This window comes from Pedococcus sp., from assembly GCF_036554925.1.
In the GTDB taxonomy this organism is placed as follows: domain Bacteria; phylum Actinomycetota; class Actinomycetes; order Actinomycetales; family Dermatophilaceae; genus Pedococcus_A.
Genome location: NZ_DATBMI010000066.1, coordinates 1 through 90,557 on the forward strand (window position 1 = coordinate 1; position 90,557 = coordinate 90,557).

Here is a 90,557-nt window from a genome sequence, read left to right on the forward strand (position 1 = left end):
CGAGCTGCTGTGGTTCCTGCGGGGCGACACCAACGTGAAGTGGCTCCAGGAGCGCGGCATCACCATCTGGGACGAGTGGGCCGACGAGAACGGCGACCTCGGGCCCGTCTACGGCTACCAGTGGCGCTCCTGGCCGACGCCGGACGGTCGCCACGTCGACCAGATCGCCAAGGTCATCGAGTCGATCCGGACCAACCCCGACTCGCGCCGCCACATCGTCAGCGCCTGGAACGTCGCCGACGTGGACTCCATGGCGCTGCCGCCGTGCCACACGATGTTCCAGTTCTACGTGACCCCCGCTCGTGACGGGCAGCGGGCCAGGCTCTCCTGCCAGCTCTACCAGCGCTCCGCCGACATCTTCCTCGGCGTGCCGTTCAACATCGCGTCGTACGCCCTGCTCACGATGATGGTGGCCCAGGTCTGCGACCTCGAGCCCGGAGACTTCGTCCACACCCTCGGCGACGCCCACCTCTACTCCAACCACGTCGACCAGGCGCGCGAGCAGCTGACTCGGGAGCCGTTCCCGCTGCCGTCCATGCGGATCGCTCCCGACAAGGGCATCGACGAGTTCGACCTCGAGGACTTCGAGCTCGTGGGGTACCAGGCCCACCCGTCGATCAAGGCGCCCATCGCGGTCTGACAGCGGGCGGCACGCAGGGCGCACGCGGCATACTCGGGCCATGACCCGGATCACGCTCCTTGCCGCGCTCGGCCGCAACCGCGTCATCGGCAGGGACGGCGACATGCCGTGGCACCTGCCCGAGGACCTGAGGCACTTCAAGCACACGACCATGGGGCACGCCCTGGTCATGGGCCGCAAGACGTTCGAGTCCATCGGCCGGGTCCTGCCGGGGCGGCGCACCATCGTGATCACCCGGCAGCCGCAGTGGTCCCACCCCGACGTCGAGACGGCGCACTCGCTCCCCGAGGCCCTGTCGCTGGCAGGGCCCGGCGACGAGGTCTTCATCGTCGGGGGCGGGGAGGTCTACGCCGAGGCCATGCCGTTCGCCCAGCGGATGGTCCTCTCCGAGATCCCCGACTCCCCCGAGGGCGACACGTGGTTCCCGGAGTGGGTCACCGAGGACTGGCGCGAGGTCAGCCGCGACCACCGCGAGGGCTTCGACATCGCCACCTACGAGCGGTCGTGAGCACCACGATGTCGACGAGCCCCGGATCGATCGACCTCGCCCCCTCCGCGGACCGCATCGGGCGGCTCATCGCCCGGGTCACCGACGACCAGCTCGATGGCCCCACGCCGTGCGAGGGCAGGAGCGTGCGGCAGCTGCTGGGCCACGTCGTCGGGCTGAGCGCGGCCTTCCGCGCCGCCGCCGAGAAGGACTTCGGGCCGCTGACCGACACCGATCCGGGGTCCGCGGGGTGGCCGGATGCCGAGGCCGACTGGCGGGAGAGGCTCGCCGAGCGCCTCCCGGCCCTCGTCACCGCGTGGTCTCCGCAGACGGCCTGGGAGGGAATGACCCGCGTGGGTGGCGTCGACCTCCCCGGGAAGGTCGCTGGGGTGGTCGGCCTCGACGAGCTGACCCTCCACGGCTGGGACCTCGCGCGCGCGACCGGCCAGGACTACACGTGCGACGAGCCCACCGCGCGCACCCTGCTCGGGTTCGTCTCCGGGTTCGACCCCGCCGGGACCCCCGGCATGTTCGGCCCGGCCGTGGCGCTCGACGACGAAGCCCCGGTGTTCGACCGGGTTCTCGCTCGGTCGGGCCGCAACCCGCGGTGGATGCCGCAGCGCTAGTCGCCCAGGTCGTGGGCGGCGCGGCGGCTCCTCGCCTCAGGCGTCGTAGTCGAGGGCGACCTCGTCGGTCACGGGGTGGCTCTGGCACGCCAGCACGACGCCGGCCGCCACCTCCTCCGGCTCGAGGGCGTAGTTGCGGTCCATCCGCACCTCCCCCGAGACGAGCCGGGCCCGGCAGGTGCCGCAGACGCCGCCCGTGCACGAGTAGGGCGCGTCGGGGCGCACCCGCAGCGTCGCGTCGAGGATCGTCTCGTCCCTGGTCGGCATCTCGATCCGAGTGCTGCGACCGTCGAGGCTGACCGTCACCACGGCCGCGGGCGGGGCGCCCTCCTCGACGACGACGCGCTCGCGGGGGCTCTCCTGCTCCGCGACGTGGAACACCTCGTGGTGCACGTGGTGGCTGTCGACACCCGCCCGCTCCAGCAGCTCCTGGGCGCCGGTGACCATCCCGTGGGGACCGCAGAGGTACCACTCGTCGACGGTCTGGACCGGCGCGAGGGCGGCCAGGATCCGCTCGACGCGCTCGGCGTCGAGGCGGCCGGTGAACAGCTCGACGTCCTGCGGCTCGCGGGAGAGCACGTGGACGAGCTGGAGACGCTCGGGGTAGCGGTTCTTCAGGTCGGCGAGCTCCTCCAGGAACATCACCGACGACGTGCGCCGGTTGCCGTAGAGCAGCGTGACCCGCGAGCGGGGCTCCTCCTCCAGGACGCTGGTGATGATCGACAGCACCGGGGTGATGCCGCTGCCGGCGGCGATCGCGAGGTGGTGTCGTGCGCCGTCGGGCTGGGCCGGGCACGTGAACGAGCCGAGGGGGGACATGACGTCGAGCACGTCGCCCACGGAGACGTGGTCGTTGAGCCAGTTGGACATCCGGCCCCCGGGGACCCGAGCGGTGGCGACCCGCAGGGTCCGGGTGTGCTCGGCGGCCCGGCGCGACAGGCAGATCGAGTACGACTGCCGCACGTCCTCGCCGCCCACGGTCGCCCGCAGGGTGAGGTGCTGGCCCGGCGTGAAGCGGTACTCCTCACGCAGCTCCTCGGGGACGGCGAACGTGATGGCCACCGCGTCGTCGGTCAGGCGCTCGACGCCGACCACGGTGAGCGGGTGGAACTGTGCCCGGCGGCGCGTCGGGCGCGAGGTGGAGAGCAGCGACATCACACGTCTTCCGTCATCACAGGGCCTTGAACTCGTCGAACGGCTCGCGACAGGCGAGGCAGCGCCGCAGCGCCTTGCACGCGGTGGATCCGAACCGGGCGACCTCCTCGGTGTCGGTGCTGCCGCACTGCGGGCAGGCGACGACCCGGCGCCTCAGGGTGAGCGCCACGGCACCGCCCGCGTGCGCCTCCACCGGGCCGGGAGGCGCGATGCCGAACTCCCGCAGGCGCTCGCGCCCGCGCTGCGACATCCAGTCGGTGGTCCAAGCCGGGCTCAGGCGCGTGCGCACGTCGCAGGTGTAGCCGGCACGGCCGGCCTCGTGGCGGATGGTGCGCTCGATTGCCTCCATGGCGGGGCAGCCCGAGTACGTCGGTGTGATCGTCACCGCGACGTGCCGGCGCGCCTCGTCGACCTCGAGGTGGCGGAGGATGCCGAGGTCCTCGATCGTGACGACCGGCACCTCCGGATCCGGGATGTCCGAGATCGCCTGTGCCACAAGAGAGTTCGTCATCAGACCCACCGTCACCAGGTCGCTCCCGGGTGCGATCGTGCGATGTGCTGCATTTCCGCGAGGAGGTAGCCCATCGGTCGCGAGTGGATGCCGTCACGGCCGCCGCGCGAGCGCCAGCGCGACGGCTCCGGCAGCGCCAGCGTGGCCTCCTCGACGACCGCTGCCACCCGGGCGGACGCGGCCTCCCGCAAGGACGAGGGCAGCACCCCGATGCCGGCCTCCGCCGCCGCCGACGAGGCGGGGTCGTCCTCGAAGAGCTCGACGACGTAGGGCTGGACGGCCACGAGGGCGTCCTGCATCCGCCGGTGCGACTCCTCGGTGCCGTCGCCGAGGCGGACCACCCACTGCGCGGCGTGGTCCTGGTGGTAGGTGACCTCCTTGAGTGCCTTGGCCGCGACGCCCGCCAGGACCTCGTCGGCGGAGGCACGCAGCGCGGCATACAGCTCGCGCTGGTAGGCGGAGAACCAGAGCAGGCGGGCCATCTCGTGGGCGAAGTCGCCGCGCTCCTGCTCCACCAGGTGGACGTTGCGGAACTGCCGCTCGTCGCGGAAGTAGGCGAGGTCGTCCTCGGAGCGACCGGTGCCGTCGAGCTCACCCACACGGGTCAGCAGGGCGCGCGCCTGGCCGAGCAGGTCCAGCCCGACGTTGGCGAGCGCCATGTCCTCCTCGATCTGCGGGCCACGCGAGATCCACTCGCCGAGCCGCTGGGCGTAGACGAGGGCGTCGTCGGCGAGTCCCTGGAGGTACTGCGCCGCAAGAGCACTGGTATCCACCGTCCGGGGTCCCCGCGAGGTATCGGACGACAGCGGAGAACGTCGTGGGGTGTTCACAGGTACTCCACGTCGTCGGGCACGTCGTAGAAGGTCGGGTGCCGGTAGACCTTGTCGGCGGCCGGGTCGAAGAACGCGTCGCGCTCGTCCGGGCTCGAGGCCGCGATGTCGGAGGCCTTGGCCACCCAGATGGAGACGCCCTCCTGCCGCCGTGTGTAGACGTCGCGGGCGTTGCGCAGCGCCATCACGGCGTCGGGCGCGTGCAGGGAGCCGACGTGGACGTGCGACAGCCCGCGCTTGCCACGGACGAAGACCTCCCACAGCGGCCAGGTCTTCGGACTGGTCTGCTCGCTCACGCGGCGCTCTCCTTCACGGCCTGCTTCGCGGCATACGCGGTGGCCGCCTCGCGCACCCAGGCCCCCTCGTCGTGGGCCGCGACCCGGTGCGCGATGCGCTCGGCGTTGCAGGCGCCGTCACCCTTCAGGACGCGCCAGAACTCGTCCCAGTCGATGGGACCGAAGTCGTAGTGGCCCCGCTCGGCGTTCCACCGCAGGTCGGGGTCGGGCAGCACGATGCCGAGCTTGTCGGCCTGCGGGACCATCATGTCGACGAACTTCTGGCGCAGGTCGTCGTTGGCGAAGCGCTTGATGCCCCAGGCCATCGACTGCTCGGTGTGGCCACCGGCCTTGGCCGCCGCACCGGTGTCCGGGGGGCCGAACATCATCAGCGCCGGCCACCACCAGCGGTCGGCGGCGTCCTGCGCCATGGCCTTCTGCTCGTCGGTGCCGCGCATGAGGGTCCAGAGGATCTCGAAGCCCTGCCGCTGGTGGAACGACTCCTCCTTGCAGACCCGGATCATCGCCCGCGCGTACGGCCCGTAGGAGCAGCGGCACAGCGGCACCTGGTTCATGATCGCCGCGCCGTCGACGAGCCAGCCGATGGCGCCGCAGTCGGCCCACGTCAGCGTCGGGTAGTTGAAGATCGAGGAGTACTTCTGCCGGCCCGTGTGCAGGCGCTCGAGCAGGTCCTCACGGTCGACGCCGAGGGTCTCCGCCGCGCTGTAGAGGTACAGGCCGTGGCCCGCCTCGTCCTGGACCTTGGCCATGAGGATCGCCTTGCGGCGCAGGCTCGGGGCGCGCGTGATCCAGTTGCCCTCGGGCTGCATGCCGATGATCTCGGAGTGCGCGTGCTGGGCGATCTGGCGGATGAGCGTCTGCCGGTAGGCGTCCGGCATGTCGTCGCGGGGCTCGATGCGCTGCTCGGCCTCGATGAGGTCGTCGAAGAGGCCGGACTCCGCGGCGTTGAGCGGCTCGTCCGGGCCGGGCAGCGTGTCCGTGGCGCTCTCCGTGGCCTCGGGGCCGAAGTCGTTGCCGTACATGCCCTCAGTATGACCGCGTGTTACAGCATCAGGCAATTCTGCTGCGACCGTGTTACACCTTCGGGCCGGGTGCGAGGATGGGCCCGTGGCCCACGAGCACGAGAACCCGCACGCCCACTCCCACGCCCACCCACACGACGACGGCACGGCCCGGTCCGGCCCCGTGGCCGACGCGAGCGTGCGGGTGGCCCGTGAGACCGACGCCCCGGCGGTGGGGCTGGTCCAGGCCGAGGTGTGGCGCTCGGCGTATGCCGCGGTGCTGCCCGCGGACGTCGTGGCGGCCTTCGAGCCCCAGGCCTTCGCGAAGGCCTGGCGGGCGTCCCTCGCCTCGCCCCCCGAGGGGGTCTACCGGCTCCTCGCCGCGTGCGCCGGCGAGCAGGTGGTGGGGTTTGCCGCCGTGGGTCCCAGCCAGGACCCCGACGCCTCCCCCCTCACGGGGGAGCTGAGCGCGATCGGGGTGCACCCACAGGCGCGCCGCGCGGGGCACGGGTCGAGGCTCCTCAACGCCGCGGTCGACACGCTGCGCGGGGCGGGGGCCGACACCCTGCACGCGTGGCTGCTCGCGAGCGACGAGGGGACGCGCGCCTTCCTCGTGCACGCCGGCCTGGCCCCCGATGGCGCGTGGCGGGACCGCGTCGTCTCCCCCGACGGTACGACGGCGCGGGAGGTGCGCCTCGTGGCGGCCATCGGAGGACCGCTCGACGAGCCGGCCACCACGGACCGGGCGGCGGCCCCGGGAACGGCACAGCCCCCCGGAGCATGACCGCGCTCGCACCGGCGCGGCGCCGGCAGGTCGTGCGGCAGTCGCTGTCGGTGGGCGTCGCCACCGGCGCCTACGGGGTGAGCTTCGGCGCACTGTCCGTGGCCGCGGGGCTGAGCGTCCTGCAGACGCAGGCCCTCTCCCTGCTGCTGTTCTCCGGCGGGTCGCAGTTCGCCTTCGTCGGCCTGGTCGCGGGGGGCGTGAGCGGCGCCCCGGCGGCCATCGCCACGTCCACGCTGCTCGGCCTGCGCAACGGCCTCTACGGCCTGCAGGTGTCCAAGATGCTGCGCGTGAGCGGCCTGAGGCGGGCGCTGGCGGCCCACCTGACGATCGACGAGTCCACCGCGGTCGGCGTCGCGCAGCCCGAGGAGCGCGCCGGCCGGCTCGGGTTCTGGGCCACGGGTCTCGCCGTCTTCGTGCTGTGGAACCTCATGACACTGGTCGGCGCGGTCATCGGCGACGCCATGGGCGACCCGCGGACCTACGGGCTCGACGCCGCCGCAGCAGCCGCCTTCTGCGGTCTCCTGTGGCCCCGGCTCAAGTCGCGTGACGCGTTCGCGATCGCCGGGCTCGCCGCCCTGGTCGCGGTGCTCGTCGCACCCCGGGCGCCGGCAGGTGTCCCCGTGCTCGTGGCGGCCCTGACCGCCCTCCTGGCCGCCTTGTGGCCGGAGGCCCACCGCGACCCACCGCCGCCGCACCACTGGGCGGACGAGCGCGAGGGGTCGGACCGGTGACCCTGTGGACCGCCGTCCTGGTGGCCAGCGCCCTCGCGTTCGGCCTGAAGCTCCTCGGCTACGTGGTGCCCGCCCGGTGGCTCGAGGGGCCTCGCACGAGCCGGGTGACCTCTGCGCTCCCCATCGCGCTCCTCTCCGCCCTGGTCGCGGTGCAGACCCTCACGGACCCCTCCGGGTCGCTGGTGGTCGACGCCCGCCTCGTCGCGGTCGCCGTGGCCTGTGTCGCCCTCGCGCTCCGGGCGCCCTTCCTGCTCGTCGTGGTGCTCGCGGCGGCCACGGCCGCGTTCCTGCGCGCCCTCGGCTGGAGCTGACGGTGCCGCGGCCCGCCTCCACCGCGCGAGGCGGGCGCGCGCGCCTCGTGGGTGTCGACGTGGCCCGGGCGCTGGCCCTGCTGGGCATGATGGCCACCCACATCCTGCCGCCGGTGGTCGACGGCTCGCTCGCCTGGCCGCAGGCGCTGGCCGGCGGGCGGTCGTCGGCGCTGTTCGCGCTCCTGGCCGGTGTCTCGATGGCCCTCGTGACGGGCGGTTCCTCGCCCCACGCCGGCGTGCAGCGTGCCGGGGACGCCGTGGGCCTCACCACCCGGGCGATGCTGATCGGGCTGCTCGGCCTGTTCCTCGGCCAGCTGGACACCCCGGTCGCGGTGATCCTGACGTACTACGCGGTGCTCTTCGTCCTCGGCCTGCCGTTCCTCGGGCTGGGCGCCCGGCCGCTGCTCGCCCTGTCCGCGCTCTGGTGTGTGGTGGTCCCGGTGCTGTCCCACGCCGCCCGCGCCGGGCTCGGCCCCGACGGGCCCACCGTTCCCACTGCCGAGAGCGCCGCCTCCCTGGCCCCCTTCCTCCTGGACCTGACCCTGACCGGCTACTACCCCGCCCTCCCCTGGCTCGCCTACCTCCTCGCAGGGATGGCCCTGGGCCGCATGGACCTCGCACGCCCGGCGACGGCAGCGATGGTCGCCCTCGCAGGCGCCACGGTTGCGGTCGGCGCACTGCTCATCTCGCGAACCCTCACCGCCCAGCCCGGAGTGCAGGACGCCCTCCTGGCCAGCAGCGACGGCGCGACGAGCTGGGACGAGCTGCGCGACACGCTGGCCCGGGGGCTGCACGGGGTGACGCCGACCGGCTCCTGGTGGTGGCTGTCCGTCGTGGCGCCGCACTCGGGCACGCCGCTCGACCTCGCGCACACCGCGGGCTGCGCCGCTGCTGTCCTCGGCGCCTGCCTCCTGCTGGCGCGGTGGCGTCCCCGGGCGTGGGCCGTCGCCTTCGGCGCCGGCGCCATGACCCTCACCCTCTACACCGCCCACGTCGTCCTGCTCATTCCCGGCCTGTGGCCGGGGCAGAGCGTCGCGAACTACCTGCGGCACGCCTCTCTCGCCCTGGCGACGGGCGCGGTGGTCGCGGCGCTGGGCCGGCGCGGTCCCCTGGAGAGCGTCGTGCGAACGGCATCGGCAGCGGCCTCGCGGGTGGCCACGGGCTCCGCCGGGTCGCCGCGCCCGCCCGCCGTGAGGTCACGGCACGACCCCGACCGGGACACCCATCGCTAGGGCGGGTCTCAGTGCTGCGCCGACCGCCAGGCGCGCACCGCCGCGCGGTAGTGCCGCTGCTCCCCCTGCCGGTCCCGCGCCAGCCGACAGCTCTCGGCGAGCTCGAGCTCGGCGCGCCAGCCCTCGTCGACGGGTCGCACCTCGGCGCCGCTGGCCAGCTGCGCCATCATCCGCGAGCCGTCCCGCGCGAGGCGCACCAACGGCAGCAGCGCGACGAGCAGGACCAGCGGCAGCAGCATGACCCCGACGCCGAGCAGCACCGCGGCCGGCCGGCCGTCGCGGACCAGCTCGACGCCGCGCCACCCGATCGTCACCGAGTAGAAGCCCAGGACGACCAGGAGGACGAGGGCGGTGACCTTCTCCCGCACTATGCGCCCAGTCCGAGGTAGTGCTCCAGCCCGACCGTCAGGCCGGGGTGCTCTCGCACCTTCCGGACGCCCTCGATCACGCCGGGCATGAACGACGCCCGGTCGAAGGAGTCGTGCCGGATCGTCAACATCTCGCCGACACCGCCGAACAGGACCTCCTGGTGCGCCACGAGGCCGCGCAGCCGCACCGCGTGCACGGGTATGCCGTCCACGCGGGCGCCGCGCGCACCGCCCGGGTCGTGCGTGGTGGCGTCCGGAACCGCTCCCAGACCCGCGTCCGTGCGGGCGGCACCGATGAGGCGGGCCGTGCGGGCTGCCGTGCCCGAGGGCGCGTCGACCTTGTCGGGGTGGTGGAGCTCGATGACCTCGACGGACTCGTAGAACCGGGCCGCCTGCTCGGCGAAGCGCATCATGAGGATCGCGCCGATGGCGAAGTTGGGGGCGATGAGCACGCCGACGTCCGGGCGGTCCGCGAGCTGCGACCGCAGGGCCTCGAGCCGCGCGTCGTCCCACCCGGTCGTGCCGACCACGACGTGGATGCCCCGCTCGACGCAGTGCGCCACGTTGCCCGGCGAGGAGTCGGGCACGGTCAGCTCCACCGCGACGTCGGCGCCGGCGAGGTCCCCCAGCTCGTCCCCCCTGGCGACGCTCGCGACGAGCTCGAGGCCGTCGGCCGACTCGACCGCCCGGCACGCCTCGGACCCCATCCGCCCGGCTGCGCCGATGACTGCCACCCTGGTCACGTCGTTCACGGTCGCCAGCGTAGCCACCCGGCATACAGTGCCCGGCATGGCTCCCGCAGGCGCCCGCGTGCGCACCATCCCGCCGCTGGTCTTCGCCATCCCGCTCGTCGTCGCCTCGCTGCTCCACCTCGTGGCGCCACTCCCGCTGCCCCTCTCGGGCGCGCGGGTCTGGCTGGGCGTCGTCCTGGTCGCCGCCGCGGTCGCGCTGATGGCCTGGGCCGTCGCTGCGATGCGGCGTGCCCACACGACGGTGATCCCGTGGGAGGAGGTCAGCCGGCTGGTCACCGAGGGGCCGTTCCGGCTCTCCCGCAACCCGATCTACCTCGCGGACGCCCTCGCCTACCTGGGGGTGACCCTGCTGGTCGGCTCCTGGTGGCCGCTCCTCGTCCTCCCGGCCGTGCTCCTGGCGATGCTCCGCCTGGTCATCTCCCGCGAGGAGGAGTACCTCGCCGCCCGCTTCGGAGCCGACTACGCGGCATACCGCTCGCGCGTGCGCCGCTGGGTCTGAGCGCCCCGGCGGGAACACGGCGGCGGGCCCAGCCCCGTGAGGGACCGGACCCGCCGCCGTGCGTGCAGCCAGGGCGGCTACCGCTTCGCGGTCGCGCGCAGGCCCAGCACGACCGGGTCGTGGTCGGACGAGCGGTACGGTCCGGGCTCGTAGAAGTCGGTGCCGTGGTAGCGGTACCGGCTGTACTCGAGGGCCACCGACTCGCCGGAGTTGATGTTCCAGTGGTCGGCACCGGTCGCCAGCGCCAGGGCCGCGTCGTTGACGAGGATGTGGTCCAGGGAGCCCGACAGCCCGGAGAAGGAGTACGAGTACGGGTTCGAGTACGGGTCGTCCGGGTCGTCGTGGTCGTCGCGGTCGAGCCGCGACCCGGCGTCGGTGTAGCCGGCGTCGTAGAGGACGTCCATCGGGTCCTCGCGGGTGTACGAGTTGTAGTCACCGGCCATGACCACGGCCCTGGTGCCGGTCTCGTCGAGGACGGTCGGCACCCAGTCGCGCAGGGCCTGCGCCTGCAGGATGCGAGAGGTCACCGAGGCGCCCTGCCCGTCACCGGTGTCCTCGTCACCGGGGAACGGACCCGCCGAGCCCTTGGACTTGAAGTGGTTGACGACGAAGAGGAACTTCTCGCTCTTGCCGTGCTTCTTCCGGAACACCTGGGCGATCGGCTCGCGTGCGTTGCCGAAGGCCTGGCCGTCCTCGCTCTGCGTCCCGAGCGCCCGGGACTGGCCGACGCGCATCACCGAGGCCGGCTTGAAGATGATGGCGTTGGTGATCACGTCCTGCCCGGAGGCCGGCGGCAGCTCGGTCGAGGAGGGCACGAAGGCCCACGTGCCCGCCCCGGCCTGCTCGTTGAGGGCGGAGACCAGGTGGGCCAGTGCCTCGTCCGGCTGCTCGCCCAGCGCGGCGGAGTTCTCGACCTCCATGAGACCGACGACGTCCGCGTCGAGCCCGTTGACCGCGGTGACGATCTTGGCCTGCTGGCGCTGGAAGTCCGCCGCATCCCAGGCGCCGCGCAGCTCGCAGCCGTCGCGCACCGTGGTGCCGCTGTCGTCGCGGTCGTAGTAGGCCAGGCAGCCCTCGGTCTCCGCGCCCAGCGTCGTGAAGTAGTTCAGCACGTTGAAGGAGGCGACCTTGAGGTCGGCGGCGCCGATGTCCATCGCGTCGGGTGCAGGGGTGCGGGTGTCGGTGAAGACGACCGGCGAGCCGGCGTTGCCCGGACCGACCACGGGGCTGGTCGGCTGGAAGCGCCACAGGTCGAACCGGTAGTCGACGATGACGCTGTCCGCGAAGGCAGCCGGCGCACCGACGCGCACCGGTGCCGTCGTCGAGACGTACGGCGGGGTCTGGTCCGCGTTGAGCAGGCACGGGATCGGCCGGCCCGCACACGTGGTGCGGCTGAAGCTGCTGGCCAGGAAGTTGGACGAGGCACCGTCGTCGAGGGTGACCTTGCGCGCGGCATTGTCCGCGGCGACCGCCTTCGCCTCGTCGGACCCGGGTACGGCGACCTCGGTGGTCTGGATGAGCGGCTCGGTGCCGACCGCGAGGCCGACCTCGCCGTACTGGTTCGTGGCGTAGGTGTTGGTCACGGTGTAGGGCCCGGACGGCCGGAACAGCATGCCCTCGAGCGACTCCCGCTGGGCGTCGGCGCCCGGCCAGGGGTTGGTCACCGGCGACACGGGAGTGAAGTCCTCGCCCGCGTCGCTGATGTCGGACGCCGCGGCGTTGACCCGGGTCAGGCCGAAGGACTCCTGGACCTCTCCGGTGACCTCGACGAAGTTGCCGATGACGGCGTCCGCGTCGAGCGCGCCCGAAGCCTGGTAGACGAACACACCGTCGGACGCCGCGCTCAGGTCGCGGCCGCCGCCGGTCCCCTCGGTCTGGAGGTAGAAGCCCCTGAAGCCGCCCTCGGGGTAGGCCGCCGTGACCACGCCGCGGGTCGTGACCGTCTGGCCCGCGAGCGGGCTCGATGCACCGGGTCCCTGGACCTCCGCGATGGTCCTGGCCTCCGGGCCGGGCGGCGCAGGAACGCAGGCGTCACCGCACGCCTGAGGCGTGGGCGGGTTGGCGAGGGTGAAGTCGGCCGCGTTGCTGGCCGTGTTGGTGTGCGCGCCGTCGCGGCTCACGGAGGTGGCGTTCGTCGTGCCCGGGGCGGCTTCGGTGCCGGCGTAGTCGTTGGCCGACCCCCAGCCGACGAAGTCGACCACGGCGTCGAGGCCCGAGCAGGCCGCAGCGCCGGTCTTGGGGGTGCAGCCCGTGATCGCGGTGCCGGAGCGGACGAGCGCGACCTTGCCCGCGCTGCCGGACATCGCGATGCTGCCGTCGATGTCGACCGGGACGTCGGTGGTGCCGCCGGTCCCGGTGGCCTCGCCGACCACGAGGGACGCTCCGGGCGGGAGCGTCCCGGTGAGCGGGGTGACGGCCCACGACGAGGTGGCCGTACTGCCCGAGCTGGCGTACTGCACCGACCAGCCGGAGAGGTCGACGGCCGAGGTCGAAACGTTCGCGAGCTCCACGAAGTCGCGCCGGTAGGTCGCGCCGGAGTTGCCACCCCCTCCGTAGACCTCGTTGATGACCACGGCCGCGCCGGGCGACGGCGCTGCCTGCGCAGCCTGCCCTGTCGCCGTGACGACCGTCGCACCCACGACCAGCGCTGTCGCGCCGACCATGGCCGTCACATGATTGCGATGTACCCGCACAACGTCCTCCACACCCCGGTGACCAGTCCTTGGGCCTGCCCCAGGTCGTGGGCGCAAACCGTCGTGACCCTAGAACACCCAGGGGGAAGAAAACGGACATCACGCCCGGTCCTTACCAACTGTTTGCCTAAGTCCCCCGGCTGTTCGCCTGCTCCACGTCCGCCAGCGGCACGTCGGGGTCGGCCAGCCGGACGCGGTCGACGACGACACCAGACCTGATGAGCGCCTTGACGTCGTCGACGACGTCCCAGACGTTGACGTTCATGCCGGCCACGACCCTGCCCTCACGCAGCCAGAACGCGATGAACTCACGCTGGGAGAGGTCACCTCGCACCACGACCTCGTCGTCCGGGCTGCCCAGCCCGATGTACTCCATGCCGAGGTCGTACTGGTCGGTGTAGAAGTACGGAAGCTCGTCATAGCGGTCCTCCTGGTCGAGCATCCCCGCGGCGACCGCGACCGGCTGGTTGAGGGCCGTGGCCCAGTGCTCCACCCGGATGCGCCGCCCGAGCACGGGCAGCTCGTGGTTGGCGATGTCGCCTGCGGCGAACACGTCGGGATCGCTCGTCCTGCCCTGGGCGTCGACCAGCACGCCGTTCTCGACCGCGAGGCCGGCCCGCTCGGCCAGCTCGACGTTCGGCGCCGCACCGATCCCGACCACGACCGTGTCGGCCGGGACCAGCGAGCCGTCGGCGAGCCGCACGGCCGTGACGCGGCCGGCGTCGCCCTCCAGCGCGGACACCTGGACCGACGTGCGCAGGTCCACCCCGTGCTCGCGGTGCAGCTCCGCGAAGACCGTGGCGACCCTCGGCCCCAGCACGCGCACCAGCGGGAGGTCGAGCGCCTCGAGCACCGTGACCTCGGCGCCGGCCTCGGAGGCGGCCGAGGCCGCCTCGAGTCCGATCCAGCCGCCCCCGACGAAGACCACCCGCTTCCCGGGCCGGAACGCCGAGCGGAGCCGGTCGCTGTCCTCGATGGTGCGCAGGTACAGCACGCCGTCGAGATCCGCCCCGGGCAGGTTCAGGCGGCGCGGGCTGCTGCCCGTGGCGAGCAGGAGACGGTCGTATGCCGTCCGCTCACCGTCCCCGGTGACGACCTCGTGTGCTGCCGGGTCGATCGCCACGACCGGAGCGCCGAGGCGCAGGTCCACGCGGTTCGCGTCGTACCACTCCCGGTCGTGGACGAACGCCTCGTCGAGCTTCTCGCCCGTCTTGAGGTACTCCTTCGACAGCGGCGGCCGCTCGTAGGGCAGGTGGTCCTCCGCCGCGAACAGCACGAGCCGACCGTCGAACCCCTTCTCCCGCAAGGCCTCCAGCGCCTTGGCGCCTGCGAGCCCGCCACCGACCACCACGAACGTCCTGTTGTCAGCCATGCCTGAAGCATCGGTCCGCGTCGGGGGCAAGGCAAACGGGCGGCATACGGGCACGGGGTTGCCCGCCAGCGGTCGCGGCCACGACGACCGCTGGGCGCGCCCCGCCGCGACGGCGAGGCGGTGGGGAGCGGCGCACCCCGCTGACTAGGCTGCTCACGTGAGCCCCCGTCCCCGCGCCGCCGACGTGGCCCAGCGCGCTGGGGTCTCGGTGACGGCAGTGTCCCTGGTCCTCAACGACAACGACGCGGGCAACGTGTCTGCGGCGACACGGGCGCGCATCCTCGCCGCGGCGGCAGAGCTCGGCTACCAGCCCAACCGGGTCGCGCAGAGCCTGCGCCGACAGCGCACCCACGTCATCGGGCTGGTGACCGATGCCATCGCCTCGTCGCCGTTCGCCGGTCGCCTGCTCGGCGGCGCCGTCGAACGCGCCACCCGCGACGGCTACGTGGTTGTCGTGTTCGACAGCCAGGACCACCCCGAGCGCGAGCAGGCTGCCGCCGACGAGCTGGCGAACCGCCAGGTGGACGGTCTCATCTACGCCACCATGGGCCTGCGCGAGCTCGACACCGTGCCGAGGACGTCCCTACCCCTGGTCCTGGCGAACTGCCAGCAGGCCGGGGACCCCTACCCGTCGGTGGTGCCGGACGACTACCGCGGGGGCTGGGACGCCGCGCGCCACCTGCTCGGGCTCGGGCACCGCCGCATCACGATGCTCAGCGGCGTGGGCATCACCCCGGGTCAGCCGCACCATCTTGGCAACATCGCCGGCCCCTTGCGCGCCAAGGGTTTTCGCGCTGCGCTCCGCTCGCACGTCGCTGCGGCGGACTCACCCGTCCTCACCGTGGGATGGGACATCGACGAGGGTTACCACGGTGCCGTCCGCGTCCTCGCCGGCCCAGCAGGCGGGCCGGCTCCGGTCGGGGACCGGCCCACCGCGATCTTCGCCGCGAACGACCGGGTGGCGACCGGCGTGCTGCTGGCGGCCGCCCGGCTCGGCCTCGACGTGCCGGGCGACCTCTCCGTCGTGGGGTTCGACGACCAGGAGGCCGTCGCCGCCAACGTGGTCCCCGCCCTGACGACCCTGGCCCTCCCCCACACCGCCATGGGGGAACGGGCCGTCGAGCTGCTGCTCGAGACCGTCACGGGGCGGCTGGTCCCGGACGCCTCGCGGCGCGAGCACCTCCGCTGCCCTCTCGTCGTCCGGGAGTCGGCGGGACCACCGCGCTGACGCGCAGCGATCCGCCGTCCGGCACCTCCAGCCCCCAGGGAGGGCCGGACAGTCGAAAGGTCTGCGGAGCTGCGCCGTCGCCCGGGTACACCTCGACGACGTCGGCATCCACCCAGACCGCGGTACCGGGAACCAGTCGCAGGGACTGGGATCCCGACGCGCCGCGCAGGGTCCACCCCTTGCCATCGCCCGGCGCCGACGTCACCGTGAGCCGCGCGGCTCCGGGCAGCTCGTGCACACCAGCGACGCAGCGAGTGCCCCGGCCGTTCCCCCCGGTTCCGCCCGGCGAGCTGTCGGCATCCGAGTCGCTCTCCTGGGCGACCAGCAGCGCCACCGCGGGGTCGGGCAGGACCAGCAGCCGCCCGTCGCGGACCGTGAGGCGCCGGGGAAGGGTCAGGCATCCCGCCGTGTGCGGGCCGTCGCCGAGCCCCGAGGTGTCGAGTGGCTCCTGCCGGGCCCAGCCGAACATCAGCGGCGAGGAGCCGTCCTGCACCAGCTGCGGGGCGTAGAAGCAGTTCCCGGTGTCGAGCCGCTCCACGGACGACGCGGTGAACCGCGGCCGGCCGTCCTGCTCGGCCACGTCGCCCATGACGGCAACGACATCCCCGAGCACGCCGTCGAGCTGGAGCGACAGCACCAGCACCGGAACCCCGTCCGCCCACACGAGCTGCGGGCACTCCCAGATGTCCGCCGGAGCTCCCTCACTCAGCACTGACTGCTCACGCGCGGCCAGCCAGACCTCCTCGAAGCGCCAGTCGAGCATGTCGTCGCAGGAGTAGAGCAGGATGGCCGCGGTACCGTCATCGAGACCCGCGCCGAGCAGGCCCCAGCGGCGGCCTCCGTGCTCGAAGACGAACGGGTCGCGCATCACCCGCACGCCCATGCCCACCGGGGTCGTCCCCACCACCACCGGCTCGCTCCACGTGGTGAGGTCGGCCGAGCCCCAGCGCAGGCAGATGGTGCTGTGCAGCGACTCGTCGACGACGCCCGAGTACACCACCGCCGGCTGGCCCAGGCCCGGCGCGAACACGCCCGACCAGCAGCCGAAGCTGTCCGGCCCCCCGGCGGTCGGCCCGAACGCCACAGGGTGCTCGGTCCAGGTCACGAGGTCCGGGCTGCTCATGTGGCCCCAGTGGATGTGGTGGTGGACGGGGCCCAGCGGGTTGTGCTGGAAGAACACGTGCCACCGGCCGTCGTGATGGACCAGGCCGTTGGGGTCGTTGAGCCAGCCGTGGGTCGGGCGCAGGTGGAACTGCGGCGCTGCCACAGCAGCCGGGGAGGCGGTCACGCAGGTGTCCTTTCTCGGGTGGCCCGGGGCGGGCCAGCGGTATGCCGTGTGGCCCTGAGGCCGGTGCTCGGTCGCGACCACTCGTGTCCGTCAGCGCTCCGTCTGGTCCGTGGGCGGTCCGTCTGGTCCGTCTGCGGTCCGTCTGCGGTCGATCTGGGGGTCCGCCTGCCGTCGGTCAGCGGTGGCTGCCTGCGGTCAGACCCTCGCGCAGGGTCCGCTGGCCGACAACGAAGACGACCAGGGCGGGGATCATCGAGATGACCACGCCGGCCAGCACCGTGGCGACGCTGCCGGTGCCCATGTTGCCCTGCAGGGTGACCAGCCCGAGCGGAAGCGTGAAGTTCTGCTCACTGATGGTCATGATCAGCGGGCGGAAGAACTCGTTCCAGTGGTAGTTGAACGCGAGGATGCCCACGATCGCCATTCCCGGCGTCGCCAGCGGGGCGAACACCGAGAAGAAGGTCCGCCAGGGGCCAGCGCCGTCGATCTCCGCGGCCTCGGCGAGCTCGGCGGGCAGCCCGAGGAAGTACTGCCGCATCAGGAAGGTGCCGAAGGCGGTGGGGATGGCCGGGAGGATGAGGGCGAGCAGCGTGTCGGACAGCCCCATCCCGCGGACCAGCATGAAGACCGGGACGATCGTGACCTGCATCGGCACCATCATCGTGGCGAGGACGACCGCGAAGAGGGCACCACGCCCGCGGAACTCGACCCGGGCGAACACGTAGCCCGCCATGGCTGCCGTCACCATCTGGCCGACGGCACAGGCTGCCGTCACGAGCACGCTGTTGAGGATCAGCAGCGCCATGTCGACCTGCGTGAAGACATCGCGGTAGGCGCCGAGGTCGAGGCTGGTCGGGACCAGGCTGGGGCTCACACCCAGGGACTCGGTCACGGGGCGCAACGAGGTCGCGACGGTCCACAGGACGGGCCCGAGGGTCAGCGCCGTCGCGACCAGCAGGAAGGCGATCCGGCCGAGGGCGCCGACGTCGGGAAGGTGACGCGTGGTGCTGAGCCGCTTCGGCAGGCGGGGCCCGGGGGGCCGGCTCTGGGTCACCCGGGGTGCTCTGGCGGTCATGGTCATGGCTCTCGGCTCCCTAGGAGTAGAAGACGAATCGGCGGGACAGGCGGAACTGCAGTGCGGTCACGAGCATGATGAGGACCGTCAGGACGATGCCGATGGCGGAGGCCCGCCCGAACTGCAGCTGCTGGAAGGCGGACTCGTAGATCACCATCACGGCGGTCCGCGTCGAGTCGCCCGGTCCGCCGCGGGTGAGGACGTAGGGCTGGTCGAAGATCTGCAGCGCGGCGATGATCGCCATCACGGAGGCGACGAGCAGCGTCGGGCTGACGAGCGGGAGCGTGATCTTCCAGAACTGCCGCCACCCGGTCGCGCCGTCGATCGCGGAGGCCTCGTAGACCTCCTTGGGGATCGAGGCGAGACCGCCGAGGAAGAGCAGGAACGAGAAGCCGAAGTTCTGCCAGACGTACACCAGCACGACCATGACCGCGGCGCCGGTCTCGGAGGTGAGCCAGGGCACCGCCGGCACGCCCAGCTTGCCCAGCAGGTGGTTGACCAGCCCGAAGTTCTGGTTGAACAGGTACGACATCATGATCGACACCGACGACGCCGACAGGATCAGCGGGAAGAAGAACACCGAACGGAAGAACGACCGCAGCCAGCCCGGCAGCTTTCCCTGCACCAGGACGGCCAGGCCCAGGGCGATCCCCAGCTGGAGTGCGACGGCGGCGACGACGAAGCCGATGGTGTTGAGGAACGCCACCCGGACAGTCGGGTCGCCGCCGATGTCTGCGAAGTTGTCCAGACCCGCCCACTCGGGGGCGGAGATGACGTCCCAGCGGAAGAACGCGAGAACGAACGACGCGATGATCGGCAGCACCGTGAAGAGGCCGATGCCGATCACGGTCGGAGCGAGGAAGACCGCCGCGAACCGGGTCCGTGAGCGGGCACGCTCTGCGGTCGTGGAAGTGGGGGTCGTCACGCGGGTCGTCGGCCTGCTTGCCGTGGCTGTGGCCATCAGGACCTCCCGAGGGCGAGGTTCAGGTCACGGTCGAGCCGTGAGAGGGCGGAGGTGAGTCCGGACTGCGCTCCGGTGACCGCACCGAGGACGTTCTTGATGAGGGCGGTCTCGATCGCTGCCTGCTGCGGGGGTGCCGGGATCGGCGCGGCCGGGAGCTGGTCGAGCGTGTCGTAGAAGACCTTCCAGTGGGCCGGTCCCTTGCCTGAGTAGAGCGCCTCGGTGACCAGCGAGCGGCGCGTCGGAGTGGTGTTCGGAGCCGGGAACGCGAGCGCCATCCCCTCGCGCGAGGTGCAGAACTTCACCCACTCCCAGGCCTCGTCCTTGCGCTTCGAGGTCCGCATGATGGCGTACCCGGCGGCGCCGAACTGGTGGCGCTGGGACCGCCACCGCGGGAAGTACTGCACGTCGAACTGACGCTCGGTCATCCCCGCCTCCGACAGGCCCTGGACCCAGTAGCCCCCCGCCGGGGTCATGCCGATGCTGCCCCCGGCGAACTGCGCCACGAGCTCGTTGCCGCCGCCCTGGGCAGGGCTTGTGCCCAGTCCTTCGGCGACGATCCGGCGCAGGAAGTCGAATGACTCCTCCACCTTGGGATCGAGGGCGTTGGACTCCTCCCACAGGAAGCCGCCGCTGCGCCCGGCCGCTGCCGCGTCACCCTGGTAGAACCGCTGCCAGAGCCACTCGCCCCCGGGAGACTTCGCCTCCTTGAGGAAGCTGGTGTCGTTGATGTAGAGCCACGGGACCACGCCGCCCCAGAGACGGTTGGTCCAGTAGAACGGCACGAAGGGCGCGCGGTTGGAGCGGCGCAGCGTGCGGGCCGTCCGGAGGAAGTCCTCGTGCGTCCAGGTCGCGGCGGGGCGCTCCAGCCCGGCCTTCGCGAACGCGTCGAGGTTGAGGTACATGTTGGCCGCGTTGAAGTCGATCGGGAGCTGGTAGAGGTTTCCTCGGTACATGAACGCCTCGACCAGGCTCGGGTGCACATCGGAGAAGTAGTCCTCCATGACCGCGGCATCCCGGGTGATGTAGGGGTCCAGCGGCTCGGCGAGACGATCCGCGAAGAGCTGGGCGCCTTCCGTGGCAACGACACACACGTCCGGCGGCGTCCCGGCCGCCACCATCGTGAGGATCTTCGCGAAGAAGTTGGACCAGTCCTGCCCTTGGATGGCCTGGATCCGCACCGGGATGTCGGGGTGCTGCCTGCGGAAGGCGTCGACGAGGCCCTGTCGCGCGGCGGCGTCCTGGTTGGTGCCGAGGATCGCGACGTTGAGCACGTCGCCCCCGCGGCCGGCGATGTCCGTGGCGGTGAGGCGAGGCCAGCTGGCGCCGAACAGCGTGGCGGCCCCCGCCCCCGCAGCACCGAGCAGCACCCGGCGACTGATGTCTGTCATCGTTGACCCTTTCATCACCTAAATCGTTTTAGGTCGTAGATGAGTGTGGACGACGAATCCCACGGGCGTCAACCCCTTGTCCGCGCCGCGACCTCCGCCCTGCCCGGGCTCCTGCTCCTGCTCCTGCCCCTGCCCTGCCCCTGCCTCACCCCTGCCTCACCCCTGCCCCCCCGGCCCTGCCACACCCTGCCCGGCTGCCCCTCAGGGGCACGACGAAGGGCCGGTCCACCCGTGCGGGTGGACCGGCCCTTCGCTCAGGCGCTCAGGCGAACGTCAGTTCGCGGCGTCCTCCGACGAGGCGGGAGCCCCGGCGTCGTGTGCCTCGACGAGCTGGTCGGACTCCTGCGTGCCGGAGCCCTGCTCGGCGCGGTCACCGCGGTCGCCACGGCGGCGGTTGCGGCCGCGGCCGCGCCCACCCTCGCGACGCTCGCCGCGCTCCTCGCGGTCACCACGGTCCTCGCGCGGCGCACGCTCCTCGGAGTCGCCCTCGGCCTCGGCCTCGGCCTGCTCGCCGGTCTCGCCCTCGGCCAGGACAGCGGCAAGGGAGAGCTTGCCGCGCGGGTCGATCTCCTTGAGCTCGACCTGGACCTTCTGGCCGACGGCGAGGACGTCCTCGACCGCGTCGATCCGCTTGCCGCCGACGAGCTTGCGCACCTCGGAGATGTGCAGCAGGCCGTCCTTGCCGGGGAGCAGCGAGATGAACGCGCCGAAGGTCGTCGTCTTGACCACGGTGCCCAGGAAGCGCTCGCCGACCTCGGGCATCTGCGGGTTGGCGATCGCGTTGATCGCCGCGCGCGCAGCCTCGGCGGACGGGCCGTCGGTGGCGCCGATGTAGACCGTGCCGTCGTCCTCGATGGAGATGTCGGCGCCGGTGTCCTCCTGGATCTGGTTGATCATCTTGCCCTTCGGGCCGATGACCTCGCCGATCTTGTCGACCGGGACCTTCACCGAGATGACGCGAGGAGCGAAGGGGCTCATCTCGTCCGGGGTGTCGATGGCCTCGTTCATGACGTCGAGGATGTGCAGGCGGGCGTCACGGGCCTGGGTCAGCGCGCCGGCCAGCACCGAGGCGGGGATGCCGTCGAGCTTGGTGTCGAGCTGGATCGCCGTGACGAACTCGCGGGTGCCGGCGACCTTGAAGTCCATGTCACCGAACGCGTCCTCGGCGCCGAGGATGTCGGTCAGGGCCGCGTACTGCGTCTCACCGTCGACCTCGTCGGAGACCAGGCCCATCGCGATGCCGGCGACCGGCGCGCGCAGCGGCACACCGGCGTTCATCAGCGACAGCGTGGAGGCGCAGACCGAGCCCATCGACGTCGAGCCGTTGGAGCCGAGCGCCTCGGAGACCTGGCGGATCGCGTAGGGGAACTCCTCGCGCGTCGGCAGCACCGGCATGAGCGCACGCTCGGCCAGGGCGCCGTGGCCGATCTCGCGGCGCTTCGGCGAGCCCACGCGACCGGTCTCGCCCGTGGAGAACGGCGGGAAGTTGTAGTTGTGCATGTAGCGCTTGCGCGTCACCGGGGAGAGGGTGTCGAGCTGCTGCTCCATGCGCAGCATGTTCAGCGTGGTGACACCCATGATCTGGGTCTCGCCACGCTCGAAGATCGCCGAGCCGTGCACGCGCGGCAGGACCTCGACCTCGGCGCTCAGGGCGCGGATGTCGGCGAGGCCACGGCCGTCGATGCGGACCTTGTCGCGCAGGATGCGCTGGCGGATCAGCTTCTTCTGCACGGAGCGGTAGGCAGCGGAGAGCTCCTTCTCACGACCCTCGAACTGCTCGGCGAGAGACGCCTTCATGGCGTCCTTGATCTCGTCGATGCGCTCCTCGCGCTCCTGCTTGCCGGCGATGGTGAGCGCCTGCGTGAGGTCGGCGGAGACGGCGCCCTCGACCGCGGCATACGCGTCGTCCTCGTAGTCGAGGAAGATCGGGAACTCCTGGACCGGCTTGGCCGACTTGCTCGCCAGCTCGGCCTGCGCGTCACAGAGCGCCTTGATGAACTTCTTGGAGGCCTCGAGGCCGTCGGCCACGACCTCCTCGGTCGGCGCCTGCTTGCCCTCGTTCTTGACGAGGTTCCAGGTGGCGTCGGTGGACTCGGCCTCGACCATCATGATCGCGACGTCGTCGCCCACGACCCGGCCGGCGACGACCATGTCGAAGGTCGAGCGCTCGGCGTCGGAGAAGTTCGGGAACGCGACCCACTGGCCGTCGATCAGCGCGACGCGGACGCCGCCGATCGGGCCGGAGAACGGCAGGCCGGAGATCTGGGTCGAGGCGCTCGCCGCGTTGATGGCGAGCACGTCGTACTGGTGGTCGGGGTTGAGCGCGAGCACCGTGATGACGACCTGGACCTCGTTGCGCAGCCCCTTGGTGAAGGTGGGACGCAGCGGGCGGTCGATGAGCCGGCAGGTGAGGATCGCGTCGGTGGACGGGCGACCCTCGCGGCGGAAGAACGAGCCCGGGATCTTGCCCGCGGCGTACATCCGCTCCTCGACGTCGACCGTCAGGGGGAAGAAGTCAAAACCCTCGCGCGGGGACTTCCCGGCGGTGGTGGTGGAGAGGAGCATCGTGTCCTCGTCCAGGTAGGCGGCGACGGCGCCGCCGGCCTGCTTGGCCAGTCGCCCGGTCTCGAACCGGACGGTGCGGGTGCCGAAGCTGCCGTTGTCGAGCGTGGCCTCGGCGAACTGAATGTCTGGACCCTCCATTGGGCCCTCCTTTGGTCTCTCTCTGCGAACCGCGTGCATCGTCGTTGTGCACGGGCTTCTTCTCTGGTCGTTCCGATATGCAGTTGTGCTGGGCGGCGCGGGCCTGCCGGCCACCGCGGGGCTGGGACATGCCCGGCCTCAAACGCCCCGCCTTCCAACAGAAGGGAGCGGCCCGCACGTGGTGGCGGGACCGCTCCCTGGTGTTGAAGCTCTTATCGACGCAGACCGAGGCGCTTGATCAGCGAGCGGTAGCGCTCGATGTCGACGCTCTCGAGGTAGCGCAGCAGCCGACGGCGCTGGCCGACCAGCAGCAGCAGGCCGCGCCGGCTGTGGTGGTCGTGCTTGTGCTGACGGGAGTGCTCGGTGAGGTCCTTGATGCGCTGGGTGAGGAGCGCGATCTGCACCTCGGGGGAGCCGGTGTCGCCCTCGGCGGTCGCGTACTCGGCCATGATCTTCTTCTTGACGTCCGTGCTCAACGGCATGGGTCGACACTTCTCCTTCTGGTGGTCGTTGCGCGGTGCGCCAGGGCTGGTTCACCTGGGCTCTCTCGATCCGCGGCCGGTCTACGGCAGGGGTCAGGCTATCAGCGCGACGCCACGGTGCCCTAATCGCCGCCGGCCCCAGCCTCCGCGTCTCGACGCGGCGCCCGGTCGGCCGGCCCGGGCAGGCACCCGGCCTCCACGCCGAGCGCTTGCGCAAGGCCCGCGCTCCGGTACGGCCACCACGGGCTGCGGCCGTACCGGTTGGCCAGCCGACGGTACTCGAGCTCGGCGTCCGTGGGGTGGTCTCCCGCGACCCTGCCCGAGGCCCGAAGGCGGTCCCGCTCGGCGCGTCGGTGGTACCAGGCCTTCGCCGGCTCGCGGTCGTAGCGCGGCGAGGTGATCACCCCCGGTGGGAGCTGGTCGGAAGGCTGCACGTCGAGGGGGCGGGAAACCGACGTGCCCCGTTGTCCCTGACGGCGTCCGCGGCGACCGGGCCAACCTTCATGCCTGCACCACGCCGCTACGTCGCTGATCCGCTCGAGTCGGCAGGGTGCGACCAGTGCCGTGGCCGTGGGAGCGAGCCCGGCCCCCACCCGACACGATGGGCCCAGATGGCGGGCCCAGCCCTGCGGGGGTTGGATGTGCAGATGCCGATGCCGAAGCACAGCGACGAGGACAAGGCGCGCTTCCGCGCGATGGTGCGGGAGGCGCCGGGCGTCGAGGTCAAGCCGATGTTCGGCAGCGTGGGCGCGTTCGTGAACGGCAACATGTTCGCCGGCCTGTTCGGTTCCGACATCGGCGTCAAGCTCGACCCAGCGGGCCTCGAGGAGCTGCGCGCACTGCCGGGCAGCGGGCCCTTCGGGCCCGCCGAGCGCCCGATGGGCGGCTACCTGTCCCTCCCCCAGGACCTGTCCGACGCGGAGCAGACCGCCTGGGTCGACCGGGCCCGCGAGCACGTCGCCACGCTGCCGCCGAAGGTCAAGAAGCCGAGGAAGTAGCCAGGGTCAGTCGGCCCTCACCCTGGGCCACTCGTCGGCGCGGATGGCGTAGACGGTCAGGTCGGTCCACTCCCCCTTGAACCACGACGCCCGCTCGAAGAGTGCCTCGCGCCGCATGCCCAGCCGCTCGCAGATCCGCGTCGATGCGGTGTTGACCGGGTCGATCTGGGCCCAGACCCGGTGCACGCCGAGGTCCTCGACGGCGACTCGCACCAGCTCGCGCGCCGCCTCGGTGGCGTACCCGTGGCCCTGCACGTCGGGCGCGAAGACCCAACCGATCTCGGCCTGCCTGCCGTCGTGCCCGTCGAGGCCGTCGAGGTGGAGGAGCACGTCGCCGACGACCCGGCCGTCGAGCTCGACCGCGAGCATGCAGATCGGCTGCGACGGCTCCACCCGTCCCGCGGTGGCGCGTTCGGCGACCATGTCGGCCACCTGCTCACGCGTCTTGGGCTCGCCGGGGATGTACCGCACGACGTCGGGTACGGATCGGTAGGCGAACACGTCCGCCTCGTCCCCGGGGCGGAAGCTCCGGAGGACGAGGCGGTCGGTCGTGATCGGGAGCCGCACGCGCGGCATACCGGGCCTGTCCCTCAGGTCGGCGGGTGGGAAACGAGCGCCGTCAGAGGTTGATCATGTGGCCGGCGATGCCCTCGACGGCCTCCTTCATGGCCTCGCTGAGGGTCGGGTGGGCGAAGATGTTGCGGGCCACCTCGTCGGCGGAGAGGTCCCACATCTGCGCCAGGGTCAGCGCCGGGAGCAGCTCGGTGACCTCGGGGCCGATCAGGTGGGCCCCGACGATCTCGTTGTGCTTGGCGTCGGCCACGATCTTGACGAAGCCGACACCCTCGGCCATGCCGCGAGCCTTGCCGTTGGCGGAGAACGGGAACGACGCGGTCTTCACGTCGTAGCCCTTCTCCTTGGCCTGCTCCTCGGAGTAGCCGAACGAGGCGATCTGCGGCTGGCAGAACGTCGCCCGCGGGATCATGTCGAAGTCGATCTCCATCGTCTCCGCGTCGGCGATGGTCTCGGCGGCGACGACCCCCATGGCCTCGGCGGTGTGCGCCAGCATGAGCTTGCCGGTGACGTCGCCGATCGCGTAGACGCCGTCGACGTTCGTGCGACCCCGCGCGTCGACCTCGATCGCGCCGCGGTCGGTGGTCCTCACGCCGCTGTTCTCGAGGCCGTAGCCCTCGAGGCGCGGGGCGAAGCCGATGGCCTGGAGGACCTTGTCGGCCTCGAGCACCTGCTGGTCGCCACCACCGGCCGGCGAGACCGTGACCCGGACGTTGGAGCCGGTGTCCTCGATGGCCTCCACCTTGGTCGACAGCATGACCTTCACGCCGAGCTTCTTGTACTGCTTGAGCAGCTCCTTGGACACGTCGGCGTCCTCGGTCGGCACCATCCGGTCCAGGAACTCGACGATCGTCACGTCCACACCGAAGTTCTTCATGACGTAGGCGAACTCGACGCCGATGGCGCCGGACCCGGCGATGATGATCGAGCTCGGCAGCTGGTCGGTGAGGATCTGCTCCTCGTAGGTCACGACCCGCTCGGACAGCGACGTGCCGGGGATGAGCCGGGTCGTCGCGCCGGTCGCGATGATGAGGTTGTCACAGGTGACGGTCTGCGTCTGGCCGTCGCCGCCCCTGACCTCGACGGTCCGGGGGTCCTTGATCGTGCCCCAGCCGTCGAGCTCCACGATCTTGTTCTTCTTCATCAGGTAGTGCACGCCCTTGGCACTGGCCTCGGCGACCTTCCGGCTGCGCGCGTGGGTGACCTTGAAGTCCATGGTGGCGTCGCCGCCGATGCCGAAGGTGTCCTTCTCGTGCGTGATGATGTGCGCGATCTCCGCGTTGCGCAGCAGCGCCTTCGACGGGATGCACCCGACGTTGAGGCAGACACCTCCCCAGTACTTCTCCTCCACCACGGCGGCCTTCAGCCCGAGCTGCGACGCACGGATCGCCGCGACGTACCCACCCGGACCAGCACCCAGCACCACAACGTCGAAGTCAGCCATGGGAGGCAGCCTAGAGACTCGGGGGCGCTCCGCGCAGCGTGGGTCGGCGCAGTGGTCCCGCCGTCACCCGATCCGACGGAGGACGTCGTGGATCCGGCGCGCCGCAGGTGCCGCGGTCTCGCCGCCCGTGCCGCCCTGAGCGACGACGACCGCGACGGCATACCGCGGCTTCGTGGCGGGCGCGTAGGAGACGAACCACGAGGTGTCGCCCCGGCCGAAGACCTCGGCGGTCCCGGTCTTGCCCGCCACCGGCCACTGCCGCAGCGGGAAGCCGGTGAAGGCTCCCTTCGCGGTGCCCTCGGTGACGACGCCGACGAGGGCGTCCTGGAGGAAGCGGAGCATCGCCGGGCTGAGTCCCACCGAGCCGTCGCGGTGTGGCGGCACGGTCTCGAGGGCCCCTCCCCCGGCCTGCCGGAACCCACTGGCGACGTGGGGGGTCCAGAGCGTCCCGCCGTTGGCGATGGCCGCGTACGCCCGGGCCATCTGCAGCGGCGAGACCGCCATGTCACCCTGGCCGATGGAGAAGTTGGCGGCGTCGCCGGCCCGGAACTGGAAGCCGGTCCGACAGTTCTCGCGCGCCAGGGACGTCAGGTAGGCCGCTCGCGTCCCGTCCGTCGCCGCCACCTCCGGGTAGCCCGTGCGGGCGCGTTCGCAGGTGTCCTCGCGGGTCTGTCTCCACTGCTGCTGCTTCCACTCCCGGCTGGGCACGCGCCCGGCCTGCTCCCCCGGGAGGTCGATGCCCGTGCGCTCACCGAGGCCGAAGGCCCGGGCGGCGGCGATGAACGGGTCACCGCCGTCGCCGTGCGCCGCGAGGCCGCCCTGGGACTGCCAGGAGCGGTACGCGAAGTCGTAGAACACGGTGTCGCAGGAGACCACGAGCGCCTCGCGCAGCCCGATCGACCCGTAGGCGCGAGACTCGAAGTTGCGGAACTCCCGGCTGCCGATCCGGTAGCTGGACGTGCACGGGTAGCGGCCGCCGAGCGGGTTCCCTGCCGAGACCGCGGCGGGCAGCGAGACCACCTTGAAGGTGGAGGCGGGCGCGAACGCGGCCGACGTCACCCGCGAGACCAGCGGTGTGCCGGCCGCCGGGTCGGTGAGCGACGCGAGCTCCCGTTCGGTGATCCCGCCCGTCCAGACCGTGGGGTCGTATGCCGGGTGGCTCGCCGCCGCGACCACGCCGCCGTTCGTGACGTCGAGGACGACGGCGGCGCCGGCGTCCGCCTCCTCACCGCGTCGGCGGGCCGTCTGGACCGCCTCGGCGAGGGCGCGCTCCGCCGCTGCCTGGACCCGCACGTCGAGGTGGGTCACGAGGTCACGACCCGGGACCGGTGCCGAGACGGACAGCTGCCCGGTCACCACGCCACGGGGGTCGACGGTCACGGTGGTCCGCCCGGGCGTCCCACGCAGCACCCGGTCGTACTGCTCCTCCAGGCCCGAGCGCCCCACGAGGTCGGAGTCACCCACCGTGCCCCCACCGGCCCTGACGTCCTCGGCGCCGGCGCGGGTGAGGTAGCCGAGGACGTGCGCCGCGCCGGCCCGGGACCGTGACGGGTAGTCGCGGACCGGCCGGGCGGCGACCTCGACGCCCGGGAAGTCCTCGGGCCGCTCGAGCAGGCTGAGGGCGAGCGCCGGGTCCACCCCGGCGGCCACGGGCACGGGCTCGTACGGCGATCCGTTCCAGCACACCGGGGGCGGTGGGGTGTCCCGGGTCCCGCACGGCTGCGTCCGTCCCCAGACCTGGGCGACGGGCAGCCGCAGGGCTGCGGCCACGCGCTCGACGAGGGCCCGGCCCCCGTCGTCCGCGTCGAGCAGGGCGGCGCGCTCGATGGTCACGACGGCCTCGGAGGTGTTGTCGACCAGAGGAGCCCCGGTGCGGTCGAGGATCCTGCCGCGCAGCGCGGGCTGGACGACCACCCGGCTGTTCACCGTCGCCGCGGCGGCCGCGTAGTCGTCGTGGTCGGCGAGCTGCACCTGGCCGAGCCGGCCGAGCAGCGCGCCCATCATTGACAGCACGACGAGCCCGAACACCCAGAACCGGGCCGAGGTGTCGCGAGGCCTGGTCATGCGGGGGCACGCCGGGCGAGGGCGTGCTCGGCCCACACGAGGGCGGGCACCAGGACGACCCCGAGTGCGGTGGTCAGGGCCAGTCGCAGCCCGACCTCGCCCCAGGCCACCGGCGCACCCACCAGGCCGGCCAGGAACGCCCGTCCCGCCCAGAGCGTGGCGGCGGCGCCCGCCACGACGACGGCGACCCAGATGAGTGGCGTCCGGCCCTCCCGGCGGCCGGCTCCGGCCACGAGCCCCGCCGCGGCATACAGCAGGGCACTGGAGCCGAGCACCGCGGCGCCGGGAGGCATGAGGTCGACGACCCAGCCTGCCGCCAGCCCCAGCACGACCCCACGGGACGGGCCGGCGAGCAGGGCTCCTGCAACCACGACCGGCAGCACGAGGTCCGGCAGGGCGAGGCCGACGCGCGAGCCCTGGACGGCGCTCAGCAGCGCCATCGCGACCAGGAGAGCCGCGCGGGCGAGGCCCACCGGCGACAGCCCGACGATCACCGCGGGCCCCCGGTGAGCGTCGGGCGCGGGGTCGACCGCGGGGCACCGAGCAGGACGCCAACGACGTCGAGGGTCGTGACGTCGACAGCAGGAGCGACGGCGGCGGTCGGCGCGAGCTCGCCCCGGCCAGGGTCGACGGCGGTCACCCTGCCCACCGTGATCCCCGGCCGGAAGGGCCTCCCGCCAGGGCTGCCCAAGGTCGTCACCTGGTCCCCGACGGCGACGCTCCCCCGCTGCACCAGGGTCAGCCCAAGCAGGCCCGCACGACGGGGTCTGGGCCCGGCCGCACCCGTCACCGCGCCGAGGGTTCCCCCCTGCCCGACTCGCACGCCCACGGTGGCGTCCGCCGCGCCCAGCAGCAGCACGTCGGCCGTCCACGGTGCGACCGAGACCACCCGGCCGACCAGTCCCTCCGCACTGACGACGGTGAGCCCCTCGCTGACGCCGTCCCGCGACCCGGCGTCGACCGTCACGCGCGAGGGACCTGACGCACCCTCGGCCCGGACCGCCACGACCCTCGCCGGCACCAGGGGCGCGCCGCGCGTCTGCGACGACTCCAGCAGGTCCGCGAGCCGGCGGGCGTCGCCCACGTGCTGGTCGCGCGCGGCGGACTCCACGCTCGTGCGGACGCGGTCATCGGCGGGGCCGCCGGGATCCACCTGCGCTCCGAGGCCCCCACGCGCGAGCGTCTCGAGGGGACCGAACACCGCGGCCCCGGCGGCCCGCACCTGTGACGCCCCGGGGGCGCCCGCGAGGTCGAGGACCAGCAGCACCGCCGTCGCGGCGACGAGGGCGAGCGCCAGCCGGCGGCGGGACGGGCGGGTCGGGCGGGTCATGCTCAGAGGCGGCGGGTGTCGACCAGGACCCGCTCCAGGGTGGCGAACTCGTCGACGCACCGCCCGGAACCGAGCACCACCGAGCGCAGCGGGTCGTCGGCCACGCGCACGGGCACGCCGAGCTCGTGGCGCAGCCGCTCGTCGAGGCCCCGTAGGAGGGCGCCGCCCCCCGTCAGGGTGATCCCGTTGTCGAGGACGTCGCCGGCGAGCTCCGGTGGGCACACGTCGAGGGTGGCCCGGACGAGCTCGACGATCTGGAGCACCGGGCCCTCGATCGCCCGGCGGACCTCGGCGCTGGAGATCGTCACCGTCTTCGGCAGCCCGGTGACGAGGTCACGACCACGGACCCGGGTGCTCGTCTCCTCGCGCAGGGGGAAGGCCGAGCCCGCGCGCACCTTGATGTCCTCGGCGCTGCGCTCACCGAGCAGGAGGGAGTACTCGCTCTTGACATGCGCGATGACCGCTTCGTCGACCTCGTCACCGCCGACGCGGACGGACCGTGAGGTCACGATCCCGCCCAGGCTGATGACGGCGACGTCGGTGGTGCCGCCCCCGATGTCGACGACCATGGACGCGGAGGTCTCGTTGACCGGCAGCCCTGCGCCGATCGCCGCGGCCATCGGCTCCTCGATGACGTAGACGCGGCGGGCGCCACTGCGGACCGCGGCATCCTCGAGCGCCCGCCGCTCGACACCGGTCACCTCGCTCGGGACGCAGACGACCATGCGCGGGCGCACGAGCCGCGAGGGCCGGACCTGGTCGACGAAGTAGCGCAGCATCCGCTCGGTGATGTCCGCGTCCGAGATGACGCCGTCCTGGAGCGGCCGGACGGCCCGGACGTTGCCGGGCGTCCGCCCGAGCATCTCCTTGGCCCGGGTCCCCGCCGCCAGCAGCCGGGACGTCCCGGCCTCGACGGCGACGACCGACGGCTCGTCGAGCACCACACCCCGGCCGCGCTCGTACACCAGGGTGTTGGCGGTGCCGAGGTCGATGGCGAGGTCCCGACCCAGTGCCAGCCAACCCCGCGCACCCCTCACGGTCGCGATGGTACGCGTCGCGGCGGCCGAGGCCGGGAGCCGCGGCGACGTGTCGCGGGACGTTGGACTCTGGGGCGCTGGGGTGGCAGTTGCGACGGTTGAGGTGTCGGCCGAGGGCAGGAGGAGCTGTGAGCAGGAGACTGGACGGACGGGTGGCCATCGTGACCGGCGCGGCCTCGGGAATCGGGCGGGCGATCACCGTGCGGTGCGCCCACGAGGGCGCTGTGGTGATCGCGGCGGACGTCAACGCCCCTCGCCTGGACGAGCTGGTCGGCTCGCTACCCGAGGACGCCAAGGTCGTCCCGGTCGCCGCCGACCTCGCCACCGACGAGGGCGTCGCCGCGGTCGCGCGTGTGGCGACGGAGCAGGGCGGGGCCGACGTGCTCGTCAACAACGCGGGGATCATGGACTGGTTCCTCGCCGCCGGCGACGTCGACGACGCCACCTGGGAGCGGGTGTTCGCGGTCAACGTCACGGCCCCGATGCGCCTGATCCGTGCGGTCCTCCCCGCCATGCTCGAGAGGGGTCGTGGGGCCATCGTCAACATCGCGTCCGTGGCCGGCGTCTCGGGGGGCGCCGCGGGGATCGCCTACACCGCGTCCAAGCACGCCCTCGTCGGGATGACGCGCAACACCGCCTTCTTCTACGGCCCGCAGGGCGTGCGCACGAACGCCGTCTGCCCCGGCGGCGTCGAGACGAACATCGCCGAGGGCGGCGCCCAGCCCCGCACCCCCTGGTCCTTCGATCGGCTGCAGTCCGGCTTCTCGCGGGCGCAGCGGACGGCGCAGCCTGACGAGATCGCGACGCTGGTGGTGTGGCTGGTCGGCGACGAGGCGGCCAACGTCAACGGGGCCATCATCGCCAGCGACGGGGGCTGGACGGCAGCCTGAGCGGGGCCTGCGAGGCCGCCGCCCCCCACGATGGGGGGTGGCGGCCCTTGGGCCGCGAGCGCCGCGTCGAGGGGGGCGGCCTCAGGCCGCGAGCGCCGCATCGAGGGGGGCGGTCGCCTCCGACGGCTCCGCCGAGCCGGTCCGCAGGGTCCGGCGCAGGCGCCACGCCGCCAGGACGGCGAGCAGGCTGATGCCCACGTGCAGGCCCACGAACAGCGCGCCGAGGCCAGCCCCGAGGATGACGCCGGCCACCAGCGGACCCACCGCGGAGACGCCGGTCTGCAGTGCGGTGAACACGCCGAGGGTGGTGCCGACCATGCCCTGCGGGGCCAGGCTGGCCGTCAGGGGGTTGAGGATCGGCGCATACATCGTCTCGCCGACGGCGAACACCGCGAAGGTCGTGACGAACAGCACCGTGGCCAGGCCCGGCGCCGTGGAGGCGAGCGCGAGCAGCAGCCAGGACACCGTCCAGATCGCGCCCACGACCATGAGCAGTGCCGGGGCACCGCGACGGGCCGTCGCGCGCACCACGACCATCTGCAGGGCGATGATGACGACGCAGTTGACGGCCGCGGCCACGCCGATCGCCAGCTCGTCCACGTCCAGGACCGTCAGGGCGTAGGCCGGGAGCCCGCTCTCGAACTGCGCGTAGAAGCCCAGGGCGAGGGTCACGGTCACCAGGGCCGTCCAACGCAGTGCCGGGCTGGCCCAGATCAGCCGCACGGCGAGCCGCGCCGGCACTCGGTCGGCCACCGCTGCCGACCCCTCGTCGGCGAGCGGGTCCACGGGGCGCGGGGCGCCCCGGCCGGCCACCAGGATGAGTACGCCCGACAGCACGAAGCCCGCGGAGGCGGCGGCGAACGCCGGCCACATCCCGTGGGGCTGGTCGAGGTCGACGACGAACCCGGCGACGAACGCCCCGACCGCCATGCCGAGCGCCTGGCCGGTGAACTGCCAGGCGAAGACGCGCCGGCGGTCCTCGCCGCCGCCCACCCAGCGCAGCACGAGCACGGTCTGGGCCGGCGAGGCAGCGGTGATACCGGCACCGAACACGAACATGCCGACCAGGAACGCGCCGGGAGAGCCCGCCACGACCAGGCTCAGCGCACCGACCGCAGCAAGCAGCTTGGCGCCGACGGCGACCGCCACCGGCGAGCGTCGGTCGGCGAGCCGGCCGCCGAGGGGTGCGGCGAGCAGGGCGCCGACGGAGAACAGGCTGGAGGCCGCCGCGGCGGCGAGGCTCCCCCAGCCGCGGGTGTCCGCGGCATACGCGTACTGGTAGGGCAGCACGGTGCCCCAGCCGAGCATGGCGATGGCGGAGGCGAGGATCAGCAGGCGGGCGCGCACGGGTATCGGTCGTTTCTCGTTCGATTTCAAACACTTAGATAAGCAATACTTCGATATCGAAATCTTAGCATGCGAAGATGGTGACATGCCCACGCAGAACCGGACGCCGGAGCCGCGCGCCGCCCAGCGCAAGTACGAGGCGGCCGTGCAGGCCTATGTCGAGGCAGGCGGCGACGAGTCCGTCCAGCGGGTCATCACCGCCGTCTACGGCCTCACTCGCAAGCTCGACAAGTGGTACGGACGTCAGCTAGCCGACCTCGACCTGTCCCACGGGGAGTGGGCCGTGCTCGCCTACCTGGCCAAGGCAGGCGACTCCCCCGTCACGCCCTCGCAGCTCGCCGACGTCGCGAATGTGGCGCCCTCGTCGATGACCCATCGCCTGGACCGGATGGCGCAGCGGGGTCTGGTGCACCGCGCACCGGACCCCGCCAACCGCACGCGAGTGCTCGTCACCCTCGACACCGCCGGGCGGGACCTGTTCACCGCCGCCGTGCGGGAGGCGAACGTCGTGGAGTCCGACGCCCTGGCCGGCCTGACGACCGCGCAGCGCGAGACGCTCGCCTCGCTGCTCGAGGTCGTCATCGGCGGGCTCGACGACCTCGAGACCACCTAGGCCACGCAAGCCAGCCCAGCACCGCGACCCGGCCGCCACCTTGTACGCACAGAAAGCCGCCCACTGCGCCTGTCAGTGGGCGGGTGGGCGGCTCAGCGGTGACGAGGTCAGAGGTGGGGGAACCAGATCTCGATCTCGCGCTTCGCGGACTCCGGGGAGTCGGAGCCGTGGACGATGTTCTGCTGGACCTTGGTGCCCCAGTCACGGCCGAGGTCGCCGCGGATCGTGCCGGGCAGGGCCGCGGTCGGGTCGGTGGCGCCGGCCAGGGCACGGAAGCCCTCGATGCACCGCTCACCCTCGATCACCGCTGCCGCCACGCTGCCGCTGAGCATGAACTCGACCAGCGGCTCGTAGAACGGCTTGCCCTCGTGCTCGGCGTAGTGCTCGGCGAGCATCTCGCGGGTGGGGGTGAGCACCGACAGCGCGACCAGGGAGTAGCCCTTGGCCTCGATGCGGCGCAGCACCTCGCCGGTGAGGCCACGGGAGAAACCGTCGGGCTTGACCAGGACCAGGGAGCGTTCCGTCTGCGTCGTCACGGCGCTCACCCTACCGAGACGGGCCGACCCGACTCCCCGGGCCCCGGCGGGCTACCCGGCGACCCGGCCCTGCGAACCGCCGGCGGCGGCCTGCGCCTCGCGCTGCGCCTGGAGGGCGTCGATGCGAGCCCCCTGCACCATGCACAGCACCCACAGCGCGAGGAACAGCAGCCCGACGAGCAGCATGGCGGGGACGACGAGCGCGCTGAGCAGGGTCAGCCCCTGGACCACCCACCCGAGCGTGACGCCCCAGGGCCGCCGCATCAGGCCGGCCGCGAGGAGGCACAGGACCGCCAGCGCCGACCCCACCGCCAGCCACGTGCCGCTGCGCGCGTCCCCGCCGGCCGAGGCCGTCGCCCGCGCCACGAGGGCGCCGAAGAAGACGATGACAGACTCGCCGGCCAGCACCATCGCCAGCATGCGCCAGCTGAACTTCCCGAGCGGGCCGTGGAAGGTCAGCGCGCTCACGGCTTGCGCCCCCAGCTGCGGACGTCGATGGCCTGCTTGGCCTGGACCAGCGAGGCGTTCGTGGCGTCGCGGTAGATCTTGATCGCGTTGATGGTCCTGCCCTCCGACAGCGCATGGTCGATGGAGTCCTGCACGGGCTGCGGCAGGTCGTCGACCGGCACGGGGGGCATCGGGTCGTCGGGCACGTGCCGGTCGCGGAACCGCGTGACGAGCCAGAACACCAGGACGACCAGCGCCAGGATCAGCAGCAGTTTCGTGAACGGGTGCATGGACCCACCGTATGCCGTGCGCGCGCGGCCTTGCCGCGTCGCCTCGGTCGCTGCCACGCTCGCGTCATGACGCGGGGACGCACCCTGATGGTCGTCGTGGCCCACCCCGACGACGACGCCTACGGTGTGGCCGGGTCCGTCGCCCTGCACGGCGACGACCCGCGCTTCAGGTACGTGCTGGTGCACGCGACCTTCGGCGAGGCTGGCGAGATCCCGGAGGGCTTCCCCGCCACGCGGGCGACCCTGGGGCAGGTCCGCCGGGCCGAGGACGAGCGGGCCTGGCGCGCCCACGGGCGCGAGCCCGACCGCCACGAGTGGCTCGGCCTCCCCGACGGCGGTGTCCCCGACGTGCCGCGCGACGAGCTCGAGGGCACCATCGAGGCGATCATGGAGCAGGAGCGACCCGATGTGGTGGCGACCTTCGGCCCCGACGGCATCACCGGCCACCCCGACCACATCGCCGTCGGAGCCGCCACCGACGCCGTCTTCGGCCGCCTCGCCCGGGACGGCGGGCCCGGCCTGCGACGGCTCGTGCACGGCGCCCTGCCGGAGACGGTCTTCCGCCGGTTCAACGGGCACCGGGAGGCCGAGGGCCTCCCACCCTGGGACCCGACGGCGGTCTACCACCTCCGCGGCGTCCCCGACGAGCTCATCGGGATCACCGTGGACACGTCGGCGGTGACCGACCGCGTGCGGCGGGCCTTCCTCGAGCACCGCAGCCAGCTGCACGTCGCGGCGCCCCCGGCCGACGACGTCCGTGGGTGGCACCGCGCCCTGGCCCGCGAGCACCTCGTCATCGCCTGGCCTCCCCGGGAGCCCGGTGCCCCGCGCCTCGGCGACCTCTTCGAGGGTCTCGACGGGTGACCGGGCTGGTCGAGGGCTGATGCGCGCCGTCGTGTACCACGCGTACGGCGTCCTCCCCGAGGTCGCCGAGGTGGCCGACCCGGCCTGCCCCGAGGACGGGGTCGTCATCGAGGTGCGCGCCACCGGCGTCTGCCGGTCGGACTGGCACGCCTGGAGGGGGCACGACCCGGTCGCGCTGCCCCACACGCCCGGGCACGAGTTCGCGGGAGTCGTCGCGGCGGTGGGGCCGCGGGTGAGCGAGTGGAACGTCGGCGACCGGGTCACCGTGCCCTTCGTGTGCGGCTGCGGCGCCTGTGACTACTGCGCGGGCGGTGACGCGCAGGTCTGCCCGCACCAGACCCAGCCCGGGTTCACCGGCCCCGGGTCCTTCGCCGAGAAGGTGGCCGTCCACGCCGCCGACCTCAACCTCGTCGCCCTTCCCGACTCCGTCGACTTCGTCACCGCCGCCTCCCTCGGCTGCCGGTTCGCCACGGCCTTCCGCGCCCTCACGGCCCACGGCCGGCTCGTCCGCGACCAGTGGCTCGCGGTGCACGGGTGCGGCGGCGTCGGGTTGTCGGCCGTGATGATCGGCGTCGCCCTCGGCGCCAGGGTCGTCGCCGTGGACGTGGTGGCCTCGGCACGGGACCGAGCCCGCGACCTCGGCGCAGAGGCGACGGTGGACGCTGCGCAGGTCGGCGACGTGGCGGCGCGCGTCCGCGAGCTCACCGGCGGCGGCGCCCACGTCTCGGTCGACGCGCTCGGGTCCCCCGACACCGCGGTCGGCTCGGTTCGGTGCCTGCGCCCCCGTGGCCGCCATGTCCAGGTGGGGCTCCTGCTGGGCAAGGCCGCCACGCCTCCGCTGCCGATGGACCTCGTAGTCGCCCATGAGCTCGAGGTCCACGGCTCCCACGGGATGGCCGCGCACGAGTACCCCGCGATGCTCGCTCTCGTCGAGGACGGCACGCTGCGCCCAGACCGCCTCGTCGGTCACGTCATCGACCTCGACCGAGCCGGTGAGGCCCTCGCCGCGATGGACCTGCCCGCGTCCACGGCGGGGATGACCGTGGTGCGGCCGGTCCCGTCCGGGGGCCCGCAGGCGTAGTGTCGGAGGGGAAGCCACTCCGGCTTCCAGACCAGGGAGCAGCCATGGCGGACAAGTCACCCCGATCGCACATGTCGAAGAAGTCGGCGAAGTCCATCAAGGAGAAGCGGGCCGAGAAGCACGCGAGATCCGACGCCAAGGGCCACCTCGACATCGGCGACATCGGCAAGAAGCGCTGACGCCGTCGGGCCCACGCTCCCGTGGGGGACGGACGGACGATGGGCACCTCCGCGTCGGCGCGGCATGCTGGCTGCATGAAGTTCCTCGTCCTGTGGCGGATCGACCTGGGCCTGGTGTCCACCGAGCTGGCAAGGGCCATCGGCCGCATGCCCGAGTACGGCCAGCGGCTCGAGGACGAGGGCAAGGTCCTGGCGCGCTACCACGTGGTCGGCGCCCATGGCGGGGCGTGGATCTACGAGGTGGACTCCCACGAGGAGTTCGAGCGGCTCCTCGGGCGGGCACCGGTGTTCAACTTCGCGGAGTACACCGTGCACGCGCTGGCCGACATGGAACCCCCGACGTAGCCGGAGGCCCCGCCGGGCGTGGCACGGGGCCGCAGGGTGTGGCGTGAGGCCCGCGTGGTGCGGCGTGAGGCCCGCGTGGTGCGGCGTAGGCGGAATGCACGATTGCGAGATTCCGTCACCGGAGTAGCGTCGAGGGGTGGCCTCACCTCTCGGGTCTCGGTGGGCGCTGACCGGGACGGGTGACCTGGAGGCCCGTCGCCACCTGGAGGTCAGCCAGCGACTGCGCGAGCGCCGTCGGCTGCTCGGCCTCACCCAGAAGCAGGTGACCTCGCGGCTCGGCCGGCTCGGCGTCGCCAGCACGAACAAGTCCCTGAGCTCCCTCGAGCACGGTGCGGGGCTCGACGTCGCGAAGCTGCCCGAGCTGGCTGCCGCGCTCGAGTGCACGGTGACCTGGCTGCTGGGCCTGACCGATGACCCCCATCGGTGGGAGCCCGACGAGCCGGCGCCCCCCGGCCCCTCACTGCACCAGGATGCCGCCGAGCAGACGAGCGGGCCGTGGATCCTCGGGCCCCTGTCACCCGAGGCCTGAGATGACCGACGAGCGGGCGACCCCCCACCCGTCGACGGTGACCCGCCGAGCGGCCCTCGCGGGCGCCGGCGCGCTCGGCCTCGCCGCGCTCGGGGCCTGCGGCTCCGGTGGCGGCACGGCCGGGACGCCGACGTCCCCGGCCGCGTCGGGCACCGTCAGTGCCCTCGACCAGCGGGGCAGGCGCGTCACCCTCTCCCGACCGGCCACCCGGATCGTCACCGTGCCCATGCCGGCCGCCTCGCTGGTGGTCGCGATCGACGGCGGCGTCGACCACCTCGTGGGGATGCACCAGGCCTCCTGGACCGCCATGCGGGACGGCGTCCTCGGCGAGTTCTTCCCGCAGGTGCTGGGCGTCGCCCACGACATCGCCACCGCCGACTTCACCCCCAACGTCGAGAGCGTGGTCGCCCTCCGCCCGGACGTGGTCGCGCAGTGGGGTGACCAGGGCACCGGCCTGACCGCGCCGCTGGAGAACGCCGGACTCGCGGTGGTCGGGCTGCGCTACGGGCGTCAGGAGGACCTCGACACCTGGGTCACGCTCTTCGCCACCCTGCTCGGCCAGGAGGAGCGCGGCCGCGAGATCCGCTCCACCATGGCCGCCTCGCTCGCCGCGGTCAGGGCCGACCAGCCGACGACGAGCGGCCCGGCGCCCAAGGTGCTCTACTTCAACCGCTTCGCCGAGGGCCTCAAGGTCGCCGCGAAGGGCACCTACAACGACTTCTGCATCCGGCTCGTCGGGGGGACCAACCCGGCCGCGGACCCGGGTGGGGTGGCAGCCGCGGGCATGGTGGGCGTCGACGTCGAGCAGGTGGTCGCGTGGGACCCCGACATCGTCCTGCTCGGCAACTTCGACGCCGCCGTGCCCGAGGACGTCTACCGCGCACCGGCCTGGCAGAGCCTGTCCGCGGTGCGCTCACGGCGGGTCTACAAGGTGCCCCTCGGTGGCTACCGCTGGGACCCGCCCAGCCACGAGTCGCCGCTGATGTGGCGGTGGCTCGGCCAGGTCGTGCGGGCCGGGGAGGCTCCGGCCGACCTTCGGGCCGAGGTCGACCGCTACTACCGGCTCTACTACGGGCACACCCCCACGGACGCGCAGCTCAAGGCCATCCTGTGGTCGGAGGCCAACGCGCAGTCCGCCCACTACCAGCGGTTCGGCACGTCGTGACCGCAGCCCCCGCGGTGGCCACGCGCGCGGAGGCGCCGGACCTGCCCGTCCTGCGGCGGCCCGCCGTGGCCCTGGCCGTCGCCACGCTCGCCCTCGTCGTCTCCTGCTGCGTGGCCCTGGCCGTCGGCCGGTTCCCGGTCTCGGTCGGGCAGGTCCTCGAGATCCTGCGGGAGGAGGCGAGCGGGACGGCGGCGGCCGGTGAGGCCTCCCGGGACGTCGTCGTGCTCGTCCGCCTGCCGCGGATCCTCCTGGCCGTGCTCGTCGGCGGCGGGCTGGCGGTGTGCGGCGCCGCGCTGCAGGCGGTCTTCCGCAACCCCCTCGTCAGCCCCCAGATCATCGGCGTCTCCTCGGGTGCCTCCTTCGGCGGCGCCCTCGCCATCGTGCTGGGCCTGGGGTCGGCGATGCTCGTCGGGTTCGCCTTCGCCTTCGGTCTCGTCGCGATCCTCGTCGTGTACGCCGTGACCCGCGGCAGCGACGGTGCGCCCATGCTCATGGTGGTGCTGGCCGGCGTCGTCACCGGGTCGTTCTTCTCGGCGCTCGTGTCCCTGATCACCTACGTCGCCGACCCCTACGACCAGCTGCCCGCGATCGTGTTCTGGCTGCTCGGGAGCCTGGCCACCGCCACCTTCGCGAAGGTGGCGGTGGCGGCGCTGCCGGTGCTGGTCGGCTCACTGCTGCTGGTGCTGCTGCGCTGGCGGGTCAACGTGCTGTCGCTCGGCGATGACGACGCCGCCGCGGTGGGGCTCCGGCCGGGCCCCGCTCGCTGGACGGTGCTCGGCGCCGTGGCCCTGGTGGTGGCCGGCGCGGTGGCCGTCGCGGGTGTCGTGAGCTGGGTGGGGCTGGTGGTCCCGCACCTCGTGCGGATGTGGGTGGGCCCGGACCACCGGGTCCTGCTGCCGGCGTCCTTCCTCGTGGGCGGCGTGTTCCTGCTCGTCATCGACACCGTGGCCCGCACCCTCACGGCCGGGGAGATCCCCCTGGGGGTCCTGACCGCGCTCATCGGGGCCCCCGTCTTCTTCGTGCTGCTGCGACGCAACCGCGAGAGGCTCTGGGACAGTGCTTGAGCTCAGCGGCCTCGGTTTCGCCTACCTGCCCGGGCGGTGGGTCTTCCGCGGCGTCAGCCTCACGGTGCCGCCGGGGACGACCACCGCCGTCATCGGCCCCAACGGCCGGGGCAAGACCACCCTCGTCCGCTGTGCCGCAGGGCTGCTCGAGCCCACCGAGGGCACCGTGACGAGGGCCTGCGTGCCCGGCTTCGTGCCACAGGCCCACGGGTCGACCTTCGCCTACCGCGTCCTCGACATGGTCCTGATGGGCCGAGCCCGGCACATCGGGCCGTTCTCCGTCCCCGGGTCCGCGGACGTGGCCGCGGCCCGGGCGGCCATCGAGCGGGTCGGCATCCGCGGGCTGGAGGGACGGCCCTTCCCGGCCCTGAGCGGCGGCGAGCAGCAGCTGGTGCTGATCGCCCGGGCCGTCGCCTCCGGCAGCACGCTGCTGGTGCTGGACGAGCCGGCCGCCGGTCTCGACCTGCGCAACCAGTCACGGGTGCTGGCCCTGCTGCGCGAGCTCGCCGGCGAAGGCCTCGCCGTCCTGCTCACGACCCACCACCCCGACCATGCGCTCCACCTCGCCGACCGGGTGGTGCTCATGCACGGTCCGGAGTCCGTGGAGTGCGGTCCCGCCGCTGCCCTCCTGACGGAGGAGCGTCTCACCGGCCTGTATGCCGTGCCGGTGCACTGTGTCGAGTACGCCGCCGACGGCGTGATGCGGCGCGCGATCGTCACCGGGTACGGCGCCGGGTCCGACGTCGCCGCGCCCACCGAAGCGGCCCGGCTCAGCCCAGGACCGCCGCCGGGCCGGACAGCTCGACCCCTCCGTTGACGATGTCCAGGTGGCGCCTGGTGTAGTGCCGCAGCGCGCGCAGTGATGCCTCGGTCAGCCGGTCGCACACCCACTCCCAGTGCAGGGAGACCCAGTCCCCCGGCACGAGGTCGTCGAGCATCCCCACACCACCGACCGCGCGCACCGCGGTCTCCCGGGCGGGCTCGCCGAGCTCGAGGCGGCGGCCGTTCCACGTCAGCGGCCGGCAGTCGACGACGACCTGGTCCCCCAGGACCGACACGACCCGTCCCCAGCGGATCCGGCAGCGGTCCAGCACCGTGAGGGCCTGCTCGGCCCGCCGGTCGTCGCCCAGCAGCCCGGTCCAGGGGTAGACGCAGAACACGTGGAAGCTGTGGTGCGGCAGGCCGCCCGCGACGACGCCGTCCGCGAGGTGACCGAAGTGCGGCCCGGAGCGGTGGCGGAACCGCTCCTCCATGGAGTTGCCGATGTCGAAGGTCGGCAGCCGGTCCAGCAGGTCGTTCCCGACCCAGTACGCCTCGACCACCCGGCGGTCGAGCGGGTCCGGCACGCCGACGGACCCGGCGATCAGCTCGAGGTACGGCCAGGCGCCGGCGAAGGCCTGGGCCATCAGCCGCAGCCCGGGGTCCACGACCCCCGAGACGCCGTACTCGAAGAAGCCCGCGTTGTCGCTGGGCCCGCAGTAGCCATGGGAGTTGGGCGGGAACGCGTATCGCACGAAGAGCACCGCGCCCGAGACAGGCTCGCGGTGGAGGGCTGCTGCGGGGGCCCGGTCAGGCGGGATCGGCGTCATGGGCGAGCTCCCCTCGGGCCATGCTCCTCAGCATCGACTGCGCGTCCCGGGCCTCGTCCTCCGTCATCCGCTCCAGCGCGAAGCCGCTGTGGATGAGGATCCAGTCACCCGGCTGCCAGGGCCCGTCGAGGAGCCCGACGTGGATCGGCCGGACGGCCCCGGCGACCTCGACGTCGACCAGCTCCGAGCCCGGTGTGACCGCGACGACGCGACCGGGGAGCCCGAGGCACATCGTCACTCCGCCGGCTGCTGGCGCAGGGTCAGGGACACGAGGGTGAGCTCGTCGCCACCGCTGACGTCGACGTCCTCGGACCCGCAGACGGTGCACGCCGCCAGCGGGTCCAGCGACGTCGAGTGGCCACCGCACGTGCGGCAGTGGACGTCGACGGGCACGGTCTCGAGCGAGACGGTGGCGTCGGCCGCCGATGTCCCGGCTGCCACCGTGCTGAAGGCCAGCTGCATGGAGTCGGGCTGGAGCCGCTGGCGCACCCCTGCCCGCACGACGACCGCGGTCACCGGCCGGCCGTCAGCCCGCCGGAGCACGGCGTCCACGACTCCCTCGCACAGGCCGAACTCGTGCACGGCGCATCACATCCGGCGCAGCTCGAGGTAGCGCTTCAGGTCCGGGACCATCTGGACCACCACGAAGGCGGCCGCTGCCAGGACCAGCGCCAGCAGTGACTTCCGGAACATGGTCATCTCCTCACTGTCCCCCGCGTCTGGACCGATGTGAACCCTCTTTCGGCGGAGTCGGAGACGCTCGCCACGTGGTCGAGGACCAGCCGCCCTGCCTCCGGGACCCTGGAGGCCACGAGGTCGGTGAGGCCGATGCCGTCGTCCAGCGACGCCGGCTCGCAGCCGACCACCGTGACCCGCCCGAGCTGGCCTCCGAGTGCCGGCACGAGGGCGAGCACCGCCTCCGGCGCCATGTCGTGGGCGTCCACCACCGCCGCGCCGACCGGCAGGGACGCCAGGTCGGGCTGGACCACGTACAACGTCCCGGGCGGCCCGTCGCGGTGCATCGTGTCGACGAGCACGAGATCGTCGTAGCCGTCGAGCAGCTCGTACGCGAGGTGCACGCTCCGGATCCCGAAGTCCTTGACCACCAACCAGTCCGGCCACTCCTGGGCGCCGTGCTCGGCCAGCCACCCGATGACGGCGCTGCCGAAGCCGTCGTCACACCGGAAGATGTTGCCCACACCCGCCACCAGCATGCTCCCGGTCATGTCACCGCTCCCAGGGGCTCGACCTCGTCCGGCGCGAAGTAGAGGTAGCGCCCGTGGGCGACGGCGAGGTCCAGGCCTTCGTCGTCCTCGAGCACGACGGCGAGGTGGTCCGCTCCGTCGACGTCGTGCATGACCCGGGCGACGAGCGCCGTGCGGCCCGCCAGGAAGATGTCCTGCGCATCGGCACGCCGGCCACCGGGTCGCAGCAGCACCCTGCTCCCCTGCCGCACCGGCACACCAGCGACCTCGATGCTGTCCTCCTGCTCGCCGGGCTCGACCCGCCTGGCGGTCGCCGAGAGGTAGCGCACCGCTCCGTGCAGACGGTCCAGCACGTCCTGGGGCAGCCCCTCGACCTGCCGCAGCAGGTCTGCGGTGTGGGGGTCGGTGCCCCGGACCGCGCGCTTCTCCTCCTCGGTCAGGGTGAGGGTGCGCAGGCTCAGCATCTCGTCCATCTCGGTCGCGTCGAAGAACGCCGTGGCGCTCTCGGGGGCGACCTGCGGGTGGTCGGGCAGGATGATCGGCGAGCACAGGACCATGTCGCGGCTGCCCGGCGCCCCGGCGAGCGCCGGCCACAGCCCCTCGCTCGGCGACTCCGCCACGAGGCGGCTCGCCCACTCGGGCGGGTCGGTCATGGAGAGGAAGGTGCCGCCCTCGAGCCGGAGGACGAGGTGGACTGCGACGAGCGAGGACCGCAGGGCCTCCTCGCGAGGTGCCGGGACGTCGCCCTTGTACTCGGTGCCGTTGCGCACCTCGACGCGCAGGCGCGTCACGCCGTGAGGCCCCTCGACCGGGTCGGCAGCCAGGGCCAGGACCACGCGCAGCGGTCGGGACTCCCGGGTGAGCCGGCCACCGGGCACTGCCTCGACGGACCGGTCGCCCGCCACGTCGAAGGTCCGGCACAGGCCGCCGCCCACGAGCGCCCTCACCGCTGCCGGGAGGTCGAGCTCGCGGGCCAACGCCTCCTCGAACGGCAGGTATGCCGTGTCGCCGGCCTCGAGCACGGCCACGTCCTCGTAGTTCTCGCCGGCGCCCCGCTGCACGGTGCGGCTGCTGACCTGGAGGAAGCGCGCGCGGACCTCCAGCGTCGGGGAGCGACCCTCCACGAGCAGCTGGGCGAGCACGCGCGATCGCTCGGAGGGCTCCACCGCGGCCACGCGTTCCGGGACGAGGACCCCGAACTGCCAGCGCACCCGGTTCTTGGCGTCGTTCGCGCGGTACGGGTAGAGCGCGTAGCCCTCGTACAGCACCGCGTCGGCGACCGGCCGGACCTCCTCGAACGTCGTCACTCCCCCGCCTCCTTCAGCAGGTGACGGACCGCGTCGTCCCACGTGAGCAGCGCGTTGGCACTGCGGTAGCGGTACAGCGCGTCGAACGTGTCACGGCTCAGCCGCAGCCACGCCGACCCCGGGAAGTGCTGGTCCATCGCCTCGCGCCAGACCTCGACCGGCAGGCCGAACGACGCCTCGAGGTCCCACGGGATCGGCAGCACGGTCAACCCCTCCGGTCGGTGGACGAACCAGGTGCCGCTGAACAGCAGGAGGAGCGGGGCCACACCCTCCTCGAGGGCGTAGAGGTACTTGTGCGCGGCGACGTCGAAGTCGTAGCTGCACGGCAGCGCGAGCGTGACCTCGGTGGCGCCCGTGAACGTCGGGACCATGTGGCTCAGGTGCGCGAGCTGCAGCGGCTTGAGCGTGTCCGCCCACCGCACCCGCGCACCGAAGAGGTCCGCGAGGGCCGCGGCTTCCTCGTCGTCGTAGCGGCGTCGGTGCGGCTCGATCCTGACCTGGCAGCGCAGCGCGATGGCGTGCACCGTCGCGCCGGTGACCTCGCGGACCCGCAGCCGCAGCAGCACCGTCGGCGACGCGGCATACGGGTCGGCCCGGGCGTCCAGGCACGTGAGCTCCAGCCCACCCGGCTCAGCCATGGACCGTCTCCCCCTCGCGCGAGACCGAGCGGCTGCGTCCAGCGAGGTCCGCGAAGAACGCCTCGATGGCCCGCCAGACCTCCTTGCCCCCGCCGAGCCCCACCCAGTCGCGCCGGACCAGCCCGACGAGGGCGTAGCAGACGTCGATCGGCACGAGGTAGCACTCGATGCCCGCCGCGCTCCTGCGCAGCAGGACGGCCTCGACGTCCGCCTCGACGGTGCGCAGCACGGGGTTGGCCTCCTGCACGGCATCCCAGCTGGACAGGTCGAGCAGCGACTCGGTGGCGCCGCCCGGGCCCGGGTAGCAGGCCGCGTGGTGATCGGCCGAGGCCTGGCGGAACACGAACACCAGGTCCACGGGGATCTGCAGGTCGTCCCACTGGCCCTCGCTGATGGCGACGCCCTCGACCCGGCGGACCGTTATCGGCAGTGCCCGGAACCTGCCTCCGCCGGCTCCGGCACCCGTGAACAGCAGGTGGCAGGGGCGGCACGCGCAGAGCAGCCGCTGGTGCTCGAGGTCGGCCACGTGGCCGTGCGAGGGGCCGACCTCGACCCCGCACAGCTCGCACACCTCGGCCTGCGCCGGCCGGGCCTCGGGCGATGGTCTCGTGCCGAGCCGGCGCAGTGCGGCGAGCCCGTCGCTCACGCCGCCACTCCCGGCACGAGCGCGATCTTCCAGCCGGTGCCGTCCGGGAGCAGCGGCAGCGGCTCGAGGTGCCCGCCCTCGGGGTCGGTGCCGCGACCGGCGAGCCGCACGTCGTAGACGGCCCCGCACGCGGCGCACGCCAGCTCGTCCCCGGCCAGGGGGCTGCCGCGCAGGCTGGCGGTGCACCGGGGGCACCGGTCGCGATAGGCGTATGCCGTGCCGGCCAGGTTCGCCAGCAGGACCGGCTGGCCCTCCACCTGCAGCACCGCCGTGCCGCCCGGCGGCGCGGTGCTCTCCAGGTGCGCCCACCTCGGCTCCGGACCGGAGGCGGTCGACTCCAGGCCGGGCCGCAGCCCGATCTGCAGCAGCGGTGGGCTGCCCTGTGCCACCACACCCGTCACCTCCACGGCGACGACTTCGGGCGCCGCCTCGAGCACCGCCCGCTCGACCGTCGTCGTCACCGTGACCGCCGACGACGGGCAGCCGTGGCAGCTGCCCTCGAGGGTCAGGTGCGCCACGCCCAGCTCGTCGACCTCGGTGAGCTCGACACCGCCGGCGTGCGAGCCGAGGTAGGGCCGCACGCGGTCCAGGGCCGCCTGGATGCGGGTGGCGACGTCATCGGGGTGCAGGTCGTGCAGCACCAGCAGGCTTCCCGTCACCGGGTCGTCGGCGAGGCTGCGCAGCAGCCCCGCCTCGCCGGCGAGGTCGACGACGCGCGCCAGCCCCACGGCATACAGGCCCATGAGCGCACGGACCAGCTCCTCGGCCCGCTCCATGGCGCGCTCGTCCCCCGTCGCACGGAACTCCTCCAGCAGGGCCTCGACGCGGGCGGAGCGCTCCTGCAGCTCGCGGTTCATGGGTCCTCCGCCGTCAGTAGGGCTGGACGCTCATCCCGGGCGAGTGCATCTGACGGACGACGCCCCCCTGGCCGGTCATCATGTGCACGCCGCAGGGCAGGCACGGGTCGAAGCTGCGGACCGCGCGCATGATGTCGATGCCCTTGAACGTCTCGGGCGGGTTCTCCTCGAAGATGGGCGTGTTCTGCACCGCGTCCTCGTACGGGCCGGGGGTGCCGTGGACGTCCCGCACGCTGCCGTTCCACGGGGTCGGCGGGTAGGGGTGGTAGTTCGCGATCTTCCCGTCACGGATCACCAGGTGGTGCGACAGGACGCCGCGGACGGCCTCGGTGAAGCCGACCGAGATCGCCTCCTCGGGCACCTCGAAGGGAGTCCACGTCTCGGTGCGGCCGGCCCGGACCTCGGCGAGGGCCTTGTCGACGAAGTGCAGCGCCAGGGCGGCCGTGTAGGCCTGGAAGTACGTCCGGGCCCGGTTGCGCTCGATGGCGTTGCTCCACCGCGGGATCCTCCACTCGAACGTCACCTCGGGCTTCAGCGCCGTCCGTGGCAGGGTGATGGTCACGCTGTGCCCGGTGGCCCTGACGTAGTCGGTGCTGACCAGGCCGGAGAGCGCCGTGGACCACAGTCGCGCGATGGGGCCGCCACCGGTGTCCAGCGCGAGGTGGTCGGTGCCGTCGAACCAGCGTGGCGACATCGTCCAGCTGTAGGCGCCGTCGAAGTCGCGCTTGGCGGGCTTGGGGAGCGTGTGCTGGTTCCAGGGGTGGCGGACGTCGATGGGGTTGCCGAGCGGGTCCTTCTCCACGAAGATCTCGTGCCCGCCCTCGCCCCAGTCCTCGTAGAACGAGTGGCCGAGCAGGATCCGCAGCCCGAGGTTGATGTCGACGAGGTTGTTGGTGACCAGCTTCCCGTCGACGACGACCCCTGGGGTGACGAACATGTTGTGGCCCCAGTCGTTCATCCTGCGATAGGTGAAGTCGCAGACCGCCGGGTCGTTCAGCGCCCCCCAGCAGCCGAGCAGCACGCGCCGCTCGCCGACGTGCTCGTAGCCGGGCAGGGCCTCGTAGAAGAAGTCGAAGAGGTCGTCGTGCAGCGGAACGACCTTCTTCATGAACTCCACGTAGCGCATCAGCCGCGTCAGGTAGTCGGTGAAGAGCTGCACGGTCGCGACCGTCCCGACGCCTCCGGGATACAGCGTGGAGGGGTGGACGTGGCGTCCCTCCATCAGGCAGAACATCTCGCGGGTGTAGCGGCTGACGTGCAGGGCCTCCCGGTAGAACTCACCCTCCAGGGGGTTGAGCGAGCGCATGATGTCGCCGATGGTCCGGTACCCGTGCTCCGCTGCGTGCGGCGCCTCCGTGGTGTTCGCCCGCTCGAGCACACCCGGGTTGGTCTCCTTGACCATGCGCTCGCAGTAGTCCACCCCGACCAGGTTCTCCTGGAAGATGTTGTGGTCGAACATGTACTCGGCGGCCTCGCCGAGGTTGATGATCCACTCGCCCAGATGCGGCGGCGCGATGCCGTAGGCCATGTTCTGGGCGTAGACCGAGCAGGTCGCGTGGTTGTCCCCGCAGATGCCGCAGATGCGGCTGGTGATGAAGTGCGCGTCGCGGGGGTCCTTGCCGCGCATGAAGATGCTGTAGCCCCGGAAGATCGACGAGGTGCTGTGGCACTCCCGGACCTCCTTGGCCTTGAAGTCGATGGTGGCGTAGATCCCGAGGCTGCCGACGATGCGGGTGATCGGGTCCCAGGCCATCTCGACGACGTCGGTCTCTGCGTGCTGCGCCCCAGCCCTGCGGCTCTGTGTCGTGGTCATGTCCTGCCTCGCCTACCAGGTCCTCGTGTGGCCGGTCGTGAGCGTGCTGCCCTTGGCACGCCACTGGGGCTCCTTGTCCACGGTCTTGGCCGTGATGCCCCGGAGCCGGCGGATCACGGTGCCGTACACCGTGCTGGCGGCAGCCGAGACCTTGCTGCCCGGCGGCTCGTCCATGAAGGGCATGAACTTGTCCGGGAAGCCGGGCATGGTGCACGCGATGCAGATGCCACCGACGTTCGGGCAGCCGCCCACACCGTTGATCCAGCCGCGTTTGGGGACGTTGCACTTCACCACCGGCCCCCAGCACCCGAGCTTGACCAGGCACTGCGGCGTCCCGTACTCGGTCGCGAACTCGCCCTGCTCGTAGTAGCCCGCACGGTCGCACCCCTCGTGCACCGTCGCCCCGAACAGCCACTGGGGCCGCAGCTGGTCGTCGAGCGGGATCATCGGGGCCTGCCCAGCCACCTGGTAGAGCAGGTAGACCAGGGTCTCCGAGAGGTTGTCGGGGTGGATGGGGCACCCGGGGACGCAGACGATCGGCAGGCCTGCCTTCGACGTCCACGACCAGCCCAGGTAGTCCGGCACCCCCATGGCCCCTGTCGGGTTGCCCGCCATCGCGTGGATGCCGCCATAGGTCGCGCAGGTGCCGACCGCCACGATCGCGGTCGCCTTCGGCGCCAGCCGGTCCAGCCACTCGGAGGTCGTCATCGGCTGCCCGGTCAGCGGGTTGTTGCCGAAGCCGCACCAGTAGCCCTCGGACTTGATCGCCTCGTTGGGGATCGAGCCCTCCACGACGAGCACGAAGGGCTCGAGCTCGCCGCGGTCCGCCTTGTGCCACCACTCGATGAAGGTGTCCGCACCCTGCTCGGGCCCGCACTCGAAGTCGATGAGGGGCCAGTGCACCTGGATGCGTGGCAGGCCGGGCAGGGCGCCCAGCACGATCTCCTCGATGCTGGGCTGGGTGGCCGCGGTGAGCGCGACGGAGTCCCCGTCGCAGCTGAGCCCGCCGTTCATCCAGAGGATGTGGAGCGGAGCGGCCTCCCCGGCCGTCGAGTCCTGTTTCTCCGCCGTCGTCGTCATGAGACTGCCGCCTTCCGTCGCAGAACGCGCGGTGCTTGCGACCACGGTCGGCCACGACTGGCCGGCCCCCCGACTCCCGCAAGACGCCTCTCACCCGAGGCTACGACTGCAGCGGACACTTGTGTCCGGTCATTTCTGCGGCAATCGGGGATTCCGGGATTGGCCGAATGCGCTACGGCCGCGGGACCTTTCGCAGAGCGCGCGGGAGCGTCTACGGTCGAAGCACTACGCCCATCTCCGGGGGTGGCGCATGAACGGCCGGGACGACGCACCCCAGCTCTGGGTCTCACCCGTCATGGTGGTCACGCGGACCTTCCCGGCGCGTCCGGCCTCGTGGGCCGAGGCCCGCGACTTCCTCCACCAGAACCTGTCACGGGGGGATGCACCCGAGGCCACGACGTCGGCGGTGCAGACCGCCATCGGGGAGGCCCTCCTGGCGGCTGCCGGCACGAGGGATCCCGCCTTCCAGGTCTCGGTGCGGCTCTTCCCCGACGGCTTCGAGATCGAGGTGCTGGGTGGAAGCGCCGCGCGCCCCGCCGTCGCGGGCTCGACGGACGACGTCCCCGTCGCGCCGCGCTCCGTCGCCGGGTGGCTGTCGGCCGCCCTGGAGGCGGAGGGTCTCTCCCAGGAGCAGGCAGCCCGGCGGCTGGGCGTGTCAGTCCGCACGGTGGGGCGCTGGGTGCGCGGCGAGACCGAGCCGCGTCTGCGGGAGATGCGCCGGCTCACCGAGGTGTTCGGCGAGTAGGTCCGTGGGCCCGTCAGACCTCGGTGGCGCCGAGCAGCATGCGCACCTCCGCGGCCGTGGTGACCGAGCCGGTGGCCAGGACCCCGCCGCTCACGCCACCGCCCTCGTCCGCCAGCCCGGCGGCGACGTCGAGGGCGTCGGGCAGCTCGTGGATGACGGTCACGCGGTCCTCGCCGAAGATGTCTGCTGCGAGCTCGCCGAGGTCCTCCGGCCGCATGGCCCGCGGGGAGGTCGTGCGCGTCACCACGACGTGGTCGAGCACCGGCTCGAGGATCTCGAGCATCTCGGTGGCGGGCTTGTCCTTGAGGATCGCGACGACGCCGACGATGCGGGCGAAGTTGAAGGAGTCCTCGAGGGCGTTCCTCAGCGCGAGTGCGCCCGCGGTGTTGTGGGCAGCGTCGACGATCACCGTCGGGGAGCGCCGGACGATCTCCAGGCGGCCCGGCGACGCGACCGCTGCGAGCCCTGCTCGCACGACCTCCGGGTCGAGGCGCTGCTCCCCGCCGCCGAGGAAGGCCTCCACCGCCGCGAGGGCGACGACGGTGTTGTGGGCCTGGTGGGCGCCGTGCAGCGGGAGGAACAGGTCGTCGTAGTCGCCGCCCAGACCGCGTATCGACAGCTGCTGGCCGCCCACGGCGAGGTCGCGGGTGAGCAGGCCGAAGTCGTTGCCCTCGAAGGAGATGCGCGCACCCACCTCGCTGGCGCGGTGGGCCAGGACCTGGGCCACCTCCGGCTCCTGGACGCCCACGACGGCGAGTGACCCGCTCTTGATGATCCCGGCCTTCTCGGCGGCGATCTCGGTGACGTCGTTGCCGAGGAAGTGCTGGTGGTCCATGGCGATGGGCGTCACCACGGACACCGTGCCGTCCGCGACGTTCGTGGCGTCCCAGCCGCCACCCATCCCCACCTCGACGATGGCGACGTCGACCGGCGCGTCGGCGAACGCGGCATACGCCACGGCCACGAGGACCTCGAAGAAGGTCATCCGGGGGCCGCCCTCGGTGGCCGACCTCGCGTCGACCATCTCGATGAACGGCAGGACGTCCTCGTAGGCGGCCAGGAACTTCTCGGGGCTGATCGGCTGGCCCGAGAGGGCGATCCGCTCCCGGATCGTGTGCAGGTGCGGAGAGGTGAAGCGCCCCGTCTTCAGCCCCATCTCGAGCAGGACCGACTCGATGATCCGGGTCGTCGACGTCTTGCCGTTGGTGCCGGTCAGGTGGATGACGGGGTAGCTGCGCTGCGGGTCGCCGAGCAGCTCCATCACGGCGGCGATGCGGTCGAGGTCCGGCTCGAGGTCGTGCTCGGGTGCGCGGGCGAGGATGGCCTTCTCGGCCAGCCGCATCCGCTTCATGACGTCGAGGTTGTGCTCGGCTTCGCGACGGGCGGCATCAGGTGCTGGGCTCACGGCCCCAGTCTCCCATCCGCCCCGGCGCCGGCCCCAATCCGAAGGGCCGTGGCCAGCCGCGGAGCCCCGGCAGCCGCAGCAGCCCCGGCAGCCGCAGCGGCCCCGGCAGCCGCAGCGGCCCCGGCAGCCGCAGGGGCCCGGGCGACCAGCACCCGGGCCCCGCAGCACACACTCACCTGGTGAGTGTGTCTCAGTCCTTCTCGCGCTTGCAGGCGTTGCCGACGTCGACGCTCTCGCCGCGGTCGACGACGACCGTCCTGCTGGAGACCACGCGGCCTCCCTGCGTGGCGCAGGACAGCGTCCAGGCCTCCTTGACCCCGGTGTAGGACGCCGGCGTCGGCGAGCCGAACACCACCTCGCCCGTCCAGTCGCTGGTGTCTCCACCCTCGTAGTTGTTGAGCTCGATGGTGTACGTCCCCGGCACCGGGTCGATCAGCAGCGCGACCTCGGGGTCGGCGAGGCTGGCGGCCGAGGCGACCTGGCGCCCTTGGGAGTCGTAGACGTAGACGTCCCAGTCGACGCCTGCATCCGGCCACTCGACCCGCACCTCGGCCTTGCCGTTGTCGTGGGCAGGCATGCCCTCGACCGTGAAGGTGGCGTACTCCGAGGCTCCTTCAGCGGGCGTTCCCGCCGGGTTGACCAGGCCCTGCTTCGGCTGCGGCGGCGCCATGGGGTCGCGGCCGTAGCGACCGGCGACATACGGCCGGGTGGAGGGGTTGACGGCCCAGCTGAAGGCCCCGCCCTCGGTGCGCAGCGAGCTCGTCAGCGTGTCCGTCACGACGATCGGGTCGCCCACGGAGCCGTCCGGCTGGATGACCGGCGAGGTCATCGACTGGAACTGCTTGCGCACCGTCAGCACCCGCCCTGCTGGGGCCCTGCCCGTGATCGTCGAGTGGTGGGCCGCGTCGACCGTCGCCTCCGCCATGCGGTAGTAGGCCTCGCGGTTGCCGCCCTTCCCGGCCCCGGCTGCAGGCTCGAGGCCGAGGTACTCGGCGACCACCCCGGTCTCGTAGGCCGGGTGGAAGCTGTCCGGGCCGATCTCGAAGGTGAAGCCGAGCCCGCCCGTCTGCCAGTAGCTCCAGTCCTCGGTGGAGCCGGAGGTGTCGTAGAGCTGGAAGGAGGCCCAGTTGGCGTAGTCGTTGGCGGCGGTCATCTCGCCTCCGAGCGCCTTGTAGAGCGGCTCGTCGGGCGAGAACCCGGTCGCCAGGATCGACGGCGGCCGGAGCACCAGGTTGCTGTAGGTGTGGTTGGTGATGAGGTTCGTCACCTGACGGCCCGAGATGAGCTTGCGGATGTTGTCGCTCTCGGGGGTGTCCCCCGGGGCGTCGCCGCGGTAGGTGTCGCTGCTCCAGCTGGCGCTGGCGCCCGGGCCACCCCAGAAGCCGGGGTAGTTGCGGTTGGGGTCGGTGCCACGCAGGCGACCCGCCGGGTTGTCGCTGCACGTGCCGCCGAGGTACTGCGCCGGGGTCCTCACGGAGATGGAGCAGTTCTTGCGCTTCATCTCGTAGTCGAAGACGCTGAAGTCGCCCAGGGGGCTGGCGGAGCGGCTGATGCTGAAGCCGTCGACGTTGACGACGGGGACGATGATGGTCCGGCTCTTGCGGACCACCTTGGTCGCCCGCGCGTCGGAGCCGAAGCTCTCCAGCAGGTCGTAGGCGAACTCCATGCTGTGCTCGACCGAGGGCCACTCGCGCGCGTGGTGGGCGCCCATCATGAGGAAGACCGGCTTGCCGTCCTCGATGGTGGCGGCGTCGGTCGTGATCTCGATGCCCCGGACCGTGCGGCCCTCGACGCTCTTGTTGGGCAGCGTGAGCCGGCGGACCAGCCGGGGGTACTTCCTGGCGAGGGCGTCCATCTCCGCGTTGACCTCGTCGAGCGTGCGGTAGGAGGTGCTCCCGCTCGGCAGCGGCGACGAGGCGACCCTCGCGGCATACGCCTTGTCCGCCTCGGCGGCCCTGCGCATCGTGGCGCGGAGGTCTGCGTCGCGGACGGTCCAGGTGAACCCGGCGTCCCGCAGGCGCTTCGCGTCGGCGTCGCTGTGCAGCACGACCTCCACCCCGCGGGTGTCGCCGTGCTCGGTGGTGTCGAGGCCGAGGCTGTTGACGCGGCTGCGCTGCGCCTGGCTCGGGGCGTTGACGTGGACGACCTGGACGGGCGCGTCGGGCGTGCGCGGCATGGCGTGCGCGACCGAGAGCCCCGCCCCACTCAGTGCGATCGAGGCTGCGGCGGCGCAGGTGAGCACCCTCCTCGCGCCTCGGGCAGGTACAGACTTCATGGGCTGCTCCCCTGGTGTGAGGTCCGTCACGTGCGACGGACCCGCCCGAGGCTAGGACGCGGAACCGGGGCTCGCCACCGGGGAGCGAAGGCAAGCACGGCCTTCCTCAGCGAACGGGCCCCGGACGGGGGTTGGCGCAGTCTCCCGGTGGCAACCAACCCCCCGCCCCGTGAGCGGGACCTACCCGACGGTCAGAGCTTCATCACCTTGATCCGCACGGGCTGGCCCTCGCCCACCGTCGTCTCGACCACGTCGCCTCGGGACGGCAGCGCCTCGAGCTGGGGCGCGGAGCCGAACTGGCTGGCCAGGGTCTCCTCCACGATCAGCGCCTGGTGGGCCACCGTGGCCTCCCAGACCTCCTGGTGACCGGTGACGGTGAGGCTGATCCGGTCGCTGACGTCGAGCCCGGCGTCGCGCCGGGCCTGCTGCACCGCACGGACGATGTCGCGGGCGAGGCCCTCCTGGGCGAGCTCGGGCGTCACCTCGGTGTCGAGGACGACGAACCCGCCTCCGGGCAGCATCGCGGTGGCCCGGGAGCCTCCTGCCGCCGACTCGTCGACGACGGTCTCGAGGGTGTACTCGCCCTCGACGAGGGCGAGCCCGCCCGAGGTGACGGTGCCGTCCTCGGCCACCGACCAGTCGCCGGTCTTGCTGCCCTTGATGGCCTGCTGCACGTCGCGGCCGAGGCGCGGGCCGGCCGCGCGGGCGTTGACGGTGAGCCGCTGGGAGACGCCGAAGTCGGACTGGCTGGCCTCCGACACGTCGCGCAGGGTGACGGTCCGGACGTTGACCTCGTCGGCGACGATCGCGCCGAAGTCCTTCAGCGACGCGGCATCCTCGGCGACCACCGTGAGGTCGTTCAGCGGCAGACGCACCCGCAGGCTGTTCGCCTTGCGCAGCGACGAGGCCGTCGAGCAGATCTCGCGCGCGGTGTCCATCGCGGCGACCAGGGCGTGGTCCGCCGGGAGGTCCGAGGCCTCCGGCCAGTCGGCGAGGTGCACCGAGCGCCCGCCCGTCAGCCCGCGCCAGATCTCCTCGGTGGTGAGCGGCAGCAGCGGCGCGGCCACGCGGCACACGACCTCGAGGGCGGTGTACAGCGTGTCGAACGCCGCCTGCGCCACCGACCCGTCCGACCCTGCGGTGTCCCAGAACCGGTCCCGGCTGCGGCGGATGTACCAGTTCGTCAGGACGTCGAGGAAGGCACGGGTGGAGTCACACGCCCCGGCGATGTCGTAGACGTCGAGCTGGGCCTGCGCCTGCTCGACGAACTCGCGCAGCTTCGCGAGGAGGTAGCGGTCCAGCACGTCGGTGGACGCCGTCGACCACTTCGCCGTGTAGCCCTCGCCGCCGCCCGCGGCGTTGGCGTAGAGGCTGAAGAAGTACCAGGAGTTCCACAGCGGGATCAGCACCTGGCGGACGCCGTCGCGGATGCCCTGCTCGGTGACGACGAGGTTGCCACCGCGCAGGATCGGGCTGGACATGAGGAACCAGCGCATCGCGTCGGCGCCGTCCCGGTTGAAGACGTCGCGCACGTCGGGGTAGTTGCGCAGCGACTTGCTCATCTTCTGCCCGTCCGAGCCGAGCACGATGCCGTGGCTGACGCACGAGGAGAAGGCCGGCCGGTCGAACAGCGCCGTCGCGAGGATGTGCAGCGTGTAGAACCAGCCGCGGGTCTGCCCGATGTACTCGACGATGAAGTCACCCGGGAAGTGGTGCTCGAACCAGTCGGCGTTCTCGAACGGGTAGTGCACCTGCGCGAACGACATCGAGCCGGAGTCGAACCACACGTCGAGGACGTCCTCGACCCGGCGCATGGTCGACCGCCCGGTCGGGTCGTCCGGGTTGGGCCGGGTCAAGCGGTCGATGTACGGCCGGTGCAGGTCCTTGACCTCGACACCGAAGTCCCGCTCGAGCTCCTCGAACGAGCCGTAGACGTCGACCCGCGGGTGCTCCGGGTCGTCCGACTTCCAGACAGGAATGGGACTGCCCCAGAAGCGGTTTCGCGAGATCGACCAGTCGCGGGCGTTCTCAAGCCACTTGCCGAACTGGCCGTGCTTGACGTGCTCGGGAACCCAGGTGATCTGCTCGTTGAGCTCGAGCATGCGCTGCTTGATCTTGGTGACCTCGACGAACCACGACGACACCGCCATGTAGATCAGGGGTTCGCGACAGCGCCAGCAGTGCGGGTAGCTGTGGTCGTAGGTCTCGCGGCGCAGCAGCACCGTCCCCTCGGTGACCGCGCCGCGGTCACCCTCGCCCCGGGTCGCCGCCTTGAGGTGGTCGATGATCACCGGGTTGGCGTCGAACACGTGCAGGCCCTCGTAGTCGATGACCGGGAAGGTGAAGCGGCCGTCAGGGCCCACCGGCACGACCGGGGTGATGCCGTACTGGTCCGTGAGCTGCTTGTCCTCCTCACCGAACGCGGGCGCGATGTGGACGATGCCGGTGCCGTCCTCGGTGGTGACGTAGTCGGCGGGCAGCACGACGTGGGCCTTCTCGTGGCCCGCGAAGTACGAGAACGGCGGGGTGTAGCGGCGCCCGACCAGGTCGGCGCCCGTGAGCCGCTCGACGATGCGCTCCTCGAGCCCGTCGGGGTCGGAGCCGCCGAGCTCCTTGCGGTATGCCGCGAGGCGCGCCTCCGCGATGACGTACCGCTCCGTGGTGCCGGTGACGTCGGACTCGACCACCACGTAGTCGATGTCGGGCCGCACGGCCATGGCGAGGTTGGAGGGCACGGTCCACGGCGTGGTGGTCCACACCAGGGCGAGCTCGCCGGTCTCGAGCCGGTAGCCGATCGTCACGGCTGGGTCCTGACGGTTCTTGTAGACGTCGTCGTCCATCCGCAGCTCGTGGTTGGACAGCGGCGTCTGGTCGTTCCAGCAGTAGGGCAGGCAGCGGAAGCCCTCGTAGACCAGGCCCTTGTCGTAGAGCTGCTTGAACGCCCAGATGACGCTCTCCATGTACTGCGGGTTCAGCGTCTTGTAGTCGTTGTCGAAGTCGACCCAGCGCGCCTGGCGGGTGACGTACTCGCGCCACTCCCCCGTGTACTTCAGCACCGAGCTGCGGCACTTGGCGTTGAACTCCTCGATGCCGATCTCGAGGATCTCCTCCTTGGTCTTGATGCCGAGCTGGCTCATGGCCTCGAGCTCGGCGGGCAGGCCGTGGGTGTCCCAGCCGAAGCGGCGCTCGACCCGCCTGCCGCGCATGGTCTCGTAGCGCGGCACGACGTCCTTGACGTACCCGGTCAGCAGGTGGCCGTAGTGCGGCAGGCCGTTGGCAAAGGGCGGGCCGTCGTAGAAGACGAACTCGTTGTCGCCGTCCTCCCCGGGCTCGCGGTTCTCGACCGAGGCCTGGAAGGTGCCGTCCTGGTCCCAGTAGCGGAGGATCCGCTCCTCGATCTCCGGGAAGCGGGGGCTCGCGGGCACACCGGTGCTGGTCGGGTCGCTGGAGACCTTCGGGTAGGTCATCGTCGGCAGGTCCTTCGTCGCTCGTGTCGCTTGTGGCTTCGCTCTTCGACACGAGGACGACGTCACCGGGTCACGCCCCGGCACCACCGCGGTACCACCTCGCTTGCCGCACCCCGCGTGCTGGCGCACGCGGCATACGACCGCTCTGGTCCAGGCTGTGACGGGCCCTCCCGTCCGGTTCTAGTGAGCAGTCGCCCTCCAGGGAGGGCGGTGCCGTTCTTCCGGAGGCTCGCCGGTGATGGCCGGGTCAGCGCCGTTGCCGCGATTCTACGGGAGCGGCCGCCGTGGTCGCGACGGAGATGGTCGCGTCCTCATAGGCTGCGGGGGTGGCACTGATCCCGACCTCCCTCAGCCAGCGGGTCGTGACCGACCCGGACGTCAAGGCGACGTATGCCGTGGACGAGTCGGTGGGCGCCGCGCCGCCCGGCGACTTCGAGGTGGTGCGCGCCCGGGACCTCGCCGACGTGGTCGAGGTCATGAGGCACGCGCACGAGACGCGGACCCCGGTCGTGCCGCAGGGCGCGCGCAGCAGCCTGACCGGCGGCTCCGTGGCGATCGAGGGCGGCATCGTGCTCAACGTCGAGGCGCTCGACGTCGTCAGCGAGGTCGACCCGCTCGAGGGTCTCGCGGTCGCCGGGCCGGGCGTCATCAACGCCGACCTCAAGGCGGCCGCCGCCCAGCAGGGCCTGTTCTACCCGCCCGACCCCGCCTCCTCGGCCTTCTGCACGATCGGCGGCAACGTCGCCACCAACGCCGGCGGGCTGTGCTGCGTGAAGTACGGCGTCACCGCGGACTACATCCGCGGGCTGCAGGTCGTGCTGCCCGGCGGTGAGGTGATCCGCACCGGCCACCGGACGGCCAAGGGTGTGGCCGGCCTCGACCTCACCGGGCTGTTCGTCGGCTCCGAGGGCACCCTCGGGGTCGTCACCGAGATCGTGGCCAGGGTCGTGCCCTCGCCCGACCCCGCCCTGACGGTCCTGGGCACCTTCGACTCGCTGCAGCCGGCGAGCGAGGCGATCAGCGCCCTGCGCCGCGAGCGTCACGTGCCGAGCCTGGTGGAGCTGATGGACCGCGCCTCGATCGCCGCGGTCCAGGCTCTGGCCGACTACGGCTACCCGGGCGACTGCGAGGCGGCGCTCATCGTGCAGTCCGACCGCCCCGGCCACACCGCCGAGGACGTCGCCCTCTACGCCGAGATCCTGGAGAAGGCCGGTGCCACCGAGGTCGCCGTGGCTGATGACCTGCAGGAGGCCGACCTGCTGCTCGCGGGACGCCGGGCGCTGAGCCCGGCGCTCGAGGCCAAGGGGCCCCGCTTCCTGGAGGACGTCTGCGTGCCGGTCGGCCGGCTCACCGACCTGATCCGCGAGGGCCAGGCGATCGCCGCCCGGCGCGGGCTGGAGATCACCATGTCGGGCCACGCCGGCGACGGTAACCTGCACCCGAGCATCTTCTTCGACGACGCCGACCCGGCCAGTCGCGAGAACGCCGAGGGCGCCTTCGGGGAGCTCGTGGCCCTGGCCCTGGAGTTCGGCGGCACGATCACCGGCGAGCACGGGGTCGGCTCGCTCAAGGCCAAGTGGCTGTCCCAGGAGCTCGGCGAGCGGGAGCTCGAGCGCCAGCGCGCGGTGAAGGCGCTGTTCGACCCGCGCGGCATCATGAACCCGGGCCGCGTCTACTGGTCCTGAACGCGACCAGCGGTCCTGCGTCCACGCCGAACGCGCCCCTGTGGGGGTTTGCCGCCCCGCTGGCGTCGGTGACCCCCCACGGCGGCGGGGTGCGGCGGGGGACCGTGCGCGAGCTCGCCGCGGGCGCGGGCCCGGAGGTGCTTGTCCAGCGCGTCGACCGCCAGGACGACTGCAGGTGAGACGAGGACGACGGCCCTGGCGACCACGACGGCGCGGGCCTCGCCCTCGACGACGAACGTGCCGGCATACAGGTTCTCGGCCTCGCCCACCGCGGACGCCGCGCTCTCGCCGGTCAGGAGGGAGGTGTCGACGAGCAGGCAGTTGGCCCTGTCGACGGTGGCATCCGCCGGCACCCGGTCGCCGCTCTCGAGCAGGAGCAGGTCGCCGAGGACGACCTCGTCGGCGTCGATGATCCGTCGGCGCCCGTCGCGGCGCACCGACACCCGCGTCGGGAGCATGGCCCGCAGGCGCTCCGCAGCCCGGTCGGCCCGGGCCTGCTGCACGAACGCGAAGACCGCGTTGAGGAGGATGACGGCGAAGATCGCGACCCCCAGCTCGGGCAGGCCGGCCAGCAGGGCCAGCGCCCCCGCCACCCACAGCATGAGGGCGAAGAAGTGGGTGAGCTCGCCGCCGAACCGGCGGACCACGGACGGACGGCGCAGCTCCGGGAGCCGGTTGGGGCCCTGCTCGGCGCGGCGGCGGGCGGCCTCGGTGCTGCTCAGCCCGCGCACGGCGGCCACGGTCATGCGCTGCCTCCTCCCGTCTCCCCCAGCATGTGGCGACGGCCACGCCCGAGGGAGGGGACAAGGTCCCCGAGGGCAGGGCGCCGCCGGCACGGGCCCGTGGGCCGGCCGGGTCCGACAGCCCGGGTCCGACCGGCCGCGTCCGACCGGTGTCAGCCCCCGCGCGTGCGCCCGGGGGCTGGTAGAAACACTGCATGAACCCGCTGGAGTTGGAGCGCAACGAGTCCTGGCTGACCCGCGAGGAGCTGGACGCGGCGCGGGAGCGGCTGCCCATCCTCTACGTCGACGCCGTGCCCGTGCGGGTCGACGCCACCGGTGCCATCACCCGCATCGGCCTGCTGCTGCGAGCCTCGAGCGAGGGCAGCATCAACCGCGAGCTCGTCTCCGGGCGCGTGCTGTACCACGAGCGGGTCCGGGATGCCCTGATCCGCCACCTCGAGAAGGACCTGGGCCCGATGTGCCTGCCGCGCATCCCTGCCAGCCCGCAACCGTTCACCGTGGCCGAGTACTTCCCCACGCCCGGGGTGACGCCGTACCACGACCCGCGCCAGCACGCCGTGTCGCTGGCGTTCATCGTGCCCGTGTCCGGCGACTGCTCACCGCAGCAGGACGCCCTCGACCTCGCCTGGCTGACCCCGGAGGAGGCGGCGGACCCCGAGCTCCTGCTCGACATGGACGGCGGCCACGGGGTGCTGCTGCGCCAGGCGCTCGCGCACGTCGGCCACGCCATCTGAGTCAGGTCGGCAGCCCGCGGCGGGTCCGCCCGACCTCCCGACCGCGACCCGAGGTCCCCGAGCCCACGGCACGGCGGGCGGCCGCCGGACCCCTGGGGCCCGGAGTCAGCTGTTGAAGCGGTCCGTGCGCCGGCGGCTGTCCTCCTCGTCCCGGGCGTACGCCTCCTCGGGCGTCGGCGCCTTCCCGCCCAGCCGCGCCGGGAGGTAGACGAGCTCGTCCCCGGTCAGCGGCGGGTAGTCCTCCTGGTCTCGGTGCAGCTGCTCGGTCATCCGCCGCTGGAGGAGCTCGTTGACCTCGTCGGCGTTGTCGCCGCGCTGCACGGGGATCGGCTCGCCCACCGTGATGAAGATCGGGATGTTGTGGCGGCCGAGCCGCTTGGGGTGGTCCTTGGTCCAGACCCGCTGCGAGCCCCAGATCGTGACGGGCAGGATCGGCACCCCCGCCGCCTGCGCCATGCGGACGGTGCCCGACTTGAACTCCTTGAGCTCGAACGAGCGGGAGATGGTGGCCTCGGGGAACACCCCGACGACCTCCCCCGCCTTCAGCGCCGCCACCGCCGCACGGAAGGAGCCGGCACCGGCGTGGCGGTCGACCGGGATGTGCATCATGGCCCGCATCAAGCGCCCGGCCACCGGATGCCCCCAGATCGACTCCTTGGCCATGAACCGCACGAGCCGCTTCGACGGGCGGGCGGCCAGGCCGGCATACGTGAAGTCCATGTAGCCGGTGTGGTTGATGGCCATCACCGCTCCCCCGTGACGCGGGACGTTGGCTGCCCCGTGGATACGGAACTTCAGGCCCTGCAGCCAGAAGACCAGGCGTGCCACGGCGATGATGAAGCGATAGACGGGGTCCATGGGCACACCCTAGGGGCGAGCCGGAACCGATTGGTATGCCGTGAGCGCCATCTGGGAAGATTCGGGCCATGACCCACCCCGCTCCCACACCCCGTGCCGCCACCATCCCGGACAGGCCCTCGATCGACGGGCTCGAGGACAAGTGGACGCAGGTATGGCGCGAGCAGGGCACGTACCGCTTCGACCGGCAGGCCGCGCTGTCGAAGGGTCGCGAGGCGGTGTTCTCCATCGACACCCCGCCGCCGACCGCGAGCGGGTCCCTGCACATGGGCCACGTGTTCTCCTACACGCACACGGACTGCATGGCCCGCTACAAGCGCATGGCCGGCTTCGAGGTCTTCTACCCGATCGGGTGGGACGACAACGGCCTGCCCACCGAGAAGCGGGTCCAGAACTACTACGGCGTGCGCGGCGACTCCACGCTGCCCTATGACGGTGCCTTCGAGCCGCCGTTCCGGGGCGATGCGAAGAGCCTCAAGGCCGCCGACCAGAAGCCCATCTCCCGGCAGAACTTCATCGAGCTGTGCGACGAGCTGACCGTCAAGGACGAGGAGGCGTTCGAGTCCCTGTTCCGGCGGCTCGGCTTCTCCCTCGACTGGGACATCAGCTACCGCACCATCGACGACCACTCACGCGCCACGGCCCAGCAGGCGTTCCTGCGCAACCTCGCCCGCGGGGAGGCGTACCAGTCGGAGGCACCCGGGCTCTGGGACGTCACCTTCCAGACCGCCGTCGCGCAGGCCGAGCTCGAGGCACGCGACTACCCCGGCCACTTCCACCGCGTGGCGTTCCACCGCACCGACGGTGGCGGCCCGGTCCACATCGAGACCACCCGCCCCGAGCTGATCCCCGCCGTGGTGGCGCTCATCGCCCACCCCGACGACGAGCGGTATGCCGCGCTGTTCGGCACCACCGTCACCTCGCCGCTGTTCGGGGTCGAGGTCCCGGTGCTGGCGCACCCGGCCGCCGAGCCCGACAAGGGCGCCGGCATCGCGATGTGCTGCACCTTCGGAGACCTCACCGACGTGCTGTGGTGGCGCGAGCTGCGGCTGCCGACCCGCTCGGTCATCACCCGCTCGGGCCGGATGCAGGCCGAGACCCCCGAGTGGCTCGCCAGCCACGAGGGCAAGCGTCTCTGGGACGCCGAGCTGAGCGGCCGCACCACGTTCAGCGCGCGGGAGGCGGTGGTGGCGGCCCTGCGCGAGTCCGGCGACCTCGACGGCGAGCCCACCGCCACGCAGCGCAAGGCGAACTTCTACGAGCGTGGCGAGAAGCCGCTGGAGATCGTCACCTCCCGCCAGTGGTACATCCGCAACGGTGGCCGGGACGCCGACCTCAACTCGGCGCTCATCGAGCGCGGCCGGCAGGTCGACTTCCACCCTGCCTTCATGCGCGCGCGCTACGAGAACTGGGTGTCCGGGCTCAACGGTGACTGGCTCATCAGCCGGCAGCGCTTCTTCGGGGTACCCATCCCGGTCTGGTACCCGCTCGACGAGAACGGCGAGCCGGTGCACGACAAGCCGCTCGTGCCCTCCGAGGACGCCCTCCCGGTCGACCCGGCGTCGCAGGCGCCCGAGGGGTACGACGAGACCCAGCGTGGCCGGGCCGGCGGGTTCGTCGGCGACCCCGACGTCATGGACACCTGGGCGACCTCCTCGCTCTCCCCGCAGATCGCGGCCGGCTGGCGCGGCGACGCCGAGCTGTTCGAGGCGGTCTTCCCGATGGACCTGCGCCCGCAGGCGCACGACATCATCCGCACCTGGCTGTTCGCGACCATGGTCCGCGCCCACTTCGAGCACGACAGCGTGCCGTGGCGCAACGCGGCCATCAGCGGCTGGATCCTCGACCCCGAGCGCAAGAAGATGAGCAAGTCCAAGGGCAACGTCGTCACGCCCGAGGACGTCGTCGTCGAGCACAGCGCCGACGCCGTGCGGTACTGGGCGGCCAGCGGTCGCCTCGGCACCGACGCCGCGTACGACACCGGCCAGATGAAGGTCGGCCGGCGCCTGGCCATCAAGGTGCTGAACGCCAGCAAGTTCGCCCTGTCCTTCGGCGAGGTGGAGGGCGACCTGCACGCCGCCGTCACCCACCCGCTGGACCGCTCGATGCTCGCCGCGCTGGGCGAGGTCGTGCAGAAGGCGACCGCCGGCTTCGAGGCCTGGGACTACACCCGCAGCCTCGAGGTGACCGAGTCGTTCTTCTGGACCTTCTGCGACGACTACCTCGAGCTCGTCAAGGACCGCGCCTACGGCGGCCAGGGCGAGGCGGCCGCCGCGTCCGCCCGAGCCGCGCTCAGGCTGGCCCTCGACGTGCTGCTGCGGCTGCTGGCCCCGTTCCTGCCCTACGCCACCGAGGAGGTCTGGTCGTGGTGGCACGACGAGTCGGTGCACCGCGCGCCCTGGCCGCTGGCCAGTGAGACCGCGACGCCGGAGGCCGGCGATCCCGGCGTCCTGGCGACCGTCGGCGAGGCGCTCGCCGGGGTGCGCAAGGCCAAGTCGGAGGCCAAGGTCGGCATGCGCTCCGAGGTGTCCCGCATCGAGCTGGCCGGGCCGGAGGGCTGGACCCAGCGGGTGCGCGCCGCCGAGGCCGACCTGCGGGCGGCAGGCCGCATCACCGGCGCCCTCGACTACGCGGAGGCGGAGATTCCCGAGGTCCGCGGTGCCGAGCTCATCCCGGTGGCGAAGCCGAAGGCCTGAACGCGGCGCAGGCCGTCGGGCTGGACGGCGATCCACGGGACGTCCCAGCCCGACAGCCGCAGCCTGCGGGCGGCGAACGTGTCCTGGTCGAGCGGGCTGACGAGCCCGGTGCCGGGATCGTAGACGTCGAGGACCCGGTCGCCGTCGCCGGGCAGGACGAGCACCACGTGCCGCGGCAGGATGGCGTTGCCGACGTAGAGCAGGGCCGGCTCACCGTCGCCGACGACCTCGACGAGGCGCTGGTGCGCGGCCCGGCGGGCGGTCCGGGTGGCACTGCGCAGGACCTCCACCTCGTAGGTCGTGCTGCGGCGGGCGGCGCCGAACTCGAGCTCCTTCTTGGCGCCCCACGGCGGAGTGCCGAGGCGCCGGGGCCACGGCAGGTTGAGCCGGTGCCCACCGGCATAGAGGCCGTTCGTGCGCTTCATCACGACCCGCTCGTACGCGGCGAACCGCTCTGTCTCCGTGGCGCCCTCGGGGGCGTCCCCGCGGGCGCCCTCACCCGTGACGATCCAGTGGGCGAACTGCGGGTTGACCAGCATCCGGGCCACGGTCAGGCAGGCCGAACCGCAGGTGACCGGGCTCTGCTGCACCGGCCCCTGGTCGCCGGCGCGCAGCCTGAACGCCATGCTCATGGGGCCATCCTGTCCGGTCCCCGGTCCGCCGTCCACCAGGCGCGGGGCAGGGCACTCGGGGCCTCGCGCGTCATCGCGTCGTGACCCGGGCAGGCGGTCACATAACAAAGTGGGCTCGGTTCACGCGATCCGGGGAGCCGCTCCCCTAGGGTCGTGCCTCGTGGGACGGGGACGATGGCCGGTGGTGGCCGGTGCAGGCCTTCTGCTGCTGCTGGGCGCCTGGGTGACGGCGGCCGGCCCCGTGGCCATCTTCGCCCGGCAGAGCCTCGACCCCTCCGCCCCGCGGCGGCCCGCACCAGGGTCTGACTTCGAGGAGTGGAGCAACGTCCCTCCCCCACCAGACCGCATCTACGCCTCGTCCGACGTCAGCGACGCCGTCGTCGCGGTCATCGTGTGGGGGCTCAAGCTCGCGATCGTCGCGATCGTGGCCGCCGTGCTGTTCGTGATCGCACGCGAGCTCGTCCGCCGCGCTCGTCCCACGCCCGCGGTGGAGGGCCCGGGCGGGCGTGTCGAGACCCTGCCCGAGGTCCTCCTCGAGGGAGCGAGCGTCCGCGTCGCCGAGCTGCAGAGCGGCACGCCCTCCAACGCCATCGTGGCCTGCTGGATGCGGCTCGAGGCCGAGGTCGCCGCCGCCGGCTTCCGGCTCGACCCGTCCCGCACCTCCACCGAGACCACCAGCGAGGTCCTGCGCGAGTACGCCATCGACGAGCGGGCCCTGCGCGAGCTCGCCGCCCTGTTCCGCGAGGCGCGGTTCTCCGCCCACGAGCTGACCGAGGCGCACCGGGCACGCGCGGCCGACGCCCTGACCGCGCTGCACGTCGACCTGCGGCGGGCCGCGGCGAAGGAGGCTCTGCGCGCATGAACCCCGACTGGGACGAGCCCTCGACGCGCCGGGTGGTGCTGGCCGCCGCCGCCGTCGCGACCGTCGTCGGCGCCCTCACCGTGAGCCTGTGGTGGTTCACCAACATCGGCCTGCTGCTCGCGACCCTCGCCTGCGCCGCCGTCGTGGCCCTGGTGGCGCAGCGGCTGGTGCAGTCGCAGCGGCGCATGCACTGGACGACGGCCGCCCACGCACCCGAGGAGCGACGCGGCGCGGACGCACGCGTCGGCACCGTGCACCACACCATCGAGCAGGCGACACGCGGCGAGGCTGCCGCCGTGCACGAGGTGCACGCCCTCCTCACGACCCTTGCCGAGGAGCGGCTGCGCGACAGCCGCGGCCTCGACCGCCGCGCCGCTGGGGCCGCTGGGGCCGCTGGGGCCGCTGCGGCCACGGAGGCCGCGCTGGGCGCCGACCTCGCGGCATACCTCGACCGCCCTCCCGGCGGCCGGATCACCCCCGACCAGCTGCGCCGTCACCTCACCACCCTCGAGGAGCTCTCGTGACCACTCTCTCCCTCGCCCAGGTCTCCGACCGGGCACAGCGCATCCTCGACGAGGTGGAGCGCGCCGTCGTCGGCAAGCGCCACGCCGCGGAGCTCGTGCTCTCGGGCATCCTCGCCGGCGGCCACGTGCTCATGGAGGACTACCCCGGGCTCGGCAAGACCCTCGCCGCCCGCTCGTTCGCCCAGGCCCTCGGGCTGGAGTTCTCGCGCGCCCAGTTCACCCCCGACCTGCTGCCGTCGGACCTCACGGGGTCCTTTCTCTACGACCAGCGCAGCCACGAGTTCACGTTCCGCCACGGTCCGCTCTTCACCGGACTGCTGCTCGCCGACGAGATCAACCGCACGCCCCCGAAGACCCAGTCCGCCCTGCTGGAGGCGATGCAGGAGGGCCAGGTCACCGTCGAGGGTGAGACCTTCCCACTGCCCCGCCCGTTCCACGTCCTCGCCACCGCGAACCCCGTCGAGTACGAGGGCACGTACCCGCTGCCGGAGGCCCAGCTCGACCGGTTCCTGCTGCGCGTGAGCTTCGGCTATCCCAGCCCCAAGGAGGAGTGGGAGGTCCTGCAGCGACGCATGGCCCGGCGGCAGGAGGCACAGACGGTCGGTCAGGTGTGCGACGCCGAGGGTCTGCTCGCGATGCAGCAGGCGGTCGAGACCGTCACCGTCGACGAGGCCGTCGGGCAGTACTGCGTCAAGCTGGTCGACGCCACTCGACGCCACCAGTCCCTGCTCATGGGCTCCTCACCACGGGGGTCGCTCGCGCTGCTGCTCACCGCACGCGCGCACGCCGTCGTGCGCGGACGCGACTTCGTCACCCCGGAGGACGTCAAGGCCGTGGCCCACGCCGCACTCGACCACCGCGTCACCGTGCGCCCGGAGCTCTGGATGAACGAGGTCACCTCGGCGACGGTCGTCGAGTCCGTCCTCTCGGCGACCGCCGTGCCCGGTGCTGCCACGGCGGCCCCGGCTTCCGCGTACGCCCGGCCGTGAGCTCCGTGCCGGGCGCGGCCGCGGCGGCTACCGAGGAGCTGGCGCCGGTCCGAGCGTCCTGGCGTCCGACCCCGGCCCACACCCGCGCCACGCTGGCCGGGCTCGGGCTGGTGGCCGTCGCGGTGATGTGGCGCCGGCCCGAGCTGCTCGTGTTCGGCACACCGCTGCTGGCCGTTGCGCTCTGGGGGTTGCTGACCCGCCCCGAAGCCGACCCGGTGGTCGTGGCCGGAGCGCGGCACCTGACGCTGCGCGAGGGCCAGGCCACCCGCTGGGTCGCGGAGGTGGGGCCCGCCCCCGGCGTCGAGGACGTCGGCCTGGCACTGATGCCGACGCCCTTCACCGAGTACGAACCGGCCGTGCGGGAGGTGGCCGTGTCGGCCGGGGCGGGCGAGGAGCCGCTCGAGCTGGCGGTCGCCTGCCGCAGCACGCGCTGGGGCCGCCGCGTCCTCGGCCCGGCGGTTCTCGCGGTGTCCGGACCGTTCGGCGCCTACCGCTGGGCCCCCGACGTCGTCACCACTCCCCCGGTCACGACCGTCCCGCTGCCCGACCACTTCGACGCCCGGGTGCCGGTGCCCCGTCCCGACGGCCTGGTCGGCCAGAACCGGTCGCACCACCCGGGTGACGGTGGCGAGTTCGCCGACATCCGCCCGTTCCGCTTCGGCGACCGGCTGCGGCGGGTCCACTGGCCGGTCAGCGTGCGCACCGGCGAGCTGCACGTCACCGCCACCCACGCCGACCAGGACAGCGAGGTGATCCTGCTCGTCGACGCGATGCACGACATCGGCCTCAGCCAGGGCACCGGCGGCCGCAGCACCAGCCTCGACAACGCCGTGCGCGCCGCCGGGGCCATCGCCGAGCACTACCTGCGCACCGGCGACCGCGTGGGACTGCACGTCCTGGGAGCCCGCGAGCTCCCCGCCGTCGGGTCTGCCGCCGGCAAGAACCACCTGCGCCGGGTGCTCGACACCCTGGCCCGCACCCGCTCCGCCGACGGGACGTTCGCCGACGAGAAGCGGCTGCGCGCCCAGCTGCGCCACCGAGTTCCGTCGGGTGCCCTGGTCGTCGTCCTCACCCCAGCCATCTCAAGCGACGTGCTGAGCCACGCCCTCGCGCTGTCGCGCCGCGGCATCTCGGTGGTGACCGTCGACACGCTCCCGCCGGAGATCGCCCGACCCGACGTCGACCCCGTCCTGCTCGGCACGGTCATCCCGCAGGCCGCCGAGTCGCCCGATGCTGCCGGGCTCGCCTGGCGTGTGCGGCTGCTCGAGCGGGCCCACGAGATGCGGCGGGCTCGCGAAGCCGGGGTCCCCATCGTCCCGTGGGCGGGGCCGGGAACGCTCGACCTCGTGCTGCGCGACCTCGGCCGACGATCGCGGGCGCCGAGGGTGGTGAGCCGGTGATGTCACCCTCCCACCTCGCGGTGCGGACGGTCATGGCGCTCTCGTCGGCCGGCCTGCTGGCGCTCACGTATGCCGCGTCCGGGGGCGTGCTGCCGGTCGCCGTCGCCCTGGCGGTCCTCACCGCGGTGGCGGTCGCTCGACCGGAGTCGTGGGCGGTGCTCGCCCTGGTGCTGGGGCACGCGGTGCACTGGACCGCCACGGCACCGGCGCCCGAGAACCTGGCGCAGTGGACGACCGTGCTCGGCGGGGCGTGGCTGGTGCTGCTGCTGCACGTCAGCGCCAGCGCGGCGGTGACCTGGCCGTCCCGCACCGCCGTGCCCGGACGGGGATGGCGGCGCTGGGCCGTTCGCACGGCTGTCGTCGCGGTGGCGGTCGTGCCGGTCTGGGCCGTCGGCGCGGTCACGCGGCAGCAGAGCCTGCGTGGTGAGGTGTCGATGACCTACGTCGCGATCGCCGGCCTGGCGCTCCTCGCCGGGGCGGTGTTCCTGCTGTCGGCGCCGTCAGCCCGCCGCCACTGACGCGGCGCCGGTCAGGCGGAGCGCTTGCGCGCCGGGCGCTTCGCTGCCGGCTGCGACTCGTCGCGCCGCACGATCGTCGGCAGGACGTTGTCCAGGACGACCTCACGGGTGACCACCACGCGGGCGATGCCGTCGTCGCTGGGCACGTCGAACATCACCGGGAGGAGGACCTCCTCCATGATGGCCCGCAGGCCGCGCGCGCCCGTGCCTCGCTTGAGCGCCTGCTCGGCAACGGCCTCGATGGCGTCGTCGGTGAACTCGAGCTCGACGCCGTCGATCTCGAACATCTTCTTGTACTGCTTCACCAGCGCGTTGCGCGGCTGCGTGAGGATCTTGACGAGGGCGTCGTTGTCGAGCGGCGACACGGTGGTGATGACGGGCAGGCGGCCGATGAACTCCGGGATGAGGCCGAACTTCATGAGGTCCTCGGGCATGACGTCGCCGTAGGACTCCGCGAGGTCCTTCGGCGTGTGCAGCTCCGAGCCGAAACCAAGGCCCTTCTTGCCGTTGCGCGACTCGATGAGCTTCTCGAGGCCGGCGAACGCGCCACCGACGATGAAGAGCACGTTGGTCGTGTCGATCTGGATGAACTCCTGGTGCGGGTGCTTGCGCCCGCCCTGCGGCGGGACCGAGGCGGTGGTGCCCTCGAGGATCTTGAGCAGCGCCTGCTGCACGCCCTCACCGGAGACGTCGCGGGTGATCGACGGGTTCTCGCTCTTGCGGGCGATCTTGTCGACCTCGTCGATGTAGATGATGCCCGTCTCGGCCTTCTTGACGTCGTAGTCGGCGGCCTGGATGAGCTTGAGCAGGATGTTCTCGACGTCCTCCCCGACGTAGCCGGCCTCGGTCAGCGCGGTGGCGTCGGCGATCGCGAACGGCACGTTGAGCATGCGCGCGAGGGTCTGCGCGAGGTAGGTCTTGCCGCAGCCGGTCGGCCCGATGAGCAGGATGTTGGACTTCGCGATGTCGACCGACTCGGCGTCCTTCTTGCCGGCGCTCTCACCGGCCTGGATGCGCTTGTAGTGGTTGTACACCGCGACGGCGAGGGCCTTCTTGGCGACGTCCTGGCCGACCACGTAGTTCTGGAGGAACTCGAAGATCTCGCGCGGCTTCGGCAGCTCGTCCAGGCCGAGCTCGGAGGACTCGGCGAGCTCCTCCTCGATGATCTCGTTGCACAGGTCGATGCACTCGTCACAGATGTAGACACCCGGACCGGCGATCAGCTTCTTGACCTGCTTCTGGCTCTTCCCGCAGAACGAGCACTTGAGCAGGTCGCCGCCGTCTCCCATCCGTGCCACGTGACGGTCCTCCTGTTGCTGGTCGAGCCGGTTGAAACTGTGTGCCGACGCTACTAGGCCGCCGCCCCCTCAGGCTCCATTGAACGCCCCGAAACGCCCACGAGTCGCCCTTGTCCGCTGACAGCGGACAAGGCTCCGGAGTTGCCCGCTCCCCCGGTTCTCGTATCATTTTCAACGAGGGGAGTACTTCCCGAGGCCGCACCGGTCAGTACGAGCGTCCCATGTCGCTCCCGGTGCGGCGCCGCGTCCGACGCGGTGAAGGAGACCTCAGACCGCGTGACGATCTGAGGTCCGTCCATGCCTTCTGTCCTGTCCCCTGTCGTTCCTCCTGCCACGCTCCCGGCCGAGCCCGGAGCCGCCGTCAGCTCCATCGGCACCCCCACCCTCTGGGCCGTCAGCCTGGGCGCCGTCGCGGCGCTGGTGCTCCTCGACTTCCTGCTCACCCGACGGCCCCACGAGGTCTCGATGCGCGAGGCGCTCGGGTGGTCGGCGTTCTACGTCGCCCTGCCCGTGGCGTTCGGCGGCTGGCTGTGGTCGCAGCACGGCACCACGGTGGGCGTCTAGTACTACACCGGCTACCTCGTCGAGAAGTCCCTGTCGGTCGACAACCTGTTCGTGTTCATGCTCCTTCTGGCCGCCTTCGCCGTGCCGAGGGAGCTGCAGCAGCGCGTGCTGCTGATCGGGGTCGTCGGCGCGCTCGCGCTCCGCGGCGTGTTCATCGCCCTCGGCGCCCAGATGCTCCAGACCTTCGACTGGACCTTCCTCCTCTTCGGGCTGGTCCTCCTCGTGACCGGCGTCAAGCTCCTCAGGGACGCCGTGCAGGGAAACGACCACGCCATCGACATCTCGCGGATGCGCAGCGTGCGGCTGCTGCGCCGGGTGATGCCGGTCCGGGACGAGTACCACGGCACGCGCCTGACGGTGGTCGACCAGGGCCGCCGGGCCCTGACGCCGCTGGCCCTGGTCACCGTGGCCATTCTCGCGACCGACGTCGTCTTCGCGGTCGACTCGGTCCCCGCCGTCTACGGCATCACGGGCGACCCGTACCTCGTCTTCGCCACCAACGCGTTCGCGCTCCTCGGGCTGCGGGCGCTCTACTTCGTGCTCGAGGGCGCGCTGTCGAAGCTGGTCCACCTCGGCTACGGCCTGGCCGCGATCCTGGGCTTCATCGGCGTCAAGCTCGTCCTGCACTGGGCGCACGGCACCTGGCCCGCCACGCCCGAGGTGCCCACGCTCGCCTCGCTCGGCGTCATCGTCGGCATCCTGGCGGTCACGACGGTCACGAGCCTGCGCGCCAGCCGGCGGGCCGAGCTCGACGCCGAGGTGCGCACCCAGGGCGCCGACCAGCCCCAACCCATCCCCGGGCCCGAGCCGGAGCACGAGCGCGCGGGCTCCTGACCCGGGCGGGCGAGGTTCGCCCGGACCCGGACCGGCCGCACGACCGAAAGGTATGCCGCCCGCTCGGGTGAGCGGGCGGCATACCGCCCTGCGTGAGGCTGGGTCGTGCGACCCCTCGGTCAGACCTCGAGGGAGGCCTTGCGGGAGGCGAGCACCTCGTCGATGAGGCCGTAGTCCTTGGCGTCGGAGGCGCCGAGGATCTTGTCGCGCTCGATGTCCTCGTTGACCTGCTCCGGGGTGCGGCCGGTGTGGTGGGCCAGCGTCTCCTCGAGCCAGGTGCGCATCCGCAGCACCTCGTTGGCCTGGATCTCGATGTCGGAGGCCTGCCCGTAGTCACCGCCGGCGAGAGCGGGCTGGTGGATGAGGATCCGGGCGTTCGGCAGCGCGAACCGCTTGCCCTGGGCGCCGGCGCCGAGCAGCACCGCCGCCGCCGAGGCCGCCTGGCCGACCACGAAGGTCTGCACGTCCGGGCGGATGTACTGCATCGTGTCGTAGATGGCCGTCATCGCCGTGAAGGAGCCGCCGGGGCTGTTGATGTACATGAGGATGTCGCGGTCCGGGTCCTGGGACTCGAGCACGATGAGCTGGGCGATGACGTCGTCCGCGGAGGCGTCGTCGACCTGCACGCCGAGGAAGATGATGCGGTCCTCGAACAGCTTGGTGTACGGGTCGAGGCGCTTCATGCCGTAGGAGGTGCGCTCCTCGAACTGCGGGAGGATGTAGCGGCTGTCGGGCGTGGGGACCCTGGGTCCACCGCCCATCTGCGGGAGGTGGAGGCCGCCGTTGCGGTTCTGCGTCATGGGATCTGCGTTCCTTCTCTGGCGGTGGGTCACTTGGTGCCGCCGGCGCCCGGCGTCTGCGAGGCGTCGCTGAAGACCTGGTCGACGAAGCCGTACTCCCTGGCCTCCTCGGCGGTGAACCAGCGGTCGCGGTCGGAGTCGCGCTCGATCTGCTCGAGCGTCTGCCCGGTGTGCTGGGCGATGAGCTCGGCCATCTGCTTCTTGATGTGCAGCATCTGCTCGGCCTGGATCTTGATGTCCGAGGCGGTGCCGCCGATGCCGCCGGAGGGCTGGTGCATCATGACCCGCGCGTGGGGGGTGGCGTAGCGCTTGCCCTGGGCCCCGGCGCTGAGCAGGAACTGGCCCATCGAGGCGGCCAGACCCATCGCGACGGTCGCGACGTCGTTGGGGATCCACTTCATCGTGTCGTAGATCGCCATGCCCGCGGTGACCGACCCACCCGGGGAGTTGATGTAGAGCCAGATGTCCTTCTCGGGGTCCTCGGCCGCGAGCAGCAGGAGCTGCGCGCAGATCGCGTTCGCGTTCTCGTCGCGCACGTCGGAGCCGAGGAAGATGATCCGCTCCTTGAGCAGGCGGTTGTAGATGTGGTCGTCCAGACCCGCCATGGGCCGCTCGTTCTGAGCGACGATCTCGCTGCTGCTCACCATGTCTCCGTTCACGCCGGTTGCGCTTGCTGGCTGATTGCTCACGCTGACCCTAACGCCCGGTTCCGCGGCGGAAGTCCCCAGATCCGCACGTGTTCGCCGTCAGCGCACAAGCCGGTATGCCGCCACCGGGCCGCCCTGCCGCGCCTCCCGTGTGTCCGCAGACGGGCAGCCCTCCCCGCTGCCGTCCGCCGGAAGGGAGCGTGCTCTCCCGCCGGGACGGGTGGGGCCGTGGCCGCGCATGTGCAGCGCCTGCCCGCCGGCGCTGACCACGAAGCCGCCGATCACCGCCGTCGTCAGGGCCGTGGACCAGCCTGCGGCGGGCGCGGCGAGGTCCACGACCAGCACGAGCAGCAGGCCCCGGCCCACGATCGCGAGGGCCGAGATGAGCCACTCGTCCCGTCGGTGGCCCCGACCCGCGGCGAGCTCGCGCAGCAGCAGCAGGGCGACCAGCGAGCCCGCGAGGGTGCTCAGGACGTAGGCCGTCGTCGCGTCCGGGCGAGCCCACAGCAGGAGCGCGGTGCTGGCGGCCCAGAAGGCAGCACTCACGCGGCAGGTCGACACCCGCCCCCGGCGGACCAGGAAGGTCCGCTTGCCGAACAGCGCGTCGCCGCGCAGGTCGCGGAAGTCCTTGAGGATGATGCGCCCGACGAAGCCGACGTAGAGCGCCGCCAGCAGGGGCAGGTCACCGACGCGCACGTGACCGCGCGCCGAGAGCACGCCGACCAGGTACGGAACCGCCACGTAGCACGCCGGCAGCGCCAGCGGGGCCACGATGCCGCGAGCGGAGAGCCGGACAGGGTCCAGCGAGTAGGCACCGCCGACGGCGAGGCCGGACGCCGCCGCGGCCAGGGCTGCCGGACCCAGCGCCGCGGCCGCGGCCAGGGTGGCGGCGGCGGCGAAGAGGGCGACGGCCCACAGCTGGCGCCGGTGCGCCCGGCCGCCAGCGAGGAGGCGCCGGGCGTCGGCTGGGAGGTTGACCCGGTCGATGTGCTCGTCGGCGAGGTCGTTCAGCACCGCAGAGCAGGCCAGGAACGGCAGGACCACCAGCAGGGCCCGCAGCACCACCGTCGTCGTGGGGGCGCCGCCCACGGCGGCGCCGGTCGCGGCATACAGGACGAGCAGCAGCACCACGGGCGGGCGCATCGTCGCCCAGACGACGCGTGCGAGCGCCCTCACTTGTTGCTCCCCCACGAGTTGAGCGCGATCGCGATGAGCGCGACGTAGCCGACGACGGCCAGCCCGGCCACGACCGCGGTGACCGCAGCCACGATACCGACCACCCTCCACACCCTCGGCCGCCCGGGCCGCTGCTCCCCTGCCATGGTGGTCCCCCTCGTCACCCCTCGTCACGGACGCTGCCGCGAGGCTAGGGGGTCCCGGGACCGGGCGCCTGAGGTGCGCTACTCAGCCGCGGCTGCTGCGGGCTCCTCCTCGCGGCGCGACCGGGCAGGCTCCCGCACGGCGGGCAGGACCAGGAGCGCGACGACGAGAAGGGCGCCGACGGCGAGGAGTGACTGCAGGATCCCGAAGTGGTCCCCGAGGAAGCCGAGCAGCGGCGGCCCCGCGATGAAGGCGGTGTAGCCGATGGTCGCGACCACGGAGATCCTGGCGGCGGCGCGCTCGGGGTCGTCGGCGGCGGCGCTCATCCCCACCGGGAAGCCCAGCGAGACGCCGACGCCCCAGATCGCCGCGCCCAGGTAGGCCAGGGCGGGGGTGCCGCCGAAGACGACGAGCAGGCTGCCCACGCCGGCGCCGACGAGCATCACCCGCAGCGTCGGCACACGACCGTAGCGGTCGAGCAGGGCGGTCCCCACGATGCGCCCGAGAGTCATGAACGACAGGAAGGTGGCGAAGGCCAGGACACCCGCCCAGGTCGGCAACCCGTAGCCCTCGACGAACGCGACCGACACCCAGTCGTTCGCGGTCCCCTCGGTGAAGGCAGCGATGAGCGTCAGCACGCCGATGAGCAGCGTCTTCGGCTCGGTCCACGCCGACAGCACGCCGAGGCGCGCCGCGCCCGTCGCGCCCGGTTCCGCGGCGCCCTCGGCCGCTGACGCGTCCTCGGACTCCAGCGCGCGGGGCAGGAACGAACGGATCGCCCACAGCCCGGTGCCGACGATGACCACGGCCGAACCCAGCAGGTGGGCGGTCAGGGGCACGCGCTGCCACGCCATGAGCGCGCCGATGAGGGCGCTGACGACGGTGCCCCCGGAGAAGGCTGCGTGGAAGCGCGGCATGATGTTGCGCCCGAGCAGGCGCTCGACGCTCGCGCCCTCGAGGTTCATGCCGACGTCCCAGACGCCGACGCCGAGACCGAGGGCGAACAGGCCCGCGGCGACGACCCAGCGGTCGCCGAGGGTGTCGACCCCGAGCCCGATGCCGGCCATCCCGACCGTCATGCTGGCCAGGCCGATGCGGACCGAACCGGCGGCGCCGAGACGGTGCGAGATCCACCCCGACGCCGGCAGGCCGAGGATGGAGCCGAGCGAGACGGCCAGCAGGGTGACGCCGAGCTGCCCGGCGGTCAGCCCGAGCGTCTGCTTGACGTCGGGGATCCGGGAGGCCCAGGCGGCGAAGGCCAGGCCGTTCATCGCGAAGACGACGTAGACCGCGGTGCGGGCGGCGAGGAGGCGGTCGTGGCTGAGGGTCGACGGCTGGGTCACGGTCGGGTCTTCTCTGCGGTCTCGGTGTCGGTGTCGGCGTCGGTGTCGGTGCCGGCGTCGGTGTCGTGCGGTGGGCACTGTCAGGGTCGCGGCAGCGCCACTCCGCCGGTCGGGTCGAATCGATTCGATCGAATCGATTCGATCGAATCGATTCGATAGTGTGACGGCCATGTCCACTGGCCGTCAAGCCCGCGCCACCCTGCGCGAGGTCGCCGACCGCGCCGGCGTGTCCACCTCCACGGCGTCGCTCGTCTTCAGCGGCAAGGGCCCCGTGGCGGCCGCCACCGCCGAGCGCGTCCGCGCCGCCGCCGCCGCGCTGGGGTATGCCGGTCCGGACCCCCTGGCGTCGTCCCTGCGCCACGGCCGGGCCGGGGTGGTGGGCGTGGTCGTCGAGGGGCGGCTGCTGCACGCCTTCCGGGACCCCTTCGCCGTGAGCGTGCTCGACGGCCTCGCCCAGGTGCTCGACGCCGTGCCCGCCGGCATGCTGCTGATCGCGCAGCCGCCCTCGGACCCGGAGCGCACCGTCGCCCAGCTCGCGGGCTACGCCCTCGACGCCGTCGTGTTCGCGCTCTGCGGCCCCACCCACAACCCCGTGGTGGACCACCTGGCCGCGCGCGGCATACCGATGGTCGGCAACGGCGCCCCCGAGGACCCGCGCGTCGTGCAGCTCCGCCTGGACGAGCGTGCCGCGAGTGCCTCGGCAGCCCTCCACCTCCGCGACCTGGGGCACCGCCGCGCGGCGCACGTCGCGATGCAGCTGCGAACCGACAGCCGCACCGAGCCGTTCGCGCTCGCGGCCCTCGACGCGGCGGACTACCCGGACGCCCGCGACCGGGCCCGAGGCTTCATCGACGTCTTCGGCGACGACGCACCCATGGTGCAGACGTCCCTGCCCGACCTCGAGCAGGGGCGCCTGGCGGCCCGGACGCTGCTGGACGTCCCCCGCGAGGTCCGCCCCACCGCGATCGTGGCCCAGTCCGACCTGCTTGCGCTCGGGGCGGTCCAGGCCGCCGAGGAACTCGGGCTGCGCGTGCCGGACGACCTCAGCGTCACCGGCTTCGACGGCATCGAGCTGCCCTGGTTCCCCGGCACGCTCACCACGGTGCTGCAGCACGGCGAGGAGAAGGGCCAGCGCCTGGGCGCCATGGTGCAGGCGCTGCTCGACGGTGAGCACCCGGCGAACGCGACGATGCCGACGGAGCTCCGGATCGGCACCACGTCGGCTCCCCCGCCGACCTAGCGGTCACTCCGCGAGTGCCTCCGCATCCTGCACCGTCTCCGGTGCGGCCATCTCGCTGTGGCGCAGGGCAACCACGTGGAGGGTGAGGAAGTGGTGGCCGTCCGGGAGGATCATCGCGCCCTCGAAGTCCATGACCTCCTCGGCCACCGTCGAGGCGTGGACCTCCCACGTGGCCTGGCTCCGCAGCACCGCCCACACCCGTTCGAGCCGGTGGCCGGCCTCCCACACGGGCACGTCAGCCGCGCAGCGGCACAGGGCGATCGCCAGCTGGTCGGGGTCACCGGTCGAGCCCACCTCGATCTGGTCGAACAGCCCGCACGCCTCGAGCTGCTCGCGCAGCGCGTGCTCGAGCTCGAGCACGTCCAGGGAGCTCGCGGGGTTGGCGTTCTCCTGCATCGCGAGCCGCAGCTTGTGAAACGACACCGGGTCCATGGCGCGATGGTCGAGCCGGGGGGATGCGAGGTAAAGACCGCCCCGACAATCGAGCCGTTCGTGCGATTCGAAGTCCGACAAGTCGGGTTGGCGGCCACGGACAAAGACGTACGCCGCGGCCCTGGGTGTCCAGAGCCGCGGCGTACAGCAGCGGTATGAGCGGGGCCGGTCAGGCCTTGGCGTCGGCCTCGCCGGCCTCGGCCGCAACAGCCTCCGCGGGCTCTGCGCCGGCCTCGTCGTCGAGGGCCGGCTCGGGGCGCTCGTTGAGCTCGCCCAGGTCGACGGTGTTGCCGGCGGTGTCGACGATGGTGACCTTCTCCAGGACGCTGGCGAGCGCCTTGCGGCGGGCCACCTCGGCGACCATGGCGGGGACCTGGCCCTGCTGGTCGATCGCCTGGGCGAACTGGTTGGGGTCCATGCCGTACTGCTGCGCGGACATCACGAGGTACTCGATGAGCTCGGGCTGCTCGACGTTGATCTCCTCCTGCTCGGCGATCGCGTCGAGGAGGAACTGCGCCTTGAGGGCCTTGCGGGTGTTGGTCTCGACCTCGGCGCGGTGCTCGTCGTCCTCGAGGCGGTCCTCGCCCTCGAGGTGGGAGCGGACCTCGGCCTCGACGATGCTGTCGGGCACCGGGATCTCGACGGTCTCGAGCAGCAGCTCGAGCACCTTGTCGCGGGCCTGGACGCCCTGCTCCATCTTCTTGGCGCGCTCGGCCTGCTTGGTGACGTCGGCCTTGAGCTCGTCGAGGGTGTCGAACTCCGAGGCGAGCTGGGCGAAGTCGTCGTTCAGCTCGGGCAGCTCACGGACCTTGACCGACTGCACGGTCACGGTGACCTCGGCGTCCTGGCCCTCGCGGTCGCCACCGGCCAACGGGGCGGTGAAGGTCTTGGTCTCGCCGGAGGTCATGCCGACGAGCGCGTCGTCCATGCCGTCGAGCATGTTGCCCGAGCCGACCTCGTAGGAGATGCCGGTGACGGAGTCGATCTCCTCGTCGTCGATGGTGGCGGCGAGGTCGATGGACACGAAGTCGCCGGTCTCGACGGCGCGCTCGACGCCGACCAGGGTGCCGAAGCGCTCGCGCAGGGAGGTGAGGCGCTCGTCGATGTCGGAGTCGTCGACCGCGACGGAGTCGACCTCGCTCGTGAGGGTGCTGTAGTCGGGCAGCGTGATCTCGGGACGCACGTCGACCTCGACGGTGAACTTGAGGTCCTGACCGGGGTCGGCGGGGACCTCGGTCACGTCGACCTCGGGCTGGCCGATCGGACGGACGTGGTTCTCCTCGACGGCCTGGCCGTAGAACTGCGGCAGGGCCTCGTTGACGGCCTCCTGCAGCACCGCACCGCGGCCGACGCGCTGGTCGATGATGCGCGCGGGGACCTTGCCCTTGCGGAAGCCGGGCACCTGGATCTGGGAGCCGATGGTCCGGTATGCCGCGTCGAGGCTCGGCTTGAGCTCCTCGAAGGGGACCTCGACGGTCAGCTTGACCCGGGTCGGGTTGAGGGTCTCGACGGCACTCTTCACTGCTGGCTACTCCAGGATCGTGGGGCAATAGGAAAGGCCGGGGCGCACGCCGATCGTGGCGCTCAGACCGGGCCAACTCCCCATCGTAGCCGCCCCGCGGCCCAGCACCGAATGCGCACCGAGGGCGCACCGGATGGCCACCGGATGCTCACGGCGCACGGCCACGGCACGACGGCCACCCAGCGCCTTCCCCCGCCCGCCGGTGTGGGGCTACCGTCGGAAGATGAGCCTGCTGAGGAGGTCGAAGCGGGAGCAGCAGCCGGGGGCAGACCGCGAGGACCCTGTCGTCCGGCAGTACCGCTACCTCCTGCGCACCGCACCCGCCGACGCCCTCGAGGCGATCCACCAGGAGGCGCTCGCGGTCATCCCGGCCACCGACCGCGGCACGGTGCTGCGCACGATCCAGGAGCAGCTCGTGGCAGGGCTGCGCCTGGACGCCGACGACGTGCCGGCACTCTCCCGGCTCCTGGTCCTGGGCGAGCGCCGCAGCCCCGGCTCCCTCCTGCGGCACTGCGATCCAGCCGTCCTGGGCCGCCTCGCGGACGCGGCGCTGGTCTCGGAGGCGGCCTTCGGCCTCCTGACGGGGTATGCCGCCTGGGACGGTGCCGAGCCAGAGCCGGCCGAGGCACAGTGGGAGGCCATCGACCACCACGAGAAGTGGCACGACGCCCGGCTGAACCCCGGTGCGACGTGGAACCACGCCGTCGGCGGCGGGGGCGCGTTCGGCGCCGGTGGTGGAGACGCCAGCGGAGGGTTCTAGCCCCTGTGCCGGCGGCACCGCGTCGCCGACGGGCCCGGCTGGCCGCGCGGACGTAGGTTGTCGCCATGAGCGACGCCACCGGCCGGACGTGGGACGTGATCGTGATCGGAGCGGGGTCGACCGGCGAGGTCGCCGCCGACCGGCTGCGCAAGGCCGGGCTCACCGCCGCCGTGGTGGAGCACCACCTCGTGGGGGGCGAGTGCAGCTACTACGCGTGCTCCCCCAGCAAGGCGCTGCTCCGGCCGGTGCACGTCACCCGTGCCTCGCAGCGCGTCGAGGGGTCGGTCGGTGCGCGGCTCGACCCGGCGGGGGTTCTCTCCCGCCGGGACACCTGGGTCAACAAGCGCGGGGACGGCTCCCTGAGCGACCGCGGCGGGGTCGGTTGGCTGGAGCACGTCGGCATCGACCTGGTCCGCGGGACGGCGCGGCTGGCGGGCGAGCGTCGGGTGGAGGTCGACGGGCAGCTGCTGGAGGCGCGGCACGCCGTGATCGTCGCGACCGGGACCTCGCCACTGGTCCCCGACATCCCGGGGCTGAGGGAGGCCCGCCCCTGGACCAACCGTGACGCCACGACCTCCCCGAAGGTGCCCGACCGGCTCGTCGTGCTCGGCGGTGGCGTCGTGGCCTGCGAGCTCGCGCTCGTGTACGCGGCCCTCGGCTCCGAGGTGACCATCATCGAGCAGGAGGACCGGCTGCTCGGGCGGTCCGAGCCGTTCGCTGCTGAGGCGGTTGCCGCGAGCCTGCGCCATGACGGGGTCGACATCCGGCTCGGCGCCGCGGCCACGGCCGTCTCCCGGCTCGGCCCCTCGGGCGAGGTCACGGTGGTGCTCGACGACGGCAGCCGGGTCGTCGCGGACGAGGTCCTCGTGGCGGTGGGCCGTGCCCCCAACACCGGGGACCTCGGCCTGGAGTCCCTCGGTGTGGAGACCGACGACCACGGGTACATCCGCGTCAGCGAGCGGATGGAGGCCCAGGGCCTCGACGGGCAGCGATGGCTGTATGCCGCCGGCGACGTCACCGGGATCAGCCTCCTCACGCACATGGGCAAGTACCAGGCCCGCGCCTGCGCCGACCTGGTCGCCGCCCGGGCCACGGGGCAGCCGGACACGGGCCCGGCCCTGGTGCCCCACGCCACCGACCTCGGCTCCCCGCAGGTGGTGTTCACCGACCCCGAGGTCGCCTCGACCGGGCTGACCGAGGAGCAGGCGCGCGAGCGCGGCCTCCGGGTGCGGGTCGTCGACGTCCCGATGGACAAGGCGGCGGGCTCGGGGCTGCAGGCGGAGGGCTACCAGGGCCGGGCCCGCATCGTCGTCGACGAGGACACGGGCACCCTGGTGGGGGCCACCTTCGTGGGTCAGGACGTCGCCGACCTCGTGCACCCCGCCACGGTGGCGATCGTGGGACGGGTGCCGCTCGCCACCCTCTGGCACGCCGTGCCCGCGTTCCCGACGATGAGCGAGATCTGGCTGCGGCTCCTGGAGGAGTACGGCCTGTGACCTGCGGATCCGGCGCCCGGTAAGCCTCCACGGACCGCCGGGGCCCGGTACGTTCCGAAGGCAGCTCCCACAGGGGCTGTCTCCGTCGAAAGGTATTCACACCGTGCGCAGAACCACGTCCTCGCGGCTGGCCGTCCTCGGTGCAGCGGCAGCGGCGGTCCTTCTCAGTGGGGGCGCCGGCACGGGCACCCCGGCCGCAGCACCGGCCTCCCTCAGCTCACCCGCCGTGGCCGCGTGCGAGCCCGGCAGCGGGCTCGACACGGCGCGCGTCCGTGACGGGGGCACGGCGGAGGAGCCCAAGCTCCACCCCGACAACGAGGCGAACGCCTACGGTGCCCTGAAGGACTCGGCATACCTCGGTGACGGCAGCGTCCACATCCGGACCGTCTTCCACTCGATCTCCGACCACGCGCTCACGGCCGCCGAGAAGACGCGGATGCAGGCCATGATCGAGGCGCAGATGTCGGTGCTGAACGACTCCTTCTCGGGGGCCACGGCGCCCGACGCCGCGGACACGCCGTTCCGCTTCGACCTCGCCGAGGTCAACTACGTCGTGAACCCGGAGTGGTACACCGTCACCCCGGGCAAGACGGAGCGCGACATGAAGGCCGCGCTCCACGAGGGCGACTCGACGACACTCAACGTCTACTCGGCTGACATCGGCGACGGCCTCCTGGGCTGGGCCTACTTCCCCAAGGGCTACAACAACGGCCGCGACACGGTCGACGGCGTCGTCATCCTCGACGAGTCGATGCCGGGCGGCACCGCCGGCAAGTACGCCCTCGGCGACACCCTCACCCACGAGGTCGGCCACTGGCTGATGCTCCACCACACGTTCAACAACGGGTGCTCGGCGTCGGGCGACTTCGTCGCGGACACCCCGAAGGAGGCACAGCCGCAGTTCAACTGCCCCGCCGGTGCCGACACCTGCGCGGCGCCGGGACTGGACCCGATCCACAACTTCATGGACTACACGCAGGACTCCTGCATGGACATGTTCACCGAGGGCCAGGCGCAACGGATGAGCGACGCCTGGGTCGCCTTCCGCGCCGGTGGCAAGGGCTGACGAACCGGACACGCCTCGTCGCCGCGGGCCAACGGCACACGACAGGGCCCCCGTCGCCGTGACGGGGGCCCTGTCCGTGTCTGTCGGGGTAGCCGGATTTGAACCGGCGGCCTTCCGCTCCCAAAGCGGACGCGCTACCAACCTGCGCCATACCCCGCCCCGGCGAGCCGATTTCGGCCCACGCGAGTGCGGGCATTAGGCTAGCCGCTCGGGTCCCGGGGTGATGCTCCGGGTCCGCGCGGGTGTAGCTCAATGGTAGAGCCCCAGTCTTCCAAACTGGCTACGCGAGTTCGATTCTCGTCACCCGCTCCACCCACGACGCCGCAGGTCAGGGACTTCTCCCCGACCTGCGGCGTGGTCGTTTCCCGCTGCTCCTGCATGCCGGGCGTGACACGCACGTGCCCGATCGCGTGGGACGGAGAGCCTCCGGAGGGACTTGCGGCCCTGCCGAGGGCCGGATCGGGCAAGCATCGTGAACGGGTGGACAGGCGAGCGCGTGTCGGTGCCCCACACCTGCCGCCCGAACTGGTGGACGGGCGCAGTCGCCGTGTCGTCGTGCTCTCGCACTGTCTGTTGAACCAGAACACCCGGTACCCCGGCGGTGCGGCGTGCCCGGGCGCGGTTCCAGCAGCGCTGCAGCCGTACCTGGACGAAGGGGCTGGGCTGGTGCAGATGCCGTGCCCGGAGCAGCGCTCTTGGGGCGGGGTGCGCCGGCCGCCCATGCTGTGGGCGCTCGCCCACCGGCGGGCGACCGCTGTGGCTCCGCTGGTGCTGCCGGTGATCGAGCGCTACCTGCGGTGGCGGTACGCCCGCTTGGCCCGCACCGTGGCGCACGATCTCGCCGACGCCGCCGGGGCGGGCGTGGAGGTGGTGGCCGTGGTCGGGGTTGCAGGCTCGCCGAGCTGCGGTGTGAGGACCACCATGGATCTCGGCGTCGCCGCGCGCCGGGTCGGCCGATCGACTCACGACCTCACCAGGGCCTGGTTGACCGACGAGGTGGTCGCAGCTGCGGAGCGACCCGGTCAGGGTCTGTTCACCACCGCGCTGCAGGCGCAGCTCGGCCGACGCCAACTGGACGTGCCGTTCACCGAGCACAGACTGCCCGGCCCCGACGACCCGGGAACCCGGTGACCGCTGGCGGAGGCGTCAGTCGCGACGCAGCGCCCGGGCGATGGCGCCGGTGGCGTACAGCCCTTCCAGGGCTGCGCCCGGGGAGACCAGCCCGGATACCGGGGACAGCACGACGTGCTCGAGGCCGGCCGCCTGGTACTCGCGCAGCCGGCGCACCGCCTGCTCGACGGTGCCCCACAGGAGCGGCCCCCGGGTGAGGAGCTCGGTCGGGACGGCGGCCATGGCGTGCTCGAGCTCGGCCCTGTCCTGCCGCTCGGGCAGGAACTGCCCGAGGCCGCTGAAGTCGTCCCCGAACGGGTGGGTGGCCCCCACGGCCCGCCACTGGGCAGCGGGCACGACCAGTGCGAGCGCCCGGATGGCGCGCGTGTCGAGCATGGCGCGGGCCCGGGCCTCGGTGCGGGCGATGACGGTGAACCGGTGCAGTGCAGCGGTGACGGAGGCTGGGTTGCGTCCGGCCGCAGCGGCGGCGTCCCGCACCGTGGCCAGCTGGTCCGCGTACTGCTCGGGACTGGCGACCATGGTCGGGTACCAGCCGTCGCCGTACCGACCGGCCAGGCTGAGGGTGCGGGGCCCGTGCGCGGCGACCCACACCCTCGGGTTCCGGCCCTTGGGGGCGCGCAGGTCCAGGCGGGCGCCGTCGAGGCGGAAGTGCCGTCCGGTGAAGTCCAGCGGACCGGGCGCACCGGCGTCCAGACAGAGCCGGATGACCTGCAGCGCCTCCTCGAGCCGACGGGTGCGCCCGGCGTAGTCGAGTCCGTAGGGCCTGATGTTGAGCAGCTCACCGGCACCGATGCCGAGCACCGGGACCCGGTCGGTCATGTGCGCGACGGTCATCAGCGCCTGGGCGATGACGACGGGGTGACGTCGGATGGGGTCGGTGACGCCGACGCCGAGCTGAAGTCGGCCGGCCCGGCAGGCGACCCACCCCAGGAGCGCCTGGTAGTCGAGGTGGTCGTGCGGGGTGGGCTTGCGCTTGGCCAGCCAGGTGAAGTCCTGGTCCCAGAGCACGCTGGGAAAGAGGTTCTGGAAGTGGTCGATGACCATGACCGAGTCCAGCCGCATCGCCCGCGCCGCCAGCAGGTAGGCCCGAACTGCGCTCAACGGCGGTTGGGTGCCCAGCTGCAACCCGACCCGCACCCGTCCGCTCACCGGGACCGCCCCCCGCTGAGGACGGCACCGAGCCGGGCGAACTCGGTGCGCACGTGCTCATCGAGGTCGGCGGCGAACCGACTGGAAAGGTAGAGCCCGAAGAGCGGATCGGCGATCCGACCGGGCCCGGCCCACCCCGCCTGGACCGTGTGGCGCACCCGCACGGAGGGGGCCTCGTCGCTGGGGGCAGGGGCGTCCTGAAGGTCGAGGCGCAGACGCACCGGCAGCGGCACGCCCTGGTGCAGCTGCCACACCACCCGACGGTCCGGGACGACCTCGACGACCGTGCCGGCGAACCTCAGCCGCCGCCGTCCGACCCGCTCGTCCATCAGGACCCGGTCGCCCACGTGGTCGGGTCGGCGGCTGCGGAACGTGATGTGGAACCGGTCGTGCACCCCGGGCCACCAGGACCGGTACACCGAGTCTGTCGGCTCCAGCATGAACCGCAGCACCTCACCCGCGCGAGCCCCCGGCACCACGGCTGTCGAGACGAGCTCGAGCACGTTGCCACCTCCCGCGACAGGGTCGAGCCTCGAGCCGCGCCCGGCTGCAGGCTCCGACCCCCACCGTCACCCGGCACAGCCGTCGTCACCAGTGGCCAAGGTCCCGGGAGCGGGACACGGGGCGGGACTCAGCCCGTGCGCCGCCCGCCCGAGTGCCGCCCGACGGCCCGCAGGTCGGTGACAGCGCGTCCCGCGGCGATGCCCTTGGCCTCGAAGCCTTCGGTGGGCCGCCAACCGGGACGCGCCGCGGGTGCGACGTCGAACTCCGGGTGGTCGGCCAGCTCGGCGCAGGCGTGCGCGGCATACGTGTCGTGGTCGGTGGCCACGAGCAGCCGGCCGCCGTCGACCAGCCGGTCCGCGATGAGGTCGAGGGTGTGCGCGCTGATGAAGCGGCGCTTCGCGTGCCGGGCCTTGGGCCACGGGTCGGGGAAGAACAGGTGCACCGCCGACACCGACCGGGACGCGATGCGGTGCTCCAGCAGCGCCACGGCGTCGCCGACGTGGGCCCAGAGGTTCGGTACGCCGCGCAGCTCGGCCGCCGCCAGCATCCGCGCGATCCCGGGTGGGTGGACGTCCACGGCGAGGACGTCGTGCTCGGGGTGCTCCACGGCATACGCGATGGCGGCCGCTCCGTGGCCGCACCCGATGTCGAGCACGAGCGGGGCTCGGCGACCGAACGCCGCCTCGGGATCGAGCGGGCCCTCCGGTATGCCGTGCCGCGGCCCGAGCTCCGCGAGCCGGCTCTGGGTGAGCGGGGACATCCGGCCGCGACGGGCGTTGTAGGTGCGCACGCGAGGCTGACTGGTCACGGGCGTCAAGGGTAGGTCACCGCAGGACCTCCCCTGAGCGGACCGGGGCCCGGCCGCACGGGCGGCCGGGCCCCGGGTTGGGGAAGCTGGTGAGCCTCAGGGAGTGACGGCCTCGAGGGCGTCGACCATGCCTGCACCGTAGAACCCGGTGCCCTTCGCGCCACCCTCGCAGGTCGCGTCCGCCACATTGTCGTCGGTGTAGTCGTACAGCTCCGGGCAGGCCAGCGTGTCGGCCTCCCGGGTGAGGACCCGCACGGCCTGCTTGGCGGACAGGCCCGGCTCCGCGCCACGCACCAGGGCAACGACACCGGCGGCGTGCGGGCCGGCCATCGAGGTGCCCTGCTTGTAGCCCCACTTGCCGCCCGCGGTCGTGGAGAGAATCGCGTCGGCGGCGTTGGACTTCGGCGCGTTCCAGTCCAGCCAGGCGTCGCCGCCGGGAGCGGTGACGTCGATGACGTTCTTGCCGAAGTTGGAGTAGTAGGCCTTCTCCGCGGTCGGGCCCACCGAGGACACGGTCACGACGTTGGGCAGCTCCGCCGGCATGTCGTAGCACCGGTGGTCGGTGTGGCGGACCTCGGGCTCCTCACCCTCGGGCAGGTTGTTCGGGGAGCCCGTGTCGTCGATCGGCTTGGACAGGTCCCAGCGGGAGTTGCCGGCGGAGGCGACGTTGACGACGTCCTTCTTGTCGGCGTACCTCAGGGCCCGCTCGACGGCGGTGATGACGGCGCGCTCGTCCTTGTTGGACTTGCACCACAGGTAGTACGGGTCGATGAAGTACGAGTTGTTGGTGACCTCCATGCCCTTCTCGGCCGCCCAGACGAAGCCGCAGATGGCGTACTCCGGGTAGATGTACCCGTCGTCGTCGACGACCTTGACCGCTGCGAGGCGCACATTGGGCGCCACGCCGACGATCCCGACGCCGTTGCGGGCCGCGGCGATCGTGCCGGCCACGTGGGTGCCGTGGTCGGAGGTGCTGCGGCCCCAGGCGCTCGGCGAGGTGTCGGGCCGGCCCTTGTCGACGCAGCTGACCGACTGCGCCGGGTCGATGTTGGCGGCGAGGTCGGGGTGGTCGGCCTCGATCCCGGAGTCGAGCACCCCGACGGTGACGTCGCGGTTGCCGTCGGTCGCCAGGTGGGCCTTGTCGGCCTTGATCATCCGCATGTCCCACTGCTGGGAGTTCAGCGGCTCGGCGGTGTCGTCACCACCGGCGGTCCCCGGGCCGAGGCCGGCAGGCACCCCGGCTGCCGGTGCGGTCGGCGCCGAGAAGGCCTGCAGCGCACGCGTCGGGCCGGCGCCGACGATGCCCCGCATCTTCCTCACGCGGTCGTCGAAGGTGTCGTCCGACGCCTCGGCGATGACCAGTCCGATCTGGGGCCACTCCTGGGTGACGGTGCCGCCCGCCGCCCGGGTGGCCGCGGAGGCCTTGTCGGTGCCGGTGCCACCCTGCAGCACGACGAACGCGGTCGGCGCCTGCAGGGGCGCGGCCACGGCCGGCGCGGCGAGTGTGAAGGCGGTCGCGCCGCAGGCAGCGGTCACGGACAGCGCGGTGAGCTTGTGGCTCATGCGGGTTCTCACGTGGTTCTCCTCCTGGTGAGCTGGCCCGCACGGGTTGCGGCCCACAGTGAACCCTCACAAGCCGGACATGGACGGGCAAGAGAACCAATGTTCAAGAAATGGTCAAAAATGGACGGAACCGCGCGACGACCACAGTCCGACCTCACGGATACCTCCCGGATCGCGAGACGTGCACCACCCACAGCAATAACCGTTGCTTATGTGTCGCATAATCAACCCATGCGCATCTCCCGCTTCCCCAGCCTGGTCGACGACATCACGGTGCGGCTCATCGCCGCCGTGGTCCTGGTGGTGGGGGCGGTCGCCCTGGCCACCCAGCAGTGGTGGCTCTACGCCCTGCTGGCCGCGGACTTCACGCTGCGGGCCGCACTCGGCCCGGACGCCAGCCCGGTCGCGCGGTTCGTCCGAAGCGCCCTGCGACCCCGCATCGCCGCCCCGCCCCGGCCGACCGCTGGGCCGCCGAAGCGGTTCGCCGCCGCGATCGGCGCCGTCATGACGGGGGCGGCCACGCTGCTGTGGGTGCTGAGCGCGGCGACCGGCTCACAGGCGGCGAGCGCCGCCGTCGTCGTCATCGGCGTGGTGATGGTGGTGTTCCCGGCCCTCGAGGCGGTCCTCGGGGTCTGCGTCGGCTGCATCCTCTTCAGCGGCCTCATGAAGATCGGGCTGGTGCCCGACGACGTGTGCCTCGAGTGCGCCGACCTGTCCCAGCGGGCTCGAGCCGCCCGCTCGGCTGCCCAGCAGGCTGCCTGACGTCCGAGACGTCCGCGGCCCCGGTCAGCGGCGCCAGACGAGCACGGCCGCGCGGTCGTCGGTCTCGCCGGCGCGAGCTGCGGCGCACATCTTCGCCGCCATGCCGGAGAACCCGCGGCTGATCATCTGCTCGGCCGTCCCGAGCATGCGGTCGATGCCGTCACGCAGGTCCCGAGTCCGCGTCTCGATGACGCCATCGGTGTAGAGCAGCAGGGCGTCACCGCGGCCGAGCACGCCGCACGTGCGCGGGAAGTCGAGGCCGTCCGTCACGCCGAGGACGGGCCCTTCCTCGCCCTCGAGCACCTCCCAGCGGCCGGAGCCGGCGGAGAACCGCACGGCTGGAGGGTGGCCGGCAGAGCCGATGCTGAACTCGCCGGTCCGCAGGTTGACGTAGGCGTGCGCCGCGGTGGCGAACCCCTCGTCCCAGTGCTGGCGCAGCAGGTAGGAGTTGGCCGCCGGGAGAAAGCGCTCGACCGGCATGGAGCCGAGCAGGCCGCCGAACGCGCCGGACAGCAGCAGTGACCGGGTGCCGGCCGCGATGCCCTTGCCGGAGACGTCGACCAGGACGATCTCGAGCGCGTCGCCGGTCTTGCTCGTCACGACGAAGTCGCCCGAGAACGACTCGCCGTAGGCCGAGAGCACGGACAGCTCCGCGCCCCACTCGGCGGGGAGGTCCGGCAGCTCACCCTGGGTGCGCAGCCTGTCGCGCAGGTCGACGAGCATGGACTCCCCCAGCGTCCCCTGGACACCCAGCCGGGCCCGGGACGAGGCAACCCAGAACATGATGACCATGATCGCCGCGAGCACGACGTACGCCGCGAGGTAGAGCGGCTCGCTCGCGTCGCCACGACGGACCGCCGTGATCGCCCCGGCGACCAGCAGCACGCCGTCGACGGCGGCGAGGTTCTTCGGGGTGAGCAGCAGGCCGGCGATGACGGCAAAGGGGATGTACGCGGAGAACGGCACATGGTTGGGGTACAGGATCATGGCGTACCACGCGCCCACCACTCCGAGGGCCAGGAGCACCGCGGTCCCCGGCTCGGCGAGCCGGGCCCAGTGCCGCCGTCCGACACTGCGGCCGCGCCGGACCCGCTGCCAGCGCGCGGTGGCGCGGCGGCGCATCACCACGTCGCTGGGGACTTCCACGTCACAGGCACCTTCGGGGCAGGCTCGGGTCCGGACTGGTGTCCACGCCGCCGGGCCGGCGTCCAACCCACGACCCAGCGTAGTGATGCACCTCAGGCCTTCGTGCTCAATCCACAGATCCCGGGAGTGGCGGCAGGGCCCCCGACTGCTCGTAGGCGGTGAGCATGTCGATGCGCCGCTGGTGGCGGGCCTCGCCGGAGTAGGGCGTCGCCAGGAAGGTGCGGACCATGGCCTTCGCCTCGTCCCCCGACTGCATGCGCGCGCCGATGGAGATGACCCGGGCGTCGTTGTGCTCACGAGCGAGGCGGGCGAGCTCCTCGTTGTAGCAGAGCGCCGCGCGGACCCCGGCCACCTTGTTGGCCGCCATCTGCTCGCCGTTTCCGGACCCACCGAGCACGATGCCCAGCGACTCGGGGTCGTGGGCGACGGCCTCGCCGACCCTCAGGCAGAACACCGGGTAGTCGTCGACCGCGTCGTACGTGTGGGGTCCGTGGTTGGACACGTCGTGGCCCTCCTCCTCGAGGAAGGCGACGAGCTCGCCGAGCAGGTCGTACGCGGCGTGGTCGCCGCCGATGTGGACGCGCATGAACGGTGCCTCTCAGTCGAAGATGGGGCCGACAGTACGGCTGCGCTTGATCTCGAAGAACCCGGGGGTGCCGGCCACGAGGACGCAGCCGTCCCAGAGGCGCCCTGCCTCCTCGCCCTTCGGCGCGGGGCTGACCACGGGGCCGAAGAAGGCGGTCCCGTCCACGGCCACGACGGGGGTGCCCACGTCGTCGCCGACCAGGGACATCGCGCGCTGGTGGCTGGCCCGCAGGATCTCGTCGACCTCGTCGGTGCCCGCCACCGCCGCGAACGAGGTGTCGAGGCCGACCTCGCCCAGGGCAGGCACGAGGACCTGGCTGTAGTCGCCCTCCCCGGCGAGGTGGATGCGCGCCCCCATCGCGTCGTAGAGCGGCTTGACGACCTTGTCGCCGTACTCCTGCGCCGCGGCGGTGATGACGCGCACCGGACCCCAGGCGCGGTCCATCATCGTGCGGTAGTCCCCGGGAAGGTCGCGACCCTCGTTGAGGACCGACAGGCTCATCACCGACCACGTGACGTCGACGGGGCGCACCAGCTCCACCTCGTCCATCCACCTGGAGGTCATCCAGGCCCACGGACAGACCGGGTCGAACCAGAACTCCACGGCAGAACGGGACAGAGCAGGCGAAGTGGCACTCACCCTGCCCATCCTGCCACCGGGCGTCGGCGACAGCGTCCCCCCCCAACCCCCGCCCCCCCCCCCCCCC

At 72.4% G+C, this 90,557-nt stretch carries 93 protein-coding genes and 2 tRNA genes; 38 read left to right on the forward strand and 57 right to left on the reverse strand.

Annotation, left to right across the window (positions count from 1 at the left end):
• The 3 genes from VIB11_RS05445 to VIB11_RS05455 all read left to right on the forward strand — a co-directional run.
• The coding region (locus VIB11_RS05445) for a thymidylate synthase (RefSeq protein ID WP_332029126.1) at positions 1 to 640 on the forward strand (640 nt) is incomplete at its 5' end.
• 40 nt (positions 641 to 680) lie between these two features.
• Positions 681 to 1,148 (forward strand): dihydrofolate reductase, encoded by a 468-nt coding sequence (locus VIB11_RS05450; RefSeq protein WP_332029128.1) that lies wholly within the window; start codon positions 681 to 683, stop codon positions 1,146 to 1,148.
• A complete protein-coding gene (locus VIB11_RS05455) occupies positions 1,145 to 1,753 on the forward strand; it encodes a TIGR03086 family metal-binding protein (protein WP_332029130.1) in 609 nt (202 codons plus the stop codon). Before VIB11_RS05450 ends, VIB11_RS05455 begins: the two co-directional genes overlap by 4 nt.
• 36 nt (positions 1,754 to 1,789) lie before the next feature.
• On the opposite strand, the gene paaE is transcribed toward VIB11_RS05455, so the two are convergent.
• Genes paaE through paaA form a run of 5 tightly spaced genes read right to left on the reverse strand, consistent with a single transcriptional unit; the run spans position 1,790 to position 5,567 of the window.
• A complete protein-coding gene (gene paaE, locus VIB11_RS05460; protein ID WP_332029132.1) occupies positions 1,790 to 2,908 on the reverse strand; it encodes a 1,2-phenylacetyl-CoA epoxidase subunit PaaE in 1,119 nt (372 codons plus the stop codon).
• 16 nt (positions 2,909 to 2,924) lie between these two features.
• Positions 2,925 to 3,419 carry a 1,2-phenylacetyl-CoA epoxidase subunit PaaD gene (gene paaD, locus VIB11_RS05465; protein WP_332029133.1) on the reverse strand — a complete coding sequence of 165 codons (495 nt, stop codon included), beginning with the start codon at positions 3,417 to 3,419 and terminating at the stop codon, positions 2,925 to 2,927.
• Positions 3,420 to 3,430: 11 nt separating this feature from the next.
• Positions 3,431 to 4,192 (reverse strand): 1,2-phenylacetyl-CoA epoxidase subunit PaaC, encoded by a 762-nt coding sequence (gene paaC / locus VIB11_RS05470; protein ID WP_332029135.1) that lies wholly within the window; start codon positions 4,190 to 4,192, stop codon positions 3,431 to 3,433.
• Positions 4,193 to 4,245: 53 nt separating this feature from the next.
• Positions 4,246 to 4,545: a 1,2-phenylacetyl-CoA epoxidase subunit PaaB gene (gene paaB, locus VIB11_RS05475; protein ID WP_332029137.1), complete on the reverse strand. Its 300-nt coding sequence runs from the start codon at positions 4,543 to 4,545 to the stop codon at positions 4,246 to 4,248.
• The gene (gene paaA / locus VIB11_RS05480) at positions 4,542 to 5,567 is read right to left on the reverse strand and encodes a 1,2-phenylacetyl-CoA epoxidase subunit PaaA (protein WP_332029139.1); all 1,026 of its coding nucleotides are present in this window, start codon (positions 5,565 to 5,567) and stop codon (positions 4,542 to 4,544) included. Before paaA ends, paaB begins: the two co-directional genes overlap by 4 nt.
• Before the next feature lie 85 nt (positions 5,568 to 5,652).
• Here paaA and VIB11_RS05485 point away from each other — a divergent pair, with 85 nt between their 5' ends.
• Genes VIB11_RS05485 through VIB11_RS05500 form a run of 4 tightly spaced genes read left to right on the forward strand, consistent with a single transcriptional unit; the run spans position 5,653 to position 8,604 of the window.
• Entirely contained in the window at positions 5,653 to 6,330 is a 678-nt protein-coding gene (locus tag VIB11_RS05485) for a GNAT family N-acetyltransferase (RefSeq protein WP_332029141.1), read from the forward strand.
• Positions 6,327 to 7,061 (forward strand): AzlC family ABC transporter permease, encoded by a 735-nt coding sequence (locus VIB11_RS05490; protein ID WP_332029143.1) that lies wholly within the window; start codon positions 6,327 to 6,329, stop codon positions 7,059 to 7,061. Before VIB11_RS05485 ends, VIB11_RS05490 begins: the two co-directional genes overlap by 4 nt.
• Positions 7,058 to 7,372, forward strand: a complete 315-nt coding sequence (locus tag VIB11_RS05495; protein ID WP_332029145.1) for an AzlD domain-containing protein — start codon at positions 7,058 to 7,060, stop codon at positions 7,370 to 7,372. Before VIB11_RS05490 ends, VIB11_RS05495 begins: the two co-directional genes overlap by 4 nt.
• 47 nt (positions 7,373 to 7,419) lie before the next feature.
• Complete coding sequence (locus tag VIB11_RS05500; protein ID WP_332029292.1) at positions 7,420 to 8,604, forward strand: heparan-alpha-glucosaminide N-acetyltransferase domain-containing protein; 1,185 nt, start codon at positions 7,420 to 7,422, stop codon at positions 8,602 to 8,604.
• Positions 8,605 to 8,612: 8 nt separating this feature from the next.
• On the opposite strand, the gene VIB11_RS05505 is transcribed toward VIB11_RS05500, so the two are convergent.
• Entirely contained in the window at positions 8,613 to 8,972 is a 360-nt protein-coding gene (locus tag VIB11_RS05505) for a hypothetical protein (RefSeq protein WP_332029147.1), read from the reverse strand.
• Complete coding sequence (gene dapB / locus VIB11_RS05510) at positions 8,972 to 9,763, reverse strand: 4-hydroxy-tetrahydrodipicolinate reductase (RefSeq protein ID WP_332029149.1); 792 nt, start codon at positions 9,761 to 9,763, stop codon at positions 8,972 to 8,974. The genes VIB11_RS05505 and dapB overlap by 1 nt, the downstream gene beginning before the upstream one ends.
• Here dapB and VIB11_RS05515 point away from each other — a divergent pair.
• Positions 9,762 to 10,223 (forward strand): isoprenylcysteine carboxylmethyltransferase family protein, encoded by a 462-nt coding sequence (locus VIB11_RS05515; protein ID WP_332029151.1) that lies wholly within the window; start codon positions 9,762 to 9,764, stop codon positions 10,221 to 10,223. The genes dapB and VIB11_RS05515 overlap by 2 nt on opposite strands.
• A 77-nt stretch (positions 10,224 to 10,300) precedes the next feature.
• Here VIB11_RS05515 and VIB11_RS05520 read toward each other — a convergent pair whose 3' ends face one another.
• Together VIB11_RS05520 and VIB11_RS05525 are read right to left on the reverse strand one after the other, a co-directional pair.
• Complete coding sequence (locus VIB11_RS05520) at positions 10,301 to 12,886, reverse strand: ExeM/NucH family extracellular endonuclease (RefSeq protein ID WP_332029153.1); 2,586 nt, start codon at positions 12,884 to 12,886, stop codon at positions 10,301 to 10,303.
• Positions 12,887 to 13,043: 157 nt separating this feature from the next.
• Entirely contained in the window at positions 13,044 to 14,288 is a 1,245-nt protein-coding gene (locus VIB11_RS05525) for an NAD(P)/FAD-dependent oxidoreductase (protein ID WP_332029155.1), read from the reverse strand.
• Between the two features lie 157 nt (positions 14,289 to 14,445).
• Between VIB11_RS05525 and VIB11_RS05530 the strand changes: the two genes are divergently transcribed.
• On the forward strand, positions 14,446 to 15,516 hold the full coding sequence (locus VIB11_RS05530; protein ID WP_332029156.1) for a LacI family DNA-binding transcriptional regulator: 1,071 nt from the start codon (positions 14,446 to 14,448) through the stop codon (positions 15,514 to 15,516).
• Here VIB11_RS05530 and VIB11_RS05535 read toward each other — a convergent pair.
• The 6 genes from VIB11_RS05535 to rpsO all read right to left on the reverse strand — a co-directional run bounded on the left by VIB11_RS05535 (position 15,428) and on the right by rpsO (position 23,416).
• Positions 15,428 to 16,804 (reverse strand): glycoside hydrolase family 32 protein, encoded by a 1,377-nt coding sequence (locus tag VIB11_RS05535; protein WP_332029158.1) that lies wholly within the window; start codon positions 16,802 to 16,804, stop codon positions 15,428 to 15,430. The two genes, VIB11_RS05530 and VIB11_RS05535, sit on opposite strands and share 89 nt — an antisense overlap.
• A gap of 175 nt (positions 16,805 to 16,979) precedes the next feature.
• The gene (locus tag VIB11_RS05540; protein ID WP_414695767.1) at positions 16,980 to 17,879 is read right to left on the reverse strand and encodes a carbohydrate ABC transporter permease; all 900 of its coding nucleotides are present in this window, start codon (positions 17,877 to 17,879) and stop codon (positions 16,980 to 16,982) included.
• Between the two features lie 19 nt (positions 17,880 to 17,898).
• A complete protein-coding gene (locus tag VIB11_RS05545) occupies positions 17,899 to 18,840 on the reverse strand; it encodes a sugar ABC transporter permease (RefSeq protein WP_332029162.1) in 942 nt (313 codons plus the stop codon).
• A complete protein-coding gene (locus VIB11_RS05550; RefSeq protein ID WP_332029164.1) occupies positions 18,840 to 20,231 on the reverse strand; it encodes an extracellular solute-binding protein in 1,392 nt (463 codons plus the stop codon). The genes VIB11_RS05545 and VIB11_RS05550 overlap by 1 nt, the downstream gene beginning before the upstream one ends.
• A 273-nt stretch (positions 20,232 to 20,504) precedes the next feature.
• Entirely contained in the window at positions 20,505 to 22,934 is a 2,430-nt protein-coding gene (locus tag VIB11_RS05555; RefSeq protein ID WP_332029166.1) for a polyribonucleotide nucleotidyltransferase, read from the reverse strand.
• Between the two features lie 212 nt (positions 22,935 to 23,146).
• Positions 23,147 to 23,416 (reverse strand): 30S ribosomal protein S15, encoded by a 270-nt coding sequence (rpsO, locus tag VIB11_RS05560; protein WP_332029168.1) that lies wholly within the window; start codon positions 23,414 to 23,416, stop codon positions 23,147 to 23,149.
• A gap of 647 nt (positions 23,417 to 24,063) precedes the next feature.
• Here rpsO and VIB11_RS05565 point away from each other — a divergent pair.
• Positions 24,064 to 24,414, forward strand: a complete 351-nt coding sequence (locus tag VIB11_RS05565; protein WP_332029294.1) for a TfoX/Sxy family protein — start codon at positions 24,064 to 24,066, stop codon at positions 24,412 to 24,414.
• A 6-nt stretch (positions 24,415 to 24,420) separates the two neighbouring features.
• On the opposite strand, the gene VIB11_RS05570 is transcribed toward VIB11_RS05565, so the two are convergent.
• The 6 genes from VIB11_RS05570 to VIB11_RS05595 form a co-directional block, all read right to left on the reverse strand.
• Entirely contained in the window at positions 24,421 to 24,990 is a 570-nt protein-coding gene (locus VIB11_RS05570) for a GNAT family protein (protein WP_332029170.1), read from the reverse strand.
• Positions 24,991 to 25,033: 43 nt separating this feature from the next.
• Complete coding sequence (lpdA, locus tag VIB11_RS05575; protein WP_332029171.1) at positions 25,034 to 26,431, reverse strand: dihydrolipoyl dehydrogenase; 1,398 nt, start codon at positions 26,429 to 26,431, stop codon at positions 25,034 to 25,036.
• Between the two features lie 63 nt (positions 26,432 to 26,494).
• Complete coding sequence (gene mrdA, locus VIB11_RS05580) at positions 26,495 to 28,495, reverse strand: penicillin-binding protein 2 (protein ID WP_332029172.1); 2,001 nt, start codon at positions 28,493 to 28,495, stop codon at positions 26,495 to 26,497.
• Positions 28,492 to 28,989, reverse strand: a complete 498-nt coding sequence (locus VIB11_RS05585; protein WP_332029174.1) for a rod shape-determining protein MreD — start codon at positions 28,987 to 28,989, stop codon at positions 28,492 to 28,494. The genes mrdA and VIB11_RS05585 overlap by 4 nt, the downstream gene beginning before the upstream one ends.
• Complete coding sequence (gene mreC, locus VIB11_RS05590; RefSeq protein ID WP_332029176.1) at positions 28,986 to 29,825, reverse strand: rod shape-determining protein MreC; 840 nt, start codon at positions 29,823 to 29,825, stop codon at positions 28,986 to 28,988. Before mreC ends, VIB11_RS05585 begins: the two co-directional genes overlap by 4 nt.
• Positions 29,826 to 29,827: 2 nt before the next feature.
• Positions 29,828 to 30,871, reverse strand: coding sequence for a rod shape-determining protein (locus VIB11_RS05595; protein ID WP_414695768.1), 1,044 nt, complete (start codon positions 30,869 to 30,871; stop codon positions 29,828 to 29,830).
• A 119-nt stretch (positions 30,872 to 30,990) separates the two neighbouring features.
• On the opposite strand from VIB11_RS05595, the gene VIB11_RS05600 reads away from it, so the two are divergent.
• Positions 30,991 to 31,752 (forward strand): SDR family NAD(P)-dependent oxidoreductase, encoded by a 762-nt coding sequence (locus VIB11_RS05600; RefSeq protein WP_332029180.1) that lies wholly within the window; start codon positions 30,991 to 30,993, stop codon positions 31,750 to 31,752.
• A gap of 81 nt (positions 31,753 to 31,833) precedes the next feature.
• Here the strand turns inward: VIB11_RS05600 and VIB11_RS05605 are convergent, their stop codons facing one another.
• The gene (locus VIB11_RS05605) at positions 31,834 to 33,099 is read right to left on the reverse strand and encodes an MFS transporter (RefSeq protein WP_332029182.1); all 1,266 of its coding nucleotides are present in this window, start codon (positions 33,097 to 33,099) and stop codon (positions 31,834 to 31,836) included.
• An 85-nt stretch (positions 33,100 to 33,184) separates the two neighbouring features.
• Here VIB11_RS05605 and VIB11_RS05610 point away from each other — a divergent pair, with 85 nt between their 5' ends.
• Positions 33,185 to 33,712: a MarR family transcriptional regulator gene (locus VIB11_RS05610; RefSeq protein ID WP_332029184.1), complete on the forward strand. Its 528-nt coding sequence runs from the start codon at positions 33,185 to 33,187 to the stop codon at positions 33,710 to 33,712.
• Positions 33,713 to 33,819: 107 nt separating this feature from the next.
• On the opposite strand, the gene ndk is transcribed toward VIB11_RS05610, so the two are convergent.
• From ndk to VIB11_RS05625, 3 genes are read right to left on the reverse strand one after another with little or no spacing between them, the layout of a single operon-like run.
• Positions 33,820 to 34,248, reverse strand: coding sequence for a nucleoside-diphosphate kinase (ndk, locus tag VIB11_RS05615; protein ID WP_332029186.1), 429 nt, complete (start codon positions 34,246 to 34,248; stop codon positions 33,820 to 33,822).
• 51 nt (positions 34,249 to 34,299) lie between these two features.
• Positions 34,300 to 34,716, reverse strand: coding sequence for a DUF4233 domain-containing protein (locus VIB11_RS05620; protein WP_332029188.1), 417 nt, complete (start codon positions 34,714 to 34,716; stop codon positions 34,300 to 34,302).
• Entirely contained in the window at positions 34,713 to 34,985 is a 273-nt protein-coding gene (locus tag VIB11_RS05625; protein ID WP_332029190.1) for a hypothetical protein, read from the reverse strand. Before VIB11_RS05625 ends, VIB11_RS05620 begins: the two co-directional genes overlap by 4 nt.
• A gap of 66 nt (positions 34,986 to 35,051) precedes the next feature.
• Between VIB11_RS05625 and VIB11_RS05630 the strand changes: the two genes are divergently transcribed.
• The 8 genes from VIB11_RS05630 (at position 35,052) to VIB11_RS05665 (ending at position 41,029) form a co-directional block, all read left to right on the forward strand.
• Positions 35,052 to 35,849 carry a PIG-L family deacetylase gene (locus tag VIB11_RS05630; RefSeq protein WP_332029192.1) on the forward strand — a complete coding sequence of 266 codons (798 nt, stop codon included), beginning with the start codon at positions 35,052 to 35,054 and terminating at the stop codon, positions 35,847 to 35,849.
• 19 nt (positions 35,850 to 35,868) lie between these two features.
• A complete protein-coding gene (locus tag VIB11_RS05635) occupies positions 35,869 to 36,930 on the forward strand; it encodes a zinc-dependent alcohol dehydrogenase family protein (protein ID WP_332029194.1) in 1,062 nt (353 codons plus the stop codon).
• Between the two features lie 44 nt (positions 36,931 to 36,974).
• Positions 36,975 to 37,109, forward strand: a complete 135-nt coding sequence (locus VIB11_RS05640) for a hypothetical protein (protein ID WP_332029196.1) — start codon at positions 36,975 to 36,977, stop codon at positions 37,107 to 37,109.
• Positions 37,110 to 37,184: 75 nt separating this feature from the next.
• Positions 37,185 to 37,454 carry a muconolactone Delta-isomerase family protein gene (locus VIB11_RS05645; protein ID WP_332029198.1) on the forward strand — a complete coding sequence of 90 codons (270 nt, stop codon included), beginning with the start codon at positions 37,185 to 37,187 and terminating at the stop codon, positions 37,452 to 37,454.
• 136 nt (positions 37,455 to 37,590) lie between these two features.
• A complete protein-coding gene (locus VIB11_RS05650; protein WP_332029200.1) occupies positions 37,591 to 37,983 on the forward strand; it encodes a helix-turn-helix domain-containing protein in 393 nt (130 codons plus the stop codon).
• A 1-nt stretch (position 37,984) separates the two neighbouring features.
• The gene (locus VIB11_RS05655; RefSeq protein WP_332029202.1) at positions 37,985 to 39,148 is read left to right on the forward strand and encodes an ABC transporter substrate-binding protein; all 1,164 of its coding nucleotides are present in this window, start codon (positions 37,985 to 37,987) and stop codon (positions 39,146 to 39,148) included.
• Complete coding sequence (locus tag VIB11_RS05660) at positions 39,145 to 40,212, forward strand: iron ABC transporter permease (protein ID WP_332029204.1); 1,068 nt, start codon at positions 39,145 to 39,147, stop codon at positions 40,210 to 40,212. Before VIB11_RS05655 ends, VIB11_RS05660 begins: the two co-directional genes overlap by 4 nt.
• Complete coding sequence (locus tag VIB11_RS05665) at positions 40,205 to 41,029, forward strand: ABC transporter ATP-binding protein (protein ID WP_332029206.1); 825 nt, start codon at positions 40,205 to 40,207, stop codon at positions 41,027 to 41,029. The genes VIB11_RS05660 and VIB11_RS05665 overlap by 8 nt, the downstream gene beginning before the upstream one ends.
• Here VIB11_RS05665 and VIB11_RS05670 read toward each other — a convergent pair.
• Genes VIB11_RS05670 through VIB11_RS05715 form a run of 11 tightly spaced genes read right to left on the reverse strand, consistent with a single transcriptional unit; the run spans position 40,983 to position 49,347 of the window.
• Positions 40,983 to 41,801: a DUF6390 family protein gene (locus VIB11_RS05670; RefSeq protein WP_332029208.1), complete on the reverse strand. Its 819-nt coding sequence runs from the start codon at positions 41,799 to 41,801 to the stop codon at positions 40,983 to 40,985. The two genes, VIB11_RS05665 and VIB11_RS05670, sit on opposite strands and share 47 nt — an antisense overlap.
• Complete coding sequence (locus VIB11_RS05675; RefSeq protein ID WP_332029209.1) at positions 41,782 to 42,033, reverse strand: HypC/HybG/HupF family hydrogenase formation chaperone; 252 nt, start codon at positions 42,031 to 42,033, stop codon at positions 41,782 to 41,784. Before VIB11_RS05675 ends, VIB11_RS05670 begins: the two co-directional genes overlap by 20 nt.
• Positions 42,034 to 42,035: 2 nt before the next feature.
• On the reverse strand, positions 42,036 to 42,383 hold the full coding sequence (locus VIB11_RS05680) for a hydrogenase maturation nickel metallochaperone HypA (RefSeq protein WP_332029211.1): 348 nt from the start codon (positions 42,381 to 42,383) through the stop codon (positions 42,036 to 42,038).
• A 6-nt stretch (positions 42,384 to 42,389) separates the two neighbouring features.
• On the reverse strand, positions 42,390 to 42,500 hold the full coding sequence (locus tag VIB11_RS17760; protein ID WP_414695764.1) for a DUF6893 family small protein: 111 nt from the start codon (positions 42,498 to 42,500) through the stop codon (positions 42,390 to 42,392).
• Entirely contained in the window at positions 42,497 to 43,027 is a 531-nt protein-coding gene (locus tag VIB11_RS05685; RefSeq protein ID WP_332029213.1) for a hydrogenase maturation protease, read from the reverse strand. Before VIB11_RS05685 ends, VIB11_RS17760 begins: the two co-directional genes overlap by 4 nt.
• Positions 43,024 to 44,313 (reverse strand): hypothetical protein, encoded by a 1,290-nt coding sequence (locus VIB11_RS05690; RefSeq protein WP_332029215.1) that lies wholly within the window; start codon positions 44,311 to 44,313, stop codon positions 43,024 to 43,026. The genes VIB11_RS05685 and VIB11_RS05690 overlap by 4 nt, the downstream gene beginning before the upstream one ends.
• A complete protein-coding gene (locus VIB11_RS05695; protein WP_332029217.1) occupies positions 44,310 to 44,951 on the reverse strand; it encodes a DUF6084 family protein in 642 nt (213 codons plus the stop codon). Before VIB11_RS05695 ends, VIB11_RS05690 begins: the two co-directional genes overlap by 4 nt.
• Positions 44,944 to 45,597, reverse strand: a complete 654-nt coding sequence (locus VIB11_RS05700; RefSeq protein WP_332029219.1) for a DUF5947 family protein — start codon at positions 45,595 to 45,597, stop codon at positions 44,944 to 44,946. Before VIB11_RS05700 ends, VIB11_RS05695 begins: the two co-directional genes overlap by 8 nt.
• Positions 45,594 to 46,454 carry a NifU family protein gene (locus VIB11_RS05705; protein ID WP_332029221.1) on the reverse strand — a complete coding sequence of 287 codons (861 nt, stop codon included), beginning with the start codon at positions 46,452 to 46,454 and terminating at the stop codon, positions 45,594 to 45,596. The genes VIB11_RS05700 and VIB11_RS05705 overlap by 4 nt, the downstream gene beginning before the upstream one ends.
• A 13-nt stretch (positions 46,455 to 46,467) precedes the next feature.
• Positions 46,468 to 48,267, reverse strand: a complete 1,800-nt coding sequence (locus VIB11_RS05710) for a nickel-dependent hydrogenase large subunit (RefSeq protein ID WP_332029223.1) — start codon at positions 48,265 to 48,267, stop codon at positions 46,468 to 46,470.
• A 12-nt stretch (positions 48,268 to 48,279) separates the two neighbouring features.
• Positions 48,280 to 49,347 (reverse strand): hydrogenase expression protein HypE, encoded by a 1,068-nt coding sequence (locus VIB11_RS05715; protein WP_332029225.1) that lies wholly within the window; start codon positions 49,345 to 49,347, stop codon positions 48,280 to 48,282.
• A 250-nt stretch (positions 49,348 to 49,597) separates the two neighbouring features.
• Between VIB11_RS05715 and VIB11_RS05720 the strand changes: the two genes are divergently transcribed.
• Positions 49,598 to 50,092, forward strand: coding sequence for a helix-turn-helix domain-containing protein (locus VIB11_RS05720; RefSeq protein ID WP_332029227.1), 495 nt, complete (start codon positions 49,598 to 49,600; stop codon positions 50,090 to 50,092).
• A 13-nt stretch (positions 50,093 to 50,105) separates the two neighbouring features.
• Here the strand turns inward: VIB11_RS05720 and VIB11_RS05725 are convergent, their stop codons facing one another.
• The 3 genes from VIB11_RS05725 to ileS form a co-directional block, all read right to left on the reverse strand.
• Positions 50,106 to 51,497, reverse strand: a complete 1,392-nt coding sequence (locus VIB11_RS05725; protein ID WP_414695765.1) for a bifunctional folylpolyglutamate synthase/dihydrofolate synthase — start codon at positions 51,495 to 51,497, stop codon at positions 50,106 to 50,108.
• A 190-nt stretch (positions 51,498 to 51,687) separates the two neighbouring features.
• Positions 51,688 to 53,772 carry a M14 family metallopeptidase gene (locus tag VIB11_RS05730; RefSeq protein ID WP_332029229.1) on the reverse strand — a complete coding sequence of 695 codons (2,085 nt, stop codon included), beginning with the start codon at positions 53,770 to 53,772 and terminating at the stop codon, positions 51,688 to 51,690.
• A gap of 191 nt (positions 53,773 to 53,963) precedes the next feature.
• A complete protein-coding gene (gene ileS / locus VIB11_RS05735) occupies positions 53,964 to 57,239 on the reverse strand; it encodes an isoleucine--tRNA ligase (protein WP_332029231.1) in 3,276 nt (1,091 codons plus the stop codon).
• A gap of 326 nt (positions 57,240 to 57,565) precedes the next feature.
• On the opposite strand from ileS, the gene VIB11_RS05740 reads away from it, so the two are divergent.
• Positions 57,566 to 58,924, forward strand: coding sequence for an FAD-binding oxidoreductase (locus VIB11_RS05740; protein ID WP_332029232.1), 1,359 nt, complete (start codon positions 57,566 to 57,568; stop codon positions 58,922 to 58,924).
• Here the strand turns inward: VIB11_RS05740 and VIB11_RS05745 are convergent.
• Positions 58,912 to 59,670 (reverse strand): cation-transporting P-type ATPase, encoded by a 759-nt coding sequence (locus VIB11_RS05745; RefSeq protein WP_332029234.1) that lies wholly within the window; start codon positions 59,668 to 59,670, stop codon positions 58,912 to 58,914. The genes VIB11_RS05740 and VIB11_RS05745 overlap by 13 nt on opposite strands.
• A gap of 191 nt (positions 59,671 to 59,861) precedes the next feature.
• Here VIB11_RS05745 and VIB11_RS05750 point away from each other — a divergent pair, with 191 nt between their 5' ends.
• Entirely contained in the window at positions 59,862 to 60,401 is a 540-nt protein-coding gene (locus VIB11_RS05750) for an NUDIX hydrolase family protein (protein WP_332029236.1), read from the forward strand.
• Between the two features lie 105 nt (positions 60,402 to 60,506).
• Here VIB11_RS05750 and VIB11_RS05755 read toward each other — a convergent pair whose 3' ends face one another.
• Entirely contained in the window at positions 60,507 to 61,259 is a 753-nt protein-coding gene (locus VIB11_RS05755; RefSeq protein ID WP_332029238.1) for a lysophospholipid acyltransferase family protein, read from the reverse strand.
• A 68-nt stretch (positions 61,260 to 61,327) separates the two neighbouring features.
• On the opposite strand from VIB11_RS05755, the gene valS reads away from it, so the two are divergent.
• Entirely contained in the window at positions 61,328 to 63,955 is a 2,628-nt protein-coding gene (gene valS, locus VIB11_RS05760) for a valine--tRNA ligase (protein WP_332029240.1), read from the forward strand.
• Here valS and VIB11_RS05765 read toward each other — a convergent pair.
• Positions 63,886 to 64,587, reverse strand: coding sequence for a hypothetical protein (locus VIB11_RS05765; protein ID WP_332029242.1), 702 nt, complete (start codon positions 64,585 to 64,587; stop codon positions 63,886 to 63,888). The two genes, valS and VIB11_RS05765, sit on opposite strands and share 70 nt — an antisense overlap.
• Before the next feature lie 184 nt (positions 64,588 to 64,771).
• On the opposite strand from VIB11_RS05765, the gene VIB11_RS05770 reads away from it, so the two are divergent.
• From VIB11_RS05770 to VIB11_RS05790, 5 genes are read left to right on the forward strand one after another with little or no spacing between them, the layout of a single operon-like run.
• Positions 64,772 to 65,449 (forward strand): DUF4129 domain-containing protein, encoded by a 678-nt coding sequence (locus VIB11_RS05770; RefSeq protein WP_332029243.1) that lies wholly within the window; start codon positions 64,772 to 64,774, stop codon positions 65,447 to 65,449.
• The gene (locus tag VIB11_RS05775) at positions 65,446 to 65,973 is read left to right on the forward strand and encodes a hypothetical protein (RefSeq protein WP_332029245.1); all 528 of its coding nucleotides are present in this window, start codon (positions 65,446 to 65,448) and stop codon (positions 65,971 to 65,973) included. Before VIB11_RS05770 ends, VIB11_RS05775 begins: the two co-directional genes overlap by 4 nt.
• Positions 65,970 to 66,962: a MoxR family ATPase gene (locus VIB11_RS05780; RefSeq protein ID WP_332029247.1), complete on the forward strand. Its 993-nt coding sequence runs from the start codon at positions 65,970 to 65,972 to the stop codon at positions 66,960 to 66,962. Before VIB11_RS05775 ends, VIB11_RS05780 begins: the two co-directional genes overlap by 4 nt.
• Positions 66,959 to 68,362, forward strand: coding sequence for a DUF58 domain-containing protein (locus VIB11_RS05785; RefSeq protein ID WP_332029249.1), 1,404 nt, complete (start codon positions 66,959 to 66,961; stop codon positions 68,360 to 68,362). Before VIB11_RS05780 ends, VIB11_RS05785 begins: the two co-directional genes overlap by 4 nt.
• Complete coding sequence (locus VIB11_RS05790; protein ID WP_332029251.1) at positions 68,359 to 68,880, forward strand: hypothetical protein; 522 nt, start codon at positions 68,359 to 68,361, stop codon at positions 68,878 to 68,880. Before VIB11_RS05785 ends, VIB11_RS05790 begins: the two co-directional genes overlap by 4 nt.
• Positions 68,881 to 68,891: 11 nt before the next feature.
• Here VIB11_RS05790 and clpX read toward each other — a convergent pair whose 3' ends face one another.
• The gene (gene clpX, locus VIB11_RS05795) at positions 68,892 to 70,178 is read right to left on the reverse strand and encodes an ATP-dependent Clp protease ATP-binding subunit ClpX (protein ID WP_332029253.1); all 1,287 of its coding nucleotides are present in this window, start codon (positions 70,176 to 70,178) and stop codon (positions 68,892 to 68,894) included.
• A 297-nt stretch (positions 70,179 to 70,475) separates the two neighbouring features.
• Between clpX and VIB11_RS05800 the strand changes: the two genes are divergently transcribed.
• Positions 70,476 to 70,742 (forward strand): hypothetical protein, encoded by a 267-nt coding sequence (locus tag VIB11_RS05800; RefSeq protein WP_332029255.1) that lies wholly within the window; start codon positions 70,476 to 70,478, stop codon positions 70,740 to 70,742.
• Between the two features lie 57 nt (positions 70,743 to 70,799).
• Positions 70,800 to 71,576, forward strand: coding sequence for a TerC/Alx family metal homeostasis membrane protein (locus VIB11_RS05805; RefSeq protein ID WP_414695769.1), 777 nt, complete (start codon positions 70,800 to 70,802; stop codon positions 71,574 to 71,576).
• 119 nt (positions 71,577 to 71,695) lie between these two features.
• Here the strand turns inward: VIB11_RS05805 and VIB11_RS05810 are convergent, their stop codons facing one another.
• The 4 genes from VIB11_RS05810 to VIB11_RS05825 form a co-directional block, all read right to left on the reverse strand.
• Positions 71,696 to 72,337 carry an ATP-dependent Clp protease proteolytic subunit gene (locus tag VIB11_RS05810; protein WP_332029297.1) on the reverse strand — a complete coding sequence of 214 codons (642 nt, stop codon included), beginning with the start codon at positions 72,335 to 72,337 and terminating at the stop codon, positions 71,696 to 71,698.
• A 68-nt stretch (positions 72,338 to 72,405) separates the two neighbouring features.
• Positions 72,406 to 73,023 (reverse strand): ATP-dependent Clp protease proteolytic subunit, encoded by a 618-nt coding sequence (locus tag VIB11_RS05815; RefSeq protein ID WP_332029257.1) that lies wholly within the window; start codon positions 73,021 to 73,023, stop codon positions 72,406 to 72,408.
• Positions 73,024 to 73,122: 99 nt separating this feature from the next.
• Positions 73,123 to 74,199 carry a UbiA family prenyltransferase gene (locus VIB11_RS05820; protein WP_332029259.1) on the reverse strand — a complete coding sequence of 359 codons (1,077 nt, stop codon included), beginning with the start codon at positions 74,197 to 74,199 and terminating at the stop codon, positions 73,123 to 73,125.
• 224 nt (positions 74,200 to 74,423) lie between these two features.
• On the reverse strand, positions 74,424 to 75,857 hold the full coding sequence (locus VIB11_RS05825) for an MFS transporter (protein ID WP_332029261.1): 1,434 nt from the start codon (positions 75,855 to 75,857) through the stop codon (positions 74,424 to 74,426).
• Between VIB11_RS05825 and VIB11_RS05830 the strand changes: the two genes are divergently transcribed.
• Complete coding sequence (locus VIB11_RS05830) at positions 75,856 to 76,926, forward strand: LacI family DNA-binding transcriptional regulator (protein ID WP_332029263.1); 1,071 nt, start codon at positions 75,856 to 75,858, stop codon at positions 76,924 to 76,926. The genes VIB11_RS05825 and VIB11_RS05830 overlap by 2 nt on opposite strands.
• 3 nt (positions 76,927 to 76,929) lie before the next feature.
• On the opposite strand, the gene VIB11_RS05835 is transcribed toward VIB11_RS05830, so the two are convergent.
• Both VIB11_RS05835 and tig read right to left on the reverse strand, forming a co-directional pair.
• Positions 76,930 to 77,358, reverse strand: a complete 429-nt coding sequence (locus VIB11_RS05835) for a hypothetical protein (protein WP_332029265.1) — start codon at positions 77,356 to 77,358, stop codon at positions 76,930 to 76,932.
• 169 nt (positions 77,359 to 77,527) lie between these two features.
• Entirely contained in the window at positions 77,528 to 78,880 is a 1,353-nt protein-coding gene (gene tig / locus VIB11_RS05840; RefSeq protein WP_332029267.1) for a trigger factor, read from the reverse strand.
• Between the two features lie 223 nt (positions 78,881 to 79,103).
• Here tig and VIB11_RS05845 point away from each other — a divergent pair, with 223 nt between their 5' ends.
• The 3 genes from VIB11_RS05845 (at position 79,104) to VIB11_RS05855 (ending at position 82,202) form a co-directional block, all read left to right on the forward strand.
• Positions 79,104 to 79,640 (forward strand): hypothetical protein, encoded by a 537-nt coding sequence (locus VIB11_RS05845; RefSeq protein ID WP_332029268.1) that lies wholly within the window; start codon positions 79,104 to 79,106, stop codon positions 79,638 to 79,640.
• A 65-nt stretch (positions 79,641 to 79,705) separates the two neighbouring features.
• On the forward strand, positions 79,706 to 81,136 hold the full coding sequence (locus tag VIB11_RS05850) for an NAD(P)/FAD-dependent oxidoreductase (RefSeq protein ID WP_332029270.1): 1,431 nt from the start codon (positions 79,706 to 79,708) through the stop codon (positions 81,134 to 81,136).
• A gap of 103 nt (positions 81,137 to 81,239) precedes the next feature.
• Positions 81,240 to 82,202, forward strand: coding sequence for a zinc metalloprotease (locus VIB11_RS05855; RefSeq protein WP_332029272.1), 963 nt, complete (start codon positions 81,240 to 81,242; stop codon positions 82,200 to 82,202).
• An 83-nt stretch (positions 82,203 to 82,285) separates the two neighbouring features.
• Here the strand turns inward: VIB11_RS05855 and VIB11_RS05860 are convergent.
• Positions 82,286 to 82,359: transfer RNA gene (locus VIB11_RS05860), tRNA-Pro, on the reverse strand.
• Positions 82,360 to 82,440: 81 nt separating this feature from the next.
• Here VIB11_RS05860 and VIB11_RS05865 point away from each other — a divergent pair.
• Together VIB11_RS05865 and VIB11_RS05870 are read left to right on the forward strand one after the other, a co-directional pair.
• Positions 82,441 to 82,514, forward strand: a tRNA-Gly gene (locus VIB11_RS05865).
• A gap of 168 nt (positions 82,515 to 82,682) precedes the next feature.
• A complete protein-coding gene (locus VIB11_RS05870) occupies positions 82,683 to 83,333 on the forward strand; it encodes a 2-thiouracil desulfurase family protein (RefSeq protein WP_332029274.1) in 651 nt (216 codons plus the stop codon).
• Between the two features lie 15 nt (positions 83,334 to 83,348).
• Here VIB11_RS05870 and VIB11_RS05875 read toward each other — a convergent pair whose 3' ends face one another.
• From VIB11_RS05875 to VIB11_RS05890, 4 genes are all read right to left on the reverse strand, one after another.
• Positions 83,349 to 84,482 (reverse strand): LLM class flavin-dependent oxidoreductase, encoded by a 1,134-nt coding sequence (locus VIB11_RS05875; RefSeq protein WP_332029276.1) that lies wholly within the window; start codon positions 84,480 to 84,482, stop codon positions 83,349 to 83,351.
• On the reverse strand, positions 84,479 to 84,985 hold the full coding sequence (locus VIB11_RS05880) for a hypothetical protein (protein WP_332029278.1): 507 nt from the start codon (positions 84,983 to 84,985) through the stop codon (positions 84,479 to 84,481). The genes VIB11_RS05875 and VIB11_RS05880 overlap by 4 nt, the downstream gene beginning before the upstream one ends.
• Positions 84,986 to 85,113: 128 nt before the next feature.
• Positions 85,114 to 85,794 (reverse strand): tRNA (guanosine(46)-N7)-methyltransferase TrmB, encoded by a 681-nt coding sequence (gene trmB, locus VIB11_RS05885; protein WP_332029280.1) that lies wholly within the window; start codon positions 85,792 to 85,794, stop codon positions 85,114 to 85,116.
• 96 nt (positions 85,795 to 85,890) lie between these two features.
• Positions 85,891 to 87,369 (reverse strand): S8 family peptidase, encoded by a 1,479-nt coding sequence (locus VIB11_RS05890; protein ID WP_332029282.1) that lies wholly within the window; start codon positions 87,367 to 87,369, stop codon positions 85,891 to 85,893.
• Between the two features lie 219 nt (positions 87,370 to 87,588).
• Between VIB11_RS05890 and VIB11_RS05895 the strand changes: the two genes are divergently transcribed.
• Positions 87,589 to 88,119, forward strand: coding sequence for a DUF4395 domain-containing protein (locus VIB11_RS05895; RefSeq protein WP_332029284.1), 531 nt, complete (start codon positions 87,589 to 87,591; stop codon positions 88,117 to 88,119).
• 24 nt (positions 88,120 to 88,143) lie between these two features.
• Here the strand turns inward: VIB11_RS05895 and VIB11_RS05900 are convergent, their stop codons facing one another.
• From VIB11_RS05900 to VIB11_RS05910, 3 genes are all read right to left on the reverse strand, one after another.
• Positions 88,144 to 89,265, reverse strand: a complete 1,122-nt coding sequence (locus VIB11_RS05900) for a SpoIIE family protein phosphatase (RefSeq protein WP_332029286.1) — start codon at positions 89,263 to 89,265, stop codon at positions 88,144 to 88,146.
• A gap of 106 nt (positions 89,266 to 89,371) precedes the next feature.
• Entirely contained in the window at positions 89,372 to 89,851 is a 480-nt protein-coding gene (locus tag VIB11_RS05905) for a ribose-5-phosphate isomerase (protein WP_332029287.1), read from the reverse strand.
• A 12-nt stretch (positions 89,852 to 89,863) separates the two neighbouring features.
• Positions 89,864 to 90,415, reverse strand: a complete 552-nt coding sequence (locus VIB11_RS05910; protein ID WP_414695770.1) for a disulfide bond formation protein DsbA — start codon at positions 90,413 to 90,415, stop codon at positions 89,864 to 89,866.
• Positions 90,416 to 90,557: the final 142 nt, after the last annotated feature.

Excerpts from the sequence above, each read along its gene's own strand:
- VIB11_RS05450 (WP_332029128.1), top strand. The coding sequence starts at position 681 with ATGACCCGGATCACGCTCCTTGCCGCGCTCGGCCGCAACCGCGTCATC.
- paaE (WP_332029132.1), bottom strand. The coding sequence starts at position 2,908 with ATGTCGCTGCTCTCCACCTCGCGCCCGACGCGCCGCCGGGCACAGTTC.
- paaD (WP_332029133.1), bottom strand. The coding sequence starts at position 3,419 with ATGACGAACTCTCTTGTGGCACAGGCGATCTCGGACATCCCGGATCCG.
- paaA (WP_332029139.1), bottom strand. The coding sequence starts at position 5,567 with ATGTACGGCAACGACTTCGGCCCCGAGGCCACGGAGAGCGCCACGGAC.
- VIB11_RS05490 (WP_332029143.1), top strand. The coding sequence starts at position 6,327 with ATGACCGCGCTCGCACCGGCGCGGCGCCGGCAGGTCGTGCGGCAGTCG.
- VIB11_RS05515 (WP_332029151.1), top strand. The coding sequence starts at position 9,762 with ATGGCTCCCGCAGGCGCCCGCGTGCGCACCATCCCGCCGCTGGTCTTC.
- dapB (WP_332029149.1), bottom strand. The coding sequence starts at position 9,763 with ATGCCGGGCACTGTATGCCGGGTGGCTACGCTGGCGACCGTGAACGAC.
- VIB11_RS05520 (WP_332029153.1), bottom strand. The coding sequence starts at position 12,886 with ATGGTCGGCGCGACAGCGCTGGTCGTGGGTGCGACGGTCGTCACGGCG.
- VIB11_RS05525 (WP_332029155.1), bottom strand. The coding sequence starts at position 14,288 with ATGGCTGACAACAGGACGTTCGTGGTGGTCGGTGGCGGGCTCGCAGGC.
- VIB11_RS05540 (WP_414695767.1), bottom strand. The coding sequence starts at position 17,879 with ATGACCGCCAGAGCACCCCGGGTGACCCAGAGCCGGCCCCCCGGGCCC.
- VIB11_RS05545 (WP_332029162.1), bottom strand. The coding sequence starts at position 18,840 with ATGGCCACAGCCACGGCAAGCAGGCCGACGACCCGCGTGACGACCCCC.
- VIB11_RS05550 (WP_332029164.1), bottom strand. The coding sequence starts at position 20,231 with ATGACAGACATCAGTCGCCGGGTGCTGCTCGGTGCTGCGGGGGCGGGG.
- VIB11_RS05555 (WP_332029166.1), bottom strand. The coding sequence starts at position 22,934 with ATGGAGGGTCCAGACATTCAGTTCGCCGAGGCCACGCTCGACAACGGC.
- rpsO (WP_332029168.1), bottom strand. The coding sequence starts at position 23,416 with ATGCCGTTGAGCACGGACGTCAAGAAGAAGATCATGGCCGAGTACGCG.
- VIB11_RS05565 (WP_332029294.1), top strand. The coding sequence starts at position 24,064 with ATGCCGATGCCGAAGCACAGCGACGAGGACAAGGCGCGCTTCCGCGCG.
- VIB11_RS05570 (WP_332029170.1), bottom strand. The coding sequence starts at position 24,990 with ATGCCGCGCGTGCGGCTCCCGATCACGACCGACCGCCTCGTCCTCCGG.
- lpdA (WP_332029171.1), bottom strand. The coding sequence starts at position 26,431 with ATGGCTGACTTCGACGTTGTGGTGCTGGGTGCTGGTCCGGGTGGGTAC.
- mrdA (WP_332029172.1), bottom strand. The coding sequence starts at position 28,495 with ATGACCAGGCCTCGCGACACCTCGGCCCGGTTCTGGGTGTTCGGGCTC.
- mreC (WP_332029176.1), bottom strand. The coding sequence starts at position 29,825 with ATGACCCGCCCGACCCGCCCGTCCCGCCGCCGGCTGGCGCTCGCCCTC.
- VIB11_RS05610 (WP_332029184.1), top strand. The coding sequence starts at position 33,185 with ATGCCCACGCAGAACCGGACGCCGGAGCCGCGCGCCGCCCAGCGCAAG.
- VIB11_RS05625 (WP_332029190.1), bottom strand. The coding sequence starts at position 34,985 with ATGCACCCGTTCACGAAACTGCTGCTGATCCTGGCGCTGGTCGTCCTG.
- VIB11_RS05630 (WP_332029192.1), top strand. The coding sequence starts at position 35,052 with ATGACGCGGGGACGCACCCTGATGGTCGTCGTGGCCCACCCCGACGAC.
- VIB11_RS05635 (WP_332029194.1), top strand. The coding sequence starts at position 35,869 with ATGCGCGCCGTCGTGTACCACGCGTACGGCGTCCTCCCCGAGGTCGCC.
- VIB11_RS05640 (WP_332029196.1), top strand. The coding sequence starts at position 36,975 with ATGGCGGACAAGTCACCCCGATCGCACATGTCGAAGAAGTCGGCGAAG.
- VIB11_RS05645 (WP_332029198.1), top strand. The coding sequence starts at position 37,185 with ATGAAGTTCCTCGTCCTGTGGCGGATCGACCTGGGCCTGGTGTCCACC.
- VIB11_RS05655 (WP_332029202.1), top strand. The coding sequence starts at position 37,985 with ATGACCGACGAGCGGGCGACCCCCCACCCGTCGACGGTGACCCGCCGA.
- VIB11_RS05670 (WP_332029208.1), bottom strand. The coding sequence starts at position 41,801 with ATGACGCCGATCCCGCCTGACCGGGCCCCCGCAGCAGCCCTCCACCGC.
- VIB11_RS05675 (WP_332029209.1), bottom strand. The coding sequence starts at position 42,033 with ATGTGCCTCGGGCTCCCCGGTCGCGTCGTCGCGGTCACACCGGGCTCG.
- VIB11_RS17760 (WP_414695764.1), bottom strand. The coding sequence starts at position 42,500 with ATGACCATGTTCCGGAAGTCACTGCTGGCGCTGGTCCTGGCAGCGGCC.
- VIB11_RS05685 (WP_332029213.1), bottom strand. The coding sequence starts at position 43,027 with ATGACCGGGAGCATGCTGGTGGCGGGTGTGGGCAACATCTTCCGGTGT.
- VIB11_RS05695 (WP_332029217.1), bottom strand. The coding sequence starts at position 44,951 with ATGGCTGAGCCGGGTGGGCTGGAGCTCACGTGCCTGGACGCCCGGGCC.
- VIB11_RS05705 (WP_332029221.1), bottom strand. The coding sequence starts at position 46,454 with ATGAACCGCGAGCTGCAGGAGCGCTCCGCCCGCGTCGAGGCCCTGCTG.
- VIB11_RS05710 (WP_332029223.1), bottom strand. The coding sequence starts at position 48,267 with ATGACCACGACACAGAGCCGCAGGGCTGGGGCGCAGCACGCAGAGACC.
- VIB11_RS05715 (WP_332029225.1), bottom strand. The coding sequence starts at position 49,347 with ATGACGACGACGGCGGAGAAACAGGACTCGACGGCCGGGGAGGCCGCT.
- VIB11_RS05720 (WP_332029227.1), top strand. The coding sequence starts at position 49,598 with ATGAACGGCCGGGACGACGCACCCCAGCTCTGGGTCTCACCCGTCATG.
- VIB11_RS05730 (WP_332029229.1), bottom strand. The coding sequence starts at position 53,772 with ATGAAGTCTGTACCTGCCCGAGGCGCGAGGAGGGTGCTCACCTGCGCC.
- ileS (WP_332029231.1), bottom strand. The coding sequence starts at position 57,239 with ATGACCTACCCGAAGGTCTCCAGCGACCCGACCAGCACCGGTGTGCCC.
- VIB11_RS05745 (WP_332029234.1), bottom strand. The coding sequence starts at position 59,670 with ATGACCGTGGCCGCCGTGCGCGGGCTGAGCAGCACCGAGGCCGCCCGC.
- VIB11_RS05750 (WP_332029236.1), top strand. The coding sequence starts at position 59,862 with ATGAACCCGCTGGAGTTGGAGCGCAACGAGTCCTGGCTGACCCGCGAG.
- VIB11_RS05755 (WP_332029238.1), bottom strand. The coding sequence starts at position 61,259 with ATGGACCCCGTCTATCGCTTCATCATCGCCGTGGCACGCCTGGTCTTC.
- valS (WP_332029240.1), top strand. The coding sequence starts at position 61,328 with ATGACCCACCCCGCTCCCACACCCCGTGCCGCCACCATCCCGGACAGG.
- VIB11_RS05765 (WP_332029242.1), bottom strand. The coding sequence starts at position 64,587 with ATGAGCATGGCGTTCAGGCTGCGCGCCGGCGACCAGGGGCCGGTGCAG.
- VIB11_RS05775 (WP_332029245.1), top strand. The coding sequence starts at position 65,446 with ATGAACCCCGACTGGGACGAGCCCTCGACGCGCCGGGTGGTGCTGGCC.
- VIB11_RS05800 (WP_332029255.1), top strand. The coding sequence starts at position 70,476 with ATGCCTTCTGTCCTGTCCCCTGTCGTTCCTCCTGCCACGCTCCCGGCC.
- VIB11_RS05805 (WP_414695769.1), top strand. The coding sequence starts at position 70,800 with ATGCTCCTTCTGGCCGCCTTCGCCGTGCCGAGGGAGCTGCAGCAGCGC.
- VIB11_RS05810 (WP_332029297.1), bottom strand. The coding sequence starts at position 72,337 with ATGGGCGGTGGACCCAGGGTCCCCACGCCCGACAGCCGCTACATCCTC.
- VIB11_RS05815 (WP_332029257.1), bottom strand. The coding sequence starts at position 73,023 with ATGGTGAGCAGCAGCGAGATCGTCGCTCAGAACGAGCGGCCCATGGCG.
- VIB11_RS05830 (WP_332029263.1), top strand. The coding sequence starts at position 75,856 with ATGTCCACTGGCCGTCAAGCCCGCGCCACCCTGCGCGAGGTCGCCGAC.
- VIB11_RS05825 (WP_332029261.1), bottom strand. The coding sequence starts at position 75,857 with ATGGCCGTCACACTATCGAATCGATTCGATCGAATCGATTCGATCGAA.
- VIB11_RS05835 (WP_332029265.1), bottom strand. The coding sequence starts at position 77,358 with ATGGACCCGGTGTCGTTTCACAAGCTGCGGCTCGCGATGCAGGAGAAC.
- VIB11_RS05845 (WP_332029268.1), top strand. The coding sequence starts at position 79,104 with ATGAGCCTGCTGAGGAGGTCGAAGCGGGAGCAGCAGCCGGGGGCAGAC.
- VIB11_RS05850 (WP_332029270.1), top strand. The coding sequence starts at position 79,706 with ATGAGCGACGCCACCGGCCGGACGTGGGACGTGATCGTGATCGGAGCG.
- VIB11_RS05895 (WP_332029284.1), top strand. The coding sequence starts at position 87,589 with ATGCGCATCTCCCGCTTCCCCAGCCTGGTCGACGACATCACGGTGCGG.
- VIB11_RS05905 (WP_332029287.1), bottom strand. The coding sequence starts at position 89,851 with ATGCGCGTCCACATCGGCGGCGACCACGCCGCGTACGACCTGCTCGGC.
- VIB11_RS05910 (WP_414695770.1), bottom strand. The coding sequence starts at position 90,415 with ATGACCTCCAGGTGGATGGACGAGGTGGAGCTGGTGCGCCCCGTCGAC.